Raw genomic sequence first — 115,343 nt, 5'->3', positions numbered from 1 at the left:
CCAAGCCAGATCTACCGTGGCCTGACCGATGCCTTGGGCGAACCGTTCGCCATCCGTGTGGATGCCAAGGCCACCCCGGCGCAGAAGGCGCTGCTGGGCAAGCTGGCACCGGAGCAGGTCACGTCTACGCAATTGGCCGGGGAGAGCATCCAGCAGATCCTCAGCCATGCGCCAGGTAACGACCAGGCGATTGGCGGGCTGAAAGTCATGACCGAAAACGGCTGGTTCGCCGCGCGGCCGTCGGGCACCGAGGATATCTACAAGATCTATGCCGAGAGCTTTATTGGCGAAGATCACCTCAAGCGCCTGGTGGAAGAGGCGCAGGTGTTGGTGGATGGTGCGATCACCAGCCAGCCGTAAAAAGTGAGGGAGCGGTGCTGCGACCTGCTCCCACATTGGGTTTGAGCCTGGCTTGAGATCAAGCCAGGTCCACCAGCACCACTTCGCTGTCTTCGATCGCGGTCACCCGCAGTACGCGTTCATCCTGCACCGCAACACCATCCCGCGCCCGCGCCTGCAAGCCATTGACCTCGATCACCCCGGTCGCCGGCACCAGGTAAGCCCGGCGTCCTGCATCCAAGTGATACTCGGCACTTTCCCCGGCCTTCAGGTTGGCCGCCACCAGGCGCGCATCGGCACGGATACGCAGGCTTTCATTGTCGCCAAGCTTGCCGCTGGCCAACGTCACAAACCCTTCGCGGTCGCCCTTGGGAAAAGGCTTGGCGCCCCAGGAAGGGGGCAGGCCGGCTTCATTGGGGATGATCCAGATCTGGAAAATCTTGGTGGCCGTGGCTTCCAGGTTGTATTCGCTATGGGCAATCCCGGTGCCGGCACTCATCACCTGGACGTCGCCAGCCTCGGTACGGCCCTTGTTGCCCAGGTTGTCAGCGTGGCTGATGGCGCCTTCGCGCACATAGGTGATGATTTCCATGTCCCGGTGCGGATGCTGTGGGAAGCCTGTGCCGGGAGCGATGATGTCATCGTTCCACACCCGCAGGTTGCCCCAGTGCATGCGCTGAGGGTCATGGTACTCAGCGAACGAAAAGTGGTGATGGGCATCCAGCCAACCGTGATTGGCACCGCCCAGGGAAGTAAAAGGTCGAAGTTCAAGCATGATCGTCTCCTGTTGATGGGGCTATCATCCGCCAGGGCATAATCGATAAAAAGCGTAAAAAATACCTGATTCCCATCTGATTATTCGATTGGTTTGCGCGCCGCCGAACTCGACCTGATATTCACTTCATCGCCTAACTGCATGAAGCCAAAGCAATTGGCTGGAACTGTCGCGGCATAACGGCGACCATAGGCGCTCTGTCCGCTTAACCCCCCCGCAGGAGTCCGCGTGTCGCAACACACCCCCGATCTGCCCCCCGAACTGCGTCCCCTGGCGCAAATGCCGCTGTTCAAGCGCCTGGCTGCCCGGCTGTTTGGCCACGGATTGACGCGCCTGCGGGCCCAGCACCGTTTTTCGTGGCTGCATGGCCAGGCGGATGGTTTTCGCAGTGGGCATGAAGCGGGTGTGGAGTATGGCTACCAGGAAGGCAAGCGCGACGGCATCGAGGAGGGGCGCCAGGTCCTGTTGATTCGTGACTTTCGCAGTGATGAGCACCGTGCGCCCGGAATTGATGACAGCCTGTTCGACGATTGGCGCCTGCCATTGACCCCTGAGCTGAAAAAACGCATCAAGGCCGATGTGGCACGCTTGCTACCGGCCCATGCCCAGCCCAGCGCGGCCCAGTGGAAGATGATCTTCAGCGACACCCCGTCCACCTCGGTGATTGCCGGGGCCGGGGCCGGCAAGTCCACCTCGCTGGTCCTGCGCATCCTGTTGTTGACCCATTACCTGGGCTTTGAGCTGAGTTCCATGACCGTGGTGACCTTCACCCGTGAGTCGCGCAAGGACTTCATCGGCAAACTCATGGAGATTCTCAGCCTGTGGGGCCAACCCCTTGGTTTGAAAGAGGCCCAGGCCGTGGTGCGCACCTTTCATTCACGCATCCTGCCCATGGTCCGCAGCCTGCCGGGCTTCGAGCGCTTGCAGGCCTTCGAGAACCTGCACAACGGCACCTACGATGACGAGGCTGACAGCAACCCCTTCGAGCTGCGCATCAACGATGCCCAGCGCCAGCAGCTCAATGCCTGTTACCACGGGCTTTACGGCCGGCACACACGCTTTCGCGAGCTGATTGCGCCGATGGCGCGCCACGCCTTGCAGCTCAAGGAGTTGGAGCGCGACCACCCGGATGTGCAGAAGCGCATGGCGGTCACCGAGTTGGCGGCCAAGCGTGACGAAGAACTGTGCGATGTGATCGAGGACCTGTGGTTTCGCGCCGGTGCCTGGCCGATCAAGGGCATCGAGCCCAACCGTCAGAGCGTGGAAATCAACGGCGCGGCGTTCCACTGCCACGGCTACAGCGCCGAATTGGACGCCTGGGTGGTACTGGGCTTCGACGCCAGGGAAAACCCGCAGATCGCCCGCCCAGGGGCCAAGCTGTCGGTGCGCGCCGAATGGGCAGTCAAGCGCACCCTGTTTCAAGCTTTCTGTCGCAAGCCTTTGATATGGCTGGATAATTATGGGTCTTCCAAGCGTCTTTTGAGCAGCCTGGCGGGCGATGCCAGTTCGGGGCCGGGGTTTGATTACAAGGTCAAGGGCGAGTTGGCTTCGGCGCCGCTGCTGGACTGTTTTGTCACCGCCGCCGGGTTTATTGAAAACCTCGGCCTGGACGTGCCTACGGCCGTAGGCCAGATGAGCTTTGCCAAGGATGACCCGGACCGCGCTTTCTTCGAAGCCCTGAGCATTTTCTGGAAGGCCCTGGAAGATCACCTGCTGGACCAGTCGCCGCCGATCATGACTTACAACCGCATGTTTTCGCTGTTTGGCGAGAACACCCCGGAGAACCTCAAGTTGCTCAGCGACGGGCTGTTGCGCCCGCTGTCGCACTTGATGATCGACGAGTTCCAGGACGTTTCGCCGCAGATCGTCTCGTGGATCCGCGCCAGCCTGCGCGAGATCCGCAGCCGTGGGCCGGCAATGCATGTGGGGCGGGGTGCCCAGCACTCCTCGCTGTTATGCGTGGGTGATGACTGGCAGTCGATCTATGGCTGGCGCGGCAGTTCGCCCAAGTACTTCATGGAGTTCAACAAGGAGTTCCCCTCACCAAGCACCACCCGGGTAATGCTCGGGGAGAACTTCCGAAGCCACCAGCACATCATCGATGCCGCCGAGCATATCGTTAAAGCCGCACCGGCGATCAGCGGTAAAAAGGCCAAGGCCGGCGGCGCAGCCAAGGCGCTGATACCGGTGCAGGTGCTGGATCGAGATGAGGCCGCCCTGGCGCAGCAGTTGCTGGCGCACTATCAACGGGGCGAATCGGTATTAATGCTGTATCGAAAAAGCAGCGATAAGCTGTTGATCCAGGAGCATATTCAGTCGGTAGTTAACCTTGATTCTAGCTTGCCGCCGACCCAGCGCCGCCTGAAACAACTGACCTATCACAGCGCCAAGGGACTGCAGGCGGATGCGGTGTTTTTGCTGGGCGATTGCCAGCACCTGACGCGCTCACCCTACAAGAACCAGGTGTACCGCATGGCCGGGCTTGGCAGGGACGGCGATGCCGAGCCCTATGACAATGCGCAAAAAGACGAGGTGCTGCGCCTGGCCTATGTCGGGATTACCCGGGCAGTGAGCCATTGCTACTGGTATGTCGAAGGGCAGGATGGCCAAGGCGCGAATGCGCCGAGGGCGTCGGACCGAGTGACGGGGGGCAAAGTGTTCTTTGATGACCGCCGGGTGGCGAAGGTGAAGTAGAGGGGTTGCTGGGGCAAGTGGGCTTAGTGGGCTTAGTGGGTTTAGTGAGCTTAGTGGGATTGCTGTGGCGAGCGGGCTTGCCCCGCGCTGGGCTGCGCAGCAGCCCTAGAACCGACGCCCTCGGTTTACCTGACTAAACTCCGTGAGCTTATTGGGGCTGCTGCGCAGCCCAGCGCGGGGCAAGCCCGCTCGCCACAAGAAGCCCGCTGCCACAACAAGCCCGTTCACCACAATAAGCCCTGCAACTACGCCTGCCGCAACTGCGGGCGTATAAACGATTCCAGCTCTGCCTCAATCGCTTCGATAATGCGTTCCACATCCGTGGCGTTCATCACCGTGGCACAGGGAATGCCAGCAATGGCGATCAGGGTTTCGCCACTCTCTCGGTCAAACAATCGCGCAATCATGCTGCCGGGCGCGTCCATGCTGCCTTCAAAGCCTACCGGGTGAAAATGCCAGCGCATCAACTGGCAGGCATTGAGGAATGTCACTTTGTTCATGTGACCAACCTTGTTCATTGAGCGCTTCCTTTAGCTCGCGGCAAGGGCGTCAGGTCCATCAATGGTCCTGACCGTGAAGCTTAAAAAATAGCACTCACTCGCAATAGGTATCGGTTTTTTTCCATCCGTTCGGCAGTTGCTTGCAAGAAGTTTGACGTGGGTCATGCCTTACAACGGCTTAGGCAAAAGGCCATTATTAAAAACTGTCACCTTGCCATTGAAGCACTCGGTAAAGTTGTGCAAGCTCCAGGCTTTAGCCGCTTGCGAGTGTTGTATGCCACAGACCGTCCCGGCCGATAGCCCGCAACAGACGCAAGCGACTGCCGACGTAGTGTTGCGCCATCACCTGTGCTGGAAGCACCGCGATCTGGACGGGGTCATGGCGCACTATCACCCGGATATCCAGTACCACGACTTCTTCCAGAACCGCGTGGTGTGCTTCGACCAACTGCGTGAGTACCTGCAAGCCAGCATGCCCCGCGACCCCGATGAGGCTATCGAGCACACTGATCGTATCCGCACCGATGGCGATACTGCATTTATCCAGTATCGCGTGACCTTGCGTGGCGGCCAGGGCCTGGTGTCGTTTCGTACCAGTGAGGCGATCACCGTGCGCGACGGGCTGATCTGGCGTGTCAACGAATACGCATCCCTGGTGCACGAACCCGCCACCAGTCGTTCCCAGTCCCAGGCCACGCGACCGACCGTCAGCCGCCTGGGCTTGTCGCCCCAGCAACTGAGCTACCTGGCCAACGATTTGCAGCAGTACTTCCAGCGCCAGCAACCGTATCTCGACCCTGAACTGGACCTGCAACGGGTAGCCAAGGAGTGTGGCTACAGTCGCAACCAGATTTCCTACCTGCTCAACCAGGTGCTGGGGCAGAGCTTCTACCGCTACGTCAACCAGGCCCGTCTGCAGCATTTGCTCGCGGCACTGGATGGCGCCACGCCGCCGATCCGCATTGATGAGCTGGCATTTGCCGCCGGATTCAATTCGTTATCGGCGTTCTACAGCTGTTTCCGTCAACACACCGGCCTGTCACCCAAGGCCTACGTGAAACAAATTTCTCTGCGTGCACGCGCGCAAGACGACGACTGAAGCCAGGCACTAGGATCACGCCATCGACGTTTGGTGGTGGAGTTTGGGCATGCCGGCATGGCGCAAGATCAGTTTGTGGATGGACCAGCTGCAAGAGCCGCTGGAGGCGCGCGCGTCCCTGGAGCATGACCTGGATGTCGATGTGGCCATTATTGGCGCCGGCTACACCGGGTTGTGGACTGCCTATTACCTCAAGCGCCACGCGCCGCAGCTCAAGGTGGTGATCATCGAAGCCCAGACTGCCGGTTTCGGCGCTTCCGGGCGCAATGGTGGATGGTTGATGGGCAACCTCCTGGGCGAAGACCGCTTGCTCGCCGGTTTACCTGCCGAGCAACGCCGGGCCTCGTTTGACCTGCTGCATGGCATCCCCGATGAAGTCGGGCAGGTGCTGCAGCGCGAAGCCATCGACTGCGACTACCGCAAGGGCGGGGCGCTGCACTGTGCCGCCCGCTACCCCGAGCAAGAAGCCAGCCTGCGCGAATACCTGGCCAAGCTCCACAGCCAAGGCCTGAGCGACGCTGACTACCGCTGGCTCAGCCCCGAGCAACTGGCCGGGCAGATCCGTATCGCCTCGGCTTATGGCGCGGTCTATACCCCTCACGTTGCGACGATCCATCCGGCCAAGCTGGTGCGCGGGTTGGCGCGGGTGGTCGAGGCCATGGGCGTGGCGATCTACGAGAACAGTCCGGTCACCCACTGGCAGGCCGCCAGCCTGCGCACCGCCAAGGCCCACGTCCGGGCCTCATGGGTGGTGCCAGCGGTGGAGGGCTATGCCCCGACGCTCAAGCCCCTGGGCCGCTATCAACTGCCGGTGCAAAGCCTGATCGTGGCGACCGAACCCTTGCCTGCCAGTACCTGGGAGGAAATCGGCCTGGATCAGGGCCAGGCTTTTGGTGAAAGCAGCCGCCAGGTCACCTATGGCCAGCGCACCGCGGATAACCGCCTGGTATTTGGGGCCCGCGGTGGTTATCAGTTTGCCGGCAAGTTGCGGCACAACTTCGACCTCACCGAAAGCGAGGTGGAGTTGCGCCGCTACCTGTTCTGCGAGCTGTTCCCGCAACTGCAGCATGTGCGCGTTACCCACTCCTGGGGGGGCAACCTCGGTATGTCGCGGCGCTTTCGGCCGCACATGCTGTGCGACCAACAGAGCGGCATCGCCTTGTCGGGCGGGTACGGCGGGGAGGGCGTCGGCGCCAGCAACCTGGGCGGTCGGACCTTGGCCGACCTGATTCTGGGGCGTGACACACCGCTGGTCCAGCAACCGTGGGTGCTGCGCGACGGCGGCCTGAACGCCCTCAAGGGCTGGGAACCGGAGCCGTGCCGGTGGCTGGGCTACAACGCGATCATCCGCAGCTTTGTCCACGAGGACCAGACCCTGGCGGATCCGAACACCGCGCCCTGGCGGCGCAAGCTGGCCAGCGGCATGGCCGGCTTCATGGAAGGTTTCATGCACTAAGTCGCTTCAATCACCACAGGTATGACCATGAGCATTACCCAGTTCAAAGACACACTTAACCGCCACCTGCCGGACTCAAGCCCGGTCGCTGTGCCCCTCGGCACCCCGATTGCCGTGGCGTCCACCCTCAGCGTGGAGCGCAGCGATGGCGTCGAAACCGGCATCTGGGAATGCACCCCAGGCCGCTGGCGGCGCCAGATCGTGGCCCAGGAGTTCTGCCACTTTATCCAGGGCCGCTGCACCTTCACCCCCGATGACGGTGAAACCCTGCAGATCGAAGCCGGTGATGCACTGATGTTGCCGGCCAACAGCACGGGGATCTGGGATATCCAGGAGACCGTGCGCAAGACCTATGTGTTGATCCTCTAATCTTTTGATCCTTGATCGCCTGCCATAAAAACAGCCCTATAACCGCCAGGAAATCGAACCATGAGACCCATTGCCCTGTTGCCCTTGATGTTGGTGGCGTCCCTGACCCAGGCCGCCGAAACGGTGAAAATCTACAACTGGTCGAGTTACATCGCACCGGATACCACCAAGAACTTCCAGAAGGAAACCGGGATCGGTTTCAGCTACGACGTGTACGACAGCAACGAGACCCTGGATGGCAAGTTGATGACCGGCAATTCGGGTTACGACGTGGTTTTCCCGTCCAACCACTTCATGGCCCGGCAGATCCAGGGTGGGGCCCTGAAAAAACTCGACAAGAGCCAGTTGCCGAACTGGAAGAACCTCAACCCGGTGCTGCTCAAGGCCCTGCAAACCAACGATCCGGGCAATGAACACGGCTTCCCGTACCTGTGGGGCAGCACTGGCATCGGCTATAACATCGACAAGGTCAAGGCCGTACTGGGCGACGATGCGCCGGTCGATTCCTGGGACTTGATCTTCAAGCCCGAGTACATGGAAAAACTCAGCAAATGCGGGGTGGCGATCCTCGACAACGGTCCGGAACTGCTGCCGATCGCCCTGAACTATCTGGGCTTGCCGCACCACAGCAAGAACCCCGAGGACTACAAAAAAGCCGAGGCGCTGCTGATCAAGGTGCGGCCCTACATCGCCTACTTCCATTCCTCCAAATACACCGGCGACCTGGCCAACGGCGATATCTGTGTGGCGGTGGGCTTCTCGGGTGACGTGCTGCAGGCCGAAAGCCGGGCCAAGGAAGCCAAGAATGGCGTGAAAATCGGCTACAACATCCCCAAGGAAGGCGCCGCGATCTGGTTCGACATGGTCGCCATGCCCGCCGACGCCCCGGATGAAAAAGCCGGCTATGCCTTCATGAACTACCTGCTGCGCCCGGACGTAATGGCCGATATCACCAACTTCGTGCACTACGCCAACGGCAACAGCGCTGCCGACAGCCTGGTAGACCCGGTGATCAAGAGCGACACCAAGGTGTACCCGAGCGAAGAGATGATGGGCAAGCTGTTCGCCCTCGAAGCCATGCCGATGAAGATCGACCGCATTCGCACACGGATCTGGAACACCATCCGCACCGGGCGCTAACGTCTGCAGACGGGCTAGTTGTGGCGAGGGGGCTTGTCCCCCGCTGGGCTGCGCAGCAGCCCTAATAAGGTCCACTCAATTGCATCAGGTAAATCGAGGTGGCTGGTTTTGGGGCTGCTTCGCAGCCCAGCGGGGGACAAGCCCCCTCGCCACGAAAGCCCACGACAGGCCGTTCGCCGGGGCCTATGGGTTATCCAGGTCATGCCCCAGCGATTGGATAAACAACGAGAACAACTCCGGCTGCGACGAGATATCCAGCTTGGCGTAAAGGTGGCGTCGATGCACCTTGACCGTGTCCGGCGAGATGCTCAGGCGTTCGGCCATGGCCTTGGACGAGAACCCGCGCAGGACCAGGCGGGCGATTTCCAGTTCGCGCTCGGACAGCACCCCGCTGCCGAAATGGCTCAACGCATCGCGTATCTGGCTGGCCATTGCCTCGCCGGCCGGCGCGCGCTGGGTACTCTGCTGCCAATGCTGTTGCATCAACGGCAGCACCCACGCCGCCAGCAGCGACAGCAGCCCGGTTTCCGTCGCGGTAAATACCCGCTGCATCCCCAATGACAACGACAAGGTGCCCGCCCCAGGCAGTTGCAGGATGAATTGCACTTCATCCTCCAGCACGTTGTCGTGGAAGTAATTGAGGAAGTACTCGCTCTGGCGGAAATGGTCCGGCGCCACTTCTTCCAGGCGGTATACGCCACTGGCGTAGCCTTCGCGGCACGCCTGGAAGAACGGGTCGAGCAAGTACAGGCCATTGAGGTACACCAGCATCGACGCCGGTTTGCTGGTGGGCTGCGCGTCGTACTCTTCCAGGGCCTGGGGCGGGCCATCCACGGGGTAGAAGATCGCCAGGGCGTTATCGAAGGCGAGGTTCTGGTGCAGCAACAGCACCAATTGCTTCCAGAAGCGCTCGGTGCCAATTTGCGACACGGTACGGCCCAGGCCCGCATGCATGCTGATTTCCCTGAACAGGCTCATGTGATGGGTTCCGGTGGTTGAAAGATCGGCCAAGGGTTCGGTTTTTACCCAGCCCCGTCAAGGGGAGTACTCCAATAGGGGAATTGGCCGGTGCAGTGGCAACCCCTACATTCCCTGTAGGAGCGAGCTTGCTCGCGAAAAACCTGGGCGCGCTGCGGTTGCCCAGCCAGCACGCGTTTGCGTTGACGTCTTTAGCGAGCAAGCTCGCTCCTACAATAAAAAAATTGATCGCTCCTTCTTTTTCGTTTCTGCCTCAAACCAGCTTTCCAATAAAAAGAATAAACAAGAGGATAACGATATGAGCACCACCCCCACGCCTGATGGCGTGCTGAAACCAACCTTGAGTGTGTTCGATGTAGTGGCCATTACCGTTTCAGCGGTGACCCCAGCCAGTTCCGTGTTTGTCATTGCGCCGTTTGCCATCCAGCAAGCCGGCAGCGGGGTGTTCCTGGCGTTTGTGATGGCCGGGTTACTGGCGCTGATGTTCGCCTTTTGCTACGCCGAACTGGGGCGTGCCCATAACAGCGCGGGTGGCGAGTATGTGTACGCCAAGCGAGTGTTCGGCGGGATGGCGGGCTATGCCACCTTCCTCACCGTACTGGTAATGCTGCTGTTTATCCCACCGGTATTGGCCACCGGCGCGGCGACCTACCTCAACAACGCCCTGGGCACGCAATTCGACTCACAAACCGTGGCCCTGGTGATCGTGGTCTGCAGTTACGCCCTGGGCATCCTCAATATCAAGCTCAATGCGTGGATCACGGGTACCTGCCTGCTGCTGGAAGTGGCGGCGTTGCTGGTGATTGTGTTTATCGGATTTGGCAACCCGGTGCAGCCGGCCAGTGTGCTGTTCCAGCCGCAGATCGTCGAAAACGGCGTATTGCACCTGGCGCCCTGGGCCCTGGTGATCGGCGCCGTGGGCATCGGCCTGTTCTCGTTCAACGGCTATGGCCCGGCGGTGCTGTTGGCCGAAGACATGAAATGCGGCGGCAAGGGCGTGCACAAGGCGGTGCTGTGGTCCCTGGGCCTGGTGGTGGTGATCGAACTGGTGCCAATCACCGCACTGTTGATTGGCGCCCCATCCCTGCGCGAGATGATCAGCAGCCCGGACCCCATCGGTTACCTGCTGACCAGTCATGGCAATGAAACCCTGTCACGCCTGGTCAGTGCCGGGATCTTCCTCTCCGTGTTCAACGCCATCGTCGCCATCGTGATCCAGATCGGCCGGGTCGTGTTCAGCAGTGGCCGCGATGCGCTGTGGACGCCGACCATCAACAAACTCTTCACCCGTATCCACCCGCGCTGGGATTCTCCATGGCTGGCCACGCTGTTCCTGGCGATCCCTTCGGCACTGCTCAGCTTCAGCTCCAACCTGGCGGACCTGACGTCCTTCAGCGTGTTGTTGATCATGCTGGTGTACCTGATCGTCGCCCTCAGCGCGCTGATGAGCCGGGTGCTGCTGCGTGACCGCGAGCACCCGTACCGCATGCCCCTGTGGCCGGTGCCGGCCTTGCTGGCTGTGGCGGGCGCGGGATATCTGTTGTTTACCTTGTTTATCGCCGCGTCCATGCGCGACATCATGATTATCATCGGCCTGCTGGCCTTGTCGGTGATCCTGTATTGCGTCAGCGGCCGGTCGAGTCCGGCGTTCCAGAAACTGTAAGGAGTGGTTATGCGTGCACGTCAATTGGGCATTACGTTGGGGTTGGGCACACCCGGCGAATTGAATGCGATTACCGATGTCCCCGGGGTTCGGGTCGGCCACAGCACGCTCAAGGAGCAGATCGATGGCAAGCAGGTACGCACCGGGGTCACGCTGATCCAGCCGCGGGCCGGTGCTGCGCGGCTGCAGCCGTGTTTTGCCGGGTATCACGTGCTCAACGGCAATGGCGACGCCACCGGCCTGGAATGGATCAGCGAGGCCGGGCTGCTGACCACGCCCCTGGCAATCACCAACACCCACAGTATTGGCATTGTGCGTGACACCCTGATTGCCCTGGAGCGCGACAGCCTGGCTGACCCGGCGGTGTACTGGTGCATGCCGGTGGTGATGGAGACCTATGACGGCCTGCTCAACGATATCTGGGGCCAGCACATCGGCCCGGAGCATGTGCTCCAGGCCATGGCCAATGCCGAATCCGGCCCGGTGCAGGAAGGCGCGGTGGGCGGCGGCACCGGGATGATCTGCCATGAGTTCAAGGGCGGCATTGGCAGCGCTTCGCGCAAGTTGCCGGCGGAGCAGGGCGGCTGGACCGTTGGCGTGCTGGTGCAGGCCAACCACGGCAAGCGCCAGGAACTGCGGGTGGATGGGTATCCGGTGGGGCGCCATTTGATGGAAATTGCCTCGCCGTTTGCCGACCGTGGCACCCCGGGCATGGGCTCCATCGTGGTGATCATCGCCACCGATGCGCCGTTGCTGCCGCACCAATGCCAGCGCCTGGCGCAACGCGCCTCCATCGGTATTGCCCGCACCGGCGGCGGCACCGAGGATTCCAGTGGCGATCTGTTCCTGGCGTTTGCCACCGGCAACCATGACCTGCCGCCTGCGGATTACGGGCGCAAGGACTTGCCCCTCAGTACGGCATTGAACATGGTCAACAATGATCATATTTCGCCATTGTTCAGTGCCGCGGCCGAGGCGGTGGAAGAGGCGATCATCAACGCGATCCTCGCCGGGGAAGACATGACCACCGCCGATGGCGTATTGGTGCCGGGGCTGGATGGGCAGACGCTGCTGGAGGCAATGCGCCAGACGGGATGGCGCTAAAGGGTTGAGGGGGCGCCTGCGTCTGTGGCGAGCGGGCTTGTTGTGGCGAGCGGGCTTGCCCCGCGCTGGGGTGCGCAGCAGCCCCAATAGGACTTCCACGGACGTTCAGGTAAACCGCAGTGCCTGCTTTTAGGGCTGCTACGCACCCCAGCGCGGGGCAAGCCCGCTCGCCACAGGATGTATTGTTTTTATTGACACGGTGACACTTTTAAAATGCAACCCAATCAAATAATTGGATCCATTCAATATTAAAACGTGACCTGTCTGGCATTTAATTATTTAGCACTATTTAATATTTAAATAACCAACTTCCCGCCAAGGAGCCCAAAACAAATAATATAAACACTTTCTCCCCAATGTTTGCAGGCGTTATTCCTTTCGAGCACTTTCCCAGCAAAAAAAATACTGGACGTGTGATTTAAGTTTGTGTCAGTTTTCTTTCGCCTTCATAAGAGGCGAGTGATAGGACGATCTCGCCAGAGAGCGTCATATCGGACAAAAACTGTTCCACTTGCAAACAAGGAAGTACGTTTATGTCGAAAGTAAAAGACAAAGCTATTGTCTCGGCAGCTCAAGCAAGTAGTGCCTATTCACAAATCGATAGCTTTAGCCATTTGTACGACCGCGGCGGCAACCTCACGGTCAATGGCAAACCTTCGTTCTCTGTCGACCAGGCAGCCGACCATTTGCTGCGCGAAAACGCGGCATACCGGGACGTTGACGGCAACGGCAGGATCGATCTGACCTACACCTTCCTGACGTCGGCCTCTTCGGCGACCATGAACAAGCATGGCATCTCCGGGTTCAGCCAGTTCAGCAACCTGCAAAAAGGCCAGGCCGTACTGGCCATGCAATCCTGGGCCGATGTGGCCAATGTCACCTTCACCGAGAGAGTCTCGGGCGGCGACTTCCACATGACCTTCGGCAACTACAGCGCCGGCCAGGATGGTGCCGCTGCCTTTGCCTACTTGCCCGGCACCAATGAGAAGTACCACACGAGCGGCACGGATGGCACCTCGTGGTACCTGATCAACAACAGCTACACCGCCAACATCAACCCGGGCCTGAACAACTACGGGCGCCAGACCCTGACCCACGAGATCGGCCATACCCTGGGCCTGGATCACCCTGGCGACTACAACGCCGGGACCGGCAACCCGTCTTACCGAGACGCGGACTACGGCCAGGACACCCGTGGCTACAGCGTGATGAGCTACTGGGGCGAAAACAACACCAACCAGAACTTTACCAAAGGCGGGGTAGAGGCTTATGCGTCCGGCCCGCTGATCGACGATATCGCGGCGATCCAGAAGCTCTACGGTGCCAACTACAACACCCGTGCCGGTGACACCACCTACGGGTTCAACTCCAACACCGGGCGTGATCACCTCAGCGCCACCTCCAATGCCGACAAGCTGGTGTTCTCGGTATGGGACGGTGGTGGCAACGACACCCTGGATTTCTCCGGCTTTACCCAGAACCAGAAAATCAACCTCAACGAGACGTCGTTCTCCGATGTGGGCGGCCTGGTGGGTAACGTGTCGATCGCCCAGGGCGTGACCGTGGAAAACGCCTTTGGTGGTTCGGGCAACGACCTGTTGATCGGCAACGCAGTGGCCAACACCCTCAAGGGCGGGGCCGGCAATGACCTGATCTACGGCGGTGGCGGGGCCGACAAACTGTGGGGCGGCGCGGGCTCGGACACCTTTGTGTTCGGTGCCAGCTCCGACTCCCGCCCAGGTGCGGCGGACCAGATCCTTGACTTCACCTCGGGTTCGGACAAGATCGACCTGACCGGCATCACCAAAGGCAGCGGCTTGCATTTCGTCAACGCCTTTACCGGCGCTGCCGGCGATGCCGTGCTGACGTACGCCTCGGGTACCAACCTGGGCACGTTGGCGGTGGACTTCTCCGGGCACGGCGTGGCGGACTTCCTCGTCACCACCGTGGGCCAGGCGGCCTACAGCGACATCGTGGCCTGATCAAGGCGTAGGACCTGTGGTGAGTGGGGCTTGCTTGTTGTGGTAGGGGCTTACTTTGGTAAACGTTTGCTTTGGTGGTGGAGCTTGTCGTGGCGAGGGGGCTTGTCCCCCGTTGGACTGCGCAGCAGTCCCATTTTTCAGCTCCCGGCCAAGCCCGCTCGCCACAGCAACCCCCCACAACAACAAGTGCTGCTCACCACAAACCGGGTACTGTTGATGACTATTTTTCGTAACGCAATCGCCTGGTTGATCCCGGCGTTGCTCGTGTCGGTAGGAGCCAACGCAATGGCAAGGATTCCTGTTTTACCCAGCACCGCCCAACTGGCCGGGCACTGGCAACTGCGCCAGCAAGAGCAGGTGTGCAAGCTGGATCTGATCGCTCAACCCAACAGCCTGGCCGGTGACATTGATTGTGTGCAGCAGTGGCTGGGGCAAACACCCCTGACCTGGCTGCCCACTCCGGATGGTATCTGGCTGATGAATGCCGAGGGCACCGGAATAACCCATTTGAACCGGCAGAAAGAAGGCGAATATACCGCGCGTTCTGCTACTGGGTTGGAGCTGTTACTGCAACGTACACAATAATAAAGTCATGCGGTTATAGATTTATAACCGCCGGATATAGGGGTATTTACTGGGCGTGACCTATCTCAACCTGTCACTTCCAACGTATTAAACACCTTATAAATAGTTGCCCGCCCCCTTTAGTGGGGCGCTCGGCAGACTATCGCACGTATTTCAGTCCAGGGAAGATCAGGCGACATGGCGAAGACCACTCCCACTGCACCACTGTTTAAAGCCCTCGGCGATTATAAAAGTATCCTGATCAGCGTCGGTTGTTTCACTGCGCTGATCAATTTGCTGATGCTGGTGCCGTCCATTTATATGCTGCAAGTCTATGACCGGGTCCTGTCATCGCAGAACGAAACCACCTTGGTGATGTTGACCCTGATGGTGGTGGGGTTCTTTGCCTTCATCGGCACCCTGGAAGTGGTGCGCAGCTTTATCGTGATCCGCATCGGCAGCCAATTGGAGCGCCGGTTCAACCTGCAGGTGTACAAGGCCGCCTTCGAGCGCAACCTGCAACGGGGCGAAGGCCACGCCGGGCAATCCTTGGGCGACTTGACCCATATCCGCCAGTTCCTCACCGGGCCGGCGTTGTTTGCGTTCTTCGATGCGCCGTGGTTCCCCATCTACTTGCTGGTGATCTTCCTGTTCAACGTGTGGCTTGGGGTGTTGGCCACGGCTGGGGCCGTGCTGTTGATCGCTCTGGCATGCTTGAACGAATACCTGACCAAAAAACCGTTGCGCGAAGCCAGCGGCTACTCGCAACAGTCCACCCAATTGGCCACCAGCCACTTGCACAACGCCGAGACCATCCAGGCCATGGGCATGCTGGGGGCGCTGCGCGCTCGTTGGTTCCAGGTGCATTCGCGGTTTCTCGGCTTGCAGAACCAGGCCAGCGACACCGGTTCGGTGATCAGCTCCCTGAGCAAGTCCTTGCGCCTGCTCCTGCAATCGCTGGTGCTGGGGCTCGGTGCCTTGTTGGTGATCAAGGGCCAGATGACCGCCGGGATGATGATCGCCGGGACCATTCTGATGGGGCGGGTGCTCAGCCCGATCGACCAGTTGATCGCGGTGTGGAAGCAATGGAGCTCGGCCAAGCTGGCCTACCAGCGCCTCGATGAGCTGTTGCAGGAGTTCCCGCCGGGGGCGCAGGCCATGGCGTTGCCGGCGCCCAAGGGCCAGGTGAGTTTCGAGCAGGTCAGCGCCGGCCCTCCGGGGCGGCGGGTGGCCACTTTGCACCAGGTCAGTTTCAACCTCGCGGCCGGTGAAGTGTTGGGGGTATTGGGGGCGTCCGGGTCCGGCAAATCGACCTTGGCGCGCGTGCTGGTGGGCGTGTGGCCGACCCTGGCCGGCACGGTGCGCCTGGACGGCGCCGATATCCATCGCTGGGACCGCGACGACCTTGGTCCGCACGTCGGTTACTTGCCCCAGGACATCGAGCTGTTCAGCGGCAGCATCGCCGACAACATTGCGCGTTTTCGCCAGGCAGACCCGGAGCGGGTGGTACAGGCCGCCCAGCAAGCCGGGGTGCACGACCTGATCCTGCGCCTGCCCCAGGGCTACGACACGGTGTTGGGCGACGACGGCAGCGGTTTGTCCGGAGGGCAGAAACAACGGGTGGCCCTGGCGCGCGCGCTGTATGGCGGGCCGCGCCTGATCGTGCTCGACGAGCCCAATTCCAACCTCGACACCGTGGGCGAGGCGGCTTTGGCCAGCGCCATCATGCAGATGAAAGCCCAGGGCAGCAGCGTGATCCTGGTCACCCACCGCTCTTCGGCGCTGGCCCAGGCCGACAAGCTGCTGGTACTCAACGAAGGCCGCCTGCAAGCATTCGGCCCCAGCCAGGAGGTGCTGCGGGCGCTGTCCGGGCAAGCGGAACAACCCCGTGAAAAGGCCGGCGTCAGCCTCAGCCGTCAATATCCTGCGGCAAGGAATCCTGGCCAATGAGCACCGATAACAGCCTGCCAAACGAACAGATCTTCCCCGAGCGCGATGCGCGCTTTTTCGCCCGCCTGGGTTGGGTAATGACGGTGGTCGGCGCCGGAGGGTTCTTCCTCTGGGCCAGCCTGGCGCCCCTGGACCAGGGCATTCCTGTACAGGGCACGGTGGTGGTGTCTGGCAAGCGCAAGGCCGTGCAAACCCTGAGCCCCGGCGTGGTCAGCCGGATTCTGGTGCGCGAAGGCGAGGTGGTCAAACAGGGCCAGCCGCTGTTTCGTCTCGACCAGACCCAAAGCCAGGCCGACGTGCACTCCCTGCAAGCGCAATACCGCATGGCCTGGGCCAGCGTCGCCCGCTGGCAGAGCGAGCGCGATAACTTACCGGCGGTGGTCTTTCCCGCTGAACTGAGTAGCGCCGCCGATCCTGCGCTGGCCCTGGTACTTGAAGGCCAGCGTCAGCTGTTCAGCAGCCGGCGTGATGCCTTTGCCCGCGAGCAATCGGGGATCCGCGCCAGCATTGAAGGCGCCAGCGCCCAACTCAACGGCATGCGCCGCGCCCGCACTGACCTGAGCGCCCAGGCGCAATCGCTGCGTGATCAACTGGCCAACCTGCAACCCTTGGCCGACAACGGCTATATCCCGCGCAATCGCCTGCTGGAGTACCAGCGCCAACTGTCCCAGGTGCAGCAGGACCTGGCGCAGAACACCGGTGAAAGTGGGCGTATCGAGCAAGGCATCCTCGAATCGCGCCTCAAGTTGCAACAGCACAGCGAGGAGTACCAGAAGGAAGTGCGCAGCCAACTGGCCGACGCACAGCTGCGCAGCGTGACCCTGGAGCAGCAGTTGACCTCCGCCGGCTTTGACCTGCAACACAGTGAAATCAACGCGCCGGCCGATGGCATTGCGGTGAACCTCGGGGTGCATACCGAGGGGGCGGTGGTGCGGGCCGGGGAAACCCTGCTGGAAATCGTGCCCCAGGACACGCGCCTGGAAGTGGAGGGGCGTTTGCCGGTGAACCTGGTGGACAAGGTCGGCAGCCATCTGCCGGTAGATATCCTGTTCACCGCCTTCAACCAGAGCCGCACGCCTCGGGTGCCGGGAGAAGTGAGCCTGATCTCCGCCGACCAGTTGCTCGACGAAAAAACCGGCGCGCCGTATTACGTGCTGCGCACCACCGTCAGCGATGCCTCCCTGGAAAAACTCCAGGGCCTGGTGATCAAGCCAGGCATGCCCGCCGAGATGTTTGTGCGTACCGGCGAGCGCTCGCTGCTCAACTACCTGTTCAAGCCGCTGCTCGACCGGGCCGGCTCGGCGTTGACCGAGGAATGAGCATGAAGCCCGTATTCATCGCCTTGCTCCTCGCCTGCAGCAGCGCCCAGGCCGCCATGGGCCCGTTCGATGTGTATGAACAGGCCCTGCGTAACGATCCGGTGTTCCTCGGCGCAATCAAGGAGCGTGACGCCGGCCTGGAAAACCGCACCATTGGCCGCGCCGGCCTGTTGCCGCGGCTGTCGTACAACTACAACAAGGGCCGCAACAACTCCCAGGCCAACCTGCCCGATGGCCGTGGCGGCCACTATCACGACGACCGCAACTACAACAGCTTCGGCTCGACCTTCACCCTGCAACAGCCGCTGTTCGACTACGAAGCCTATGCCAACTACCGCAAGGGCGTGGCCCAGGCGCTGTTTGCCGACGAGAGTTTCCGCGACAAGAGCCAGGCGCTGTTGGTGCGGGTGCTGACGTATTACACCCAGGCCCTGTTCGCCCAGGACCAGATCGATATCGCCCGGGCAAAAAAGAAAGCCTACGAGCAACAGTTCCAGCAGAACCAGCATCTGTTCCAGCAGGGCGAGGGCACGCGCACCGACATCCTGGAGGCCGAATCCCGTTATGAACTGGCGACCGCCGAGGAGATCCAGGCGCTCGACGAGCAGGACGCGTCACTGCGCGAGCTGGGGGCGTTGCTCGGCGTACAGAGTGTCGATATTGCCGACCTGGCACCGTTGAATCAGAACTTTGCCGCTTTCACCCTGGCGCCGGCCAACTACGACAGCTGGCACGAATTGGCAATCACCAACAACCCGACCCTGGCTTCCCAGCGCCAGGCCGTGGAAGTGGCGCGTTATGAGGTGGAGCGCAACCGCGCCGGGCACTTGCCGCGGATCACCGCGTACGCCAGCTCGCGCCAGCAAGAGTCCGACAGCGGTAACACCTACAACCAGCGCTACGACACCAACACCATCGGTATTGAAGTCAGCGTGCCGCTGTATGCCGGGGGCGGCGTCTCGGCGTCCACCCGCCAGGCCGCCCGCTCCATGGAGCAGGCCGAGTACGAACTGGAGGGCAAGACCCGCGAAACCCTGATCGAGTTGCGTCGCCAGTTCAGCGCCTGCCTGTCGGGGGTGAGCAAACTGCGGGCCTATCAAAAGGCCTTGGTCTCCGCCGAGGCGCTGGTGGTGTCGACCAAGCAGAGCATCCTCGGTGGCGAGCGGGTCAACCTGGATGCCCTCAACGCCGAACAGCAGTTGTACAGCACCCGTCGCGACCTGGCCCAGGCCCGCTACGACTACCTGATGGCCTGGACGAAGTTGCACTACTACGCGGGCAATCTGCGTGACACCGACCTGGCCAAGGTCGACGAAGCCTTCGGCCCAGGCGCGCGCTGAATAAAAAACACAATAAAAGTGAGGACGGTCACCGTGAACGCGAAACAACGAGGCTATCACTGCGTCATGCTATGTGGGCTGGCCAGCCTGGGCGCCGCCCAGGCCGCGCCCTATGTGGAGACCGGCAAGCTGGGCGACCCTGCCAGTTGGCGCTCGGCGGAGTATCAACGGGACTGGGGCCTGGGCCGCCTGCAAGCCGATCAGGCTTACGCCGCGGAGATCAGCGGGGCCGGGGTGAAGATCGGCGCCCTGGACTCGGGCTTCGATGCCAGCCACCCGGAAGCCTCCCCGGCGCGCTTCCACCCGGTGACCGCCAACGGCACCTATGTGGATGGCAGCCCGTTCTCCACTACCGGTGCGCTGAACCCCAACAACGACTCCCACGGCACCCATGTCACCGGCACCATGGCCGCTGCGCGTGACGGCACCGGCATGCACGGCGTGGCCTACAACGCGCAGCTCTATGTGGGCAACACCAACGCCAACGACAGCTTTCTGTTTGGCCCGACGCCTGACCCTAAGTACTTCAAGGCGGTGTACAGCGCCATGGTCGATGCCGGGGTGAGCGCGATCAACAACAGCTGGGGCAGCCAGCCCAAGGATGTCAGCTACCAGACCTTGAATGACCTGCACGCAGCCTATGCCCAGCACTTCAACCAGGGCACCTGGCTGGACGCCGCCGCCGATGTGGCGCGAGCCGGGGTGATCAATGTGTTCAGCGCCGGTAACAGTGGCTATGCCAACGCCAGCGTGCGCTCGGCCTTGCCGTACTTTGAGCCAGCGCTGGAAGGCCACTGGCTGGCGGTGTCGGGCCTGGACCAGGCCAATAACCAGAAGTACAACCAGTGCGGCATCGCCAAGTATTGGTGCGTCTCCACCCCCGGCGCGAAGATCGACAGCACCGTTCCCGGCGGCGGTTATGCGGTCAAGTCCGGCACCTCGATGTCGGCGCCCCATGCCACGGGGGCCTTGGCCCTGGTGATGGAACGCTACCCGTACCTGAACAACGAGCAAGCCTTGCAGGTGTTGCTGACAACGGCCACGCAACTGGACGGTTCACTGACCGATGCGCCGAGCGCCAAGATCGGCTGGGGCGTGCCGGACCTTGGCCGGGCGATGCATGGGCCGGGACAGTTGCTGGGCGCCATGGACGTCAATCTGGCGGCCGGGCAGGGCGATGTATGGAGCAATGGCATCTCCGACAAGGCGCTGCTGCAGCGCCAGGCCGAAGACAGCGCCGAGCACCTGGCCTGGCAACAGACCTTGCAGGACAAAGGCTGGGAAAATGGCATCGGCGCCGGCGCCAGCCAGCAGGAACAGACTGACTACGCCGTGGGCATGGCCCGGGATGCGGCAGCGGCCCAGCGCATTTACCAAGGCAGCCTGATCAAGTCCGGCGCCGGTAGCCTGGTGCTCAGCGGCGACAGCACCTATCGCGGCCCGACCACGGTCAATGGTGGGGTGTTGAAGGTCGATGGTTCGCTGGCATCGCAGGTCACGGTCAACAATGGCGGGACCTTGGGTGGTTCCGGGCGCATTGGCGCGTTGCAGGCCAACAGCGGCAGTGTGGTTGCGCCGGGCAATTCCATCGGCACCTTGAATGTGAGCGGGGATGTGAGCTTCGACGCCGGTTCCACCTATGCAGTGGAGCTGTCGAACGCCAGCAGCGACCGCATCGTCGCCGGCGGCAAGGCCAGCCTCAACGGCGGCACCGTGACCCTGGCCCTGGAAAACAGCCCGACACTGCTCAGCCAGCCCCAGGCGCAAAGCCTGATCGGCCGTCAGTACACCATCCTGCAGGCGGCGGGCGGGGTCACCGGCAGTTTTGGTGCGGTATTGCCCAACTACCTGTTCCTCGGTGGCGACCTCGACTACAGCGGCAACGGCGTGCAACTGGCTATCGCGCGCAATGACGCAAGCTTTGCCAGCGTCGCCGCAACCCGTAACCAGCGCGCCGTGGCCGCTGCGGCCGAGCAACTGGGCGCTGGCAACCCCGTGTATGAAAGCGTGCTGAGCAGCGACTCCAGCGGGGTTGCCCGCCAGGCCTTCCAGCAGTTATCTGGCGAGATCTACCCGGCGGTGGGCGCCATGCTGATCAACGACAGCCGCCATGTACGCGATGCCGTCGGTGAACGCCTGCGCCATGTGCCTGTGACGGGCGAAAGCAACCTGTGGATCAAGGCCCTCGGCGCCTGGGGCAAGGCCGACAGCCAAAGCGAATATGCCGGTTACACCCGCTCTATCGGCGGGATGTTGCTGGGCGTCGATGGCCAGTGGGACGAGCAGACCCGTGTGGGTGTGATGGCGGGCTATAGCGACAGTTCGCTGAACATGGGGGATGGCACGCATTCGTCGGCCGATATCGACAGCTATCACCTGGGCACCTACGCCGGGCGTGAACTGGGCAACTGGCGCGTGAGTCTGGGCGGAGCCTATAGCTGGCATCGCGGCGATGTGCAGCGCGACCTGCAATACGGTGACGTCAGCGCCAAGCAAAAAACCAAACTGGATGCGCGCAGCCTTCAGGTGTTCACCGAGGCGGCCTACCGCCTGGACCTGCAAGCCCTGGCCCTGGAACCGTTCGCCAACCTGGCCTACGTGCACCTGGACAGCGAGCGATTGCATGAAAAAGGTGATGGCGCTGCCTTGCAACGCGGCAGTGATCGACGTGACACGACCCTCGGCACCCTGGGCCTGCGCGCGCTCAAAACCCTGCCTCTGAATGACCAGCAGCAAGTGGAACTCTCCGGTTCCCTGGGCTGGCAGCACAGCCTTACGCCGGTTGAGTCCGAGGAACATCTGGCCTTTGTCGCTGGCGGCCCCTCGTTTGCCGTGCGCAGCACACCGTTGCAGCGCGACGCCGCGCTGGTGGGCTTGAAAGCCAGCCTGGCATTGAGTGACTCCACCCGGGTCAACCTTGATTACAGCGGCCAACTGGGCTCGAAGGAGAGCAACCAAGGGGTGGGCCTGAGCCTCGACTGGCAATTCTAAACTTGCGGCAGGAGCCGGTACGCCGGCTCTTGCTGGCGGGTGAATAAGAACAACAAACGCAACAAAACTAAGGAAGGTCACCGTGAACGCAAAACAACGAGGGTTTCACTCCGCCATCCCAACAGGCCCGGGCTACCCGCTCAAAGCCTTGAGTCGCGTGCCATACGGCGCGTTGCTGTGTTGCCTGGCCAGCCTGGGTACCGCCCAGGCCGCACCCTACGTGGAAGCCGGCAAACTGGGGGATGCCGCCAGTTGGCGCAGCAATGAGTTCAAGGCCGATTGGGGCCTGGGGGCGGTCAATGCCGATGTGGCGTATGCCGCCGGTTACAGTGGCAAGGGCGTGAAGCTGGGGATTTTCGATCAGCCGGTATATGCCCAGCATCCCGAGTTCTCCAGCCCGGGCAAGGTACAGACCCTGGTCACTGAGGGGATCCGCCAATACACCGACCCCTATATCCCGGTGAAGGCCGGTGACCCGTTCCGCTATGACGGTACACCGTCCCAGGGCTCCAACGGCAAGCTGGGCGACCACGGCACCCATGTCGGTGGCATCGCGGCTGGCGACCGCAACGGCGGGCCGATGCACGGCGTGGCCTATAACGCGCAGATCCTCAGTGCCGAGAACGGCGACCCGGGCCCCGAAGACGGCATCATCCTGGGCAACGACGGTGCGGTGTACCAGGCCGGCTGGGACAGCCTGGTGGCCAATGGCGCACGCATCATCAATAACAGCTGGGGGATCGGCATTGGCGAGCAGTTTGCCAAGGGCGGCAAAGACCCTGCGTTCGCGCATTTTGACCTGAGCGACGCGCAGGCCCAGTTCGACCAGATCAAGCCGTTGCTGGGTACCGCGCCAGGTGGCGCCTACACCGGGGCGATCAACGCGGCGCGCAGCGGGGTGCTGACGATCTTCGCGGCCGGCAACGACTACAACCTGAACAACCCTGATGCGATTTCCGGCCTGGCTTACTTCGTACCCGAGATCACGCCCAATTGGCTGTCGGTGGCCGCACTGCAACGCAACCCGGACACCAACAGCCCCAACCCTTATGTGATCAGCACCTTCTCGTCCCGTTGCGGCTATGCCGCCAGTTTCTGTGTGTCAGCACCGGGCACGGCGATCTACAGCTCGGTGATGGTGGGCACCACGGTCGATAACATGACCCTGGGCTGGAACAATAAAAACGGCACCTCCATGGCCGCTCCCCACGTGGCAGGCGCCGCCGCCGTCTTGATGGAGCGTTTCCCGTATATGAGTGGCGAGCAGATCTCCACGCTGCTCAAGACCACCGCCACCGACCTCGGTGCACCGGGCATCGACGCGCTGTACGGCTGGGGCATGATCAACCTGGGCAAGGCGGTCAGCGGGCCGGGCATGTTGGTCACCGCCGAGGACATCCCGGCCGAGTTCCGCGTCGAGGGCGGCTACGGCAGCGGCCAGTTTGTCGCGGACTTGCCGGGGGTAGGGGCGGTGGTCGACGCCGGCAAGCCCACCGAGCGTGTATGCGACGATCTGCACTGCGGGCGGGATGTATGGAGCAACGACATTTCCGGTCATGGCGGCCTGACCAAGCAAGGCATCGGCACGCTGGTGCTGACCGGCAGCAATACCTACAGCGGGCCGACCCTGGTCAATCAGGGCCTGCTGGCGGTCAATGGCTCGCTGGTATCCCAGGTCACGGTGAGCAACAGCGGCGTGTTGGGCGGCTCCGGCAGCATCGGCGCGCTGCACGCGAAAAACGGCGGTACGGTAGCGCCGGGCAACTCCATTGGTACGTTGAACGTGGCCGGGGATCTCAACTTCGACGCCGGGTCCACCTATGCGGTAGAGCTGTCGAACAGCAGCAGTGACCGCATCGTCGCCGGCGGCAAGGCCACCCTCAACGGCGGCACTGTGACCCTGGCCCTGGAGAACAGCCCGACACTGCTCAGCCAGCCCGAGGCGCAAAGCCTGATCGGCCGCCAGTACACCATCCTGCAGGCGGCAGGGGGCGTCACCGGTAGCTTCGCGCAGGTACTGCCCAACTACCTGTTTGTGGGCGGCAACCTGAACTATGGCGCCAACGGTGTGCAACTGGATGTCGCACGCACGGCCAACAGCTTCGCCAGCGTGGCATTGACCGATAACCAGCGTGCCGTGGCGGGCGCTGCCGAACAACTGGGCGCGGGTAATGGCGTGTATGAAAGCCTGCTGTTGGCGCCGAGTGCGGCTTCGGCGCAAGGGGCGTTCCAACAGTTGTCGGGGGAAATCTACCCGGCCCTGGAAACCGCCCTGGTCAATGACAACCGCTACCTGCGCGAAGCGGTAGGCGAGCGCCTGCAGCAGGGCGAAATGGGCTCCTCGCCACAGACCATCGACACCCGCGGCAATGTCTGGGTCAAGGCCCTTGGTGCCTGGGGTAAAACCGACAGCAGCAGCGACACGGCGGGCTACACCACTTCCATCGGCGGATTGCTCGCGGGTGTGGACGGTGCGCTGGATGAAGACACGCGCCTGGGGCTGGTCGCCGGCTACAGCGATACCTCGCTGAACATGGGCGATGGCACCCACTCGCGGGCATCGGTGGACAGCTACCACTTGGGCGCCTATGCCGGGCACGAAATCGGCGCCTGGCGCCTGAGCGGCGGGGCGACCTACAGCTGGCATCGCGCCGATGTAAAGCGTGAGCTGCAATACGGCGAAGTCGCCGGCAAGCAGAAAGCCAAGGTCGATGCCCGCAGCACCCAGCTCTTCACCGAAGCGGCTTATCGCCTGCACCTGCAACCGCTGGCGCTGGAGCCATTCGCCAACCTGGCCTATGTGCACCTGGACAGCGATGGCTTCAGCGAGAAAGGCGACGCGGCGGCGCTCAAGGGCGGCGATGACACACGCGACCTGGTCCTGAGCACCCTCGGCGTGCGTGCCTTGAAGACCTTCAACCTCACCGACCATCAGGCTCTGGACGTTTCCGGGACCCTGGGGTGGCAGCACAACCTCAGCGCCACCGATTCCGCGCGCCACCTGGCGTTTGCCTCAGGCAGTAGCGCGTTTGCCGTGCAAAGCGCACCGATGGTGCGCGATGCCGCATTGGTCGGCGCACGGGCCAGCCTGGCGCTGAGCAAGGATGCTCGGTTGAACTTTGACTACAACGGCCTGCTGGCCAGCAAGGAGAAAATCCACGGCGTGGGCTTGAGCCTCGACTGGGCGTTCTGAGTTTTACCCTGTAGGCGCCGGCTTGCCGGCTCCTACAGCGGGCGGTGTGATGTTCAGGATTTTTAGCTTTCTCGACAATTCCAACAAAAGAGAGGCAATACCATGGGTGTCTATGACTACAAAAACCTAACCACTGAGGACTCCAAAGCCCTGTTCGCCGACGCCATGGCGATCACGTTGTATTCCTACCACAACCTGGATAACGGCTTTGCCGTGGGGTATCAGCAAAACGGCTTCGGCCTGGGTTTGCCGGCCACCCTGGTGCAGGCGTTGCTGGGCAGCAGCGACTCCCAGGGGGTGATTCCCGGTATCCCGTGGAACCCGGACTCGGAAAAGGCCGCCCTGGACGCCGTGCAAAAGGCCGGCTGGACGCCCATCAGCGCCAGCACCCTGGACTATGGTGGCAAGGTCGATGCGCGGGGCACCTTCTTCGGCGAGAAAACCGGCTACACCAGTGCCCAGGTCGAGGTCCTGGGCAAATACGATGACGCCGGCAAGCTGCTGGAAATCGGCATCGCCTTCCGTGGCACATCCGGCCCCAGGGAGAACCTGATTGTCGACTCTATTGGCGATGTGATCAGTGATTTACTGGCCGCGTTCGGGCCGGCGGACTATGCAAAAAACTACGCGGGCGAGGCGTTTGGCACCTTGCTTGGCAAAGTCGCCGCGTATGCCAGCGCGCAGGGGCTGAGCGGCCAGGATGTACTGGTCAGCGGCCACAGCCTCGGTGGCCTGGCGGTCAACAGCATGGCGGACTTGAGCAACCACACCTGGGCGGGGTTCTACCAGGACGCCAACTATGTGGCCTACGCCTCACCAACCCAGAGCAGTGGCGACAAGGTGCTGAACATCGGCTATGAAAACGACCCGGTCTATCGCGCCCTCGACGGTTCGGCGTTCAATCTGTCTTCCCTGGGCGTGCACGACCAAGCGCACGCCTCCAGCGCCGATAACATCGCAAGCTTCAACGACCATTACGCCTCGACGCTGTGGAACATCCTGCCGTTTTCCATCCTCAACCTGCCAACGTGGATTTCCCATTTACCCACGGGGTATGGCGATGGCATGAGCCGCATCCTCGAGTCGAAGTTCTATGACCTGACCAGCCGCGATTCGACGATCATCGTCGCCAACCTGTCTGACCCTGCGCGTGCCACTACCTGGGTGCAGGACCTCAATCGCAACGCCGAGGCCCACCAGGGCAGCACGTTCATTATCGGCAGCGACGGCAACGACCTGATCCAGGGCGGGCGCGGCAATGACTACCTGGAAGGACGTGCCGGCAACGATACGTTCCGCGATGGCGGTGGCTACAACATCCTGCTCGGTGGCACGGGGTTCAATACCCTGGACTTGCAGCAGTCGCTGAAAAACGTCGAGGTGGCCAACGATGGCGCAGGTACCCTGTATATCCGCGACGGCCAGGGCGGCATCAGCATGACGCGCGACATGGGCGCGCTAGTGAGCAAGGAAAGCTATCTGTTGTTGTTCAGCAAGAACGTGACCCACAGCGTGACCGACAAGGGGCTGCTGGCGGGCAAGGACCTGACCGCCTACGCCGCGTCGCTCAAGGGCGACGCCGGCGCCAATGTGCTCAAGGCCGGCGATGGCGGGCAGTGGTTGTTTGGGCTGCAGGGCGATGATCACCTGATCGGCGGCAAAGGCAACGATGTGCTGGTAGGGGGCGCGGGCAATGACCTGCTCGAAGCGGGCGGCGGGCGCAATACCTTCCTGTTCGACGGCGACTTCGGCCAGGACCGGATCCTGGGCTACCAGTCGACGGACAAGTTGGTGTTCATGGGGGTGGCGGGGGTGGGCGGGCAGTACAACTACCTCGATCATGCCAAGGCAGTGGGCAGCGATACGTTGCTGACGTTCGGCGATAATTCGGTGACGCTGGTGGGAGTGGGACTTGGCAGCCTGTCGGCAGAGGCCTTCGTCATCACCTGAAACTGTAGGAGCCGGCTCGCCAGCGATGAGGCTCTTGGTTGCTTCCAAGGCCGCCATCGCCGGCAAGCCGGCTCCTACAGTGGTTGGTCATTTTTCCTTGCGGACGGTAGCGACATCCGCCGCCTTGACCCGTACGCGCTTGCCGGCGATGTCGGTGAATTCGTAAAAACCATCAGGCGTATTGGCATTCGGCGCATCGGTGGTCAGGTACTGAGTACCGTTCTGCAAGGTCACGACGGTCGGCGTCGAGCAACCGGCCAATGCCAGAAACGTCAGTACAGCCAGCGGCAGGCCCCAGTTCTTCATGTTCATAACCTTTACTCTCATCCTTCGAAAACCCCGGGCTCAACGGCTGCGGGCAACAAATGTTACGCGGATCCACCCCCATCTGATCACTTTTATGCAAAAAGTTGCGTGTGCCACTGATCTATTAGCGATTGCAAGGCAGGCCCGGCGACGGCACTCTGTATGCATAACCAGTGTTTGCCCAAGTGCCCGTCATGTCCAACCCCCTCGAAGACCCGTTCTACTACCTGCATAACTTCCAGCAAGTGCTCGACTGGCTCGGGCAGCGCTATGCCGACGTGCTGGATGATGAAGAACAGCGTTTCATTGCGCAGTTCAGCCAAGTGCCGCAACCGGCCCAAGCGTTGCTGGTGCGCATGGTGATGCGCAAAGGGGTGCATTTTCGTGCGAGCAAGCTCAACTACCTCGAGATTGGCCCGGCTGACCAGGCCGTGCAACCATTGCTGGCCCTGGGCTGGGTCAGTGAGCAGGGCCTGCTGTCCCTGGATGAGGTGTGGGGGCAGTTGCAAAAAGGCGAGGCGCTGCAGGCGTTCAAGCCCTGGATCGAGCAGCCCAGGGGCAAGAAATCCGATTGGCTGCCCGGTTTATCGAGCCGGTTCACCGAGCCACGTACGTTCGCACAGTGGTGCCCGCAGTTGGACGAGCGTCTTTACAGCCTGGCGGTGATGGACCTGTGTGACCGCCTGCGCCTGATGTTCTTCGGCAACCTGTACCAGGACTGGTCGGAGTTTGTACTGGCGGACCTGGGGATCTACACCTACGAAAAGGTCGAGTTCTGTGCCGAGTCCCGAGGGCTGCGCCATCGTGACGATGTGTATGGCCTGCTGTTCCTGCATCAATGCCAGCAGGCCTTCGAGGCGGGCGAACCGCTGGAAGAGGTGCTGGCGCAGATTGCCACGCTGAGCACCGATAACCCCTGGCTGGAGAAGCGTCGGGCCAAGCTGCTGTTCCAGGTTGGCCAGCATTGCGAGCGGCTCGCCGAACTGGCCCTGGCCGAGGTGATCTACCGCGATTGTGCCTACCCCGGCGCCCGCGCCCGGCTGATTCGGGTGCTGGAGCGCCAGGAGGATTTCGCCCAGGCGATGGCCCTGGCCCAGGCGGCCCAGGCCGCGCCACAAAGCGCGGCCGAGCAGCAACACCTGTTGCGGGTCCTGCCGCGGTTGCGGCGCAAGCTGGGCGAGCCGGCGCTGCCCAAGCCCAAACCCCAGGTGATTCAGCGCCTGGACCTGGAACTGCCGTTCCCGGAACCGGTGGCCAGCGTTGAGTTCTGCGTGCAGGCGCACCTGGGGGATGATGGGGGGCCGGTGCACTACGTCGAGAACACCCTGATCAACTCGCTGTTCGGCCTGCTGTGCTGGCCGGCGATCTTCGCACCGTTGCCCGGTTCGTTCTTTCACCCATTCCAGCGTGGGCCGGTGGATTTGCACAGTGAAGACTTCCAGCAGCGCCGCGCCGAGCTGTTCACCGCCTGCCTCGACCAGTTGCACGACCAGCGCTACAAAACCACGATCCGCCAGCGCTACGCCGAAAAGTGGGGGATCCAGTCACCCTTTGTGTTCTGGAATGTATTGAGCGAAACACTGCTCGAGCAGGCGCTCGATTGCCTGCCTGCCGCGCACCTGCGGCACTGGTTCGACCGGCTGTTGCTGGATATCCGCGCCAATCGCGCCGGCATGCCAGACCTGATCCAGTTCTGGCCCGCGCAAAAAACCTACCGCATGATCGAAGTCAAAGGCCCGGGGGACCGCCTGCAGGACAACCAACTGCGCTGGCTGGAGTTCTGCAGCGAGCACCAGATGCCGGTTACCGTGTGTTATGTACGCTGGGCGGAGCAGGGCGCTTGAGCTACACCGTCGCTGTACGGGCATTGTGCGAGTTCACGGCCAAGGTGGGTGACCTCGATCTGCGGTTTACCCCCTCGCCCAGTGCCCAGGAAGGCATGCTCGGCCACCGTACCGTGGCGTCCCGCCGCAGCGCGCACTACCAGAGTGAAGTGGCGCTGGAAGGCCTCTACCAGCAGTTGACCGTACGCGGCCGCGCCGATGGCTATGATCCGGATCGCAATGTGCTGGAGGAGGTCAAAACCTACCGTGGCGACCTGGATGCCCAACCGGCCAACCATCGGCAACTGCACTGGGCCCAGGCCAAGGTCTATGGCTGGCTGATGTGCAGCAAGCTGGGGTTGCCTGAGATCGCGCTGGCGCTGGTGTATTTCGATATCGTCAGCGAGCGCGAAACCGTGATCAGCCAGGTGTGTGCGGCGGATGACCTGGAGGCGTTCTTCAATCGCCAGTGTGCGTTGTTTCTCGGCTGGGCCGAGCAGCAGGCGCAACAGCGACTGGCCCGCGACGCCGCCAGCACCGCTCTGGCTTTTCCTCACGCGGCCTTTCGTCTGGGCCAGCGTACCCTCGCCGAGTCGGTGTACAAGGCCGTCAGTACCGGGCGCTGCCTGATGGCACAGGCGCCCACGGGGATCGGCAAGACCATTGGCACGGTGTTTCCGATGCTCAAGGCCATGGCGCCGCAGCAGTTGGACAAGCTGTTCTTTCTGACGGCCAAGACCCCTGGCCGCAAGCTGGCGCTGGACGCGGTGCAGATACTGCACGCCAGTGCCGACCTGCCATTGCACGTACTGGAGTTGGTGGCGCGGGACAAGGCGTGCGAACACCTGGACAAGGCCTGTCACGGCGACTCCTGCCCATTGGCCAAGGGCTTTTATGATCGCCTGCCGGCCGCGCGCGAGGCGGCAGCCAAGGTCCGGTTGCTGGACCAACGCAATCTGCGCGAGGTTGCGCTCGCCCACGGTGTATGCCCGTATTACCTGAGCCAGGAGATGGCGCGCTGGTGCGACATGGTGGTCGCCGACTACAACTATTACTTCGATTTTGGCGCGATGCTGTTTGGCCTGGCCCAACTCAACCAATGGCGGGTCGCGGTGCTGGTGGACGAAGCCCATAACCTGGTGGAGCGGGGGCGCGCAATGTACAGCGCCGACCTCGATCAATTTGCCCTCAAGACCTTGCGCGATACCGCCCCCGAGCCGTTGAAAAAGCCGTTGCAGCGGCTCAACCGTGAATGGAATGCGCTGCACAAGGAGCAGGTCACGGTGTATCAGGCTTATGCCAGCAAGCCTGACAAGCTGTTGCAGGCCCTGGCCCTGTGTACCAGCGCCATGGGCGAGTATTTCAATGATCACCCGCAGGCGCTCACGGGCGAGCTGCAAGGCTTTTATTTCGAGGCGTTGCAGTTCGCCAAGGTGGCGGAGCTGTTCAACGAGCAGTTTATTTTTGATATCGCTCAGCGCGACCCCCAGGCCAAGCGTCGCTTCTCGCGCTTGAGCCTGCGGAACGTGGTGCCGGCCGAATTTATCCGCCCACGCTTGACGGCGGCCCGCAGCAGCGTGCTGTTTTCCGCGACCCTGAGCCCCCGGCATTACTATGCCGACCTGCTGGGCCTGCCGGCGGACACCGCGTGGGTGGACGTGGAATCGCCCTTCGATGCCGCGCAGTTGCAGGTGCACATCATCGACCGCATCTCCACGCGCTTTGTACATCGCCAGGCGTCCCTGGCCCCCATCGTGGCGTTGATCGCCGAGCAGTTTGAGCGTACGCCGGGCAACTACCTGGCGTTTTTCAGCAGCTTCGATTACCAGCAGCAAGTGGCGCAGTTGCTGGCCGAGCGGTATCCGTCGATTCCAACCTGGCATCAATCACGGGGCATGGCCGAGGCCGAGCGCCAGGCCTTCCTCGACCAGTTCACCCAGCACAGCCGGGGCGTGGGCTTTGCCGTGCTGGGCGGGGCGTTCGGCGAGGGTATCGATTTGCCCGGCGCACGCTTGATCGGGGCCTTTATCGCCACACTGGGCCTGGCGCAACTCAACCCGGTCAACGAGCAGATGAAACTGCGCATGGGCGCGATGTTCGGTGCCGGTTATGACTACACCTACCTGTATCCCGGGATCCAGAAGGTGGTGCAGGCGGCAGGCCGGGTGATTCGCACCCAGCAGGACCAGGGGGTGGTGATGCTGATCGATGACCGTTTTGCCGAACCCAAGGTGCGGCCGCTGCTACCGCGCTGGTGGTCGGTGACCTGAGGTATTTGCCCCGTCAATGATGCTGGCGCGGGGTGCGCCGGTGGGGCAGTCTGCAGCAGTCCCCCCCATGGAGCTGCGTGATGAGTGCTATCGAACAACAGACGATCCAGGTCAATGGCATTCAATTGAGCCTGCATATCGCCGGCCCCGAGAGTGGCCCACCCGTGTGGCTGCTCCATGGTTTTCCCGAATGCTGGCACTCCTGGCGCCAACAGATCCCCGTGCTGGCCGCCGCCGGGTATCGCGTATTTGTGCCTGAAATGCGGGGCTATGGGCGCAGTAGCGCGCCCGCCGAGATTGCCGACTACGACCTGTTGACCCTATGCGCGGATATCCAGGGGGCCATGGACCTGTTCGGCCATCAACGGGTAGCGATGGTCGGCCATGACTGGGGCGCGGTGGTGGCGTGGCACCTGGCCTTGCTGGAGCCTACGCGTATCAACGCGCTGGTCACGATGTCGGTGCCGTTCGCCGGTCGTTCCCGCAGGCCGGTGATCGAGATCATGCGTGAGCTGTATGCCGAACGGTTCAACTACATCCTCTACTTCCAGCAGCCCGGCGTGGCGGAGCAGGAACTGGAAGCCGATATCGAACGCACCTTGCGTCTGTTCATGCAGGACCAGGATGTATTCCTGCAGCAAAAGCCAGCCACGGCCACCTTGCTGGACGGTGTCGCGCTGCCAAGCGCCTTGCCGGCCTGGTGCAGCCAGCACGACCTGGACATCTATGTGCAGACCTTTGCCAATGGCTTTCGCGGGCCGCTGAACTGGTACCGCAACTTCGAGCGCAATTGGCAGCGCACCGAGTTCCTGGCGGGCCGACAGGTGTTGCAACCGACGCTGTTTTTGATCGGCGACCGCGACCCGGTGGGGGTGTTTGAGGCGCATACGCTCAAGCGCATGCCCGAGGTGGTGCCGCAGTTGGAGCAGCAGGTGCTGGCCAACTGCGGGCACTGGATCCAGGTGGAGCAGGGCGCGCAGGTCAACACGCTGATGCTGGAGTTCCTGCAGCGTTAGCCCTTGGCCTTGGCCAGGAACGGTGCCAGGCGTCGGCCCATTTCCTCACCGAGGGCCTGGAGGCCGCTCAAGGGGCGGACCATCACTTCGAATTCGATGATTTGCCCCTCTTCGTTGAAGCGGATCAGGTCGATGCCCTTGAGCTGTTTGTCGCCCACTCGCGCGCTGAACTCCAGCACCACGTTGTGGCCGTCGGCGCTGGCCAGTTCTCGGTGGTATTGGAAGTCCTCAAACACAGTAAACACGGTGTTGAGGATCATCGACACGACGGGGGCGCCGGGGTAGGGGGTGTGGGCCATCGGCGAGCGAAACACCGCGTCAGGTGCCAGCAGTTCGGGCAGGGCCTTGAGGTCGGCAGTGGCCAGCATGGTGTGCCAGCGCTTCAGGGTATGGGCGGCCCCAGGGGATAATTGCAGAGCTTCGGACATGGTCTGTACCTGTTCTTATGAGTGTTGAGCAACCATAAGAGCAGCCGTGAGGTGGGATCAATGATCCAAACTGACAGTTATATGTCTGGAGCAAACACCAGACCTGTGGGAGCGGGCTTGCCCGCGATAGCGGTGGGTCAGATGATCAATTTCCGACTGTTCCACCGTTATCGCGGGCAAGCCCGCTCCTACAGTGTTATGCAGGGTTTACACCACTTCCAGGTAGGAACTGTGAATCGCCCGCGCCAGCTCGCGCACGGTGTCGATGAATTCGGTCAGCCGGCTGTGCAGGCCTTCCTCCAGGATCTCGTCGATACCGGTATAACGCAGCCGCGCCTCGAATTCGGCAGCCAGGCGCTGGGCCGTGCGGCCGTAGCTACCTGGCAGGTCGGCGAGGATATGGCTCAACTCTTCGATACACGCATGCAACGAGCGCGGTACGTCACTGCGTAGCAGCAGCAACTCCGACACCGAACGCGCGTTCAGCGCATTGGGGTACAGCTCGGTGTAGGCCTCGAATGACGACAAGGCACGGAGCAGGGCGCTCCACTGGTAGTAGCCGCGGGCGGACAGGTCGCTGACTTCCTCGGACTCTTCGCCAAACATCTCGTAGCGCGCATCCAGCAGGCGCAAGGTGTTGTCGGCGCGTTCGACAAAGGTGCCCAGGCGGATAAAACGATAGGCGTCGTTGCGCATGATGGTGCCGGAGGTGGCGCCACGGAACAGGTGCGAGCGCTGTTTGACCCAGTCGCAGAAATGGCTGATGCCATGGCGTGCCAGGCCGCCGGCGGCGATGCTGCGCATTTCCAGCCAGGTGGCGTTGAGGTTTTCCCACATGTCGGCGGTGATCCGCCCACGCACCGCATGGGCATTGCCCCGGGCAGCGCGCAGGCAGTTGTAGATACTGGCCGGATTTTCTTCGTCGAGGGCGAAGAAGTGCAGCATGCGCTCGGCGTCCAGCTGTTGATGGCGTTCCAGATAGCTGTCCAGGGTGCCGCTGCTGAGCAGCGACATCGCCAGTTCGTCCAGGCCATCACTGCGTCCGGCCTGGGGCATCAACGACAGCGAATAGCTGACCTCCAGCATGCGCGCCAGGTTTTCCGCGCGTTCCAGGTAGCGCGACATCCAGTACAGATCTGCGGCGGTTCTACTCAGCATACTCAGCCCTCCACCACCCAGGTGTCCTTGGTTCCGCCGCCTTGCGACGAGTTGACGATCAATGAGCCTTCGCGCAGCGCCACCCGGGTCAGCCCACCCGGCACCAGGCGGGTCTCCTTGCCCGACAGCACAAAGGGCCGCAGGTCGATATGCCGTGGCGCGATGCCGTTTTCGACAAAAGTCGGGCAGGTGGACAGGCTCAAGGTCGGCTGGGCGATATAGGCGTGGGGCCGGGCCTTGATGCGTTGGCGGAAGTCCTCGATCTCGGCGGCCGAGGCGGCCGGGCCCACCAGCATGCCGTAGCCGCCGGAGCCCTGGGTTTCCTTGACCACCAGTTCGGGTAAGTGCGCCAGTACGTGGGACAGCTCAGCGGGGTTGCGGCACTGGAAGGTCGGTACGTTCTGCAGCACCGGTTCTTCATCCAGATAGAAGCGGATCATCTCCGGCACGTAGGGGTAGATAGACTTGTCGTCGGCCACGCCGGTGCCGATGGCATTGGCCAGCACCACGTTGCCAGCGCAGTAGGCCGCTACCAGGCCGGGAACGCCGAGCATGGATTCCGGGTTGAAGGCCAGCGGGTCAAGGAAGGCATCGTCGATGCGCCGGTAGATCACATCCACTGCTTTGGGGCCGTCGGTGGTGCGCATGAACACCTTGAGGTCGTGCACGAACAGGTCGGCGCCTTCTACCAGCTCCACCCCCATTTCCCGGGCCAGGAACGCGTGCTCGAAGAACGCACTGTTAAAGCGCCCCGGGGTCAGCACCACGACATTGGGGTTGTCCAGGCGACTGGCGCTTTTCAGGGTCTTGAGCAGCAGGTTGGGGTAGTGATCCACTGGCGCGATGCGCTGCTTGGCAAACACTTCAGGGAACAGGCGCATCATCATTTTGCGGTCTTCGAGCATATAGCTCACACCGCTGGGTGTGCGCAAATTGTCTTCGAGCACGTAGTAGGTGCCGTCGCCATCGCGCACCAGGTCGACACCGGAGATGTGCGAATAGATATCGCGATGCAGGTCCAGGCCGACCATCGCTTTTTGATAGCCTTCATTGCCCAGCACCTGCTCGGCGGGAATGATCCCGGCCTTGATAATGCGCTGGTCGTGGTAGATATCGGCGAGGAACATGTTCAGCGCATTGACCCGCTGGATACAGCCGCGCTCGATCACGCTCCACTCACTGGCGGGGATGCTGCGCGGGATGATATCGAAGGGAATCAGGCGTTCGGTGTCTTGCTCGTCGCCGTACAGGGTGAAGGTGATCCCGGCGCGGTGGAACAGCAGGTCGGCCTCGCGACGGCGTTGGGCCAGCAGTTCCGGCGGCGTGTTGGCCAGCCAGCGGGAAAAATCCTGATAGTGCGTACGGCACACGCCATTTGCGTCATTCATTTCATCAAAGAAAGATCGAGCCATTCCAATTACCTTGTCAGTGCCGGGTGAAACGTTGCAGGCACTGCCGCTTTAGAAAACGCATTGTTATGAGCCCGTGGCTTTTGGCGCCAACGGACCTTGTCCTTACTTTCTTTTGGAGTCGGCTCTGAGTCGGGGGGTAACGTTTGCTCCTGTGTTCACCTGGGCAGGCAGGGGATTTAAGGAGTAAAGCAATGGCTGTGCCGAAACTGCGTTTGTAGGGATTACACAGTGTGTAAGCCCGTTATCGGAGCGGCCTGCGCAAGTGCAGTGCGCCCCAGGCATACGCCATGCTCCATTACGGTGCAGTTGATTGACCTGAACTTCGGGCATCACCGGTTCTTCTAACGGGATTACGCACCGTAAGGATCACCGATCGTGCCCCGGATCATTTCCCCCCATAGCCCCGAATCGGCGCTGACTGACCATACCGAACACAATGCCAAGATCTTTGGCTCGCCCAAGGACCGCCTGGATTTCTACCGCCGGGAAATCCAATACGAAACCACCATCCTTGCCAACCGCACCGATGCTTACCTCACCGCGCAGTCGTTCCTGGTGATTGCCTTTGTGTCCTGCATGGGCAACCTCAACCCCGAGTGGGGCAAGCTGTTCACCCTGGTGGTGCCGCTGCTGCTGTCGATGCTCGGCGTGTTCAGCTCGCTCAACGCCTGGCCTGGCATCCGCGCGGCCTACGACATCATTGACCACTGGCACTTCAAGCAGAGCGAGTTGTTGCGCAGCGAACCGGTGATGGGCATGGCCTACGATGAGTCGCCGCTGTTCTGCGAGACCGAGTCGTCGCACAAGGGCTATCGCAAGTCATTACTGTTTTCGGTGCGTACACCGTGGTTGTTCACGGTGTTCTGGATGCTGCTGGCGGCGTTTGCGTTTTATATCCAGGTGGATAATCCGGGGTCGTGACCATTGATCAGCGCGGCTCGTTTGAACTGAACTTCACCCATCTCCGTGGCGCCTTAACTGTACATCAGCTTGGAAGGAGGTCCCCATGAGCGCCAATCACAGTCAAGACCCGCAAGTCAGTGGCAGGAATGATCCGGCCATCGATGACAACACGCATAAAGTACCCGCTCCCGGTACGGCCCCCAAGGACCCGCAACCCGCGACTGATGAGGTCGCCAAGGACAACGAGTACAGCCCGGACTTCAAGCCCGAGCGCGAGCCCAAGCCAGAAACGGACGCTGACGTTGATACCCCGGGTGGCTAGGGCGATGCATACCCCAGCCGAAGAGGAGCCGATCAATGATCCGGGCAATGAAGACCCGGGATCGTTGATGGACGATGCGCAGGTGCCGCTGATCGAGCAGGATGATTTGGCTGAAGAAGGCGATGCTGACGCTTAGCGTAGGGCATCAGCCTGGGCGAGATAGCCATCAACAGAGCATCACTGGCCCGCTAACGGCGGCAGCCGGCGCTTGACCGGGGTTTTCTTGACGATGGCGGTGTTGGTTTCGGCGTAGGCGTTGAGACGGTCGAGCAAGGTATCCAACTGGTCCATGGTGCGTACGTGCAGTCGGGCGATAAAGCAGTCATCGCCAGTGACTTTGTCGCACTCGGTAAACTCCGGGATCGCCTGAATCTGCCGTTCCACCTCTTGTAGCTGGCCGGGCAGGGGGCGGATGCGCACGATGGCTTGCAACAGATAGCCAAAGTGCTTGGGGTCGATATCCACGGTGTAGCCCTTGAGGACTCCGCGCTCCTCCAGGCGTCGCAAACGTTCGCCCACGCTGGGCGAGGACAGGCCGGTAATGCCCGCCAGGGTCTTGAGCGAGCAGCGCGAGTCGTCCATCAGGGCGGCGATCAGTTGTTGGTCGATAACATCAATCATCCTGGGCTCCTTAAGCAGATTGGCTGTATTGCCTAATAAGAATAGGTAAGGACCACCTTTTACCTTCTGCAGGCGCTGGAGCCTGATTGGCGCAGGTTGCCATAATTTAGCCTCATTCGAGGAGCTAAATCATGGACACATCCATACGTCGCGGCTCATGGGAAATGGTCGGCGCCATGCTGATTTCCGGCACCATTGGCTGGTTTGTGCTGGTGTCTGGGGTGCCGGTCATCGAAGTGGTGTTCTGGCGTTGCGTCATCGGCGGCCTGACTCTGCTGCTGGTGTGCTGGCGGCTGGGGTATTTGCGGGGCGGATGGTTAAATTACTCGACACTCGGCTGGGCGATGTTGAGCGGCGTGGCCATTGTCGGTAATTGGCTGTTGCTGTTTGCGTCTTACGCCAAGGCCTCCATTGCGATCAGCACCGCGGTCTATAACGTGCAGCCGTTCATGCTGGTGATGCTCGCGGCGTTGTTTCTTGGCGAAAAGATCACCACACAGAAGCTCGTCTGGTTGAGTGTGGCTTTCGTGGGCATGCTGGCGATCGTCAGTGCCCATGGCGAGCAGCAGGGCAGTGGTGATCATTACCTGTTGGGCGTGGTGCAGGCGATAGGCGCGGCGTTTTTGTATGCCGTCGCTGCGCTGATCATCAAACGTCTGAAGGCCGTGCCGCCGCACCTACTGGCACTGATTCAAGTGACTACCGGCGCGGTGCTGCTGGTGCCGCTGGTCTCGTGGCAAAGCCTATCGGCGCCCGTCGATGCCTGGGCCGCGCTGTTGACGCTGGGCGTGGTGCATACCGGCCTGATGTACGTGCTGCTGTATGGCGCGATTCAAAAACTGCCGACGGCATTGACCGGGGCGCTGTCGTTCATCTACCCGGTTGCGGCGATCCTGGTTGACTGGATGGCCTACGGGCATCGCTTGGGCTGGGCACAGTGGTTGGGGGTTGCGGCGATATTGCTGGCGGCGGCGGGGTTGCAGCGGGGTTGGTGGTGGCGTGCTGAACACGAGCTGCCGACATCCAGGCGCCCCTTGTAGGAGCCGGCTTGCCGGCGATGGCGATCTGGAGGGCGCTATCGCCGGCAAGCCGGCTCCTACAAGGGCGTGGGTCAGTGTGGTGCGCGGGGGATGGTCTTGAGCAGGTCGGCCGGGCTGATATGCCCCACGACCTGCTGCTGCACGCCGCTGCCCGGCAACGGCAAGTCGAGGATATGGCCTTTGATCTTGCCCACCACGTGCATTTCGCAAGGCTTGCAGTCGAACTTCAGGGTCAACACCTCATCGCCGTGAATCAGCTGCATCGGTGCAACCTTGGTGCGTACGCCGGTCACGCCCTTGGCCTGCTTGGGGCACAGGTTGAAGGAGAAGCGCAGGCAATGCTTGGTGATCATCACCGGCACTTCACCGGTTTCTTCGTGGGCCTCGTAGGCCGCGTCGATCAATTTCACGCCATGGCGATGATAGAAATCGCGAGCCTTCTGGTTGTAGACGTTGGCCAGGAACGACAGGTGCGACTCCGGGTACACCGGTGGTGGCGTGGTTTCAGCTTTGCGGCCTCCACGGGGATGGGCCTCGACACGGGCCACTGTCAGCGCTTCGATCACATCTCGGCGCAGGGCCTTGAGCTGTGAGTTGGGGATGAAATACGCCTGCGGCGCATCCAGTTCGATGGCCGTGGCGTGATACTGGGTGGTACCGAGTTGGCCGAGCAGGTCGCGCAAGGTATCCAGCGCCTGTTCCGGTTTGTTGGCCACGCCGAACGGGCCGGGCAGGGTGGTGCTGGCACTCACCCCCTCTTCACTGGTGGCGGTCAGTTGCAGTTGGTCTTCGCGCAGGCAGGCTTGCCAGGACACACCAATCCGGCGCTCGGCGGAGGTCTTGAGCAGCGCTTGCTGCCAGTTGTGGTCCAGGTTGCGGTTGAGCGGGTGATTGGGCCGCAACTGATGCAGGCCCGCCGGCATCTCGTTGGGCTCGACGCGGTAGCGGTAGCGCTTCTCGCCGTCTTCGTCGAACTCACCCTTGGGCTCGGCGATATTGGCGCGGAAACCCACGACTTCGCGCTTGATCAGCACGTTCAAACCGTCACCGTTGGACAGCGGCTCATGGGTGATGACCTGCAAGTCGCGCTTGCCGGCCTTTTCCACCACGCCGACTGGCAGGCCGGTAAAGGTTGGGGTGTCGAAGGCACCGATATCGATCTTGCGATCACTGACGAAGTAGTCGGTACTGCCACGGTGGAAGGTCTTTTCCGGGTCCGGCAGGAAGAAATGCGCGGTGCGGCCGCTGGAGGCGCGAGCCAGGTCGGGGCGGTCCTCAAGGATCTCGTCCAGGCGCTGGCGGTAATAGGCGGTGATGTTCTTCACATAGCCCATGTCCTTGTAGCGGCCTTCGATCTTGAACGAGCGCACGCCGGCATCTACCAGGGCGCGCAGGTTGGCGCTCTGGTTGTTGTCTTTCATGGACAACAGGTGTTTTTCAAAGGCGACAACACGACCCTGGTCGTCCTTGAGGGTGTAGGGCAGGCGGCAGGCCTGGGAGCAATCGCCACGGTTGGCGCTGCGGCCATTTTGCGCATGGGAAATATTGCACTGCCCGGAGAACGCCACGCACAACGCGCCGTGGATGAAGAACTCGATGGCGGCATCGGTTTCATCGGCAATCGCGCGGATTTCCTGCAGGTTCAGCTCGCGGGCCAGCACCAGTTGGGAGAATCCGGCCTGATCGAGGAACTTGGCCCGGGCCAGGGTGCGGATGTCGGTCTGGGTGCTGGCATGCAGTTCGATGGGTGGGATATCCAGCTCCATCACGCCCAGGTCCTGGACGATCAGTGCATCAACCCCTGCATCGTGCAACTGGTGGATCAGCTTGCGGGCCGGTTCCAGTTCGTCGTCATGCAGGATGGTGTTGATGGTGGTGAACACCCGGGCGTGATAACGACGGGCGAATTCCACCAGTTGGGCGATCTCGCTCACGTCGTTGCAGGCGTTGTGGCGGGCACCGAAGCTTGGGCCGCCGATGTACACGGCGTCGGCGCCGTGCAGTATAGCCTCGCGCGCGATGGCGACATCGCGGGCAGGGCTGAGCAATTCCAGATGATGCTTGGGCAAGGACATAGTTTTTTTAGTCAGGCTTGTCACGGTTGAGGTGCGCATTGTAGCCGTGAATCGCCGGGGGGGCACCCGCTGGATGCCCAATGGCGCGCAGGGCTCAGCCTTTGGCTGCCATCGCTGTGACTTCGACGCGCATGCCGTCGACCGCCAATGCGGCCACGCCAACCGCCGCGCGTACTGGCCAGGGTTTGGCAAAGAACCGTTTGTAGACCTCGTTGAATGCGGCGCGGTCGGCCATGTCGGTGAGGTAAATGGTCAAGTGCATGACCCGGTCCATGCTGCTGCCGGCACGTTCAAGCGCGACCTTGAGGGCTTGCAGGGTGCATTCGCTTTGCGCGGTGATATCGCCCAGTTCCAGGCTGCCATCGGCGCGCACCGGGATTTGCGTGGAGACCAGGATGCCGTTGAAGCCGATGACGTCGGATGAGATGGAGTCTGGGTCGAGGTCGGGGGTGTAGTCTAGGTGGCTCATGGAGGCTCTTTTATTCAAGAAGTGGATCAGGCCGGCAGTTTACCCGGGGTCAACGTGTGCCACAGCTGATTTGAGAGTTAGATGATGTCGAAAACGGGTGGCTAAAATGCCACTATTGCGCACAAGTACTTTGCTGGCCTGGACATTGGAGCTTTAAAGACATGAAGGTTAAACATTCACGGGTCCAGCATGGCGTAGGCCAAGGTTCTTTTCATTCGGCCACGGTAGAGTTTGAGGCGGTCAGCGGCACGCATCGGTTTGACTACATCTATGATTGCGGGGCGATGGTGGCATTCGGACGGGAAGCCCCGGGACTCAAGCACGCCTTGCATCGGCTTTCGCTGGAGCAGAGGGCGGCAGGCGGGGGCAGGGCAGTGCTTGACCTGTTGATCCTGTCTCACTTCGACGCCGATCACATGAACGGCGCAAAGAAACTGATAGAGCGCTACTCGGTCGATCGTATCGTTTTGCCCTACCTGGGTATTGAAGAACTGGCACTGGTGATTGCCAGCCAGGCACATGCATTTGACGAGCGCACAATCGAGCAGCTACACGGCCTTGCCAACAATGCCAATACGTTTTGGGGCCACCCTGTCACGATGGTCAAAATCGGCTCGCGGAATACTGAAGATGGCACGTTTCAACCTCGGGCGGCAGAGGGCACCGAGCAGCCCTCCACGCAAGAGTTTCCACGGCGCGTTCCGGTGATCCTGCAGAGCACTGGCGCCGCGCCAGGGATTGTCATGCTGGATAACGACAACTTGATAGCCGGGCCATCCGTCGCCGGGATTGCCGATGCCTGGAAACTAAGATTCTGGAACCGTGGCTTGGACCCGGCCCTGGGCGGGCTGATCATTGAAGCTTTGGCACATATACGGTTTCCGGTTGCCGCCTTGAGCGATCAAAACAATGGTGCCCGGGACATAATCGCCTGGCTTAATGTCAAGCCCCCCAAGGGGCGAGCAAAGAAGGGCCACGGTACGACAAAATCCAGTGGCCCGAGCGGCAATCGCGATTTAGCGGTTGCCGCTTACCGCGAAGCCATCTTGAAATACAAGCCAACCTGGCTGAGCGAGACCAATGGCGACCTACTGGCTAATTTCTTGTCGCTGGGCTTGTATTCGGGGCCAGCGTTTAATGCTGATGTGTCAACCATTTGGTGTAGGACTATCCACGACGATTTCCACTATTTCTATAAGTACTATCCATCACTGCCACCGAGGGAGCGCTTGCTCCCAGGCTGGATCGGTACAGGCGATGCACCGCTGGGCGAACCCGCGATCTGGCAGGATTTTAAAGCCCATTACACAGTTGAGCTTCCCCAGACCCAAACCGTAGTAATGCCGCACCATGGGGCAGCACCGGTAGCGAGCACACGTTTTTACAACGCCGGTCTGAATCATCGCCAAGGAGTGAACTCCGTCATTTCATACGGCGCCCGAAACAGTCATGGCCATCCTCATCCATCGGTACTGGCGGGCATTACCTATATGGACGGCCGATTGTTGTTAGTTAATGAGCAAACCCGCCTAGGCTTTCAGGAAATCTATTTGTTTGAGCATCCTTAGCCGCACAAGGCTTATCTTCGTAGGCGAACCGAATACCGTCAGGAACCCCCTCATGCATTTATTTATCCGAGCGGCGCTGTTGCCAGTGGCCATTTTTGCCCTCGACGCACACGCCCAGACGGGACCTTCGTTCAAGTGCAGCGCGCACCTGACCAGCTCAATAGAGACGCTGATCTGCGGCAGCGAAGCGCTTAGCGCCCTTGATCGTCAAATGGCGAGCACCTACAGCGCCGCGCTAAAAAAGGCCGGTAGCCAGGCCAAGATGCTCAAGGCCCAACAACGTGGCTGGATCAAGGGCCGCAATGACTGCTGGAAGGCTGATGACAGACAGGCCTGCGTGCGTGACAGTTACAAGCAGCGGTTGGTTGAACTGCAGCAATGAATCGTCTGCTGTTTGTTTCTCTGGACGGGCCCAAGGGCACCGGAAAAACCACACTGCTGGAAGCCGTTACCAAAGCACTAAGGGCGGACAACAAAAAGGTCATCCGGCTGTGCGAGAAAAAAAGCGATCCCTTTAGACGGGAAACAATGGCCCTCGTTAACAAGCTGGTCAGAAATCCCTCGCGGGACCTGGAGTTGGAGATTTGTGAACGGCTCGCTGACAGCCGTGCGTGGATTTCTCAACACGTCCTGGCTAAACAGCCGCCCGGTAGCATTGTGTTGATTGATCGCTGGTACCCATCCGATGCAGCGTTTCGCCGCATAGTGCCGTTTGCAGAGATTCTGCAATTGAACATTGACCGAAACGTGCGAGTACCGGACTTGCACGTGGGGATTGTCACCGCACCAGGTGTTTCATGGGCGAGGGCTGCGGCGCGACGGCGTGGACTGAGCAGCACGGTGATCCATAGGTTGGAAGAACATGTGACGTGTACCGAGGCGTTCGAGCGAGCGGTTGCGGATCACGGTTGGGTTTTATGTCGTAATGAAGGACCGATCGAAGACGCAACAAGGCAGGTGGTTGCTGAGATCTATAGGGTGGTTGGCCAGAGGTGAGTTAGTAATCTATGACTTACGTGGCTTATGAACATATCTGACATAGCATCCGATTTAACATAATATACATTATGCGAACCAAGTGGGCTGTCCTTCAGGGGCTCTGTTCGGTGCATTTCACTAAGCGACATAGAACCAACCGCACCCCAGATTCAAAAGCAGCCACCGTCGCCCTCGCTGACCTGCCTTCGTTTGACCCTTGTGCCATCGGACGTTTACGGCGAGTCAGCACACCGTTCACCAACGCTGTGGTGAAATTGATAACGTTGCCCGTCATAACGCAGTACTGGGAAACAAAAGCCCGGGCCGCCGACTTCGATATCAGGCCAACCATTACTGCCTTTGCTAGCGAGAAACTCAGCGACGCCGCTTTCTTTGAGCATGAGTTTCCAGTGACCGTCAGGTTGCTGGCTGACTAGATAAAATCCAGTACCTGCTTGCCCATAACAGTCAGTGCTGCCTTCGGTAATCAAGGCATCCGGCCGGCCGTCACCGTTCAGGTCTTCAACCAACTCCATGGTTGCCGGTGTGTAGCTACCTGTTGTTTCGATTTCGCACTCCGACGCCTCTTGGTTAAATCCAGCAGCGCGGAACGCTTTTATCTGCTCGCTACGCGGCAGTTCATCCGCCAGCGCCGTGGCACTGGTCACGAAACATGCCACCCATAGACCTGACGTAAGCATTCCCCGCATATAGACCGTCCCTTTATGATGCTCAAATGTTAAGTATCGTGCATGTGCCCACACTCGCGCGAAGGATGAGCTAGCTTTGTCCTTTTAATATAAGGAATAAATATAACTAAACTAAATATCCATTTAGTTTAGTTATAGTTCAACCGAGTCGGATCCGATTACCTACTCTATTTTTCACGGTGAAAATCAGATCGAACGCCGGAGGAATCGACCTCAAATTTAGCGGCTAGATCAGCAAGGTGTCAGGCGATAAATGCATCCCTCCTCCCCTATTTGCCCTATGAATGTTGCCGTAGGATTGGTCAAGTCCTCGTGCTGATGCGCTGCGGGCATGCCCGCTCCTACGGGTTCTGAATGATTGAGGCAACCTGCCCTCAAATCCTCATCCTCTGGCCCAGCTTGCTGCCTGGCGATGTCACAGCAACCCACACCTCATGTTTGGCGATGGCCACCGATTGGACACGTGCTGCAGGACGCTCATTATTCCCAGAGGCCGCCGCAATACCGATCCAACCAAATCGCCCCAGGTGTTCCGTACGCAAAGAAACCCCGCCCGAATCTTATAGATCACCGGAGGTTTACTCTGCGTACGCAATATTGGCCAAGTTGCCGGATATTGGCGTGAATGCTTCGTGTGGCTCAACGCCGAATAGCGGCACCTTGTCACTCAATGGGTTTAACGGGAGTCGTTGTAACACCAGCCACGCTTGCACTATTCCCCATATCGGGATGCAGTTCAGCCTTGCCATTCAAGAAGTCCAACGCGCGTTGCCGCTCAACAGCCGTCATGGCAGCGAGCCTGGTCGAAATAGCCTTCAGTTCATCGTCGTAGATCTTATTCATGTTCGTTCTCCTCATAGACACCACAAGGTGCTGGAAACCCGATGTTCCGGGCATTCCAGGGTTGTGGCTACTGTAGGAACTACTAGTTTTTTAGCGCTTTTGACGATAGTGGTTATTTCCATATTCAACAATCGCATAGCTGGTAATGTGGGTGTGTGCCCTACTCTTTATATCTCAATAGCTTATAACTGAAATTAATAACTATTTATTTTAGTTATAATGCCCCACTCACATTCCCAAGCTCAAACACTAAACCTTCCTCGCCCCCGGACTCTGCCAAAACGACGGATCCGCACTTTTAAGTCGCTCTACCGCATTATTGATATGCTCCAGCGCCGCTTGCCGTGCGCCTTCTGGATCACGCGCGGCAATGGCCGCGTACACGGCAAAGTGCTCGGCCCGGACGGTCTTGGCCAGGTCTCGGCGCCGCTCTTCGTTGGAGCGTGTGATGCGGATCGCCTCTTTGATGAATTGCGCGATGAACTCGTGCAATGACGGGTACAACGGATTGCCGGTCGCCTTGGAAATTGAGTGATGAAACGCCAAGTCTTCCTCAACCCCATCGCGGCTCCCCTGCTCCGCTGCATCAATGGCCTTGAGCGCATGGTGGATGGCTTCCAGTTGCGCCGGTGAGTGTCGCTGGGCCGCCAATGCCGCTGCCTCGCCTTCGATGCCGCGGCGCAGTTCGGTGACTCTCAATACAGCCTCGATCGACCCGCCGACATCCAGGTCAATCGTGAATGCCTTGATGTGTGCCCCTTCGCTGACCACCGTACCGCTGCCCTGGCGGACCTCGACCAGGCCGGCCGACTTCAGGCGCGAAATGGCCTCGCGGATGACCGTGCGGCTGACGCCAAAACGCTGCGAAAGTACCGGTTCGGTGGGCAGGCGATGGCCTGGCAGCGCTTCGCCGCTGGCGATATAGGCCTTGAGGGCCGCCGTCACCTGATCGGACAGTGTGCCCTTGGCGGAGTCCTTCAGGGTACCCAGCGTATCGGCACTACAGGAGGATTTGTCAGGAGTGGGCATAGACGACTCTGGCTCAAATCTGTGAAAGGTACTGCATTTTAGACCCGCCGTCCTCTCTGGATTTAGCCGTTGAATTCGTATGACGTATTATGATAAAAAACGCCCCATCATGTAATCCGACACAAACAACGCCACCCACTATAAAAATAAGGATGGGGGAAACACATGACTGAATCAGTGATTCAAACCAGTGCCGTCGTACCCGCAGATCGCTTCGAGAACCTGGCGTATCGCAAAGTGGCGTGGCGGATCATGCCGCTGTTGTTGCTGTGCTACCTGGTCGCCTACCTGGATCGGGTAAACGTCGGTTTCGCCAAGTTGCAGATGTCAGACGATCTGCAATTTTCCGAAGCCGTCTATGGCCTCGGCGCAGGGATTTTCTTCATTGCCTACTTCCTCGTCGAGGTGCCCAGCAACCTGATCCTGCATCGCGTCGGCGCGCGGTTGTGGATCGCACGCATCATGATCACCTGGGGCATCATCTCCTCGGCCATGGCCCTGGTGACGACGCCGACATCCTTCTACATCATGCGTTTCCTGCTCGGGATCGCCGAGGCCGGGTTCTATCCGGGGGTCATCCTCTATCTGTCCTACTGGTTCCCGACCCACCGCCGCGGCAAGATGTACGCGCTGTTCGCCACCGCCGTGCCGCTGTCCGGGCTGATAGGCGCGCCGTTGTCCGGCTGGATCATGAGCGCCTTCAATGAGGTTCATGGATATGCGGGCTGGCAATGGTTGTTTTTCCTCGAAGGGCTACCCTCGATTGCTGTCGGCTTCCTGGTGGTTTTCTGCCTCAGCGACCGTATCTCCAGCGCTGGCTGGCTCACCCGTGAAGAAAAAACCCTGCTGCAGGCGCGCATTGACGCAGAAGCCGTCGGCCACCAGAAACACAGCCTCAAAGAGGTGTTCCTGCAGCCGCGTATCTGGCTGTTGACGGCCATCTACTTCTGCATGATCGCCGGTTTCTACACCGTCGGTTTCTGGTTGCCGACCCTTATCCGCCAGGCCGGTGTCAGCGATGTGTTCGAGGTGGGCATGCTCACCGCCATCCCTTACGCCGCTGCTGCACTGACCATGATCCTGGTTTCGCGCAGTGCCGACCGGTTGCGCGAACGGCGCTGGCACTTGGCGTTGACCGCCGTGCTCGGGGGCATCGGCCTGTTCATCTCTGCGACCTGGAGCGACAACTTCACGGTGTCGATGATCGGCCTGACCCTGGGTTCGATGGGCGCCATGAGCACCCTGCCGCTGTTCTGGAGCCTGCCGACTGCGTTCCTTGGCGGTACGGCGGCGGCTGCCGGGATTGCCCTGATCAACTCCTGGGGCAACCTGGCGGGCTTCGTCTCGCCCTACCTGATGGGCTTCCTCAAGGACCTGACCCACAGCACCACAATCGGCATGTATGTGATGGCAAGCGCACTGTTCCTCGGCGCCCTGCTGGTCTTCAGAATTCCCGGAAAACTCGTCAACCGCTGACGTTTGGAGTAACTCATGAATATTCTCGTGACCGGTGCAGCCGGCTTCCTTGGCCGCCGCCTGATCGAAGCGCTGCTGCTGCGTGGTTCGCTCACCGACCGCATGGGCCAGTCCCGGCCCATCGAGCAGATTGTCGCGTTCGACATGGTCGAACTGACGGGGATCAATGACCCCCGGGTAAAAGTGGTGTGTGGCGATATCGCCAACGCCCATGTGCTGGAGCGCCTGATCGATGCCAATACCGACAGCATTTTCCATCTGGCTGCGGTGGTTTCCAGCCAGGCCGAAGCCGATTTTGAACTGGGCATGCGCATCAACTTCAGTGCAACCCAGCACATGTTGGAGCGCGTGCGCCAGCTTGGCACATGCCCAAAATGGGTGATGACCAGCTCCGTCGCGGTGTTCGGCGGGCGGTTGCCGGAACAGGTGCCAGATAATCAGGTATGGGCGCCGCAAAGCTCCTATGGCACACAAAAAGCCATGAACGACCTGCTACTTGCCGATTACAGCCGGCGTGCATTCGTCGACGGTCGCAGCCTGCGCATGCCGACCATCGTCGTGCGCCCGGGCAAGCCAAACCTTGCAGCCTCCAGCTTCGCCAGCGGTATCATCCGCGAACCGCTCAGCGGCCAGACCAGCGTCTGCCCGGTACCGCTCGACACCCGGCTCTGGCTGATGTCGCCTGCACAGGCCATTCGCAACCTGATCCATGGCCATGAACTGGGTAGCGAGCAGTTGACGGAGGGCCGAGTGATCAACATGCCGGGCCTGTCGATCACGGTAGAGCGCATGATCGACGCCCTGCGCCAGACAGCCGGCGCGCAAGTGGCCGAACGCATTCGCCTGGAACCCAATCAGGCGATCGAGCGCATCGTCGGTTCCTGGCCGGGTGCGTTTTGTGCCACCTACTCCCGGGACCTGGGCTTCACCGCAGATGAGCGTTTCACCGATGTGATCGAGCAGTTCATCCATGAATACCAGCCCGGCTAAACCCGCTTGAGGAGTTCGACATGTTGAATGCCCCTGCCCGGCCGCTGCTGGGTTGCATCGCCGATGACTTCACCGGTGCCACCGACCTTGCCAACATGCTGGTGCGCGGCGGCATGCGCACGGTGCAAAGCATCGGCATTCCCGCTGTCGATGTTGCCGACCAACTCGATGCCGACGCGATTGTCATCGCCCTGAAATCGCGCACGGTGCCGGCCGCCGATGCCGTCGAGGAATCACTCCAAGCGCTGCACTGGCTGCGTGAACGTGGCTGTGAACAGATATTCTTCAAATACTGCTCAACCTTCGACTCAACGGCGGCCGGCAATATCGGCCAGGTCAGCGAAGCCTTGCTGCAGGCCCTTGGCAGCGATTTCACCCTTGCCTGCCCCGCCTTCCCGGAAAACGGCCGCACGGTTTTTCGTGGGCATTTGTTCGTTCAAGACCAATTGCTCAGCGAGTCGGGCATGCAGCATCACCCATTGACGCCCATGACAGACGCAAACCTGGTTCGCGTGCTGCAAGCGCAGACCCAAGGCAAGGTCGGCCTGTTGCGCCACGACAGCGTGTCCGCCGGCGTGGAGAGCATACGCGCGCGCATTGCTCAACTGCGCGCCGACGGTGTCAGCATGGCTGTCGCCGACGCCCTGTGTGATACCGATCTCTATCTACTGGGCGAAGCCTGTGCGGACTTGCCGCTGCTCACCGGCGGTTCCGGGTTGGCGCTGGGCCTGCCGGGCAACTTCCGGCGTGCCGGCAAGCTGCGCGACCTGGACGCCGCGCACGTGCCCGTGGTCCAAGGCGCGGCGGTGGTACTTGCGGGGAGCGCTTCCCAGGCCACCCTGGGCCAGATCGCGAACTGGCTGCAGGCAGGTCGTCCGGCGATGCGGGTCGACCCGCTAGCGTTGGCGGCGGGAAAGCCGGTGGTTGAGGACGCACTGGCCTTCGCTGCCGACCATGCGCAAACTGTGTTGATCTACGCCACCAACACGGCCGATGAGGTCAAGGCGGTCCAGCGCGAGCTGGGCGCCGAGCGTGCGGGGCATTTGGTCGAGCAAGCCATGGGGCGGATCGCCAGCGGTCTGCGCGAGGCCGGCGTACGGCGCTTTGTGGTCGCCGGCGGGGAAACCTCGGGCGCCGTGGTCCAGGCGCTGAATATCCAGCTATTGCAGATTGGCGCGCAAATCGACCCTGGAGTACCCGCCTGCGTCAGCACGCCCGGGGAACCGCTGGCGCTGGCACTCAAGTCGGGCAATTTCGGTGGTGTGGACTTCTTCGACAAGGCTCTCAAGCAACTGGCAGGAGTTCCGGCATGAGCAACGAAAACACCCTGCGTGAAGAGATCTGTGACGTTGGCGCTTCGTTGTATACCCGTGGCTACACGGTGGGCAGCGCCGGCAACATCAGTGCGCGGTTGGAGGACGGCTGGCTGATCACCCCCACGGACGCCTGCCTGGGGCGCCTCGACCCGGCGGCGATAGCCAAGGTCAGCCTGGCCGGGGACTGGGTCAGCGGTGACAAGCCTTCCAAGACGCTGGCGCTGCACCGTCAAGTCTACGATCGCAACCCTGGGGTTGGCGGCGTGGTCCACACCCACTCCACTCACCTGGTGGCGCTGACCCTGGCCGGCGTCTGGCAGGACGATATGATCCTGCCGCCGTTGACGCCTTATCAAGTGATGAAAGTCGGGCGCATTCCGCAGATCGCCTATGAGCGTCCCGGCTCCCCCAAGGTCGCCGAGCGCGTGGCGCAGTTGGCTAACCTGGTGCGCGGTGTAATGCTTGAACGCCTGGGGCCGGTGATCTGGGAAAGCTCAGTGTCCAAGGCCAGCTACGCCCTGGAAGAGCTGGAAGAAACCGCACGCCTGTGGTTGATGAACCAGCCAAGACCGACTCCCCTGTCTCAGTCGGCACTGGATGAGTTGCACGAGGTCTTTGGGGTTCAGTGGTAACCCAGGCCATACGATTGATTTTTCACCGCAGGAGTCTTCATGCCTCGTTTCGCTGCCAACCTCAGCATGCTTTACCCCGAACATGATTTTCTCGACCGTTTTGCCGCCGCCGCTAGCGATGGTTTCCGGGCCGTGGAATACATGTTCCCCTACGCTTATCCCGCGCAGCAACTCAAGCAGCGGCTTGACGACAATGGCTTGGTCCAGGCCCTGTTCAACGCGCCGCCCGGCGATATCGCGGCAGGGGAAAAAGGCACCGCATCCTTGCCCGGCCGCGAATCGGAGTTTCGCGCAGGTTTCGATCAGGCCCTGGAATATGCCGCCGTCCTGGGCAACGACCGCATTCACGTAATGGCCGGGCTGCTGGCAGACGAGGCCGATCGCGCCAGGCACCAGCAGACCTACCTGGAGAACCTCGACTACGCAGCGACCCAGGCCGCCAAAATCGGCGTCACCGTACTGCTGGAACCGATCAATACCCGGGACATCCCGGGCTTTTTCCTCAACCACCAGCATCAGGCGCACGCCATCTGCAAAGCGGTCGGCCACGCCAATCTGAAAGTCCAGTTCGACATCTACCATTGCCAGATCGTCGAGGGCGACGTGGCGACGACGCTGCGCCGGGATTTCGCCGGTATCGGCCATATCCAGATTGCGGGCGTGCCGGATCGCCACGAACCGGACCTGCACAACGAGTTGAACTACCCCTATTTGTTCGAGCTGATTGACCAACTGGGCTACACCGGCTGGGTGGGTTGCGAATACCGGCCACGGGGCAACACATCCCAAGGTTTGCAATGGCTGCGCGATTGGCAGGCGCGTTCGACTCAAGGCCGCCCAGGCTGACAGCGGTTCGTTAACCTGGCCCATGAACCTGATTGGCGCTTTTAAGAATCGCCTGAGAGAATCCCCGGCCCCCACCTCCTACCATGCACCCCGAAGCCACTGCGAACATACCCAGGAAAGCTACGGGCCCTCATGTCACCACTCAACCACTGGCCATTGTGCCGTCCCTTGCTCTGGATCAGCGCGCTGGTTGCAGCGCTGCTGGCCCTGGCGCCCTGCGCGCAGGCGGCGGTCAAGATTGAAGGCACGCGCCTGATCTACTTTGGCCAATTCAAAGAAGCCAGCATCAATATCGTCAATCAGTCCCCCAGCGAATTGGTGGTGCAAAGCTGGGTCACTGGGGACAACGATGATGCAACCCAGGCGGTGCCTTTTGCCGTGGTCCAGCCGCTGGTTCGCCTGGATGCTCAACAGCATCACCTGCTGCGCATTCTGTACGCCGGCGAAGGCTTGCCCGGCGACGTGGAGTCGATGTTCCTGCTCAACGTCATGGAAATCCCGCTGAAACCGGAAACCGCCGACAGTGTGCAATTTGCCGTGCGCCAGCGTCTCAAGCTGTTCTATCGCCCGCCAGGGCTTGCAGGAAGTTCGTCCGAGGCCGTGCAGCAATTGGTGTGGAGCCGCACCGATGCGCAATCGGTAACCGTCACCAATCCCAGTGCGTTTCATCTGTCCCTGGTGGATGTGCAGAGCGATTCCGGCGGCCAGGTTCAGGCGTTGGAGGACTACGTATTGCTCAAGCCCGGGGAGCGCAAGGTCTTCAGCACCAAGGCACCCATCAGCGCCGGGAGCCAAATCAACTTTACCGAAATCACCGATATCGGCTTGCAGGCCCGCCATCGCGCGGCCCTCAAGTGATGGATCGCGGGGAATACCGACCTATGTCACCTCTTAAATACCTGCTCGTGGCCACCCTGTTTGCCTGCGCCGCCCTCCCCGCTACCAGCTACGCGCTGGCCTGCCGGGTGGACGGTAGCGGCTCGATCGCCGACACCGCTCCCCTGGGCACCGCATTGGCCGTGGCGGCCGATGCGCCAGATGGCACGATTATCTGGGAGTCCGGCCCTCGCTCGGTCAATGTGATCTGCGCAGACGACTACTTGCATGGGCGCGAGGAAGTGTATTTCTACTTGAACCCGGCAAGCGTCAGCATCGGCCAGGGTATTCGCGCCGGGATTCGCTATAACTCGGTGCCCATCACCCAAAGCAGCGGCAAGTACGGTACTGGGTTCTACTCCGACCGCGGTTGCACCCTGTCAAGTTGCGTGGGTTGGGACAAGGCCCGGTTCACCCTCAACTTCAGCGTATTTATCGAGAAGTTTGGTACCACCCCACAAAACGGCCAGGCCAGTACCCTGTCGCAATACCGGGTGTTTCAACTGGACGGTATTACCGGTCTCAACAACCGCCCCAACAGCAACCTCAACTACATCGTCACCGGCGTGAACGACATACGCTTCGTGCCCTGCACGCCCGACCTGACGATCACGCCCAATGTGGTGAGCTTCCCCAAGCCCTCGCGCAAGGCGCAGATCGGCGAAGTGGCCAGCACCGCAGCCTTCAGCTTGAGCCTGCGCAAAGCCTGCGATACCCCGTATACGGTGAGCGCGCGCTTCGCCACCACCCCGGGCGGCGGGAACGTGGTCAATGGCTTGTTGGTGCCCACCAACAACAGTTCCGTGGGCATCGCGTTGTCCTGGGACTATACGAACCAGAACCTGCCCTTCAATGAGTGGTTCCCCCTGGCCCAGATGAAGGGGGCCAACCAGACCACCCGCCAGGACTTCAGGGCGGACCTGAAGTGGCGCACCCTGCCCGTTCCCGGCGCGTTCGATGCGGCGGTCGTGGTCGATATGTTCTACAAGTAGATACGTGGCTGCTTTTAAGGATCGTCTTATGCCCAGGCGCTGGGTGGCCGATTAAAATCCGCCGATGCGATTTAAAAGTTATCTGCTGCAGATCAATCCTGTCCTTTCCCGCCCCGAAGCAGCCAGAAGGCTGCTTCGTCTTTTTGCCGCCGTGTTATTGGTCGGCATCTTGAGTGGTGTCTACACGTTCCTGCTGTCCACCTTCAACAATGACATCTCCCAGCGGCGTGGCTATATGAGTAGCGCCATTGCCGAGGCTCATACCTTCTTCACCACCCGTGAAGCACTGCTCGAAAGCCTGAGCCTGTCAGCGGTACGCAAATCCACCCAGGCCAAGGCCCAGGCTTACCCGGCCTCCAGCGAAGAGCAGCGCCTGCAACTGGGCAATGCCCCAGGCCATCAGTGGAGCATCTGGCTGACTTCGCGCATGCGCAGTTACCTGAAGACCAAGCAGGTCAACCTGCTCTACGTGACCGCCGGCCCCGATCCGCAACTGACCCGGCTCTATGACTCGACGCCGCAGGTACTGCCGTTTTCCAAGTGCATGCTCAACCGCCTCCGGGCGTTGAAGCAACACAACCCACTGGACCCCGGCGAACTCTGGCTCAGCGACCAAACCGAGGGGCACTCCCACCTCTACCTGTTCATTTTGCTGGATGAGCGCGATCCCGACTCCGGCTGGCTGGGCCTGGAGATGGAAAGCCAGGAAGTCTCCACAACCCTCAATGACCAGAGCGCGGGCGAGTTCATGATGCTCAACTCCCAGGGCATGCTGGTATTTACCAATAGCCATGACCCACGGCTGGACCAGTCCCTGCTCAAGCCCAAGGGCGAGAATTTTTTCGGGTTTGTCGGCGATGGCCTGGTGCCGGATCACCTGGTGATTCGCAAGCAACTGAAATCGTCGGACTGGCAACTGATGTACACGATCAACCTGCGCGATGTGGTGCGGGGGTTGTGGCGCGAGCTGCTCGGGTCGCTGGTGTTTTGCCTGTTCAGCGTCACGCTGATCTGGCTGGTGATGCGCCGGGTCAATCAACGCTTCATCATCCCGTCAATCAATGGCATCCAGGCGCTGATTGAAAGCGAAGCCTTCGGGCGCGATGTGATCCAGACCGCGCCGGTGGCCCTGTGTGTGCTGCGGCGCACCGACGGCCAGGTGGTACTGGAAAACACCCTGGCTCAGCAGTGGCTGGGCACCGGCCTGGAGCGTGAAACCCTCTGCGCCGGCTGGATCCGCCAGGCATTCGATGGTGAGCCCTCCGGGCACTGTGACTACTTCGAGACCCTCGACGGCCGCCACCTTTACCTCAGCAGTGCACCCACCCGTTATAGAGGCGAGGATGTGCTGTTTTGTGCATTCAGCGACATCAGCGCGCGCAAGCAGGTGGAAGCGGCCCTGGAAGAAGCCCGGCAATCGGCCGACGCTGCGAATGCCGCGAAAACCCTGTTCCTGGCGACCATGAGTCACGAAATCCGCACACCGCTGTACGGCGTGCTGGGCACCCTGGAACTGTTGGCCCGCACCCAGCTCGATGCCCAGCAAAAAGACTATCTGCATGCCATAGAGGGGTCTTCGGCCACCTTGCTGCAACTGATCTGCGATGTGCTGGATGTATCGAAGATCGAGGCCGGGCAATTGGCACTGGAACTGAGCGAGTTCTCGCCCCTGGACCTGGTCAATGAAATCATCCAGGGCTACGCCGCGGCCGCAATGGGCAAGGGGTTGCAGCTGTACGCCTGCTTTGACCCCAAGTTACCCGAGCGGCTGATGGGCGATGTCACCCGCCTGCGGCAGATCCTCAACAACCTGTTGAGCAACGCGGTGAAGTTCACCGACTACGGGCGCGTGGTGCTGCGCGTCAAGTTGCTTGACCGCGACGACGAGCGCTCCAGCGTGTTGTGGCAAGTGTCCGACACCGGCAAAGGCATTGCCCAGGAAGACCAGGCGATGATTTTCGAGCCGTTCTATCAAAGCGAAGGCAACACCAACGTCGTCGCCGGTACCGGGCTCGGCTTGCCGATTTGCCAGCGCCTGACGCAATTGATGAATGGGCATATCCGCATGGTCAGCGAACTGGGCCTGGGCAGCAGTTTCAGCCTCACCCTGCCGCTCGAAGTGGCGCCCTGCGCGCCCATGAGCAGCTTGCTCGCCGAGACTGTCTACGTGGTTTCGCCCATTCCCGAACTCGCTCAATCGATCAGCGGTTGGCTGCGTCGCTGGGGCGCCCGGGCCCAGACCGGCCAGCCCACCCACCCCGACGGGCAACTGCTGCTGGAGCTGCATCCCGGCACTATCGAACAGCCCCTGGTGCCCGACTGGCCGGGGCCGGTGATCCTGGTCAGTGGCAACAGCAGCAATGGCCAGCATGCCGAGACCGGCGTGTGGCATGCCAACCTCAACCAGTTGAGCGCCATTCACCAGGCGGTCAGCCAGGCCCAGGGATTGTGGGTCGCCCGGGTCGACGAGCAGGTGCAAAAGCGCGAGTTGCGCAAGCTCGACCTGCATGTGCTGGTGGCTGAGGACAACGTTATCAATCAACTGATTTTGCGTGACCAGCTTGAGGAACTTGGGTGCACCGTGGAGTTGGCCTGCGATGGTCATGAAGCGCTGCAGTTGTGCAAGGCCTCACACTTCGATGTGGTACTGACGGATGTGAATATGCCCAGAGTCAACGGCTATGAATTAGCCAGGGAGTTGCGCAGCCAAGGTTGCGCGCTGCCCATCATCGGCGCAACCGCCAACGCCATGCGCGGCGAGGCAGACCTGTGCCTGGCCGCCGGAATGAACCATTGCCTGGTCAAACCCTTTGCGTTGCGGGCCCTCTTCAACTACCTGGAGCCCTACACACGGATCCCCCATGAAGCCCTATAGTATTTTGATCGTCGAGGACCATCCCCTGCAGCACCTGTACCTGCAGAACCTGCTCAATGAATTGGGCGACTTCATGCTGGAGTCCGCCCAGGATGGAAACGAAGCACTGGAGCGCTTGCGCCAGCGTGATTTCGACCTGGTGCTGACCGATCTGCTGATGCCGGGCATGGACGGTGTGCAATTTATCCAGAGCCTGGCGACCCTGCGTTGCAAGCCTGCCCTGGCCATCATGAGTGCCGCCTCCCGGCGTATGTTGATGGCGGCCAGCCTGGTGGCGAAAAATCTCGATGTGAAAGTCATCGGCCTGATTTCCAAGCCAGTCGCAGCCGACGCCTTGCGCAGCCTGGTCAGCCAGCTCAACCACAAGGACCGCAGCCCCTCCCCCGCCCCCGCCACGCCGCCGGCGATTGACCGGCACACCCTCCTCCAGGCCATGGGCAACGGGCAGATCCAGGCCTGGTTCCAACCGAAAAAATCCTTGGCCAACGGCCGGATTGTCGCCGCTGAAGCGCTGGTGCGGTGGATGAACCCCGAGCAAGGGGTGATGTTGCCCGCCGCGTTTCTGCCGGCGATCAAGACCTTCGACCTGGAAGAACGCCTGCTATGGCTGGTGCTCAAACAGGCGATCCTGGCCCAGGAACGCTGGCGCCAGCGCGGGTATGAGATTCCGGTGTCGATCAACTTGCCGACCCACCTGCTCAATAGCCATGACTTGGCAGACCGCCTGCTGGCGTTCGTCCTCGACCACCAAGGCATCCCGGGGATGATCTGCTTCGAGCTGATGGAATGCTCGGTGCCCCAGGACATCAGCAACTTCTACGCCGGCGCCTGCCGCCTGCGCATCAAGGGTTTCGGTCTGTCCCAGGACGATTTCGGCAAGGGCTACAGCTCTTACCTGAACCTGGTCTCAACCCCGTTTACCGAACTCAAGATCGACCAGGCGCTGGTGCAGGGCTGCCATGACAACGAAGGCATGACCTCGGCCCTGGCGAGCATCATCGCACTGGGCCGCAAACTTGGGCTGACGGTGGTGGCCGAAGGTGTGGAGACGCCCCAGCAACTGGCGTTGCTACGCAAAATCGACTGCACCCAGGTGCAGGGTTTTCTGATCTCCCACGCGGTCTCCTCTGAACAATTTCAACAACTGTTGAACAATGATGGCCCAGCGACATCTCATTAGCCCCCGGCTCGGATTTGTCTAACCTGTATAAGGAGTAAACTCCATCCAGCGCCGATTTCTCAGCCGCCTGCGAAAACCATCAATGAAGCACAACAACGCGATCCTGGAAGCATTCACCCGCAGCTCACTGCGCTTGAACAAAGGGCTGATGGGCGTGCTCGGCGTCGCGTTGTTGCTGGCAGGCACCAGTTACTGGGCGTTGCAGCGGATCATCGATGAGCAGCACGCCGCGGTGGGGTTTCATTTTGCCCGGCTGATGGAAAATATCCAGGAACAGGAAACCTTCCTCCGGACCCTGGCGCAGCCGGCGATCCAACGGGACTTGATCAGCGATAAGAACACCCAGGCCAGCCTCCAGAGCCATCGCCTGGACATGCACAACACCCGCTATGAAGGTCGTGAGTTCGCTTTTTCGGTGCCCTTCAGTGCACAGTTCGAGGCGCAACGGGTCACGCCTGGCGAGCAGCAGAAGATCTTTGCCCTGGGGGTGCACCTGGCCAGTTACTACAGCGCGTACTGGTCATCGTCGCCCTACGCATCGCCCCACGTCTTTATCCTCAACCGCCTGGTCAACTACCACATTGCGGTGCCTGCGGTCGGCTACCAGCGTGGCGGCAAAACCCCGTTCAACGGCCCCACGGCCGAACAGGCCGACGCGGTGCAGCAAAGGCTCGAGCAACTGCCCCGGGTAGACGACAGACTTTACTGGGAAACCTATACCCCAACCGGGAAGGCCTCCGGGGCTCCGCAGTTGTTGGCGTATATCGGCATCACCCTGAACCCTCAGGTTTTGCGCGCGGGTCAAGGCACTAACCAGGTGATGGTTGCCACGCTGCTGGATATGGCACACGTCAACGATGTGGAACGCACCATGGAGTCGTCCATCTACGATCGATTCACCCTGATCTCCCCTGCCGGGCAGACGCTGACGGGGCCCCAGGTCCCCGCCTCTGCCTTGGGTGAAGGGCTGAATATTCGCGCCGATGGGCTGGAGTTCAAAATCACCCACGACGCCCAGTCGCAGTGGACTGCAATCTACGGGATCAGTTACAAGCATTTTTTCCGCTATGCCCTGTGGCCACTGACCAGCCTGGTGCTGTTTCTGTGTGCCGTACTGGCGATTGTCTGGGCCGGCAGCCGCTGGTACCGCAAGCAAGTGATCCGTCCGGCGCGCCAGGCCCATGAGCGGATTGCCGAAAGCGTGGCATTCAGTCGGGTGATTATCGACACCGCGCCTACCGGCCTGTGTGTGGTGGGCCGCGCGGACGGCCAGGTGCTGATCGAGAACCAGCGCGCCCAACAATGGCCGGGCACCGCCAGGCTGGTGGCGGCCCTCAGCCGCTTCCAGGACAGCGCCGACAGTGGCGAAACCCACCTGGAAATCGAAGGCCGGCACCTGCAGGTCGGTTTCGTGTCGACCCGTTATCAAGGCCAGGATGTGCGGCTTTATGCGTTCAACGACGTGACCCGGCATATTGAAGACGCCCTGGCCCTGGAAGATGCCCGGCGCGCCGCCGATGCGGCCAATGAAGCCAAGACGCTGTTCCTGGCAACCATGAGCCATGAAATCCGCACACCTTTGTACGGCGTGCTCGGCACCTTGGAATTGCTCGGGTTGACGACCCTGGACCCGCGCCAGAAAACCTACCTGCACACCATCCAACGCTCATCTGCCACGTTGTTCCAACTGATCAGTGATGTGCTCGACGTGTCGAAAATCGAATCCGGGCAGATGGCAATCGAGTCCATCGAGTTTTGCCCCCTGGACATGCTCGAAGACACCTTGCACACCTACGCCGCCTTCGCCCAGCGCAAGGGCCTGCAACTGTATGGCTGCATCGATGCGCAGTTGCCCGACTGTGTGGTCGGCGACCCGATGCGGATCCGCCAGATCCTCAACAACCTGGTGAGCAATGCGCTCAAATTTACTGACATAGGACGCGTGGTGATTCGGGCCCGGGCGCTTCGCCGGGGGGCCGATAAGGTGGACCTGGAGTGGCAAGTGACCGACTCTGGCGTGGGCATCAGCCAGGCGCAGCAAGCCAAGCTGTTCGACTTGTTCTACCAGGCACCAGACACCGCTGGCCAAGGCGGTGCGGGGCTGGGCCTGCCGATATGCCGCTGGCTCGCCGAAATGATGGATGGCCAGATCAAGGTCGTCAGCGAGCCCGGCCTGGGTAGCAGTTTCACCTTGAAAATGAGCTTGCCGATAGGCCGTGGCGAGTTGCCCGGACTTCCCCTTCTTGAGCCGAGCGCGACGCCGGTCTATGTACAGGCGCCGGTGCGCGAGTTGGCCGAATCCCTGTGCGACTGGCTCGGGCGCCTGGGTATCCAGGCCTCGGTGGCAACGCTGCCCCTGGCCTCACAGAATGCGCAGGCCGTACTGGTCGACATGTTGCCCGCCGGGCCACGATTGTCCTGGGCCGGGCCGCGCGTCTTGTGTGTGCCGGGTGCACACAGCCCACCGCTGTATACGGCCCAGGGCTGGGAAGTGGATATGCATGATGTGCGTGCCATTGCGTCGGTGGTCTCGCTGGCGCAGCAGGGTAAGCAGGAAGCCGTGCAGCACGCCGAACAACAGAGCGCCGGGCAGTTGCAACTGCGCATTCTGGTGGCCGAGGACAACCCGGTAAACCAGGCCATCATCCAGGAGCAACTGGAAGCGCTGGGCTGTACGGTTACCTTGGCGGACAATGGCGAGCAGGCCATGCACCTGTGGCAACCCCAGGCCTTCGACCTGGTGCTGACCGACGTCAACATGCCCTTGATGAATGGCTACGAACTGGCCCGCACCCTCAGGGAACATGACCCGCAGTTACCAATCATCGGCGTCACCGCCAATGCCATGCGCGAAGAAGGCATGCGTTGCCTGGCAGTCGGGATGAATGCGTGGCTGGTCAAGCCCTTGAGCCTGCAAACCCTGCGCGCGCAACTGATCAAGCTGTGCCGGCCGACGGTACGCGTCTTGCCGGCGGTGATCGACACGGTGCAGATGTCAGAAAAAATGCGCCCGCTGTTTGTCAGCAGCGTACAGCACGATCTGCAGCGCATCAGCGCCGCACTTGAGCAACGCGATTGCCGGCGCCTGGCCGAAACCTTGCACTCGGTGGCCGGGGCCTTGGGCGCGGTGCAGGCGCTGGACCTGGCCCAGGCGTGTGTCGAACTGGAAAGCCAGTTGGCCAGCGGCCGGCTCAATCCCGCGCTGGAAATGCGCATAAACCAGGTCAGCAGTAGGCTTTCAGCCTTGCTCAGCGTGCAGCCATGAGCCCTCCTCACTCACTGAACCAGCATTACGGGCAACCCTTATGAAAACCTTCACTGTGGTTATTGCGGATGATCACCCCATCGTGCTTTTGGGCGTGCGAGAACTCGTCGAGCGAGACGCGCGCTTTCAAGTAGTGGGCGAAGCGATCTGTTCGGCAGGCCTCATCGGGCTGCTTGAACAGCAGCCTATCGACATCGTGATTACCGATTACAACATGCCCGGTGATTCACCCTACGGCGATGGTTTGAAACTGGTGGAATACCTTAAGCGGCATTTCCCCCAGGTGCAGATTCTGATCCTGACCATGATCTCCAATCATCTGATCCTGACCCGTCTGCAAGAGATGGGCGTGGTGGGCGTGATCCAGAAAAGCCAGTTGCACACCGAAATCCAGGTAGCCCTCAAGTCTATTGTGCAGCAGGCGCTGTATCGCAGCCTGGAGCCCGCCAAGACTTCGGTGGTCGAGTCGATGACGGCTATCGATGCGCGTTTCTCGACCCTGTCGCCGAAGGAATTCGAGATACTGCGTTTGTTTATTTCAGGCAAAAGTGTCAGTGATATAGCGCGCAGCCAGAATAGAAGTTCAAAGACTATCAGTGCGCAAAAGATTTCGGCCATGCGCAAACTTGAAGTCAGTAGTGACCAAGACTTGTTGGCTTATTGCCTGGCGCAAAATATCTTCAACTAATCCGTGCCTTATCAACTAATCTCCTCCTTAACTAACTTGCCTTGCAGTGCTTTATAAGAATCGTCTTATTCTCTCTAAGGCCTAAAATCACTATTGTTCGTTGGCAGTTTCAATCCTCTCTACAACCAACACTAACGGACATCATCATGAAGAAGTTTTCCCTGGCCCTTATCGCTGTGTCAGTTATTGCCGCCAGCAGCAGTGCATTTGCCGAAGATCCCGTTGCGCCGACCCCGACCCTGGGTGGCAGCGGCAAAATCACTTTCACCGGCGTGATCAACAACGACGCGTGCTCGGTCGACGGCGCCAACTCCGATCGCGTGATCTCGGTGGACATGGGCTCGGTATCGATCAAAGACATGGGCACCGCTGAAAACCCGGCCTCGGGCCGTGTGACAGCCAAAGACTTCAACCTCAACGTGAACTGCAACCTGGGCACCAAAGTGGCCATGATCTTTGACGCCAACAGCGGCGGCTCGGGCCTGGTCACCGGCAAGAAAGTCCTCGCCCTGACCCCGGGCAACGGCAGCGCAAGCAACGTCGGCATCGCCCTGCTCGACAGCAAAGGCGCACTGATCGACCTCAGCTCCCCGGCCAGCGCCCGCATCGAAAGCAGCATGCACGGCCAAGGCGCCGAAGGCGGCGATGCAACCTTGAGCTTTGCCGCAGCCTACGTCACTACCGGTGCAGCCGGCGCCTCCACCGCGGGTCGTGGTGACGCCACCCTGCCGTTCATCCTGCAATACGAATAACCCCCCAGGCTGTAAATGCCACGCGCGAGGCCCCAGGGCCTCGCCATTTATCCGACCCATACACGGTAGACATCATGTTGCCTCGTTCCATTGCCGCAGGCCTGGGGTTGTTGACCCTGCTGATGGCGACCCAGGCTGGCGCCAGCATTTCATTGAGTGCCACGCGTATCGTCTTCGATGGCGAGCACAAAGAAGCCAATATCACCGTGCGCAACGGTAACCAGGATGTATTGATTCAATCCTGGGTCGATACCAGCGATGCGCAAGCCAGTGCTGCACCGTTCGCCGTGACCCCGCCACTGGCACGGATATTTGCCAAGGAGCAGCAATTGCTGCGCATTCTTTACCAGGGCAGCGGTATGCCGGCGGATCGTGAATCCGTGATCTGGCTCAATGTGCAAGAGATCCCGCAGGCCGCCGCCTCCGATAACACGTTGCAACTGGCGGTGCGCCAGCGCATCAAGATATTTTTCCGGCCAGCCGGTTTGCCAGGTAGCGCCCTGTCGGCGCCGGCGCAACTGGAATGGCAACTGCAAAAGCGTGGCGCCGAGTCGTGGCTGAGCGTAAAAAACCCGACGCTGTATCACGTGTCCATGGCCGATATAAAACTTCAGGCCGGGCAACAAACGGAACTGGCTGCCGATTCGACAATGATTGCCCCGGGCGCCGAAAAACAGTTCAGCGTTAAACAACTCGGTGGTTACGAAACAGTGCAGTTGTCTTTTTCCAGCATTAACGACTATGGCGCACAAGATAAATACACCGCACAACTTTCCACGCGCCTGACGGCCAAGGCCACTGAGGCGCGCACCCGGCAATAAGCGTTCCCCTTAAACCCTCCAGGTTCGATTCGAGTGCGTACTCGCGTGCCTCGCCTGTCCGATAAACAGGGATGATATAGGTTCTTTGCATGTTTTTTATTTTAGGCAGCAGGCCCAATCATTACATATCAAGCGAGCGCACTTCACGCGTGTCTACAACGTGCACATCTCTGAAGTTGAGTACGCTGTCATTGGCCATTCTTGCCGGCTCGCCCGTTTGGGCCGTTGCCGATGAGCCGTCCCTGGAAGTGTTCAACACCACCTTTTTGCAGGGCGCTCAATCGTCGGTAGACCTGCAGCAACTGCTGTCGGCCAACAGCGTGCTGCCCGGTAACTACCGCGTCGACCTGTATAGCAATGAGGTCCTGGTGGGCCGTCGCGACATCGACTTCAAGCGCAACCCGCAGACCGGCCGGGTCGATCCGTGTCTGACCCTGGACTTGCTCAAGCAACTGGGGATCGACCTGACCCTCTTGCAAGCCCAAGGCAAGCTCGACGCCAGCCAACCCCAGGCCTGTTACGACCTACCGACGCTGATCGACCAGGCCACCCTGCGCTATGACGCCAGTCGCCTGCGCCTGGCGGCGAGCATTCCACAGGTTGCGATGCAACGGGGCATGCGCGGTTATGTCGACCCCCAGTTATGGGACGATGGCGTGCCCGCAGCGTTTATCAACTATCAACTCAATAGCAGCCGCACCGCCGGCGACTATGAAACCCGCATCAACAACAACTTGGGGCTGCGCAACGGCATCAACCTGGGCGCATGGCGTTTGCGTAACGAATCGAACCTGAGCAATGGCACGGGGCGGCCGAGCAACTTCACCAGCAACCGCAGCTATGTGCAGCATGACGTGACGACGCTCAAGGGCCAGTTCAGTGCCGGGGAGATTTTTTCCGATACCGACCTGTTCGACAGCGTGCGTTACCGAGGCGTGAAACTGGCGTCCGACGAAGGCATGCGCGCCGACAGCGAGCGCGGTTATGCGCCGGTGATTCGTGGCGTGGCACAGACCAACGCCACGGTAGAGATCCGCCAGAACGACTACATCCTCTACACCGCCAACGTCGCGCCCGGGCCTTTCGAGATCAACGATATCTACCCCAGCGGCTCGAACGGCGACCTGGAAATCACCATCATCGAGGCCGACGGCCGTCGGCGCGTGACCACCCAGGCGTTCTCCAGCCTGCCGATCATGGTGCGTGAAGGCCAGGTCAAATACAGCGTTTCAGCCGGTAAATTCAGCAGCAATGCTGACGGCTTGGCGAGCCCGCAATTTGTCAGCAGCACCCTTGCCTACGGTCTCACCAGCAACCTCAGCGCGATTGTCGGCCTGCAAGTGAGCGAAGACTACAAGGCACTCTCCCTGGGGGTTGGCAAAAACACGTCGCTGGGCGCGGTGTCGATGGACGTCACTCACTCCTCAAGCGCCGCCCAAGGGCAAACGACCCAGGGCAACAGCGTGCGTGCGTTGTATGCCAAGACCTTTGCCGGCACCGACACCAACTTCACCCTGGCCGCCTATCGTTACTCGACCGAGGGCTACCGCACCCTGACCGACCACGTCGAGGACACCAGTGAAGGTGCCGTCAAGCGTACGGGCAACTCGAAAACCCGCACCGACCTGACGATCAACCAAAGCATCGGGCGCAACCGCGAGTTCGGCAGCCTTTACTTGAACGCCACCGACCAGCGCTATTGGAACCGTGGCGGCTCCCAGAGCTTTTCGGCGGGGTACAACAACAACTGGGGCGACCTGAGCTACAACCTGGGGGTGACACGCACCAAACAGATTGCCAGTTGGGGCGCACCGGACTCCGACACGCAGCTCAACCTGTCCTTTTCGTTCCCCTTGGGCAGCCAGCCCCGGGCGCCGCGTGCATTCGTCACCACCAGCACCCAGCAAGGCGATACCAGCACCCAGGCGGGTATCAACGGTTATGTGGCCGATACCAGCGATGTGTTCTATTCGGTCCAGGCCGGGCATAGCCGAACGGGTGGCCAATCGGGATCGGCCAACATCAATAGCCGCACATCCATGGCCGATATCAGCCTGGGGTATAGCCAGGGCCGTGGGTACGACGCACAAAACCTTAACGTTGCCGGCTCAGTGGTGGCGCACGCCGGTGGCATCAACCTGGGGCAGACCGTCAGCGAAACCTTTGCCTTGGTTCAGGTGCCGGGTATCAGCGGGGCTAAAGTCAGCAGCTACAGCGGGGTTGAAACCGGGCGCAACGGCTATGCCGTGGTGCCCTCGGCCCAGCCTTATCGGGTGAACTGGATCAGCCTCGACACCCGCGACCTGGGCGGCGATGTTGAAATCACCCAGGCCACGCAGCAGTTAGTACCGCGCCGCGGTGCGGTGGTATTGGCCCGCTACAGCGGCAAAACCGGGCGGCGCGTGCTGTTTGAGCTGTTTGATGCGCAGCACCAGCGCATGGCGTTCGGCGCCTCACTGGAAGATGCCAGCGGCAAACAGTTGGCCATCGCCGATCCCAGCGGCAATGCCTTGGTACTGGTCGAAGAGGACCAAGGCAGCCTGACGATCAAGTGGGGTGACCAGCAATGTACTGCGCCGTATGCGCTGCCTGCACAAAACAAGGCGCTGAACTACGAGCGCCAGGCGTTGGTGTGTCACAGCGTTCAAGGTCTTTAAAAAGCAGCTTTAATGGGAACGCTGTGGCAGAACTGGGTGAGGCTATTGGGGCGGCTTCGCCACCCAGCGCGGGGCAAGCCCGCTCGCCACAAAAAGCTAGCGGTCTACAACAGGTTTCAGACTGCTAAAGCTCCCCCTTGTGGCGAGGGGGCTTGTCCCCCGATGGGCTGCACAGAAGCCCCAAAACCAGCCACCTCGGTGTACCTGGCAGAACGGGGTGAGGCTATTGGGGCGGCTTCGCCACCTAGCGCGGGGCAAGCCCGCTCGCCACAAGGGGTGTCAAAGGTCAAACCGATCAATCGCGCGCCGCCGCTCGTTGTCATCACGCACATCGTAGCTGGCGGTGGTCTGGATATTGGTGTGGTGCGCCAGTTTCTGTGCAATCGACAAGTCATGCTCCTCGATCACCCGAGTAATAAACGAGCGCCGGAAATCATGGGGCATGATTTTCACACCCACCTGTTCGCCGCGTTGGCGGGCGATGTAGTAAATGGCATGTTTGGTAATGCGTTCGCGGGTGATATGGCTGCCCCGGCGGATACGGTTGAACAGGAAATTATCGTCCAGCTCCCCTTCCTTCAAGTGCTCGCGGCGAAACTCCAGCCAGGCCTGCAACTTGGCAAACGCCCAGGCCGGTGCGTACTTGATCAACTCTTTATTGCCCTTGCCCATCACCCGCAGGCTGCGCTCTGCAAAGTTCACCTGGGCCAGGTCGAGGTTGACCGATTCTGACTTGCGCATCCCCGAGCCATACAGGATCCCGATGACTGCCGCATCCCGCAGCCCTTGCGGCCTTGGGTCGGCGGCGCAGACGTCCATCAATTCGCGGATCAAGGTGCGACGCAGGTTACGCCCCTGGCTCAAGCGCGTGCCGGCGGTGGCTTTGACCGAGCGCATCTTCAGCAAGTGTTCCTGGCTGATCAGGCTGATGCGCCAGGCTTCGTTCATCACCCCGCGCACCGCGTTGACATACAGCGACGATGTATTGGGCGCATACCCGTCTTCACGCAGCACGGCGACCAAAGCCATCACGTGCTCCGGTTGCAGCAGGTGCCAGTCGATATCTTCGAGGTTGATCTCTTCGAAACCCAGGCGGTCGGCCGCATCTTGCAGCACATAGCGCATGGTCAGTTGGCTAGAGGGCGCCAGGCGCGCGAGATACAGGGTCAGGGGATTGCGGGAAATCTCGGTCAAAATAGATCAGCCTTGAGATTAAATATCGAGACTAAGCCTATGTTTCATCTCGGTATTTAGTGGTTTGGCGAGCGCCGAGTCTAACGCAGGTCGGCGCCGCATACCAAACTAGGGCTCATCCTCTGCGGGTGCCGGGCTTTGCTGCTGGCCCCAGTCCACGTCCTGTTTTTGCATCAGCGCAAACCACTGCTGGCGCATGAAAGCCAACAGCGTGGCGGGCGCCTTGGCGAAGTCATGCTCGTCGTTGTAGCAGCCTGGCAATGGCAGGTCGGTGCCCTGCTCCTTGTACTGACTGACCAACGCCTGCTGCCCGGCAACGCTGCAATCGGTGGGCAGCGGCATACCGCGCAGCGCACCGGCTTCTTCGTCCCACCAACTGGCTCCGTAACGGTCTACACCACGCAGCCCGTATTTGTGCGACTTGCCGATGTGCATGATCAGCTTGAACTCCCGGGGGCTGACATCGCTGGTGCATGTACGCGAGTAGCCCACGGTCACCTGGCTCAGGCCGTCATCCAGCAGGTCGGTGACGCGGGTCGCGGCGTTATCAAAGTGCAGGCTGGCGTCGAATTCGCAGCGCTGCACATCGTCATGCAGCATCCACAGGCGCTTGGGGCGATCCCCCTCCAGCAGGTACTGGGCGGCATAGATTGACGCCGACTGCGTCCCGTCATCATCACGCTCGCCGGCTTCCTGCTCGGCCAACACCAGCAGGTTACGGCCCTGGCGATCATCCCAGCTATACGCGGCCACCTGCTTGCCCCGGACCTCGATCCCGAGCGGAACCTGGCTCAGCGGCGTCAGCTTCATTTCCTCGGCCGCCACAGCTGCATGGGCCGCCCCGAGCGCCATCACCATCAAGACCGGCCGTAACTGGCCGCGTAAAAACTGCACGCTATTCATCCGACTACCCAGGCAAGAGATCGCTTACTTTACCGGGACTTGCAGGGGGATGCAGAGAAGATTCGTCAGGCGGGACTGAGTGCAAACCCGGTTAATTCACCGTACATACGCACTAAAGCACTTACAGACTGGGACTACAGCGCAAACAGTTATCGTTTGTCTGGGTTCTTTATTGTCTAGCTGAACACTCGCTGTCTGCCCAACAAATAAACGAGTTTTTCATCCGCCTTTCATATTCGCTGGACACATTTGCGCTTAATCTTGGCCGCAGTACTTGGGGCAAACCGCGTTTTGCTGACTAACCCTTTGATAATGCTTTACCTTTGGTCGTTATGGGCTTTACTCAGGATGGCTATGCACACGGCTGTTTTTTATTCAGTTGCCCGCACTTTCATCCGCTGTTTGTTGTCATCTCTACGCTTGAAGTTGCTCTAAAACCGAGGTCATGAATCTTTGAAACCCTACCCTATTCATTGCGTGTCGATCGTTATCCCGGTCTACAACGAAGAACAGAGCCTGCCCGAACTGTTGCGCCGTACCCGTGCTGCGTGTGAGCAGTTGGCCTACGAATACGAAATCATACTGGTGGACGACGGCAGCCGCGACACTTCCGCGCAATTGCTGGAAGACGCGGCAGGTGAACCAGGCAGCCATGTGGTGGCCGTGATCCTGAACCGCAACTACGGCCAGCATGCGGCAATCATGGCCGGTTTCGAGCAATGCCGGGGCGAGGTGGTGATTACCCTTGACGCCGACCTGCAAAACCCGCCCGAAGAGATCCCACGCCTGGTCGAGCAAGCCGCGTTGGGCTACGACGTGGTTGCCACCGTGCGCAACAACCGCCAGGACTCGGCCTTCCGCCGCTGGCCTTCGCGCCTGATCAACCTGGCCGTGCAACGCTCCACCGGCGTGGCCATGAGCGATTACGGCTGCATGCTGCGCGCTTACCGGCGCACCATTGTCGACGCCATGCTCGCCTGCCGTGAGCGCAGCACCTTTATCCCGATCCTGGCCAACGGTTTTGCGCGCCACACCACCGAGATCCCGGTGCACCACGCCGAGCGCGAACACGGCGAATCCAAATACAGCGCCATGCGCCTGATCAGCCTGATGTTCGACTTGCTGACCTGCATGACCACCACGCCCCTGCGCCTGCTGTCCATCGTCGGCTTCAGCCTGGCGGCCCTGGGCATGCTGTTTGCGTTCGCCCTGATCGTCATGCGCCTGGCCTTTGGTGCCGATTGGGCCGGTGATGGCCTGTTCGTGCTGTTCGCCGTGCTGTTTGTGTTTACCGGCGGCCAGTTCATCGGCATGGGTCTGCTGGGCGAGTACCTGGGGCGCATGTACAGCGATGTGCGCGCGCGCCCACGCTTCTTTATTGAAAAGGTGCTGCGCAACGAGCCAGCAGCGCCCGCGCCGGTGGTCATCGTCGATGGCCTGCCCTCTTCCCAGCCTTCCACTTCACCTTCCAATCAGGTTCCGTCATGAGTTCAAAAGCTGTTGTCTTCGCTTACCACGACATTGGCTGTGCAGGCATTGAAGCCCTGCTCGCTGCGGGTTACGACATTGCTGCAGTGTTCACCCATGCCGACGACCCCAAGGAAAACACCTTCTACGGCTCGGTCGCCCAGTTGTGCGCACGCCACGGCATCCCGGTGCACGCGCCGGAAGACGCCAACCACCCCCTGTGGGTCGAGCGTGTCGCCAAGCTGAACCCGGATTTCATCTTCTCGTTCTACTACCGCAACCTGCTGGGCGAGGCACTGCTGGCCACCGCGCGCCAGGGCGCATTCAACCTGCACGGTTCCCTGCTGCCCAAGTACCGTGGCCGCGCGCCGGCCAATTGGGTGTTGGTCAACGGTGAAACCGAAACCGGCGTGACCCTGCACCGCATGGTCAAGCGTGCCGATGCCGGCGCGATCCTCGCCCAGCAAAAGGTCATGATCGAGCGCAGCGACACCGGCCTGACGCTCCACGCCAAGTTGCGCGAGGCCGCCACCCAACTGCTGCGCGATGCGCTGCCGCAACTGGCCAAGGGCACGTTGAGCGAAACTGCCCAGGACGAAAGCCAGGCCACCTGCTTCGGCCGCCGCACCGCGGCAGACGGCAAGCTGGTGTGGAGCAAGCCTGCTGAGGCGCTGTACAACCTGGTACGCGCCGTGACCCAGCCCTACCCCGGCGCCTTCTGTGCCGTGGGCGAGCACAAGCTGATCGTGTGGCAAGCCGAGGTGGTCAAGGGCAACGAAGGCCAGGCACCCGGCCGCGTGATCAGCGTCAACCCGCTGCGCATTGCCTGCGGTGAAGACTCCCTGGTGATCAACTTCGGCCAGCGCAACGACCACGGCCTGTACCTCACAGGCCCGGCCCTGGCCGATGAGCTGGGGCTGGTGGATGGTTCGGTGCTGCGTGGCGCCGAGTCGGGCCGCAAGCCACGGCGGACCCGCGTGCTGATCCTGGGTGTCAACGGTTTTATCGGCAACCACCTGTCCGAGCGCCTGTTGCGCGATGATCGCTACGAAGTCTACGGCCTGGATATTGGCTCTGACGCTATCGAACGCCTGCGCAGCCACCCCAACTTCCATTATGTGGAAGGCGATATCAGCATTCACTCCGAGTGGATCGAGTACCACATCAAGAAGTGCGACGTGGTCCTGCCGCTGGTGGCCATCGCCACGCCAATCGAATACACCCGTAACCCGTTGCGCGTGTTCGAGCTGGATTTCGAAGAAAACCTCAAGCTGGTGCGCTACTGCGTCAAGTACAACAAGCGCGTGATCTTCCCGTCGACCTCCGAAGTCTATGGCATGTGCCAGGACCAGAATTTTGACGAAGACACCTCCAACCTGGTGGTGGGGCCGATCAACAAGCAGCGCTGGATCTACTCGGTATCCAAGCAACTGCTGGACCGGGTGATCTGGGCCTATGGCGCCAAGGGCCTGAATTTCACCCTGTTCCGCCCCTTCAACTGGATGGGCCCGCGCCTGGATCGCCTCGACTCAGCGCGTATCGGCAGCTCCCGGGCGATCACCCAGTTGATCCTCAACCTGGTGGAAGGTACGCCGATCCGCCTGTTTGACGGTGGCGAGCAAAAACGCTGCTTCACCGATATCGCCGACGGCATCGAGGCCCTGGCGCGGATCATCGACAACGATAACGACGCGTGCAACGGCCAGATCATCAACATCGGCAACCCGGACAACGAAGCCAGCATCCGCCAGTTGGGCGAAGAGCTGCTGCGCCAGTTCGAGGCTCACCCATTGCGTGGCAACTTCCCACCGTTCGCGGGTTTTCGCGAAGTGGAAAGCAAGGCCTTCTACGGCGCCGGGTATCAGGACGTGGCGCACCGCAAGCCAAGCATCGCCAACGCCAAGCGCCTGCTGAACTGGGAGCCGAGCGTGGAGATGAGCGAAACCATCGGCAACACCCTGGATTTCTTCCTGCGTGAAGCGATGCTGGAAATCGCCCAGTCCAGCGAAGCAGGCAAATAATGAAGGCAGGTCTGCGCATTGACGTCGACACCTACCGAGGCACCCGCGATGGGGTGCCAAGGTTGCTGGAGTTGCTGGATGAGGCCGGCATCAAGGCGACGTTTTTCTTCAGTGTCGGCCCGGACAATATGGGCCGGCATCTGTGGCGCCTGATCCGCCCGCAGTTCCTGTGGAAGATGCTGCGCTCCAACGCGGCCGGGCTGTACGGCTGGGACATCCTGCTGGCCGGCACCGCCTGGCCGGGCAAGCCGATTGGCCGCGACCTGGGGCACTTGATGCGCCAGGCCAGGGCCGCCGGGCACGAAGTGGGCCTGCACGCCTGGGATCACCATGGCTGGCAGGCCAATGCCGGCCGTTGGAGCAACGCGCAACTGGTGGAACAGATGCGCCGTGGGCTCGACACCCTGAGCGACATTCTTGGTCAGCCCGTGGACTGTTCCGCCGCCGCCGGCTGGCGCGCCGACGAGCGTGTGGTGCAGGCCAAGCAAGGCTTTGGCCTGCGCTACAACAGCGATTGTCGCGGCACCAGCGTGTTTCTCCCGACGCTCGCCGACGGCAGTGCCGGCACCCCACAGATCCCGGTGGACTTGCCGACCTTCGACGAAGTGGTCGGGCCACAGGTCGCGGCCAAGGACTTCAACGGTTTCATTCTTGATCGGTTCACCGAATCGACACTCAACGTCTATACGATCCACGCAGAAGTAGAAGGGATTCTGATGGCTAATGAATTTCGCCAGTTGCTTGCCCAGGCACGGCAGCGCGGCATTCAATTCCAGCCCTTGGGCAACTTGTTGCCGGCCGATCCGGCGAGCCTGCCCCAGGCGCATCTGACACGCGGCGTACTCGGCGGCCGCGAAGGCTGGCTGGGAGTGCAAAAGGCATGATCCGACGTTGGGCACTGCCCCTGCTCCTATTGGTCTTCGGCCTGTGTTACCTGTTGCCGATGGCCACCCATGGCCTGTGGATTCCGGATGAAAGCCGCTACGCGCAGATCAGCCAGGAAATGCTGCTGACGGGCAAATGGGCGTCCCCGCACTTTATGGGCCTGCGTTACTTCGAAAAACCGGCGGCCGGTTACTGGATGATCGCCCTGGGCCAGGCCGTGTTCGGGCAGAACCTGTTCGGTGTGCGTGTGGCCTCGGCGCTGGCCACGGGCTTGAGCATCCTGTTGGTGTACTTCATGGCCCGGCGCCTGTGGAACGATCCACGCAAGAGCCTGGCCAGCGCTGTGCTGTACATGAGTTTTGTCAGCGTGGCGATGTCTGGTGGCTACGCCAACCTCGACCCGCAGTTCAGCTTCTGGGTCAACCTCAGCGGCGTGGCGCTGTGGCTGTGTATCGACAGCCACGGCCGGCGCGCCCGCCTGGGCGCCTGGGCATTGCTGGGACTGGCCTGCGCCATGGGCTTCATGACCAAGGGCTTTTTGGCGTGGCTGCTGCCGGTGCTGGTCGCCCTGCCCTACATGGTCTGGCAAAAACGCTTTCGTGAGTTGCTGGCCTATGGCGTGGTCGCGGTGGTGGTGGCAATTGTGGTCAGCCTGCCCTGGGCGCTGATGGTGCATGCCCAGGAACCGGACTACTGGAACTTCTTTTTCTGGCACGAACACATCCAGCGTTTTGCCGGTGAAGATGCCCAGCACGAAGAGGCCTGGTGGTACTACTTGCCGTTGCTGGCCGCGTTCAGCCTGCCGTGGCTGGCGCTGTTGCCCTCCACCCTGAAGCAGGCGTGGCAACAAAAGCGTACGCACACGACCGGCTTCCTATTGTTGTGGCTGCTGATGCCCCTGGCGTTTTTCAGCCTGAGCAAGGGCAAGCTGCCGGCTTACATCCTGCCGTGCCTGCTGCCTTTGGCATTGCTGATGGGCAACACCCTGGCGGACAAACTGGCCCAGGCCCGTGGCCGAGTGTTGCAAATCAACGGCGGGCTCAACCTGATCCTTGGCGTACTGGGCCTGCTGGCCATCGTGTATTTCCAGTTGAAGAAGCCGATTTTTGCCCACCAGCAGGAACTGCTGAGCCTGGTGCTGGTGTTTATCGTGCTGTTGGGCTGGATCATCGCCAACCTGCTACAGGTGGCACGCCCGTTGCGCCTGTGGGCAGCGCCTGCCCTGGGCAGTTGGTTGCTGGTGGCCCTGGTGCCGGCGGCGTTGCCGCACTCGGTGGTTTATAACAAGACCCCGGACCAGTTCATCATTGACCACGTCGAAGAGCTGGCAGGCACCCAACGCTTGCTGAGCAACGACCTGGGCGCCGCCTCGTCCCTGGCGTGGCGGCTCAAGCGCCCGGACGTGACGCTGTACGACACCCTGGGCGAAGTCAAATATGGCCTTGCCTACGCCGATGCGGCCAATCGCCGGGTCGACACCACGCAAGTCCAGCAATGGATGACCGAGGCCCGCAAACAGGGCTCGGTGGGCGTGGTGATGCGCGTCAAGGGCGAGAGTGAAGTACGCGAGGTCGAGTTGCTGCCCAAAGATGGCAAGCGCTACGAGCAAGGCAACATGGTGATCCTGGTATTCCCACAGGTGGCGCCTTGATCACCCTGCTGCTGCTTCTGGCCGCGTGCCTGCTGACCTGCATGGGCCAGATCGCCCAAAAGTATGCCGTCGAAGGCTGGCGCGACCAGCCCGCGGGCTGGGCCTTGAAACTGCGCTCGCCCTGGCTGTGGCTGGCCCTGTTGTGTCTGGGCCTGGGCCTGCTGGTGTGGCTGCTGGTACTGCAACGCCTGGAGGTGGGGATTGCCTACCCGATGCTCAGCCTGAACTTTGTCTTGATTACCCTGGTGGCGCGCTTTGTGTTCCATGAGCCGGTGGATCGCCGCCACTGGTTTGGCGTGGCCCTGGTGATGGCGGGTGTGCTGTTGCTGGGGGGCCAGGTATGAGCCGGTTACGTGGTTTTACCTTGGCGTTATCCAGCGTGGCGCTGGTGAGCGCTGCCCAGTTGGGCATGCGCTGGAGCATGACGCGCCTGCCCTTGCCCGCCGACTGGCTCACTGCACTCGGTAACGCCACGGTGGATCCGCTGGCGTTGGGCGTAGTGGTCATGGCGATTGTTGCCTATGCGCTGTCGATGCTCTGCTGGCTCGGCGCACTGCAGTACTTGCCCCTGGGGCGCGCCTATTCGTTGCTGAGTATCAGCTACGTGCTGGTGTACCTGTTGGCAGCCAGCCTGCCGGGCTTCAACGAACCCTTTTCCCTGTCGCGAACCTTGGGGGTGGCACTGGTCATCCTCGGCGTCCTGACAATCAACTCCCGTCGTATCGGCAACACAAGCCCCAGGAATGCCCCATGAAAATCAGCGTATTTGGTAGTGGTTACGTTGGCCTGGTACAGGCCACCGTATTGGCCGAGGTCGGTCACGATGTGATCTGCATGGACGTTGACGAAAACAAGGTGCGCCTGCTGCAACAGGGCCATGTGAGCATTTTCGAGCCGGGGCTTGCCAGCCTGGTGCGGGAAAACCTGGAAAACGGCCGGTTGACCTTTACCAGCCAGGAAAAACTCGCGGTCGAGCATGGCGAAGTGCTGTTTATCGCGGTCGGCACACCTTCGGACGAGGACGGTTCGGCCGATTTGAAGTACGTGCTGTCGGTGGGCGATGCGGTGGCCCGTCATCGCGTCGAACCGGTGATCCTGGTGGAGAAGTCCACGGTCCCGGTGGGCACCGGCGACACCTTGCGCGCGCACATCGACAAGGCGTTGGCCGGGCGCAGCCTGGTGTTCGATATTGTCTCCAACCCGGAATTCCTCAAGGAAGGCTCTGCCGTGGCCGACTGCCGCCGCCCCGACCGGATCATCATCGGCTGCGAGCGCGAAGAGGTGCGCGAGGTAATGCGCGACTTGTACGCGCCGTTCAACCGCAATCATGACCGCATCATCTTCATGGATGTGCGTAGCGCCGAGCTGACCAAATACGCCGCCAACTGCATGCTGGCCACGAAAATCAGCTTTATCAACCAGATCGCCGAACTGGCCGAGCACCTGGGCGCCGATATCGAGTCGGTGCGCCTGGGCATCGGTGCCGATTCGCGGATCGGCTACCACTTTATCTACCCTGGCTGCGGCTACGGTGGCTCGTGCTTCCCCAAGGACATGCGCGCGCTGATCCACAGCGCCCGCCAAGCCAATTGCTCGAGTGATTTGCTCGAAGCGGTGGAAGCCATCAACCAGCGGCAGAAAAGCAAACTGTTCGAACGGATCCGCGCGTTCTACAAAGGCGACCTGCGCGGCAAGACCTTCGCCTTGTGGGGCCTGGCGTTCAAGCCCAACACCGACGACATGCGCGACGCACCGAGCCGGGTGCTGATGGAGTCGCTATGGGCCGCCGGCGCCAACGTGCGGGCCTTCGACCCCGAGGCCATGCAGGAAACCCAGAGGCTGTACGGCGATGACCCGCGCCTGATGCTGATGGGCACCCCGGAATCGACCCTGGGCGGGGCCGACGCCTTGATCATCTGCACCGAGTGGCAGCAATTCAAGGCGCCGGACTTCGACCTGCTGCACGCACGCCTCAAGGCGCCGGTGATCTTTGACGGGCGCAACCTGTATGACGCCGAGCGCCTGGCGCGCAAGGGCTTCCATTACTTCCCCATGGGCCGCGGGCAATCCTGCGACCTGCCGATCCCCCAGCAACAGTGGCTGCCACGGTTGCTGGAGGCCTGAGGCGTGGACAACATGCTCGGCGCAACCTTGCGCCGCCAGTCCTGGGGTATCGGGCTGCTGGCGCTGCTGCTGTTTGTCGCCGGCAACTGGGACCATGCAATTATCGGTTTCGACTCGCGCTTTGTGCTGTTCGCCCAGGAAATGCTGCGCCATGGGCCGGGATTTTTCCCCTCGACCTATGGCCAGCCGTATGCCGACTACCTGTCGACCTCAACCTTGTTGACCTGGCTGTTGTCGCTGCCCCTGGGGCGCGTCACCAGCCTCAGCGCCTGGCTGCCGACGGCCATTGCGTCGGCAGTGATCGTCGCCCTGGTCTACCGCCTGACCGCGCCCTACTCGCGGCGCTGGGCGTTGCTGAGTGTTGCGTTGCTGTTGCTGAGCAGTACGTTTATCAGCGAAACCCGCTCGGTGTCCCTGGACCAGATGTTGGCGGCGGTGACGCTGGCAGTGTTTTACCTGGGCTACGCCCACGATCACTTCGCCAGCCCCCGGCGCCTGCCGTGGCTATTGCTCCTGTTATTGCTCGGCTTTGCGATTCGCGGGCCCATCGGCCTGGTGATCCCTGCCGGCGTGTTGTGCAGCTTTTACCTGCTCAATCGCCAGTGGCGCCCGTTGTTCAGCTTCGGCCTGCTGGCCCTGGCGTTGCTGGTGGCCTGCGTAGGGTTGCTGTTGTTGCTGGCCAAGGTCAGTGGCGGCGAGGCCTTTATGCAGGATGTGATCCGCATGCAGTTCCTCGGGCGCATGGATGGCCGCGAAGGTTCAAGCAGCGTGTTGTATTACTTCACCAGCTCCCTGGGCAACTACGCCCTGGCATACCCGCTGGCCCTGCTGGCGCTGCTTGCGGTGCTGCTCAATGGCCGGCGTAAGGCTGACAGCGGTTGGCAATTGCTGCTGGGCTGTACGGCGGCGGGCTTGATCGTGATGCTCGGCCTGTCGATCCCCGAGGCGAAGAAAGCCCGCTATCTGTTGCCCATGATGCCCATGGTGGCGATCATCGCCGCGTACCCGTTCCATCGGGCAGATGGCCGTCTGTTCAAGGCGCTGCGAGGCTTGATGCTGGCGTTATGGGCAGTGAGCCCGGGGCTATTGATGGGGGCGCTAGTGGTGGCGCGCCATCGCTTTGGTGCGCAGTTGGAGCATTTCCAGGGCGTGGTTGGCCTGCTGATTGGCTTGCAGGTCGTTGTCGCCGGGATGCTCCTCAAGTGGCACTGGCGCCCGGTCGGGCCGGCGTTTTGCGCGGTGCTGGCGGTGTGGAGCGTATATATCCTGGTGGTCGAACCCCTGGAACGGCGCCTGTATGACACCCGCACCTTTGCCCGCGAGGCTCATGCCCTGATCCGGCAGCACCCGGCGCCCCTGGTATTGCATGGCCTGGGTAAAGACGCCAAGGCCATCAAATTCATGGTCAATGTGGAATGTGACCGGGTGCCATTGTTCACCCAAGCCCCTGCCGACCTGGCAGCAGTGCCCGTGCCGGCATGGCTGGTGATGGACAAGGCGGATTTCATGCGTCTGGGCGAGCCACGCTGGCATGGCATGACGCCGGTTCTGACAGGGCAGTTCGATAAAAACACCTATGTGTTGCTGCACCTGGGTACGGATGACTGAGTGGTGGTTTTTTATCAAGAAAGCTCCTACGTTTGTATCCGTAAATGCCGGTAGCGGCGCCTCTACCGGCCCTATGACCCCAGCGTTACACTCGCTGCACATTGCGCTATTTAGTTACCGCCTGCGTTCAAAAACCCCCCTCAGAGGACCGCTGCCGTGCCTGACGAGTCATTGCCTATCGAGCCGGTACACGTCGGCTATATCCCCCTGCCCACCCTGGCTCGGCTGATGGGGTTGCGCGACGCCCTTGTCGCCCTCAAGGGCCCCTTGGCCAGCGACCCACGGTTGCGGGAGAGCGTGCAGCAGTCGCTGAACAGCAGCGCCAACCACGACCGCGTACTGGGCAAGGTGAGCCCGGGGTATGAGCGGTTTTGATGCAAAATTACTGCACTTAAGCTGCATTAATATGCATTGGCGACAGTTTTGTTTGAACGGCACACTGCGCCGGTTCCTCCCCCAAATGTTGGAACTTTCGAAGGGCTTTGCGGCAAACCGCAAAGCCCTTTTTTTGCCCGATGTCACTCAGTCCTGCACAAACCTGCAGGTGTAGCTGAGCGGCATTGTTTTGTGATCGCCTTTCAAGATTGGACTGCCCCGCAATGCTCGCTCGCTGGTTACCCGCTGCCATCAACACCCGCCCCGCCGAATGGAGCCGTGCCGCCATCGGCATGGCCCTGGGCACTCTATTGACCGTATGGCTCTGCTCCCAGGTGTATGGCCTGGAAGTGGCCATGCACCTGTTGGGCCCGCTGGGCGCCTCCGCCGTGCTGTTATTCGCCGTGTCATCGGGTGCCCTCGCCCAGCCGTGGTCGATCATCGGCAGCTACCTGTGCGCCACCGTGGTGGCTTTGCTGGTGGCCCGCGTATTGGGGCGCACCCTGGGCAGCGCCTGCCTCGCAGCGGGCATGGCCTTGATCCTGATGTGCTGGCTGCGCTGCCTGCACCCGCCTTCGGGGGGGCTGGCGATGACCCTGGTGCTGGCGGACCCGGCCACCATCGCCCTGGGCTGGCAGGAAGTCGCGCCGGTCATGTTGGGCGCCGCCACGTTGTTGCTCTCGGCCCTGGCCTATAACAACCTGACGCGCACCCGCTACCCCAAGGGCCCAGCCGAAGCGCCGGTCATGGTGCCGTCTGCGGCGCCGCAGGTAGATCCAAAAATCACCGCTGTGGACCTGGAGCAAGCGCTGGCGCAAATGGAGCAGTTTTTCGACGTCACCCCCACTGAGCTCGAAGAGCTGATCCATATCGCCGAAGACCACGCTCGCCGCCGCAGCATTGGCCAAGTACTGGCCAGTCGGGTCTAAGCACGCCTGCCCTGGTTTTTTATCGAACACCCCCTGCATAAATGCAAAGATGACCTGCAGGATTCCGGGTTGTACTGGGCAAATTTGCACTGGTACGATCCGGTGATGGTTCGTCCGCGAACATTTTGATAAAGAACAATAAAAGCAGGGAGTTACAGATGACTGCTCAGGCTCAGTCCCAGGCGACATGCAGCACCGAGTCCCCCCAGGACAGCGTCCTGGCCGAGGTACGCAACCATATCGGCCACCTGACCCTCAACCGCCCCGCCGGCCTCAACGCCATCACCCTGGACATGGTCCGCAGCCTGTCGGCGCATTTGCACGCCTGGGCCGCTGATCCCCAGGTGCACGCGGTGGTACTGCGCGGCGCCGGTGAAAAGGCCTTCTGCGCCGGGGGCGATATCCGCTCGCTGTACGACAGTTTCAAGAGCGGCGACACGCTGCATGAAGACTTCTTCGTCGAAGAATACGCCCTCGACCTGGCCATTCATCACTACCGCAAACCGGTCCTAGCCCTGATGGACGGCTTTGTCCTGGGCGGTGGCATGGGCCTGGTCCAGGGGGCCGACCTGCGGGTGGTGACCGAGCGCAGTCGCCTGGCCATGCCGGAAGTGGCCATCGGTTATTTCCCGGATGTAGGCGGCAGCTATTTCCTGCCGCGCATTCCCGGTGAGCTGGGGATTTACCTGGGCGTGACCGGGGTGCAGATCCGCGCCGCCGACGCCCTGTATTGCGGGCTCGCCGACTGGTACCTGGACAGCGCCAGGTTGGCCGAACTGGATCAGAAACTCGACCACCTGCAGTGGCAAGACTCACCGCTCAAGGATCTGCAAGGCCTGCTGGCCAAGCTTGCGGTGCAACAACTGCCGGATGCGCCGCTGGCGGCCCTGCGCCCGGCCATCGATCACTTCTTTGCCCAGCCGGACGTACCGAGCATTGTCGAGCAATTGCAGCAAGTGACCGTCGCCGACAGCCATGAATGGGCCGTGACTACCGCCCAGTTGATGCAGACTCGCTCGCCCTTGGCCATGGCCGTCACCCTGCAGATGCTGCGACGTGGCCGGCACCTGGCGCTGGAGGACTGCTTTGCTCTGGAACTGCACCTGGACCGCCAGTGGTTTGCCCGTGGCGACCTGATCGAAGGCGTGCGTGCGCTGTTGATCGACAAGGACAAATCCCCGCGCTGGAACCCGCCAACGTTAGCGGCACTGGACCAGAGCCACGTCGACAGCTTCTTCCAAGACTTCGCAAAGAGCGGGAGATAACTCATGCAAGATATTGAATTTACAGAAGAACAGGTAATGATTCGCGACATGGCGCGCGACTTTGCCCGTGGTGAAATCGCCCCCCATGCCCAGGCCTGGGAGAAAGCCGGCTGGATCGATGACGCCCTGGTGGCCAAGATGGGTGAACTGGGCCTGCTGGGTATGGTGGTGCCGGAAGAATGGGGTGGCACCTACGTCGACTACGTGGCCTACGCCTTGGCCGTGGAGGAGATTTCTGCGGGTGACGGTGCGGTAGGCGCGCTGATGAGTATCCATAATTCAGTGGGTTGCGGCCCTATCCTCAACTACGGCACACCCGCACAGAAAGAGACCTGGCTGGCCGAACTCGCCAGTGGCCAGGCCATCGGTTGCTTCTGCCTGACCGAACCCCAGGCCGGTTCCGAAGCCCACAACTTGCGTACCCGCGCCGAACTGCGCGATGGTCAGTGGGTGATCAACGGCGCCAAACAGTTTGTCAGCAACGGCAAGCGCGCCAAGTTGGCAATCGTGTTTGCGGTCACCGACCCGGAGTTGGGCAAGAAAGGTATTTCGGCGTTCCTGGTGCCCACTGATACGCCCGGCTTTACCGTGGACCGCACGGAACACAAGATGGGCATCCGCGCCTCCGACACCTGCGCGGTGACCCTCAACCAATGCAGCATCCCCGAAGCCAACCTGCTGGGCGAACGCGGCAAGGGCCTGGCCATTGCCCTCTCCAACCTGGAAGGTGGGCGCATCGGCATCGCCGCCCAGGCCTTGGGCATCGCTCGCGCGGCCTTTGAAGCCGCGTTGGCCTACGCCCGTGACCGGGTGCAGTTTGACAAGGCCATTATTGAGCACCAGAGCGTCGCCAACCTGCTGGCCGACATGCAGACCCGCCTCAATGCCGCGCGCCTGCTGATCCTCCATGCCGCCCGTTTGCGCAGTGCCGGCAAGCCGTGCCTGTCCGAAGCGTCCCAGGCCAAGCTGTTCGCTTCGGAAATGGCCGAGAAGGTCTGTTCTTCGGCCATGCAGATCCATGGTGGCTATGGTTACCTGGAAGACTACCCGGTGGAACGCTACTACCGCGATGCGCGGATCACCCAGATCTATGAGGGTACCAGTGAGATCCAACGGCTGGTGATTGCCCGGGAATTGAAGAACTATCAGATCTGATAAAAAGTGATGATTGTTCTCTTGATCGGGAACATTCATCACTCAGTAGGCCTTTGATTAATTTCTGACATCGAAACTCACAAACGCTTCTAGAGTTTGTGTTCCACGCTCGGCGATAATTTGCAAGGCTCCGTGAGCACGTTTCCCATCTTCATCAAATGTGATAATGATCCCGCCATCTGTCACCTTCCATAAAAGTTCTCCACGCGGCGGGGAATAGCTCAGGCTGGAGATTTCACTCCCTCCAAATTTATAGGAGCCCGAAGGCGTTCCCGGCGTTAAATCTGCTGCGATAATTGTACTTTTCTCTGATTCCCCCTGTATGCCCATTACTTGGAGGGCTGAACGACTGTTGACGTAATTAACGCTATTCGACCGGAAGTAGTAGCTGCTCTTAGAATCAGAATCACTGATTGAAATGTCACCCTCCATCCTTCCAGTCGATTTAACGTCACCGTTCTTAATTTCTACGCGCGCGTCACTAGGCATTTTCTTCACCATTTCATGATTGCTAAGTTAATGGGAGGAGCCTGGTCATTAGAGAGCGAAATTCAAAAAAAAGAACCTGTCAGAAATAACAGTCTAAACGGGGCATTTTTAATTTCGGCTTACTCACACAGGCTTCAATCGGCGACACATCTTTGCGCGCACTGTCGCCAAGTACGACTATTCTGACAGCTCCTAATGCTCCGTCTCACCACACAGGAGGTGTGTCATGAACGCTGTCGAGCACCAGGCCCACGTCAGGCAGATTAGCCAGGAACGCTATATCCAAGCCCCCATCGAAGCCGTCTACGACTACGTCACCCAACCGGACCGCTGGCACGAATGGCACCCCACATCCCTGAGCGCCGACACCGGCACCAGCGGCTCGCTGCCTGCCGGCCAGCGGTTTACCGAGATGATCGACTTGCTCGGGGTGCGTGTGCCCATGAGCTACCGGGTGCAGATTGCCGAGCCGCCGCGGGAGTTCAAGACGGTTTTTACCTCGCTCGCGGTAGATGGCTGCATTCACTACTATCTACAACCTCGCGGCAGCGGCACCTTGTTCACTCGCGTGCTCAGCTACGAGACCGAACTGAAGCTCAACACCTTGGAAGCGCGCATGGTAGAGCTGTCGAATCAGGCCATGGACCAGCTCAAGCAGCGCCTGGAATCATCCTGAACTGACAAATTTGTCATCTTCCTCTCAGTTTGCTGAAAGCTGCGGACGATAAGCTTCGGGGTTGTGGCGTGCTCGTATAATTTCGAAACATAACCACCTCACCTGATGCGCAAAAGCGCGGACAATGCGCCCTCTTTGCGCACTCCGTAACCCATGGGACCTGTCGATGAAAACCACCCTGCGCCTGACTTTACTGTCCGCCCTGTTCATGACCACCCTGGCCCAGGCCGCCGAACTGATCCCGATTGACGTGCACCGTGATGCCAATTGCGGCTGCTGCAAAAAATGGATCAGCCACCTCGAAAGCAACGGCTTCAAGGTCAACGACCATGTTGAAGCCGACATGAGCTCGGTCAAACAGCGACTGGGCGTAGCACCCCGTCTGGCGTCTTGCCATACCGCCGTGATCGACGGCAAATTCGTCGAAGGCCACGTACCCGCCGATCAGGTACTGGCCCTGCGCAAACGTGATGACCTGCTGGGCATCGCCGCACCGGGAATGCCCATGGGCTCGCCAGGCATGGAAATGGATGGGATGAGCGACGCCTATCAAGTCATTGGCCTGACCCGTGCCGGCAAAGATGTGGTGGTAGCCGAATACCCGGCTCACTGAGCAATGCTTGCAGGCTATGCGGGGCTGTTTCTCAGCGCTTTTGGAGCGGCCACCCTGTTGCCGCTGCAATCGGAAGCGGTGCTGGTAGCGCTGCTGCTCAATGACCGCTATTGGGTAGGGTTACTGCTGGGGGTCGCGACCCTGGGTAACGTCCTGGGCTCGTGGGTCAACTGGTTGCTGGGGCGCTCGGTCGAACTGTTCAAGGATCGCCGCTGGTTTCCAGTGAGCGCCGCGCAGTTGGAAAAGTCCCGCCGCCATTATTCACGTTGGGGCCATTGGTCACTGCTGCTCAGTTGGCTGCCGATTATTGGCGATCCACTGACCCTGGTGGCCGGGGTGATGAAGGAGCCGCTGTGGCGTTTTTTGTTAATCGTCAGCCTGGCCAAGGCGGCTCGTTATGCCGTGGTGGCAATGCTGACGCTGCACTGGATGTAACAGGTTAATCCCCGCTTAATCCACCCACCACAGCATCCGGGAGCATCGCCCCTGGAGCTTTCCCATGCCATTGACACGCTCGTTTGTCCTTACCGGTCTGCTGGCCGCTTGCGCCCTGCCTGCCTTGGCAGCCACGCAAAGCCCAAGCTATGGCCCGCAGTTGCAAGGTTTCCAGTACCCCTATCCGGTCGAACATTTCGACTTCCAGTCCCAGGGCCAATCCGTGCAAATGGGTTATATGGACGTGCCCGCCAAAAGCCCTGCCAATGGTCGCAATGTGGTGTTGATGCACGGCAAGAACTTCTGCGGCGCGACCTGGGAGGCGTCGATCAAGGCCCTGAGCGAAGCCGGCTACCGGGTGATCGCGCCGGACCAGATCGGCTTCTGCACCTCCAGCAAGCCCGAGCACTATCAGTACAGCTTCCAGCAGTTGGCAATCAACACTCATCAGTTGCTGCAAAAGCTCGGCATCTCCACGGCCACTCTTGTCGGCCATTCCACCGGTGGCATGCTGGCTACCCGCTATGCCCTGCTCTACCCCACGCAAACCGAGCAACTGGCGCTGGTCAACCCGATCGGCCTGGAGGACTGGAAAGCCCTGGGCGTGCCCTATCGCAGCGTCGACCAATGGTATGAGCGCGAGTTGAAACTGAATGCCGACGGCGTGCGTGATTATGAGCGCAAGACCTACTACGACGGGCGCTGGAAGCCGGAATACGAGCGCTGGGTCGACATGCTCGTCGGCTTGAACCAGGGCCCTGGCCACAAACGGGTGGCGTGGAACTCGGCGTTGATTTACGACATGATCTTCACCCAGCCGGTGTACTACGAGTTCAAGGACCTGCAGATGCCCACCCTGCTGCTGATTGGTACGTCTGATATCACCGCCATCGGGAGTGATAACGCACCGCCCGAGGTCAAGGCCAGGATCGGCCGCTACAACGAACTGGGCAAGCAGGTGGCCAAGCTCATCCCCCATTCGACCCTGGTGGAGTTCCCAGGCCTGGGCCATGCCCCGCAGATGGAAGAACCCGCGCGCTTTCACCAGGCGCTGTTGCAAGGACTCAAGGCGCTCTAATTCCACTTAACCCGAGGCAGGTGTGTATGTCAGTACAGATCGCAGTCATTGACGATTGGCAAAATGTGGCACGTGACGTAGTGGATTGGTCCGCCCTGCAAGCGATCGGCAAGGTGCACTTCCTGCATGACTATCCCGCCGACACCGCGACCCTGATCGAGCGTTTGCAGGGTTTTGAGGTGATTTGCCTGATGCGTGAGCGCACAACCTTCGACAAGGCGCTGTTGCAGGGGCTGCCGGCCCTTAAATTGCTGGTTACCGGCGGCATGCGCAATGCCGCCATCGACCTTGTCGCCGCCAAGGCCCTGGGCATCCAGGTGTGCGGTACCGACAGCTACAAACACGCGGCGCCCGAGCTGACCTGGGCATTGATCATGGCATCCACCCGCAATCTGCTGGCCGAAGCGAACTCCCTGCGCGCCGGCCAGTGGCAGCAAGGGCTGGGCGGCGATCTGCATGGCAAGACCCTGGGCATCCTCGGGTTGGGCAGCATCGGCCAGCGGGTGGCGCAGTTTGGCCAGGTGTTTGGTATGTCGGTGATCGCGTGGAGTGAAAACCTCACCGCAGAGGGAGCCGCCGCAGTGGGTGTGACCCGGGTCAGCAAGCGCGAACTGTTCGAGCAGGCCGATGTACTGTCGATTCACTTGGTACTCAGCGAACGCAGCCGTGGCCTGGTGGACGCCCAGGCCCTGGGCTGGATGAAACCCGGTGCGCGACTGGTCAACACCGCACGGGGGCCGATCGTCGATGAGGCGGCGTTGGTCGATGCGCTGCGCCATGGGCGATTGGCGGGCGCGGCCCTGGATGTGTTCGACCAGGAGCCGTTGCCGGTCGATCACCCGTTTCGCCATCTGCCCAATGTTCTGGCGACGCCCCATGTGGGTTATGTCAGCGAGCAGAACTACCGGCAGTTCTATGGGCAGATGATCGAAGACATCCAGGCGTGGGCCAGTGGGCAGACCTTGCGCAGCCTTATCTGATTATTTACTTCACGTATTTCTTATAAAGCATTGATTTATATAGATATCAACTCTTAACAAATCACTTTAAGTAGCCGGCTGCACTCCTATCGAGCAGCCCAGCCACGATGCCCCACGAAGAGGCACTCGCCCCGTAGGAGCTGGCTTGTCGGCGATGAGGCCCTTGGCAACGCGGCATTTCTCAAGGCCGCCATCGCCGGCAAGCCAGCTTCTACAAGGGGAGCGCCTGGCTGAAAAAAATATAATTGTCCTACAAAATTTTCCTACAACCCTTGCAGGCTCTGGGCTCTGTCCTAGACTCATGACCGATGGGTCACGATCAGAACAAAAGCCCCCGCAATAAATCGAAACTTTCCAACTCTGCCGTAGGTCAGGTTTAAGGTAGGACGCACGCTACCGGCGCCAGCCGGACGTCCGCCCATCCAATCTATTTATCAGTTCGGTGCAATTGGCATAAGCCTTGCCAGTCTGTGCAGTGCTAGTGCGCGTGACCGCAGGACGCGGTTGACTTTCGCTGAGGGCGCCAGGCCCTCGGCTGACCAACACATGGGAGAGAATAATTATGATCAGTGCCGCTTCGGGAATTCAGGGACAGCGTTTCAGTCAGCCGGTCGATGGGCCAACCGCCTTGGTTGACCTTCCCGGCGCAGTGCGGCCGGTCTCGTCTCAAAACCCCAATCGCAAGAAAGTCCTGTTTGTGACCTCGGAACTGGCCGACCTGGTGAAAACCGGTGGCCTGGGAGATGTGTCCGCCGCCTTGCCCCGTGCCATGGCGCACCTGCACGATGTACGGGTGTTGATTCCCGGCTACCGCCAGGTGCTCGACAGCGACAACCCGATCCATATCATCGGCGAACTGGGCGGCCATGCCGCGCTGCCGCCGTGCAAGATCGGGCGCATGGACCTCAAGGATGGCCTGGTCATCTATGTACTGATCTGCCCCGAACTGTACGAGCGTGAAGGCACGCCCTATGGCGCCAACAACGGTCGCGACTGGCCTGACAACCATATCCGCTTCGCCCGCCTGGGCCTGGCCGCCGCCGATATTGCCGCCAACCTCGCGCAAATCCACTGGTGCCCGGACCTGGTGCACGCCCATGACTGGCCGGCTGGCCTGGCGCCAGCCTATATGCACTGGCGTGGGTCACGCACCCCCACCCTGTTCACCATTCATAACCTGGCTTACCAGGGTGTGGTGAGCCTGGCCTCGTGCCCGGAGCTGGGGATTCCCGAACATGCCTTGCAACAGGAGGGCATGGAGTTCTACGGCAAGATGTCCTTCCTCAAGGCCGGCATGGCGTATTCCAGCCATATCACCACGGTCAGCGCCACCTACGCCCGGGAGATCACCACCCCCGAGTTCGGTTGCGGCCTGGATGGCTTCCTTGCCAGCAAGACCCAGCAAGGCCTGCTCAGTGGTATTCCCAACGGCATCGATGAAAGCTGGGAGTCGTCCACCGACCCGCACCTGGATCACCCGTTCAATATCGGCGATTGGCAAGGCAAGGCGGTCAACGCCAGCCACGTGCGCAAGTTGTTCGGCCTGGACGAGTCCACCGGCCCGTTGTTCGCCGTAGTGTCGCGCCTGGTGTACCAGAAAGGCCTGGACCTGACGGAAGCGGTCGCCGGCTTTATCGTGGAAAACGGCGGGCAGATCGCGATTATCGGCCGTGGCGAGCCGGAAGAAGAACAGGCCATGCGCGCCCTGGCCTTGCGGTTCCCCGGGCGCATCGGGGTGCGGATCGGCTTCAACGAAACCGATGCCCGCCGCATGTTTGCCGGCAGCGACTTTTTGTTGATGCCCTCACGCTACGAGCCCTGCGGCCTGAGCCAGATGTACGCCCAGCGCTTCGGCTCGTTGCCGGTGGCGCGTAATACCGGCGGCCTGGCAGACACCATCGAAGACGGCGTGACCGGCTTTTTGTTCGACGAATCCACCGTGCAGAGCTACGAAGCCGCCCTCGCCCGCGCCTTCAAGGTGTTTGCCTTCCCCGGCCTGCTCAACGCCATGCGCTGCAGGGCCATGGCCGCGCCGTTCAACTGGTGCCAGGCGGTGGAACCCTACGCCGAACTTTACGAACAACTGGTAGCGAAAGCGCTGGGAAAATCAGGGAAAGCATAAAGAGGTTGGGATAGATGCCGTTACGGACTCTGGAAACATGGCCCCACGGCGCGATCATGCAGGATGCGCAACATACCCGCTTCGCCCTGTGGGCGCCTGACGCGTCTGATGTCAGCGTCGAGCTGCACAATGGTCAGTCAGTGCCCATGCTGCCCCAGGCAGAGGGCTGGTTTGTCGCCCATGTACGCTGTGGGGCCGGCACCCGCTACCACTACACCATTGATGGTGAGCAGAAGGTGCCGGACCCTGCCTCACGCCTGCAACATGCCGACGTGCATGGCGACAGCGTGGTGGTCGATCCCCTGGCCTACCCTTGGCGCCACGCCACCTGGCAAGGCCGGCCCTGGCATGAAGCGGTGATCTACGAACTGCATGTGGGGATACTGGGTGGTTACGCCGCAGTCGAGCAGCACCTGCCGCGCCTGGCAGAGCTGGGCGTCACCGCCATCGAGCTGATGCCCTTGGCCCAATGCCCCGGCGAACGCAACTGGGGTTACGACGGGGTCTTGCCCTACGCACCGCAGGCATCCCTTGGCACCCCCGAGCAGTTGCAACACCTGATCGACACGGCCCACGAGCATGGCCTGGCGGTGATTCTCGATGTGGTCTACAACCACTTTGGCCCCGATGGCAATTATCTAGGCCAGTATGCCAAAGGCTTTTTCCGCGAAGACAGCCACACCCCCTGGGGCGCCGGGATCGACTTTCGCCGCCGCGAAGTGCGCGACTTCTTTATCGATAACGCCCTGATGTGGCTCAACGAATACCGCTTCGACGGCCTGCGCCTGGACGCGGTGCATGCCATCAACGAGCCGGCGTTCCTCAAGGAGCTGGCGCAACGGGTGCGTGAGCAGGTAGAGCCCGGGCGCCACGTGTGGCTGGTACTGGAAAACGAATTCAACCAGGCCGACCTGTTACAGCAGGGCTTCGATGCGCAATGGAACGATGACGGGCATAACGCCCTGCATGTGCTGTTGACCGGCGAGACCGACGCCTACTACGCCGATTTTGCCGATGATCCCACCGCCAAACTCGCCCGCTGCCTGGGCGAAGGCTTTGTGTATCAGGGCGAGACCACCCGCCACGGTACTCGGCGCGGCGAGCCCAGCGCTCATTTGCCGCCCAGCGCCTTTGTGCTGTTTTTGCAGAATCACGACCAGATCGGCAACCGCGCCCTCGGTGAGCGCCTGCACCAACTGTGTTCGCCCCAGGCGTTGCAGGCGGCGACCACGCTGTTATTGATGTCGCCGATGATCCCGCTGCTATTCATGGGCGATGAAGTCAACGCCGAACAGCCGTTTCTGTTCTTCACCGACCATCACGGCGAACTGGCCGAAGCGGTGCGCGAAGGCCGGCGCAATGAATTTGCTGACTTCGCCGCCTTCAGTGACCCCGCACGCCGCGCGCAGATTCCCGACCCCAACGCGCTGCAGACCTTTGAGCGCTCTATTCCGCAATTTACCCAGGCGCCGGCCGCGCTGTACCGCCAACTGCTGGGCCTGCGCCAACAGCACATCGTGCCCCACCTGCCCGGCAGCACTGCCCTCGGCGCGCAAATCCTGGGCCAGGGCGCGGTGTCTGCACGCTGGCGCCTGGGCAACGGCAGCCTATTGCAGATCGATCTCAACCTGAGCCCGGCCGCCCTGCATCACCCGGCCGGCCTCCGCGAACTGTTCAGCACCAGCAGCGACCTTAAGTCACTTACGCCCTTCTCTGCCCGCGTCAGCCTGACGCCGGGTGACACCTCATCATCTGTTGGAGAGCACTCTTGAGCGAAGCGCAATTGGAAATACTCGCCAGCCGTGCGGGCCTGGCGGTGGACTGGATCGACGCCAACGGCCGCCCGCAGCATGTCAGCGCCGACGCGTTGCGCGCCGTGCTCCAAGGCCTCGGCCACCCCGCCGACACCGACGCGGCCATCGCCGCCAGCCTGCAAGAACTGGAGCGCGTGCAGCAAGACAGGCACCTGGCGCCGCTGTTGACCGTGGACGTGGGCACCGGCCTTGACCTGGCCGCCTACTTTGCCCCTGGTACGGCATGCCAGGTTCACCTGGAGGACGGCAGCACCCAAGGCCTGGCGCTGGATGCCGACGCCAGCCTGCCCGGCGTCCTGCCCGTGGGCTACCACCGAGTGCAGATCGCCGACCAGTCCTTCACCCTGGCCGTTGCCCCCCATCAGTGTTTCAGCGTTGCCGAGGCAGTGGATAGCCAGCCCGCCCGCGCCTGGGGCCTGAGTGCCCAGCTATATGCCTTGCGCCGCGCCGGCGATGGTGGGTTCGGTGACACCCAGGCCCTGGAACAACTGGCTCGCGCTGCCGCGGAACGGGGCGTCGACGCCCTGGCGATCAGCCCGATGCACGCAATGTTCAGTGCCGATACCGAGCATTTCAGCCCTTATTCACCGTCCAGCCGCCTGTTCCTCAATAGCTTGTATGCCTCTCCCGGTTGCATCCTCGGCGAGCGCGCACTGCGCAGCGCCATCGAATCCACCGGGCTGGCCGATGAACTGCAAGAGCTGGAACAACAAAGCCTGATCGACTGGCCCGCCGCCGCCAAGGCCAAGCAACGCTTGCTGCGGGCGCTGTACGAGGATTTCCGCCAGGGTGAACACCCGCAGCAGGCTGACTTCATGAGTTTCCGTCAGGCCGGTGGCGAGGCCCTGGAAAACCACTGCCGCTTTGAAGCCGTGCAAGCCGCGCGCGCCGCCAACGGTGAAAGCCTCGATTGGCGCCAGTGGCCCGAGGACTGGCGCGACCCGGGCAGCGCCGCGCTGGCACAATTTGCCGCCGAACAGGCCGAAGCCATTGGTTTTTATGCCTTCAACCAATGGTTGATCGCCCGCTGCCTCGAGCGCGCACAACAAGCCGCACGCGGCAGTGGCATGGGCATCGGCCTGATTGCCGACCTGGCCGTGGGCGCCGATGGCGGCGGCAGCCAGGCCTGGAGCCGTCAGGACGAACTGCTGGCCGACCTTACCGTGGGTGCGCCACCGGATATCCTCAACCGTGCTGGCCAAGGCTGGGGCATCTCCGCGTTCTCCCCCGAAGGCCTCAAGCGCAATGGTTTCCGGGCGTTCATCGAAATGCTGCGGGCCAACTTCGCCCATGCCGGCGGTTTGCGTATCGACCATGTGATGGGCCTGCAACGGCTATGGGTCATCCCCAAGGACGCCTCGCCCAAACAAGGCGCGTACCTGTATTACCCGGTGGATGACCTGCTGCGCCTGCTGGCCCTGGAATCCAGCCGGCACCAGGCGATTGTGCTGGGCGAAGACCTGGGCACGGTGCCCGATGGCCTGCGGGAAAAACTCAGCGCCCGCGCCATGCTTGGCATGCGCGTGCTGTTGTTTGAACAGGACCATGGCGGGTGCTTCACGCCGATCCTCGACTGGCCGGACAACGCCCTGGCCACCACCAGCACCCATGACCTGCCGACAATCAACGGCTGGTGGCACAGCCGCGATATCGACTGGAATGTGCAACTGGGGCTGATTGATGCGCCCACCGTGGAGCAGTGGAGCGAGCACCGCCAGGGTGAGCGCGAGGCTCTGCGCCGGGCCCTGGCGCAAGACCCGCAGAATTTTCGCGATGAGTGGCGCAACGAAACCGACCATATACTCGATGCCAGCGTGCGTTACCTCGGCCACACCCGCGCACCGCTGGTCATACTGCCCCTGGAAGACGCCCTGGGCGTCGAAGAACAAGCCAACCTGCCCGGCACCATCGACACCCATCCCAATTGGCGCCGGCGCCTGCCGGGGGACGCTGCGCAATTGCTCGACAATGAGAACGCCGCCCGCCGCCTGGAGTTGCTGGCGGTGGCGCGCAATCAGGCCTTCGAGCGTGACCGATGAACGCCGTCTTGCTACGGGCCACCCAACGCCTGCAATTCCATAAGGGCTTTACCCTCGATGATGCGGTGCCACTGGTGCCCTATTTCGCCAGCCTGGGCATCAGCCACCTGTACGCCTCGCCCCTGCTCAAGGCCCGCGCCGGCTCGATGCATGGCTACGATGTCGTCGACCCAACCACGGTCAACCCCGAGCTGGGCGGCGAACCGGCGCTACGTCGCCTGGTGGCGGCCTTGCGCGCACACGACATGGGCCTGATTCTGGATATCGTGTCCAACCACATGGCCGTCGGCGGCAGCGACAACCCCTGGTGGCTGGACCTGCTGGAATGGGGGCGCCTGAGCCCCTACAGCGAATTCTTCGATATCCAGTGGCACTCGCCGGACCCGCTGCTCAAGGGCCAACTGTTAATGCCCTTCCTCGGTAGCGACTACGGCGAAGCCTTGCAAAGCGGTACGCTGCCCCTGCGTTTTGACCCGGCCCAGGGCAGTTTTTTTGTCGAACACTACGAACACCGCTTCCCGATCTGCCCCAGTGACTACGGCGATATCCTGCGCGCCCATCCTCCCCTCAAAGACCTGGCCGACCGCTTCAGCGCCCTGGCGTATCAGGCCGATGCCTGGCCTCAAGCCGCCAGCCTGAAACAGGCACTGGCGCAGCGCGCGCAGGCCCCACTGACCCTGGCGGCCATCGAACAGGCCCTGGAAGTGTTTGATGCGCGCCAACCTCAAGGTTTTGCCCGCCTGCATCAGTTGCTCGAACAGCAAGCCTATCGCTTGGCCAGTTGGCGCACGGCAGCGGATGACATCAACTGGCGGCGCTTTTTCGACGTCAACGAGCTCGGCGGCCTGCGGGTGGAGCGCACCACGGTGTTCGAGGCCACCCATAGCAAGATCTTCCAACTGATCAGCGAGGGCCTGGTGGACGGCCTGCGCATTGACCATATCGACGGCCTGGCCGATCCACGGGGTTACTGCCGCAAGTTGCGGCGGCGCGTGGATGGACTGTCGCCAAACCGCCACTTGCCGATCTTTGTCGAGAAGATCCTCGGCGCCGGCGAAACCCTGCGTGAAGACTGGCGGGTAGATGGCACCACCGGCTACGAATTCATGAACCAGGTGTCGCTGGTGCAGCACGACCCCCAGGGGTTCGAAGCCTTGGCCCGGCTCTGGCGCGAGGCCACTGAACGGCCTTCGGCATTTATCGAGGAAGCCTGGCTGGCCCGGCAACAGATCCTCAACGGCTCCCTGGCCGGGGATTTTGAAAGCGTGGCCCAGGCCCTGCTGCAAGTAGCTCGCGCCGACGTGATGAGCCGCGACCTGACCCTTGGCGCGATCCGCCGTGCATTGCAGGAGCTGGTCGTACACTTCCCGGTGTATCGCACCTATATCAGCGCCCGTGGCCGCAGCGCCGCTGACGAGAGCGTGTTCCAACAGGCCCTGGCCGGTGCCCGAGGGACCTTGAGCGAAGCCGACTGGCCAGTGCTCGACTACCTGCAACAGTGGCTCGGTGGCCAAACCTGGCGCGAGCGTCCGGTGGGGCAACCGCGCAAGATCCTCAAGCACGCCTGCGTGCGTTTCCAGCAACTGACCTCGCCAGCAGCCGCCAAGGCCGTGGAAGACACCGCCTTCTACCGCTCGGCAGTATTGCTCTCGCGCAATGACGTAGGCTTTTGCACCGAACAGTTCAGCGCGCCCCTGGCTGACTTTCATGCCGCCAACCAGCAACGCCTGCAGACCTTCCCCGATAACCTGCTGGCCACCGCCACCCATGACCACAAGCGCGGCGAAGACAGCCGCGCGCGCCTGGCGGTACTCAGTGAATGTGCGCCGTGGTATGTCGAGCAGGTGCAGCACTGGCGCCGGCTGGCCATGCCGTTGCGTGATGATCCGGGCATTCCCTCGGCCGGCGATGAGCTGATCCTCTACCAGGTGCTACTGGGCAGTTGGCCCCTGGACCTGCACGACATCGACGACTACCAGCAACGCCTCTGGCAGTGGCAACAAAAAGCCCTGCGCGAAGCCAAATTGCACAGCAGTTGGAGTGCGCCCAACGACCTCTATGAGCAGGGTGTCGAAGCGTTCCTCACGCGCCTGCTGCTCGACCCGGTCGGCCTGCCCTTGCGCACGGCGATCCACGCTGCCGCCGAGGCCATCGCCCCCGCCGGGGCCCTGAACGGGCTGGCGCAATCTTTGCTGCGCAACACCGTGCCCGGCGTGCCGGACCTGTACCAGGGCGACGAATTCTGGGACTTGAGCCTGGTGGATCCGGACAACCGGCGGGCGGTGGATTTCAGCGCCCGGCAACGGGCACTGGCGGCAGCACCGGGCGCCTTGCTTGAGCGCTGGAGTGACGGGCACCTGAAGCAGGCGTTGATTGCCCAGGTGTTGAACCTGCGCAAGGCCCACCCGTTGCTGTTTGCCAGGGGCCGCTATGAACCGCTGCAAGTGCTGGGCAAGCATGCCCAGCGGGTGGTGGCTTTCAGTCGCGAGTATCAAGGCCAATGGCTGTTGGTGGTGGTACCGCGCTGGACCCACGCCCTGCTTGAAAACAGCGCCCAACCCCGGGTAGATGCGCAAGTTTGGGGCGATACCCGGATCAAATTACCGTTCGACGCCACGATGCAAAATTGGAAGGGACTTTTGCAAACAGGCGCAGTCACACCCAACAAGGAGCTACTGATCAGCGCTGCCCTGGGGGATGTCCCGGTGAATGTCTTTATCCATTCTGACGATCAAGAAAGCTGAAATTTTCTGTGAGGAGCATTGCGATGAGCACCGAAGACAAGCGCGTCCGTGAATTCGCGTATCAGATCTGGGAGTCCGAAGGTAAGCCCGAAGGCCAGGAAGCCCGCCATTGGGAAATGGCCCGCAAACTGGCCGAAGCCGAGGCCCTGACACCCAGCAAACCCAAGGCCAAACCGGCGGCCAAGGCAAAACCGCCTGCGGAAAAACCCGCCGCCGCCAAAAAGCCCCGAGCCCCACGCAAGCCCGTCGGCTGACCCCACCTTCCTGTAGGAGCCGGCTCGCCGGCTCCTACAAAACAGCTCAACGATTGATCTGACCTGATGTCAGCACGGCCCCGTTCGGCCCGGAAAAACTTTGCAGGAGCAACACTATGAGCAAGACACCCGATACCGAGCCATCGCGGATTCGTGAAGGCTTGCCCTTCCCCCTCGGCGCGACCTGGGACGGTCTGGGGGTCAATTTCGCGCTGTTCTCGGCCAATGCCACCAAGGTCGAGCTGTGCCTGTTCGACGATACCGGCGAAGTAGAACTGGAGCGCATCGAACTGCCGGAATACACCGACGAGACGTTCCACGGCTACTTGCCAGACGCCCACCCCGGGCTGATCTATGGCTACCGCGTCTACGGCGCCTACGATCCTGCCAATGGCCATCGTTTCAACCATCACAAATTGTTGATCGACCCCTATGCCAAGCAACTGGTGGGCGAGCTCAAGTGGTCCGAAGCCCTGTTTGGCTACACCATCGGCCACCCGGATGCCGACCTGAGCTTTGATGAGCGCGACAGCGCGCCCTTCGTGCCCAAATGCAAAGTCATCGACCCGGCCCACACCTGGGGCAACGACCAGCCGGTGCGCACGCCCTGGGATCGCACGATCATCTACGAGACCCACTTGCGCGGCATCAGCATGCGCCATCCTTCGGTCCCTGAGGCGGTGCGCGGCACCTGCGCCGGGCTGATGGTCGATGACGTGCTCAAGCACATTCGCCAACTGGGCGTGTCATCGGTAGAGCTGCTGCCAATCCATGCCTTCGTCAATGACCAGCACCTGCTGCAAAAAGGCATGACCAACTATTGGGGCTACAACAGCATCGCCTTCTTTGCCCCCGACCCGCGCTACCTGGCCAGTGGCAAGATCGCCGAATTCAAGGAAATGGTCGCGCACCTGCACGAAGCCAAGCTGGAGGTGATCCTCGATGTGGTCTACAACCACACCGCCGAAGGCAACGAGCAGGGCCCGACGCTGTCCATGCGCGGTATCGACAATGCCTCCTACTACCGCCTGATGCCCGACGACAAGCGCTTCTACATCAACGATTCCGGGACCGGCAACACCCTGGACCTGAGCCACCCCTGCGTGCTGCAAATGGTCACCGATTCCCTGCGCTACTGGGCCACGGAAATGCATGTGGATGGTTTCCGCTTCGACCTGGCGACCATTCTCGGGCGCTACCACGACGGTTTCGACGAACGCCACAGCTTCCTGGTCGCCTGCCGGCAGGACCCGGTGCTGCGCCAGGTGAAAATGATCGCCGAACCCTGGGATGTGGGCCCCGGTGGTTATCAGGTGGGCAACTTCCCGCCAGGTTGGGTGGAATGGAATGACCGTTTCCGCGACACCGTGCGCGCGTTCTGGAAAGGCGATGATGGGCAACTGGCCGACTTTGCCGGGCGCATGACCGCTTCCGGCGAAATGTTCAACCAGCGCGGGCGCCGCCCCTACAGTTCGGTGAACTTCATCACCGCCCACGATGGCTTCACCCTCCACGACCTGGTGTCCTACAACGACAAGCACAACGAAGCCAACGACGAGAACAACCAGGACGGCAGCAATAACAACCTGTCGTGGAACCACGGCGTCGAAGGCCCCACCGAAGACCCCGAGATCAACGCGCTGCGCCTGCGCCAGATGCGTAACTTCTTCGCCACCCTATTGCTGGCCCAGGGCACGCCGATGCTGGTGGCCGGGGACGAATTCGCGCGCACCCAGCACGGCAACAACAACGCCTATTGCCAGGACAGTGAAATCGGCTGGGTCAACTGGGAGCTGGATGAAGATGGCAAGTCCTTGCTCAAGTTCGTCAAGCGCCTGATCAAGCTGCGCCTGGCCTACCCCATCCTGCGTCGCGGGCGCTTCCTGGTGGGCGACTACAACGAAGACATCGGGGTCAAGGACGTGACCTGGCTGGCCCCCGATGGCAACGAAATGTCCATCGAACAATGGGAAGACAGCCAGGGCCGTTGCCTGGGGATGTTGATGGACGGACGCGCCCAGGAAACCGGGATTCGCCGGCCAGGGGCCGATGCTACGCTGCTGCTGGTGGTGAACGCGCACCATGACCTGGTGAATTTCCGTTTGCCCCAGGTGCCGGATGGCGGCTTCTGGACCTGCATGGTCGACACCAACCAGCCGGCCGTACGCGGTCAGGAGCGTTTTGACTTTGACCACGAATATGCCGTGACCGGGCGCTCGCTGCTACTGTTCGAGCTGCAGCATGAGGAAGAGGTGTGAAATGGCATTGCACGATTTTCTACAACTCAACCGCCACCCACTGGCTGAAATCGAGGGCCTTGGCCTGACCCTCAAGGCCCTGGTGGACGCTGGCCTGGACCAGTTGCCGCGCCCCGGTGGCGGGCAGACACTGGTGCGTTTCAGCCAGTTGGCCCAGGTGGCCGGCCACGATTTGAGCCTGTGCAAGTTGTATGAAGGGCACACCGACGCGCTGGCAATCATGGCCGAGCTCGGCAGCCAGGCCCCGCCTGCGGGCAGCACTTGGGGCATGTGGGCCGCCGAACCGCCGGCGGCCCGGGTGCAGGTCAGACGCGCCGGCAGCCAACTGCTGTTGGTGGGCCGCAAGGCCTGGTGCTCCGGCGCTGCGGTGGTCAGTCATGGATTACTGACTGCCTGGGATGAGCAGCAACGCCAACAGCTGGTCGCGGTGGCGATGGCTCAGCCGGGTGTCGAAGTGACCGGCGACGGCTGGCGAGCCGTGGGTATGCAAGCCTGTGCAAGTGTCGAGGTGGTTTTCGACAACGCCGTTGCAGTAGCGGTCGGCGGGCCAGGGGATTACCTGCAACGCCCGGGTTTCTGGCAAGGCGGGGTTGGTATCGCCGCCTGTTGGTACGGCGCGGCGCAACGTTTGGCCGAGGCCCTGCGCGAACACTGTGGCCGCCGCGAAGAACCCCATGCCCTGGCCCACCTGGGCGCGGTGGACATGGCGTTGCATGCTGGCGCCATGGTGTTGCGCAGCGCTGCGCGGCAGATCGATGAGCAACCTCAGGCCAATGCCCAACTGCTCGCCCGCCGGGCGCGAGCAGTCATTGAGGCAACGGCCAACGAGGTCATCCATCACGTTGGCCGGGCCATGGGCGCCGGGCCGTATTGCCAGGATCCGCACTTTGCCCGGCTGATCGCCGACTTGCCGGTGTACTTGCGCCAAAGCCACGCCGAGCGTGACCTGGCGGCCCTCGGCCAGCAGCTGTCGCAGCAATCACCAGGGACGTGGCAGCTGTGAACGCCAACCCGATTGTCGGCCAAGGCACCTCGCTGCGCGCCTGGCAAGGCTCCACTCGGGTCGCCGGCCTGCCCCTGATCAGCATCGCGCAACTGGTGCCTGCTGGCTGTCGCGCGGTGATTATCGCGCCCCACCCAGACGATGAAGTACTGGGCTGTGGTGGCCTGTTGCAAGGCTTGGCGGCACTGGACCGCGAGTTGCTGCTGGTCTCGGTGACCGATGGTTGCGCCAGTCATCCCGGCTCGGCCCGCTGGCCGCGCCAGCGTTTACGCGAGGTGCGCCCCCAGGAGTCGGCCGAGGCGCTGCACCGCCTGGGCTGGTCGCCGCAACGGCTGAGCTGGCTGCGTGGCGGCTTTTCCGACAGCCAGGTACAGGCGCGGGAACCGGCACTGGTTGAATTTATCCAGCAACACTTGCACCCCCACGACGTGGTGTTCACCACCTGGCGCGAAGACGGCCATTGCGACCACGAAGCCGTAGGCCGCGCCAGTGCCCAGGCGGCCCGGGCCGTAGGCGCGCAGTTGATCGAGTTGCCGGTATGGACCTGGCACTGGGCAACCCCAGAGGACCCGCGGGTGCCCTGGCACCGTGCGCACAAGATCGCCCTGACGCCCGCTGCCGTAGCGCGCAAGCGCCACGCCCTGCACGCGTTCACCAGCCAGTTGGAGGGTGATCCGCAGATCGACTTGCCGCCCGTATTGCCGCCCCATGTGCTGGAGCGGCTACTGCAACCTTTTGAAGTGGTGTTTGTATGAGTGTTGCCACCGCCTATTTCGATCAACTGTTTGTCGACAATGACGACCCTTGGGCCTTTCGCCAGCGCTGGTACGAGCAGCGCAAACGGGCCTTGACCCTGGGGTTGCTGAGCAAACCGCGCTACACCTCGATTTTCGAGCCCGGCTGCGCCAATGGCGAATTAAGCGCCGAACTGGCGCCGCGCTGTGACCAGCTGGTGTGTTGCGACACCGCGGCCAAGGCGGTGGCCTTGGCCCAGGCGCGCCTGCAGGGTTTTGCCCACGCCCAGGTGTGCCAGAGCCGCTTGCCGGCACAGTGGCCGCAGGGCCGGTTCGAACTGATCGTGCTCAGCGAGTGGTGCTATTACCTCGACCAGGATGACCTGTGCGTGTTGATCGAGCGGGCCCTGGCCGCGTTGACCCACGACGGTCAGGTGCTGGCCTGCCACTGGCGCCCGCCTATCAAGGGCTGCCCGCAGACGGCGGAACAGGTGCACCAGTTGTTGCACGAGCGCCTGGGCATGCCGCGCGTGGCGCAAGTGGCTGACAGTGATTTCCTACTCGACCTGTGGTCTCGCGAAAGCGCCTCGGTCGCCCACCTTGAGGGGCTGCGATGATCGGCATTCTGATCCCGGTGCACAACGAAGAGGCGCTGCTGCCCGAGTGCTTGAAGGCTGCGATGATCGCCGCCAGCCATCCGGGCTTGCTCGGTGAAGAGGTGCAGATCCTGGTGGTCCTCGACAGCTGCACCGACCGCAGCAGCGAGATTGCCCAGGCATTCGGGGTGCACAGCCTGAACGTAGAGGCCCGCAACGTCGGCCAGGTGCGTGGAATAGGCGCACGGCATCTGTTGAACCAGGGCGCGCGCTGGATTTCCTGCACCGACGCCGACAGCCGCGTGGCGAGTGATTGGCTGGTGGCGCAACTGGCCCTGGGCGTGGACGCGGTATGCGGCACGGTCACGGTGGATGCCTGGAGCGAAGGTTTCGATGAGGCCGCGCAGATCCGCTACAACCAGGCCTATCGGGCTTGTGACGGGCATCGGCACATCCATGGGGCCAACCTGGGCGTCAGCGCCGGTGCCTATGTACGTGCCGGCGGCTTCGAACCCCTGGCCTGTCATGAAGATGTGCAACTGGTGCGCCAACTGGAGCGATGCGGCGCAACCATTGCCTGGAGCCATGCGCCCCAGGTCATCACCAGTGCGCGGCTGGACTGCCGCGCACAGGGCGGTTTTGGCGATTTTTTGAAGGGCCTGATGCAGCCTTCCTGAAAAAGTTGCAACTTTGCCCGGCGAAATCCGGGTGATGAACAATACTCAAGCTTGGCAATCCAGGATTCGGATTGCCCGTGTGCCGCACAGGCCTTGGCGCCTGCGCGATAAAAAAGGAGAGTCGACCCGTCCACGGGGCACGACCTGCATCATCAGGACAAGGATGTGACATTGATCAAACCCGCCACTCTCAACGACGGTCGCCATACGCCGGCGCAAATCTGGAACAGCGCACCACAACTGGCACAAATCCCCACCATCAGCCCTTCCCTCCTGGTGCCTGCCGGCTCGCGGGTGGTGGTAGTTGCCCCGCACCCGGGTGACGAAGTGCTGGCCTGCGGTGGTTTGTTGCAACTGCTCAGCGCCCTTGACCACCCCTTGAAGCTGATCTCAATCACCGACGGTAGCGCCAGTCATCCGGGTTCCAACCAATGGTCGGCGCAGCGCCTGAGCGTGTTTCGCCCCCAGGAAAGTGTCGAGGCCCTGCGCCGCCTCGGCTTGCCCCTGCATAGCCTGAAGTGGATTCGCGGCGGTTTTTGTGACAACGACCTGGCCGCTCGCGAACAGCTATTGAGCCCCTTTATCGCCCGCTACCTGCAACCCGGTGATGTGGTGTTTACCACCTGGCGCAATGATGGCAATGCCGACCACGACGCCGTCGGCCGCGCCACGGCCATTGCCTGTGCGCTGACTGGCGCGCGCCTTCTTGAATTGCCGATCTGGGCCTGGCATCGCCCCGCCCGTGAAGCCGGGCGCATGCCCTGGCAGTGCGCGCGCAAGGTGCGCCTCGACACCTGGAGTGTGGCGCGCAAACGCCACGCCGCCCATGCCTACGCCAGTCAACTGCTTGGCGACCCGCTGATCGGCCTGGCGCCGATGCTGCCACCGGTACTGCTGGAACGGATGCGCGAACCCTACGAAATTGTGTTCTTGTAACTGGTCTGTACCTGTTAATTCTGACAGTGGCGGCCCTTTGCGGCTGTTGCTAACGTGGAACAAGCACTGCACCGGTTCAGGTGCAGTCGAGAAAGCCATGCCAACCCCTTGCATTGGCGATGTTTTACGAAACGGAACCAGCCGTCCCTTATCGTTATCGTGCTTCTCGTTGCCATGGTCCGTACCGCGCCTGCCCATGCAGGCGACGGGATGTCAGTTGCCATCGAGTGAGGATGGATCATGAGCACACGGCGATATTCTCTGCTGCACCTGAGCGCCTGGACGGCCGGCGCGACCCTGATGACCACCCTCTCGCTACCGGCCTACGCGGCTTGTACACCGGTGGTCACGGCCGGCGACGACACCACCACCTGCGACAGCGGCACCACGCCCGGTTTTACCGACCTCAACGGCAATAACACCCTCAACCTGCCTACCGGTGGCAATGGCGCAATCACCAGCGCCGTGACATTTGGCGACGGCCACGATCTGGTGCAAGCGCAATCGGGCAGCATGGGCGCGCTGAACATGGGCAATGGGGCGAATATTTTCCGTGTGGAGCTGGATGCTGTCGTGGGGGCGGTGACCCAGGGCGACGGCGCCGATAGCATCCAAATCAGCGGCGGCAGCGTTGGCGCGATTAACCAGGGTGATGGCATCGATGCCTACGCGCAAAGCGGCGGTCGTGTCGCCAGTTTGGCCCAGGGCGATGGGCGGGATACGTTCAACATGAGTGGCGGCGAGATCGTCGGGGCGTTCGAAGATGGCGATGTTGCCACCCAATCGGCGGGCACGATCGGGCGGGTCGACATGAAGCTCGACAACAACTTCTACACCCTGCTGGGCGGGAGGATCAACGGCAACCTGGTGACCGGGTTTGGCTTGGACACCATCAGCATTTCCGGGGGGTATATCGGCGGTAACGTCAGTGTCAGCGGCGGCAACGATTTGTTTACCCTGACTGGCGGCGTGGTCAACGGCCAGGTGCTCATGAGCTTTGGCAACGATCAGTTCAACTGGATCGGCGCCGGCACGATCAACTCTGCGGTCAATATGGGCCCGGATAACGACACCGCACTCCTGCAGAACCTGACGCAAGCCACCCTCGCCGCCACCCCCTTGATCGATGGCGGCCTGGGCAACGATACCCTGACGTTTGACAACACCCAGGCGACCAACGCCGAGCGCTACGCCAACTGGGAAACGGTCAACCTGGACAATGGCTCGCGTTTTAGCCTGGCTGGGGATTTCAAACTCGGCGATACAGGCACCGGCACTGGCACCTTGAATGTCGACGGCAGCAGCGTGCTGTTGGTCAGCCAGGGCAGCATCAGCCCCCTCACTGCCGGCCAGTTGGCCACCCTCCATAACAGCGGCCTGATTGATATGACCAGTGCCAGCAGCAGCGCCACCGACAGCCTGACGGTCAATGGCAACTACACCGGCAACAATGGCCAGATGGCGCTGCAAAGTGTATTGGGCGGTGATGGCTCGGCCAGTGACAGACTGGTGGTGAACCAGGGCACGCTTCAGGGCAGCACGACCCTCAACGTCAGCAACCTTGGGGGGGCTGGCGCCGAAACCCTGAGCGATGGCATTCAGGTGGTCCAAGCGCTCAACGGCGCGACCGGCAGTGACCAGGCCTTCAGCCTGGCGGGGGGCTCGGTGTCGGCCGGGGCGTTCGAGTACTTCCTGTTCAAGGGCGGTGTCAGCGCAGACTCCCAGCAGCAGTGGTACCTGCGCTCGGCCGTGGTGGCGCCGCCGCTGCCCGCCCCGGAGGGGCCCGTGGAACCGCTGCCGATGCCGATTCCCGCCGAAGGCACACCGGTGGACTTGCCTGCGCCGGTGGCCGGTGAAGCGCCGATCCCGATCTATCGCCCCGAAGTACCCGTGTATTCGGCGCTGTTCCCCGCGGCGCAGCAGACGGTGCGGGCCATGCTTGGCACCTACCATGAGCGCATGGGCGACCAGGCACGCCAGGCCAGCAGCGGCTCATTCCCGGCGGGCTGGGGCCGGGTGTACGGCAACAGCAGCCGCCAGGCCTATGCCGGCACGGTCAGCCCGCGGTTGGACAGTTCGGTCACCGGTTTCCAGGTGGGCAGCGACGTGCATGCCTGGACCACCGCCAACGGGCAGACCCAACGTGTGGGCTTCTTCGTCGGTCATAGCCGCCTGCGGGGCAATGTCGACGGCTTCAATCGCGGCTGGCAGCATCTGGATGCCGGCAACACCACCTTGCGTGGCGACAGCCTGGGCCTGTACTGGACCTTGATCGACCCGTATGGCTGGTACGTCGATGCCGTGCTGATGGGCACCCGCCTCAATGGCAGCAGCGAGTCTGATCGCGGGCTCAAGCTCAAGACCAAAGGCCACGATGTGCTGGGCTCGGTGGAAGTCGGCGTACCGCTGCCCGTCGCGCCAAACTGGGTGCTGGAGCCGCAATTGCAGTTGATCGTCAATAAAACCCGGCTCGATCGCCAGAATGACGGGGTTTCCGACGTTTCGTTTTCCGCCGATACCGCCATCACCACGCGGCTCGGCGCCAGGCTGCGGGGCAGCTATACCGTAGCGTCGATGCCGGTCCAGCCGTATCTGCGCGCCAATGTCTGGCATGCCTCGGCCGGCACCAATCGGGTGCGTTTCAACGGGGTCACGGATATCGACACCGAGCAGAAATCCACCACCCTGGACCTGAGTGCCGGTGCAACCCTGCAGATTTCCAGCAGCGTCAGCCTGTATGGCGATCTGGGTTATGAACGCAACCTCGATAGCAATGCGCTGGATGGGCGCAAAGGCACTGTGGGCGTCAGGGTGGAGTTCTGAAAACCCTAGGGGCGTGGGTGTTTTCTGTCGCGGGCGATGCGCCCGGGACTATTGGAACACCTGAGCCTCGCCATCGACGGTCGCCGCTATCCAGCGTGGTTCCATGGGGTCACTCCACACTGAACGGGGTGGCGTCGCCCCATCGCTGATCAGGATGCGCCGGCCCGACTGGCTCCACTCTTGCATTCGCGCCTTGAACAACGCGGGGTAATCCGCAGCTCGGCAGGTGATACCGGCCCAGGGATCAACGACCCAGGCGTCATCCCACTCCGGCCCCACAAACCCTTTGCTGCGAGGCTGCCCTGGTGGGCCGCCGATGATAGCGAAAGTATGCCCCTTGACTTGCGCGATACGCGCATGGCCGCCACTGGTATTGATGGTATCAACGGCCACCTTGGCCATCTGGTCGCAATTGCCGGCACCGGTTTTCAGGACTATTTCGCTATAGTTGGGGGCGCCTGTTCGTGTGTAAAGCCAGCCCACCATTTCCGTGGCGGTGTTGCTACGTGCGACCTCACCGGCAAGACCTGGAACCTGTTGATTGGCTGACCGGATGCCAGTGGCCTGGAATTGCTCGTCGACGGCTTTTCTCGCCCCTTCTGCATACAAGCGGTTCTGCTGCTCTGCCGGCAGTTGGGCAAAGTCAGCCGGCTTCTTGATCGGCGCCAGTCGCACCGGCTTTGCCGCGACCACCACATGGCCGGGGTTGCTCCCCGCGGCGTACACCCCCATCAATACTTCACGCTGTTTTTCGGGGGGCAGTCCTTGCAACACGCTGGCAAGATGGTTGATTTCCTTAGGCGTCATGGGTTCGTCAGCGACGATCTTCTTGACCAGGCTATCCATAGTCGGCAGCACCACCAACGGGTTGTCCGGCAGGCCCTGGGCGGCAAAGCCATAGATATCCTTATGCTGGTCGTACAGTTTGATAAATTCAACGTCCAGTGGATCCTTGCGGGTCATGCGGTGAAATTCCAGTGGGCCATTGCCGTTCAGCTCAGCGTAGTAGTGCACACCGGTATCGGCCTCGACCACCACGTACTGCCGGCCGTCATGATTGACCTTCAGGCCCCTGACGACACGCTGGTCATTACTCAGATCGCTGATCGCATCCATCTTGACTACAACCGTTTGCTGGTTGACCGCCCGAGGCACACCAAAGTCGTCATAACCAAAGTCCGGTTCATTGACTACGGTCCCCGTGGTACGGCCCTTGTACGTCACAGGCTGTGAACTGGCCATTGGTAGTAGTTCATGGTTTCCCGCTTCATTGACGCGGTAACGACGATGCTCGTGAATGACCGTGCGCGGACCTTTCGCCTGCCCTACCCCCGGAATTAGGCGACGATGCTCCAGGGCCTGGGCGTCCTGGAACACTGGGGTGCCGCCAGGTTCGATCTGTTTGGTGTAACACAGGTCGTCGAGATCCCGTTTGTGACGGCGCCCTCCGGCGCCACAGGTCATCACAAACCCTTCAAGCGGCCCTATATCCTCAGGCCCGCCTAGTTTGACCAGGCTTTCGGGTTTGCCCGGGTTATAGCGATAGACGTCATCGCCGACCATCACATCGCTGTATTTATTGCGTTTCACCACCCGTGCCTGCTCACTGGAAATACCTTCGGCCACCCGCAAGGTCTGTCCTTGGGCAACGGGCCTGGGGGTCAGGTCAATTGTTGGAGAGAGGTCGTAACGCCCTCGGCCGGGCAGTTTAAGCACGGCAGATTTTTTGAACTGTGCAATGCCAGCTTGAACATTTTGCAGGTGCGCGCCGCCGAACTTCAGCAGCCTGTTGCCACTGCTACTCAGTGCAGGCATCACAGGGTCAAGGGGGTTGAGATTGCGCACCACAGAAACCGCAAACTTCTTTACCAACGAGCCAAACTTAGGCAGTAGCGCGCGCACTCCGATCTTGCCTGCACGCGAAACCAAACGCACCGAGCCCGCGGCAAACTTGCCCATAGGGCCCGCTAACGCTGACAGCCCATCGTTAACCAGATCCAAGACACCCTGTTTGGTGTCACCCTTGACGAGACTTTCAATGCCGCTCCAGAGCGGAACCACCATCTGCGCGGTACCTTTGACGCGCGCCCAGAACGCCTCATCTTTTTTCTGTGCGGCACTTTCTCGCTCAGGATCGGACTCGGCCCACTCCTTCAGCCTGTCTGTATCAACGTAGAACAGATCATCTGTAGCGGTCTTTGCGATAGCCTCAGACCGTTCGGAAGTGAGGGTTTGTGGCACGGCTCGTGTAGAGGGGGCGGCAGATGATGGAAAGTGGGCGAGTTGTTGAGGGACAACGATAGAAAAACTAGCAGGTTTGGGGCCTTTGCCTGACTTATAGCTCGCCCACTTTTTCTGGAACTCAGCCCTGCCACCTGCACGAGCGTCGCGCACAACCAATTCTTCAGAAGGCACACCGTCAGCGGAGTGTTCGATCGAGATAAAGTCTTTGCCATAGCTTTTATCGGCCGGGTTGTAGGACTCCAGAATCGGTTTCAAGTCGTCACGACGCCGAGCGATACCTTTGACAGGATTGATCTCGTAGTAGGTTGTCTGCCCCTCATGTACCGCCTTGAGAATAAATGCCGGGCGTGTGATTGCTGCCTTTTTATCGTCATCAGTTTCCTTGGCTGAGGCGGGTTTGGTCCTAAGTGCGTAAACCGTGACATCTCCCTGTTCAATGGCCCTGCGGTCTTTCAGCGGGAGTTGGGACAACTGGTCGGTGATCAGTTTTGCATAGGCTGACTTTGTATCCTTAAGGTACTTGTCGAACGCCGTTTTGAACGTGGCTTGATCATAGACAGGGTATTTATAGCTGACCTCGGCCGGCGTGATTTTCTCGCCATTGAGATGCCTGTACAGAAGAAACAAAGGGCTGAACAGGCTCAGCACTTCGGTGCGTGAAGTACCCCGCGCCATACGCTCGAAATAATCCTTGCGCATCGGCACATCCGCTGACAATTGCTGGGCTGCCGACACCACCTTATCGACGTGGGCATCCAATGCGGCGACTGCTGTATTGATCTCCTCCTGGGAGTAGTCCTGTTTTTGTGGGAGCAGCCCTTGTGCCACGGCCCAATCCAACGTCGCCGGAATACGGGTCGACGCGATAGCCGCCCACTGCTCGTCCGTCGTCGCTTGCTCGCTGAACTTGGCTGGCAGGTCAACCAGCTCCTGAAAACTCATGTGCCGCGAAGAGCCTGGTTTTATCGCTTCGGCCAGGCTGACGCCGTGCTTGAAGTTCACCCACGCCGCCGATCCCTGGTAAGGCAGTTCTGCCGGTGTATCACGTACGGCAAAGTCGGCCGGGAACTGGGGTTTCAGGATATAGGCCGCAAGATAGGCCTGGTCGCTGGATAACTGCCTTGTGCTGACCAAGTGTTGCCTGAACTCGGACTTGATGGTTGGGTAGCTTTGGTTCCAACGCTCACTCGACGCCAGGTCAAAGCCGGCGATATGCCCCGGCTTTTGGCCTTGCACCGGGTCCAGGCTCAAGGTCAGGGCCTTGAGCAACAATTTGATCTTGACCTCACGGGTAATGACGCCATCCAGTGGAAATTCAGCCCCGCCCAGGGTCTTGAGCAGCTGTTGAATCAGCTCATTGGCTTTGGGTGACTTAAGTATCAGTTCCAGTACCGCTGCAGGTGTGTCCTTGGCTTTTTCAAGGGCCTGTGGCGAGATTCCCTCAGTCAACAGACTGAGCAAAGGCCGCTTGTGCTTGGCCTCCTGCTCGGTGACCCATGCAGAGATAGCCGGCTCGTTAGTCTTGTGCAACAAGCCATCGGCATTACTGGAAGTATTATCCAGACCCAGGGCGATTTCGCTGCGGGCATCTGCCACGGCATAAATGGCTGCTTGCAGTTGCTCCGGTGTCTTTGGATCAGATGGCACGATGCCATAAAACTTGAGCATGTTCTCCAGCCGGTTGGTACCCGGCTCGGTGGAACCGTTCGGCGGTATCAACGGTGAGTCTTTGTTCAGGAACACGCTTTTGTTCACGGGGGTATCGGCGTTTTTCGAGGCTGCAAGCTCCCTCAGAGTCTTCAGCATTTCGTCCAGATCCCCCAGTTTTCCTCGCACCTCGGCCTGTTGCGAACTGGCAGGTGGCTCCGCTGTTGGCACCGCGGCCAGGCTGGATTTGCCCTGGGCCACAGGTGGGGCATCAACCGGCGGAGCCGCCTGAGGCGAAAGAGTGGCGGGTCGGGTATTCAAGCTTGCTGGGGTCATGGTGTTTGCGTCTCTGGCAGTGATACACAGGGACAGCGACGAAACGAGGTGAACGGAGATCCTACGCCTGATCGCTGACAGCCTTGTGTGGATCACACGTAAGAAATTGTTCCAGAGGAATTGGTAACGGCGCTCGTCAGGGCAACGGCGCGGGCTGTTTTCAGGCGTCGGCTTGGCGGCGATGGCGGCCGATAAACGCTGCGGGGTGTCTGGTACCCAACATCAGCGTTATCGTCCATCGCCGGCAGGCCGGCTCCTACGGTTATTACTCCTGGCGCAGAATCAGCACGGCCAAGGGCGGCAAATTCAACGACAGTGATACGGCCTGCCCATGGAGCGGCTCGTCCTGGGTAAAGGCTTCGCCGCCATTACCGTAGTTGGAGCCGGAATAGGTGTCGGCATCGCTGTTGATCAGCTCCTTCCAGCGGCCGGCCAAGGGCACGCCGACCTTGTACGCCTCTCGGGGCACCGGGGTGAAGTTGGCAACGACCAGCACCGGCTTGCCGCTTTTACCCCAGCGCAGCCACGCATACACGCTGTTGATGGCATCGTCACCAATCAACCACTGGAAGCCCTGCGGCGCATCGTCCTGCTCATGCAGCGCCGGCTCTTCGCGGTACAGGCGATTGAGGTCGCCCACCAGTTTCTGCACGCCGCGGTGTTCCGGGTATTGCAGCAGGTACCAGTCCAGTTGCTGGTCGTGATTCCATTCGCGCCATTGGCCGAACTCACAGCCCATGAACAGCAGTTTTTTGCCCGGATGCATCCACATAAAGCTCAGGTAGGCGCGCAGGTTGGCGAATTTCTGCCAGCGATCGCCGGGCATTTTGTCGATCAGCGAGTGTTTGCCATGCACCACTTCGTCATGGGAAATCGGCAGCACAAAGCGCTCCGACCAGGCATACACCAGGCCGAAACTCAGTTCGTTGTGATGGTGGGCGCGGTACACCGGGTCTTGCTGGATGTAATGCAGCGAATCGTGCATCCAGCCCATGTTCCACTTGTAGTTGAAGCCCAGGCCGCCCTGCTGGGTCGGCTGGCTGACGCCCGGCCAGGCCGTGGACTCCTCGGCGATCACCAGGGCGCCGGGGGCTTCCAGCGCCACCACGTCGTTCAGATGGCGCAGGAAGTCGATGGCTTCCAGGTTCTCGCGCCCGCCGTGGCGATTGGGTACCCACTCGCCGGCCTTGCGCGAATAATCGCGATACAGCATCGACGCCACCGCATCCACCCGCAGCCCATCGATATGGAAGTGCTTGAGCCAGTGCAACGCCGAGGCCAGCATGAAGCCGTGGACCTCGGTGCGCCCCAGGTTGTAGATCAGGGTGTCCCAGTCCTGGTGGAAGCCTTCGAGCGGGTTGCCATATTCGTACAGCGCGGTGCCGTCGAACTGCGCCAGGCCGTGGGTATCGGTGGGGAAATGCGCGGGCACCCAGTCGAGGATAATGCCGATATCCGCCTGATGGCAGGCGTTGACGAACGCGCCGAAGTCATCGGGCGAACCGAAGCGTGCGCTGGGCGCAAATTGCGACAGCGGCTGATAGCCCCAGGAGCCGCCGAAAGGGTGCTCCATGATCGGCATCAACTCGATATGGGTAAAACCCAGTTGCTGCACATAGGGAATCAGCCGCTCACCCAGCTCGCGCCAACCGTATTGGCGCGCCACTTCGCCCAACTCGTCGAGTTCGCATTGCCAGGAGCCGACGTGCAGTTCGTAGATCGACAGCGGCGCGCTGGCCGCCTGGCGTTCGCCCCGGGCTTGCATCCACGCCTCATCTGCCCACGCCACCTGCAACGGCGCGGCGACTTTCGACGCGGTGTCGGGCGGCAGTTGCGTAGCCAGGGCCATGGGATCGGCCTTGAGCGGCAGGATCCCGGTAGCGCCGAGGATTTCGTATTTATAGGCCGCCCCCGGTTGCAGGCGAGGGATAAAGATCTCCCAGACCCCAGCCGGATGACGCAGGCGCATCGGGTGGCGGCGCCCGTCCCAGATATTGAAATCACCCACCACCGAGACTCGCCGCGCATTCGGCGCCCACACCGCAAAGCGCACGCCCTGGATGCCGTCAACACTCATCACCTGGGCGCCGAGGCAACTGCTCAGGTCGCGGTGATTGCCTTCGGCAAACAGGTACAGGTCCATTTCCCCGAGCAACTGCCCGAAGCTATAGGGGTCTTCGGTGATCTGCTCGCCGCCCGCCCACTGGATCTTCAGCAGGTAGCCCTGGCGTGTGGCGAAATGCCCAATGAATAAGCCTGGGACCGGCGTGGCGTCGAGGCTGCCGAGCACCTCGTGACTGCCACGGGCCAGGACCTCGACGCTCAGGGCCTCGGGCAAAAACGCGCGGATGACCTGGCCGCCTGCCTCGTCCTCATGGGGCCCGAGGATTGCGAACGGATCCGGGTGCTCGGCTCGCACCAGGGCTTCGATATCCTTGGGGGCTGGCATGATCTTGAACGTCGAATGCAGCGGTTCTTTGTGTGTAAAACTCATGATTTCTCCCACTGCTTGTGGTTTTGAATAAGGTCAGACACAGCAAACCCCCTAAATGGGGCCGGCCAACAAGCCATGCAACCCACGCAATGGCACCGCCAGCCAGGTCGGGCGGTTCTGCGCTTCGTAGGCCACTTCGTACGCAGCCTTCTCCAGGCTGAACAACGCCAGTGCCGCCTGCGCCCCTTTGGCATCCTGCCAGTCATGCGCCAGTGTAGACGTAGCCTGTTGATACGCCTGGATAAATGCCTGTCGCGCTTCACTCAGGTAACGATCGGCGACCCGCTGGCGTGCCGCATCAGCATCAGCCGAGTGATCCAGGCCTTGTGCTTGCACATTCAGGGCCATGGCGGCGGCATAGTCGAACGAACGCAACACGCCGCTGACGTCCTTGTACGGGCTGTGCTTGCCCCGGCGCTCGTGCAGCGGCCGTGCGGGTTCGCCTTCGAAGTCGATCAGGTAGGCATCGCCCTTGACGACCAGCACCTGGCCCAAGTGCAAATCCCCATGCACACGGATGCGCAAACCGCCCAGGGTGGCTTTTGCCAGATCCTGCACGTGGCTGGCGATGGGCTTTTTCTGCGCCAGCAGTTGAGTGACCAGCGCCTGATCGTCAGGGTTCAATTCACTTTGATGCTGTTTGAGCAGCTGCAGGGCGCGCTCGGCCTGGGCCCCCACTTGCTTGGCCCACCCCTGGCAGTCCTTGGCCGAGGTGACTTCAGGCTGGAAGTCCGGATTGCTCGTAGGCGCGGCCAGGACGTTGTGCATCTCCCCGAGCCGCTGCCCCAGCAGCCCGGCGAAATCGGCCAGTTCACCGAGGGCGTTGTAGTGTTGTTCCTGTTCGGAAATGGCTTGGGCCAGTTCATCGCGGATCGCCCGCTCCAGGTTGTTCTGGGTCCAGCTCCAGGCATCGCCCTGATTGCTGAGATAGCCCTGGGCGATCATCAACAGATTGTCCTGGCCCTCGGCATCGCGACGGATCACCGACCCCAGCAAGGGCGAGATATGCGCGTAGCCGGCGGCGGTCAGGTAGGCACCCATTTCCAGTTCCGGGTGGACCCCGGCGCTGACTTTGCGAATCAACTTCAGCACCAGGCTTTCGCCCACCACCACGGAACTGTTGGATTGTTCTGCCGCCAGGTAGCGCACTTGCAACTCGTCCCCCACCGGCAGGTTGGCCAATTGCGGGGTCGGCTCGAAACGGATCTCGCCGTCACTGCTGCTGAGCACGGTCTGCGCACGCAGGCCTTCGATGACCGCGCGGATATAGCTGTCGAGGCTGAAGGCATCGGTGATCAAGCCCACCTGGCGCACCCGCCGCACCCGCGCCAGGGCCAGTTGTTGCGGCAAGGCGCTGGTGAACTGGTCTTCGCCCAACAGGCCGAAGGGCAATTGATAACGGCTGGTCTGCCCGCCGCTGGTCACTTCTATCTCGCTGAGCAGCACCGGGTGCTGCGCATCGCCAAACCGTACGCCATAGGCAATGTGCACACTGTCGATGGCCGCGTCCTTATTGGCAAACCAGCGCCGCTTGGGCAGCCAGGTGGGCAACGAGGTTTGCTCCAGGGTGGTGCGCGATGGCGCTTCGAGCAACTCTTCGAGGCGTTTTTTCAGGACCAGGGTGGTGAAGTCCGGCATGCTTTGGGCCGGTTCCACATGCCAGCTGGGCATTTGGTTTTCGGTGGCCAGTACGAACCAGTAGAAGCCATAGGGCGCCAGGGTCAGCAGGAAATTCAGCTGGCCAATGGGCGGGAATGCATTGCCACCGAGCATTTCCACCGGAACCATGCCGGCGAAGGCCGACAGGTCCAGCTCCGCCGCCTGGGCGGTGCGCGACACGTTGGCCACGCACAGGATGATTTCGTGCTTGCCGTCGGCGCCGGTGTATTCGCGGGTGTAGGCCAGGATCCGGCGATTGCTGGGCGAAAGCATTTTCAGGCTGCCACGGCCAAATGCCTTGGACTGCTTGCGGATCGCCAGCATGCGTCGGGTCCAGTTCAGCAGTGAGTGTGGGTCCTGGGCCTGGGTTTCGACGTTGACCGACTGGTAACCGTAGAGCGGGTCCATGATCGGCGGCAGCACCAGGCTGGCCGGATCGGCGCGGGAAAACCCGCCATTGCGGTCGATGGACCACTGCATCGGCGTGCGCACGCCGTCGCGGTCACCCAGGTAGATGTTGTCGCCCATGCCGATTTCATCCCCGTAGTACAGGGTCGGCGTGCCGGGCATGGACAACAGCAGGCTGTTGAGCAGCTCGATGCGCCGGCGGTCGCGCTCCATCAGTGGCGCCAGGCGCCGGCGAATGCCCAGGTTGATACGCGCGCGGCGGTCGGCGGCGTAGTAGTTCCACAGGTAATCGCGCTCCTTGTCGGTGACCATTTCCAGGGTCAGCTCATCATGGTTGCGCAGGAAAATCGCCCATTGGCAGTTGGCGGGGATTTCCGGGGTCTGGCGCAGGATGTCGGTGATCGGGAAGCGATCTTCCTGGGCCAGGGCCATATACATGCGCGGCATCAACGGAAAATGGAAGGCCATGTGGCACTCATCGCCGTCATCGCCTTTCTGGTCGCCAAAGTACAGCTGGGTATCTTCCGGCCACTGGTTGGCTTCGGCCAGCAGCATGCGGTCGGGGTAATTGGCGTCGATCTCGGCGCGGATCTGCTTGAGCACATCGTGGGTTTCGGGGAGGTTTTCGTTGTTGGTGCCGTCGCGCTCGATCAGGTAAGGAATCGCGTCCAGGCGCAGGCCGTCGATGCCCATGTCCAGCCAGTAGCGCATCACCGACAGCACGGCTTTCATGACTTGCGGGTTATCGAAGTTGAGGTCCGGCTGGTGGGAATAGAAACGGTGCCAGAAGTACTGGCCGGCCACCGGGTCCCAGGTCCAGTTGGACTTTTCGGTGTCGAGGAAGATGATGCGGGTGCCATCGTATTTCTGGTCGTCATCGGACCACACGTAGAAGTCCCGCGCACTGGAACCGGGCTTGGCCTTGCGTGCCCGCTGGAACCAGGGGTGCTGATCGGACGTGTGGTTGATCACCAGTTCCGTGATCACCCGCAGGCCACGCTTGTGCGCCTCGGCGATAAAGCGCTTGGCGTCGGCCATGGTCCCGTAGTCGCTGTGCACACCCCGGTATTCGGCGATGTCATAGCCGTCATCACGCCGTGGCGAGGGATAGAACGGCAGCAGCCAGATGGTATTCACGCCCAGGTCGGCGATGTAGTCGAGTTTGGCGATCAGCCCGGGGAAGTCACCGATGCCGTCGTTGTTGGAGTCGAAATAGGATTTGACGTGAACCTGGTAAATCACCGCGTCCTTGTACCAGAGCGGGTCTTTGATAAAGGTGGCAGCCTTGGGTTTCTTCGCCATTGGAAACTCCTGAATAAATACTGTGGTTAATGTGGGAGCTGGCTTGCCTGCGATAGCGGTGGGTCAGTGAAAAGCATCTTTGCTGATCCATCGCTATCGCAGGCAAGCCAGCTCCCACATTGGATCCTCAGGGTTCTGAAGACCGTGTTCGACTTAAGAATGGGTTATGCGCCAGATGCCAAACGGCATGTGAGGCTCGATGCGCATCCATTGGGTCTTGCCGTACCAGGTCCAGCGATGGCCATTCATCAGGTCTTCGCCCTGGACCTGGGCGTCGTCCGGCAAGCCCATCTCCCACAGCGGCAACTCGAAATGGGCCTCCTGGGCGTTGAACGGGTCGAGGCTGACGGCGATCAGGATGAAGTTGCTGCCATCTTCGCTGCGCTTGCCGAAGTACAGGATGTTGTCGTTGAAGGCGTTGTAGAGCGTCAGGCCCAGGTGTGTCTGCAGCGCCGGGTTCTGCCGGCGGATGCGGTTGAGCTGGGCGATCTCGGCAATGATGTTGCCGGGGGCGCTGAAGTCCCGGGGGCGGATCTCGTACTTTTCCGAGTCCAGGTACTCTTCCTTGCCCGGCACTGGCGCGCTTTCACACAGTTCAAAGCCCGAGTACATGCCCCACAGGCCCGAGCCCATGGTGGCCAGCGCGGCGCGGATCAAAAAGCCCGGGCGGCCGGACTCATGCAAGAAGCCTGGGTTGATGTCCGGGGTATTGACGAAAAAGTTCGGCCGGTAGCATTCACGCCAGGGCGACTGGTTCAGTTGGGTGAAGTACTCGCTGAGTTCGGCCTTGGTGTTGCGCCAGGTGAAATAAGTGTAGCTCTGGGAATAACCGACCTTGCCCAGGCGCGCCATCATCGCCGGGGTGGTGAAGGCTTCGGCGAGGAAGATCACCTCCGGGTGTTGGGCCCTTACGTCACTGATCAGCCATTGCCAAAATGGCAGCGGCTTGGTGTGGGGATTGTCGACGCGGAAGGTCTTGACCCCCTCCTCGACCCAACCCAGCACAATGTCGCGCAGCTCCAGCCACAGGCTGGGGATCGCATCGGCGGCATAGAAGTCGACGTTGACGATGTCCTGGTATTTTTTCGGCGGGTTTTCCGCGTATTTGATCGTGCCGTCCGGACGCCAGTTGAACCAGCCGGGGTGTTGCTTGAGCCACGGGTGGTCCTGGGAGCACTGGATGGCAAAGTCCAGGGCGATTTCCAGGCCATGCTCGGCGGCGGCCGCTACCAGGCGCCGGAAATCCTCGCGGGTGCCCAGTTGCGAATGGATTGCATCGTGGCCGCCCTCCTCGCTGCCGATCGCATAGGGGCTGCCGGGATCATCGGGGCCGGCGCTCAGTGAGTTGTTCTTGCCCTTGCGATGGCTACGGCCAATGGGGTGAATCGGTGGGAAATACAGGACGTCAAAGCCCATGTCGTGGATCATCGCCAGGCGCGAATGCACGTCATTGAAGGTGCCGTGGCGCGCCGGATCGTCGGTGATCGAGCGCGGGAACAGCTCGTACCAACTGGCAAACAGCGCCTGTGGGCGCTCCACATCCAGTGGGTACAGCGGGCTGATACTCAGGTAGGGGCGCAAATCAGCCTGGGCCATCAGCTGTGCACTGTCTTCGTGCAGAAACAGCGCGACCTGCTCGGTTTCCAGCAGCCCGGACAATTG

89 protein-coding genes (2 of these 89 cut by a window edge) are annotated in these 115,343 nt (G+C 61.3%); 69 read left to right on the top strand and 20 right to left on the bottom strand.

Annotated elements, in window-relative coordinates; all coding sequences use genetic code 11:
- On the top strand, positions 1 to 360 hold the final stretch of the coding sequence (gene pgm, locus HKK57_RS23475; RefSeq protein ID WP_169390876.1) for a phosphoglucomutase (alpha-D-glucose-1,6-bisphosphate-dependent). Its footprint begins 1,290 nt before the window's first position; 360 of the gene's 1,650 nt are visible here — the last part of the coding sequence; its start codon lies beyond the left edge, outside the window; it ends in the stop codon at positions 358 to 360.
- Between the two features lie 58 nt (positions 361 to 418).
- Here pgm and HKK57_RS23470 read toward each other — a convergent pair whose 3' ends face one another.
- The gene (locus tag HKK57_RS23470; RefSeq protein WP_070994883.1) at positions 419 to 1,114 is read right to left on the bottom strand and encodes a pirin family protein; all 696 of its coding nucleotides are present in this window, start codon (positions 1,112 to 1,114) and stop codon (positions 419 to 421) included.
- A gap of 228 nt (positions 1,115 to 1,342) precedes the next feature.
- Between HKK57_RS23470 and HKK57_RS23465 the strand changes: the two genes are divergently transcribed.
- Positions 1,343 to 3,808 (top strand): UvrD-helicase domain-containing protein, encoded by a 2,466-nt coding sequence (locus HKK57_RS23465; protein WP_169390875.1) that lies wholly within the window; start codon positions 1,343 to 1,345, stop codon positions 3,806 to 3,808.
- Positions 3,809 to 4,053: 245 nt separating this feature from the next.
- On the opposite strand, the gene HKK57_RS23460 is transcribed toward HKK57_RS23465, so the two are convergent.
- On the bottom strand, positions 4,054 to 4,326 hold the full coding sequence (locus tag HKK57_RS23460) for a DUF1652 domain-containing protein (RefSeq protein ID WP_169390874.1): 273 nt from the start codon (positions 4,324 to 4,326) through the stop codon (positions 4,054 to 4,056).
- A 256-nt stretch (positions 4,327 to 4,582) separates the two neighbouring features.
- On the opposite strand from HKK57_RS23460, the gene HKK57_RS23455 reads away from it, so the two are divergent.
- From HKK57_RS23455 to HKK57_RS23440, 4 genes are read left to right on the top strand one after another with little or no spacing between them, the layout of a single operon-like run.
- On the top strand, positions 4,583 to 5,407 hold the full coding sequence (locus HKK57_RS23455; RefSeq protein WP_029299987.1) for a helix-turn-helix domain-containing protein: 825 nt from the start codon (positions 4,583 to 4,585) through the stop codon (positions 5,405 to 5,407).
- A 49-nt stretch (positions 5,408 to 5,456) separates the two neighbouring features.
- Positions 5,457 to 6,863, top strand: coding sequence for an NAD(P)/FAD-dependent oxidoreductase (locus tag HKK57_RS23450; protein ID WP_169390873.1), 1,407 nt, complete (start codon positions 5,457 to 5,459; stop codon positions 6,861 to 6,863).
- A 27-nt stretch (positions 6,864 to 6,890) separates the two neighbouring features.
- Positions 6,891 to 7,232 (top strand): cupin domain-containing protein, encoded by a 342-nt coding sequence (locus HKK57_RS23445; protein WP_029299984.1) that lies wholly within the window; start codon positions 6,891 to 6,893, stop codon positions 7,230 to 7,232.
- A gap of 60 nt (positions 7,233 to 7,292) precedes the next feature.
- Positions 7,293 to 8,372: a polyamine ABC transporter substrate-binding protein gene (locus HKK57_RS23440; protein ID WP_169390872.1), complete on the top strand. Its 1,080-nt coding sequence runs from the start codon at positions 7,293 to 7,295 to the stop codon at positions 8,370 to 8,372.
- Positions 8,373 to 8,555: 183 nt separating this feature from the next.
- On the opposite strand, the gene HKK57_RS23435 is transcribed toward HKK57_RS23440, so the two are convergent.
- Positions 8,556 to 9,350: a helix-turn-helix transcriptional regulator gene (locus HKK57_RS23435; protein ID WP_154905910.1), complete on the bottom strand. Its 795-nt coding sequence runs from the start codon at positions 9,348 to 9,350 to the stop codon at positions 8,556 to 8,558.
- A gap of 298 nt (positions 9,351 to 9,648) precedes the next feature.
- Here HKK57_RS23435 and HKK57_RS23430 point away from each other — a divergent pair, with 298 nt between their 5' ends.
- From HKK57_RS23430 to HKK57_RS23385, 10 genes are all read left to right on the top strand, one after another.
- On the top strand, positions 9,649 to 11,013 hold the full coding sequence (locus tag HKK57_RS23430; RefSeq protein WP_169390871.1) for an APC family permease: 1,365 nt from the start codon (positions 9,649 to 9,651) through the stop codon (positions 11,011 to 11,013).
- Positions 11,014 to 11,022: 9 nt separating this feature from the next.
- Positions 11,023 to 12,117: a DmpA family aminopeptidase gene (locus HKK57_RS23425; RefSeq protein WP_133714361.1), complete on the top strand. Its 1,095-nt coding sequence runs from the start codon at positions 11,023 to 11,025 to the stop codon at positions 12,115 to 12,117.
- 533 nt (positions 12,118 to 12,650) lie between these two features.
- Positions 12,651 to 14,099 (top strand): serralysin family metalloprotease, encoded by a 1,449-nt coding sequence (locus HKK57_RS23420; RefSeq protein WP_169390870.1) that lies wholly within the window; start codon positions 12,651 to 12,653, stop codon positions 14,097 to 14,099.
- Positions 14,100 to 14,315: 216 nt separating this feature from the next.
- Positions 14,316 to 14,684 carry an AprI/Inh family metalloprotease inhibitor gene (locus HKK57_RS23415; protein ID WP_154905912.1) on the top strand — a complete coding sequence of 123 codons (369 nt, stop codon included), beginning with the start codon at positions 14,316 to 14,318 and terminating at the stop codon, positions 14,682 to 14,684.
- A 177-nt stretch (positions 14,685 to 14,861) separates the two neighbouring features.
- On the top strand, positions 14,862 to 16,613 hold the full coding sequence (locus HKK57_RS23410) for a type I secretion system permease/ATPase (RefSeq protein WP_169390869.1): 1,752 nt from the start codon (positions 14,862 to 14,864) through the stop codon (positions 16,611 to 16,613).
- The gene (locus tag HKK57_RS23405; RefSeq protein WP_029299967.1) at positions 16,610 to 17,932 is read left to right on the top strand and encodes an HlyD family type I secretion periplasmic adaptor subunit; all 1,323 of its coding nucleotides are present in this window, start codon (positions 16,610 to 16,612) and stop codon (positions 17,930 to 17,932) included. The genes HKK57_RS23410 and HKK57_RS23405 overlap by 4 nt, the downstream gene beginning before the upstream one ends.
- A gap of 2 nt (positions 17,933 to 17,934) precedes the next feature.
- Positions 17,935 to 19,272 carry a TolC family outer membrane protein gene (locus HKK57_RS23400; RefSeq protein WP_169390868.1) on the top strand — a complete coding sequence of 446 codons (1,338 nt, stop codon included), beginning with the start codon at positions 17,935 to 17,937 and terminating at the stop codon, positions 19,270 to 19,272.
- A gap of 66 nt (positions 19,273 to 19,338) precedes the next feature.
- Positions 19,339 to 22,263, top strand: coding sequence for an autotransporter serine peptidase EprS (gene eprS / locus HKK57_RS23395; protein ID WP_169391244.1), 2,925 nt, complete (start codon positions 19,339 to 19,341; stop codon positions 22,261 to 22,263).
- Positions 22,264 to 22,378: 115 nt separating this feature from the next.
- Positions 22,379 to 25,456, top strand: a complete 3,078-nt coding sequence (locus tag HKK57_RS23390; protein ID WP_442962270.1) for an autotransporter outer membrane beta-barrel domain-containing protein — start codon at positions 22,379 to 22,381, stop codon at positions 25,454 to 25,456.
- 102 nt (positions 25,457 to 25,558) lie between these two features.
- Entirely contained in the window at positions 25,559 to 27,406 is a 1,848-nt protein-coding gene (locus tag HKK57_RS23385) for a polyurethane esterase (RefSeq protein WP_169390866.1), read from the top strand.
- An 87-nt stretch (positions 27,407 to 27,493) separates the two neighbouring features.
- On the opposite strand, the gene HKK57_RS23380 is transcribed toward HKK57_RS23385, so the two are convergent.
- The gene (locus HKK57_RS23380; RefSeq protein WP_029299958.1) at positions 27,494 to 27,718 is read right to left on the bottom strand and encodes a YgdI/YgdR family lipoprotein; all 225 of its coding nucleotides are present in this window, start codon (positions 27,716 to 27,718) and stop codon (positions 27,494 to 27,496) included.
- A 188-nt stretch (positions 27,719 to 27,906) separates the two neighbouring features.
- Here HKK57_RS23380 and HKK57_RS23375 point away from each other — a divergent pair, with 188 nt between their 5' ends.
- The 3 genes from HKK57_RS23375 to HKK57_RS23365 all read left to right on the top strand — a co-directional run bounded on the left by HKK57_RS23375 (position 27,907) and on the right by HKK57_RS23365 (position 32,821).
- On the top strand, positions 27,907 to 29,556 hold the full coding sequence (locus HKK57_RS23375) for a VRR-NUC domain-containing protein (protein WP_169390865.1): 1,650 nt from the start codon (positions 27,907 to 27,909) through the stop codon (positions 29,554 to 29,556).
- Complete coding sequence (locus tag HKK57_RS23370) at positions 29,553 to 31,805, top strand: ATP-dependent DNA helicase (protein ID WP_070994868.1); 2,253 nt, start codon at positions 29,553 to 29,555, stop codon at positions 31,803 to 31,805. Before HKK57_RS23375 ends, HKK57_RS23370 begins: the two co-directional genes overlap by 4 nt.
- A gap of 80 nt (positions 31,806 to 31,885) precedes the next feature.
- Positions 31,886 to 32,821, top strand: a complete 936-nt coding sequence (locus HKK57_RS23365) for an alpha/beta fold hydrolase (RefSeq protein WP_169390864.1) — start codon at positions 31,886 to 31,888, stop codon at positions 32,819 to 32,821.
- Here the strand turns inward: HKK57_RS23365 and HKK57_RS23360 are convergent.
- The 3 genes from HKK57_RS23360 to HKK57_RS23350 all read right to left on the bottom strand — a co-directional run bounded on the left by HKK57_RS23360 (position 32,818) and on the right by HKK57_RS23350 (position 35,819).
- On the bottom strand, positions 32,818 to 33,249 hold the full coding sequence (locus HKK57_RS23360; RefSeq protein ID WP_169390863.1) for a nuclear transport factor 2 family protein: 432 nt from the start codon (positions 33,247 to 33,249) through the stop codon (positions 32,818 to 32,820). The two genes, HKK57_RS23365 and HKK57_RS23360, sit on opposite strands and share 4 nt — an antisense overlap.
- A 207-nt stretch (positions 33,250 to 33,456) precedes the next feature.
- Entirely contained in the window at positions 33,457 to 34,407 is a 951-nt protein-coding gene (locus tag HKK57_RS23355) for an alpha-E domain-containing protein (RefSeq protein WP_029299950.1), read from the bottom strand.
- A 2-nt stretch (positions 34,408 to 34,409) separates the two neighbouring features.
- Positions 34,410 to 35,819 carry a circularly permuted type 2 ATP-grasp protein gene (locus HKK57_RS23350; RefSeq protein ID WP_070994866.1) on the bottom strand — a complete coding sequence of 470 codons (1,410 nt, stop codon included), beginning with the start codon at positions 35,817 to 35,819 and terminating at the stop codon, positions 34,410 to 34,412.
- Between the two features lie 375 nt (positions 35,820 to 36,194).
- Here HKK57_RS23350 and HKK57_RS23345 point away from each other — a divergent pair, with 375 nt between their 5' ends.
- From HKK57_RS23345 to HKK57_RS27185, 3 genes are all read left to right on the top strand, one after another.
- Positions 36,195 to 36,740: a hypothetical protein gene (locus tag HKK57_RS23345; protein ID WP_029299945.1), complete on the top strand. Its 546-nt coding sequence runs from the start codon at positions 36,195 to 36,197 to the stop codon at positions 36,738 to 36,740.
- Between the two features lie 85 nt (positions 36,741 to 36,825).
- The gene (locus HKK57_RS23340; protein ID WP_169390862.1) at positions 36,826 to 37,044 is read left to right on the top strand and encodes a hypothetical protein; all 219 of its coding nucleotides are present in this window, start codon (positions 36,826 to 36,828) and stop codon (positions 37,042 to 37,044) included.
- Positions 37,045 to 37,048: 4 nt separating this feature from the next.
- Positions 37,049 to 37,180 (top strand): hypothetical protein, encoded by a 132-nt coding sequence (locus HKK57_RS27185; protein WP_256324310.1) that lies wholly within the window; start codon positions 37,049 to 37,051, stop codon positions 37,178 to 37,180.
- 41 nt (positions 37,181 to 37,221) lie between these two features.
- Here HKK57_RS27185 and HKK57_RS23335 read toward each other — a convergent pair whose 3' ends face one another.
- Positions 37,222 to 37,665 carry an Lrp/AsnC family transcriptional regulator gene (locus HKK57_RS23335; RefSeq protein ID WP_070994865.1) on the bottom strand — a complete coding sequence of 148 codons (444 nt, stop codon included), beginning with the start codon at positions 37,663 to 37,665 and terminating at the stop codon, positions 37,222 to 37,224.
- Between the two features lie 131 nt (positions 37,666 to 37,796).
- On the opposite strand from HKK57_RS23335, the gene HKK57_RS23330 reads away from it, so the two are divergent.
- Positions 37,797 to 38,705 carry a DMT family transporter gene (locus tag HKK57_RS23330; RefSeq protein WP_169390861.1) on the top strand — a complete coding sequence of 303 codons (909 nt, stop codon included), beginning with the start codon at positions 37,797 to 37,799 and terminating at the stop codon, positions 38,703 to 38,705.
- 71 nt (positions 38,706 to 38,776) lie between these two features.
- On the opposite strand, the gene HKK57_RS23325 is transcribed toward HKK57_RS23330, so the two are convergent.
- Together HKK57_RS23325 and HKK57_RS23320 are read right to left on the bottom strand one after the other, a co-directional pair.
- Positions 38,777 to 40,780, bottom strand: coding sequence for a peptidase U32 family protein (locus HKK57_RS23325; protein ID WP_104912341.1), 2,004 nt, complete (start codon positions 40,778 to 40,780; stop codon positions 38,777 to 38,779).
- 94 nt (positions 40,781 to 40,874) lie between these two features.
- Positions 40,875 to 41,249, bottom strand: coding sequence for a RidA family protein (locus HKK57_RS23320; protein ID WP_169390860.1), 375 nt, complete (start codon positions 41,247 to 41,249; stop codon positions 40,875 to 40,877).
- 161 nt (positions 41,250 to 41,410) lie between these two features.
- Here HKK57_RS23320 and HKK57_RS23315 point away from each other — a divergent pair, with 161 nt between their 5' ends.
- The 3 genes from HKK57_RS23315 to HKK57_RS23305 are packed head-to-tail and all read left to right on the top strand — an operon-like array spanning position 41,411 to position 43,813.
- Complete coding sequence (locus tag HKK57_RS23315) at positions 41,411 to 42,817, top strand: hypothetical protein (protein WP_169390859.1); 1,407 nt, start codon at positions 41,411 to 41,413, stop codon at positions 42,815 to 42,817.
- 52 nt (positions 42,818 to 42,869) lie between these two features.
- Positions 42,870 to 43,199 carry a lysozyme inhibitor LprI family protein gene (locus HKK57_RS23310; protein ID WP_169390858.1) on the top strand — a complete coding sequence of 110 codons (330 nt, stop codon included), beginning with the start codon at positions 42,870 to 42,872 and terminating at the stop codon, positions 43,197 to 43,199.
- The gene (locus HKK57_RS23305) at positions 43,196 to 43,813 is read left to right on the top strand and encodes a dTMP kinase (RefSeq protein WP_169390857.1); all 618 of its coding nucleotides are present in this window, start codon (positions 43,196 to 43,198) and stop codon (positions 43,811 to 43,813) included. The genes HKK57_RS23310 and HKK57_RS23305 overlap by 4 nt, the downstream gene beginning before the upstream one ends.
- Before the next feature lie 215 nt (positions 43,814 to 44,028).
- On the opposite strand, the gene HKK57_RS23300 is transcribed toward HKK57_RS23305, so the two are convergent.
- The 3 genes from HKK57_RS23300 to HKK57_RS23290 form a co-directional block, all read right to left on the bottom strand.
- A complete protein-coding gene (locus HKK57_RS23300; protein WP_169390856.1) occupies positions 44,029 to 44,463 on the bottom strand; it encodes a hypothetical protein in 435 nt (144 codons plus the stop codon).
- 705 nt (positions 44,464 to 45,168) lie between these two features.
- Positions 45,169 to 45,348, bottom strand: coding sequence for a hypothetical protein (locus HKK57_RS23295; RefSeq protein ID WP_029291708.1), 180 nt, complete (start codon positions 45,346 to 45,348; stop codon positions 45,169 to 45,171).
- 249 nt (positions 45,349 to 45,597) lie between these two features.
- Entirely contained in the window at positions 45,598 to 46,377 is a 780-nt protein-coding gene (locus tag HKK57_RS23290; protein ID WP_029291706.1) for a FadR/GntR family transcriptional regulator, read from the bottom strand.
- Positions 46,378 to 46,542: 165 nt separating this feature from the next.
- Here HKK57_RS23290 and HKK57_RS23285 point away from each other — a divergent pair, with 165 nt between their 5' ends.
- The 14 genes from HKK57_RS23285 (at position 46,543) to HKK57_RS23220 (ending at position 65,743) form a co-directional block, all read left to right on the top strand.
- The gene (locus HKK57_RS23285; protein WP_169390855.1) at positions 46,543 to 47,853 is read left to right on the top strand and encodes an MFS transporter; all 1,311 of its coding nucleotides are present in this window, start codon (positions 46,543 to 46,545) and stop codon (positions 47,851 to 47,853) included.
- Between the two features lie 15 nt (positions 47,854 to 47,868).
- On the top strand, positions 47,869 to 48,843 hold the full coding sequence (gene denD / locus HKK57_RS23280) for a D-erythronate dehydrogenase (protein ID WP_169390854.1): 975 nt from the start codon (positions 47,869 to 47,871) through the stop codon (positions 48,841 to 48,843).
- A 20-nt stretch (positions 48,844 to 48,863) separates the two neighbouring features.
- Positions 48,864 to 50,156 carry a 3-oxo-tetronate kinase gene (gene otnK, locus HKK57_RS23275; protein WP_169390853.1) on the top strand — a complete coding sequence of 431 codons (1,293 nt, stop codon included), beginning with the start codon at positions 48,864 to 48,866 and terminating at the stop codon, positions 50,154 to 50,156.
- Entirely contained in the window at positions 50,153 to 50,791 is a 639-nt protein-coding gene (otnC, locus tag HKK57_RS23270; protein ID WP_169390852.1) for a 3-oxo-tetronate 4-phosphate decarboxylase, read from the top strand. The genes otnK and otnC overlap by 4 nt, the downstream gene beginning before the upstream one ends.
- 39 nt (positions 50,792 to 50,830) lie before the next feature.
- Positions 50,831 to 51,637 (top strand): 2-oxo-tetronate isomerase, encoded by an 807-nt coding sequence (gene otnI, locus HKK57_RS23265; protein WP_169390851.1) that lies wholly within the window; start codon positions 50,831 to 50,833, stop codon positions 51,635 to 51,637.
- 132 nt (positions 51,638 to 51,769) lie between these two features.
- On the top strand, positions 51,770 to 52,495 hold the full coding sequence (locus tag HKK57_RS23260) for a fimbrial biogenesis chaperone (RefSeq protein WP_169390850.1): 726 nt from the start codon (positions 51,770 to 51,772) through the stop codon (positions 52,493 to 52,495).
- Positions 52,496 to 52,518: 23 nt separating this feature from the next.
- Complete coding sequence (locus tag HKK57_RS23255) at positions 52,519 to 53,505, top strand: fimbrial protein (protein ID WP_070994853.1); 987 nt, start codon at positions 52,519 to 52,521, stop codon at positions 53,503 to 53,505.
- Positions 53,506 to 53,569: 64 nt separating this feature from the next.
- Positions 53,570 to 56,380, top strand: a complete 2,811-nt coding sequence (locus tag HKK57_RS23250; protein WP_070994852.1) for an ATP-binding protein — start codon at positions 53,570 to 53,572, stop codon at positions 56,378 to 56,380.
- On the top strand, positions 56,367 to 57,560 hold the full coding sequence (locus HKK57_RS23245) for an EAL domain-containing response regulator (protein WP_029291689.1): 1,194 nt from the start codon (positions 56,367 to 56,369) through the stop codon (positions 57,558 to 57,560). Before HKK57_RS23250 ends, HKK57_RS23245 begins: the two co-directional genes overlap by 14 nt.
- A gap of 82 nt (positions 57,561 to 57,642) precedes the next feature.
- Positions 57,643 to 60,825 carry a hybrid sensor histidine kinase/response regulator gene (locus HKK57_RS23240; protein WP_169390849.1) on the top strand — a complete coding sequence of 1,061 codons (3,183 nt, stop codon included), beginning with the start codon at positions 57,643 to 57,645 and terminating at the stop codon, positions 60,823 to 60,825.
- A gap of 40 nt (positions 60,826 to 60,865) precedes the next feature.
- Positions 60,866 to 61,513, top strand: a complete 648-nt coding sequence (locus HKK57_RS23235; RefSeq protein ID WP_029291685.1) for a response regulator — start codon at positions 60,866 to 60,868, stop codon at positions 61,511 to 61,513.
- 146 nt (positions 61,514 to 61,659) lie between these two features.
- The gene (locus HKK57_RS23230) at positions 61,660 to 62,265 is read left to right on the top strand and encodes a fimbrial protein (protein ID WP_029291683.1); all 606 of its coding nucleotides are present in this window, start codon (positions 61,660 to 61,662) and stop codon (positions 62,263 to 62,265) included.
- Positions 62,266 to 62,339: 74 nt separating this feature from the next.
- Entirely contained in the window at positions 62,340 to 63,086 is a 747-nt protein-coding gene (locus HKK57_RS23225; RefSeq protein ID WP_029291681.1) for a fimbrial biogenesis chaperone, read from the top strand.
- An 89-nt stretch (positions 63,087 to 63,175) separates the two neighbouring features.
- On the top strand, positions 63,176 to 65,743 hold the full coding sequence (locus tag HKK57_RS23220) for a fimbria/pilus outer membrane usher protein (protein WP_169390848.1): 2,568 nt from the start codon (positions 63,176 to 63,178) through the stop codon (positions 65,741 to 65,743).
- Between the two features lie 279 nt (positions 65,744 to 66,022).
- Here the strand turns inward: HKK57_RS23220 and HKK57_RS23215 are convergent, their stop codons facing one another.
- On the bottom strand, positions 66,023 to 66,937 hold the full coding sequence (locus HKK57_RS23215) for a site-specific integrase (protein WP_133714320.1): 915 nt from the start codon (positions 66,935 to 66,937) through the stop codon (positions 66,023 to 66,025).
- A 108-nt stretch (positions 66,938 to 67,045) separates the two neighbouring features.
- Positions 67,046 to 67,840 (bottom strand): M949_RS01915 family surface polysaccharide biosynthesis protein, encoded by a 795-nt coding sequence (locus HKK57_RS23210; RefSeq protein WP_133714319.1) that lies wholly within the window; start codon positions 67,838 to 67,840, stop codon positions 67,046 to 67,048.
- A 453-nt stretch (positions 67,841 to 68,293) separates the two neighbouring features.
- Between HKK57_RS23210 and arnC the strand changes: the two genes are divergently transcribed.
- The 12 genes from arnC to HKK57_RS23150 all read left to right on the top strand — a co-directional run bounded on the left by arnC (position 68,294) and on the right by HKK57_RS23150 (position 81,320).
- On the top strand, positions 68,294 to 69,328 hold the full coding sequence (gene arnC / locus HKK57_RS23205) for an undecaprenyl-phosphate 4-deoxy-4-formamido-L-arabinose transferase (RefSeq protein ID WP_070994848.1): 1,035 nt from the start codon (positions 68,294 to 68,296) through the stop codon (positions 69,326 to 69,328).
- Entirely contained in the window at positions 69,325 to 71,328 is a 2,004-nt protein-coding gene (arnA, locus tag HKK57_RS23200) for a bifunctional UDP-4-amino-4-deoxy-L-arabinose formyltransferase/UDP-glucuronic acid oxidase ArnA (protein ID WP_029291671.1), read from the top strand. Before arnC ends, arnA begins: the two co-directional genes overlap by 4 nt.
- Positions 71,328 to 72,212 (top strand): 4-deoxy-4-formamido-L-arabinose-phosphoundecaprenol deformylase, encoded by an 885-nt coding sequence (gene arnD / locus HKK57_RS23195; protein ID WP_169390847.1) that lies wholly within the window; start codon positions 71,328 to 71,330, stop codon positions 72,210 to 72,212. The genes arnA and arnD overlap by 1 nt, the downstream gene beginning before the upstream one ends.
- Positions 72,209 to 73,864: a lipid IV(A) 4-amino-4-deoxy-L-arabinosyltransferase gene (arnT, locus tag HKK57_RS23190; RefSeq protein ID WP_154905950.1), complete on the top strand. Its 1,656-nt coding sequence runs from the start codon at positions 72,209 to 72,211 to the stop codon at positions 73,862 to 73,864. Before arnD ends, arnT begins: the two co-directional genes overlap by 4 nt.
- A complete protein-coding gene (gene arnE, locus HKK57_RS23185) occupies positions 73,861 to 74,208 on the top strand; it encodes a 4-amino-4-deoxy-L-arabinose-phosphoundecaprenol flippase subunit ArnE (RefSeq protein WP_104912395.1) in 348 nt (115 codons plus the stop codon). Before arnT ends, arnE begins: the two co-directional genes overlap by 4 nt.
- A complete protein-coding gene (gene arnF, locus HKK57_RS23180; RefSeq protein WP_029291662.1) occupies positions 74,205 to 74,618 on the top strand; it encodes a 4-amino-4-deoxy-L-arabinose-phosphoundecaprenol flippase subunit ArnF in 414 nt (137 codons plus the stop codon). Before arnE ends, arnF begins: the two co-directional genes overlap by 4 nt.
- Positions 74,615 to 75,988 carry a UDP-glucose 6-dehydrogenase gene (locus HKK57_RS23175; RefSeq protein WP_029291660.1) on the top strand — a complete coding sequence of 458 codons (1,374 nt, stop codon included), beginning with the start codon at positions 74,615 to 74,617 and terminating at the stop codon, positions 75,986 to 75,988. Before arnF ends, HKK57_RS23175 begins: the two co-directional genes overlap by 4 nt.
- 12 nt (positions 75,989 to 76,000) lie before the next feature.
- Complete coding sequence (locus HKK57_RS23170; RefSeq protein WP_169390846.1) at positions 76,001 to 77,596, top strand: ArnT family glycosyltransferase; 1,596 nt, start codon at positions 76,001 to 76,003, stop codon at positions 77,594 to 77,596.
- A gap of 156 nt (positions 77,597 to 77,752) precedes the next feature.
- Entirely contained in the window at positions 77,753 to 77,971 is a 219-nt protein-coding gene (locus HKK57_RS23165) for a type VI secretion system contractile sheath small subunit (RefSeq protein ID WP_032866388.1), read from the top strand.
- 224 nt (positions 77,972 to 78,195) lie between these two features.
- On the top strand, positions 78,196 to 78,900 hold the full coding sequence (locus HKK57_RS23160) for an HPP family protein (protein WP_029291657.1): 705 nt from the start codon (positions 78,196 to 78,198) through the stop codon (positions 78,898 to 78,900).
- Positions 78,901 to 79,058: 158 nt separating this feature from the next.
- Positions 79,059 to 80,165 carry an enoyl-CoA hydratase/isomerase family protein gene (locus tag HKK57_RS23155; RefSeq protein ID WP_169390845.1) on the top strand — a complete coding sequence of 369 codons (1,107 nt, stop codon included), beginning with the start codon at positions 79,059 to 79,061 and terminating at the stop codon, positions 80,163 to 80,165.
- A 3-nt stretch (positions 80,166 to 80,168) separates the two neighbouring features.
- Positions 80,169 to 81,320 carry an acyl-CoA dehydrogenase family protein gene (locus HKK57_RS23150; RefSeq protein WP_029291653.1) on the top strand — a complete coding sequence of 384 codons (1,152 nt, stop codon included), beginning with the start codon at positions 80,169 to 80,171 and terminating at the stop codon, positions 81,318 to 81,320.
- A 57-nt stretch (positions 81,321 to 81,377) separates the two neighbouring features.
- On the opposite strand, the gene HKK57_RS23145 is transcribed toward HKK57_RS23150, so the two are convergent.
- Positions 81,378 to 81,809 carry a hypothetical protein gene (locus HKK57_RS23145; protein ID WP_169390844.1) on the bottom strand — a complete coding sequence of 144 codons (432 nt, stop codon included), beginning with the start codon at positions 81,807 to 81,809 and terminating at the stop codon, positions 81,378 to 81,380.
- Between the two features lie 226 nt (positions 81,810 to 82,035).
- Between HKK57_RS23145 and HKK57_RS23140 the strand changes: the two genes are divergently transcribed.
- The 17 genes from HKK57_RS23140 to HKK57_RS23060 all read left to right on the top strand — a co-directional run bounded on the left by HKK57_RS23140 (position 82,036) and on the right by HKK57_RS23060 (position 103,591).
- Positions 82,036 to 82,485 carry an SRPBCC family protein gene (locus HKK57_RS23140; RefSeq protein WP_070994842.1) on the top strand — a complete coding sequence of 150 codons (450 nt, stop codon included), beginning with the start codon at positions 82,036 to 82,038 and terminating at the stop codon, positions 82,483 to 82,485.
- A 166-nt stretch (positions 82,486 to 82,651) separates the two neighbouring features.
- Entirely contained in the window at positions 82,652 to 83,098 is a 447-nt protein-coding gene (locus HKK57_RS23135; protein ID WP_029291648.1) for a DUF411 domain-containing protein, read from the top strand.
- A gap of 3 nt (positions 83,099 to 83,101) precedes the next feature.
- Positions 83,102 to 83,533, top strand: a complete 432-nt coding sequence (locus HKK57_RS23130; RefSeq protein ID WP_070994841.1) for a YqaA family protein — start codon at positions 83,102 to 83,104, stop codon at positions 83,531 to 83,533.
- Positions 83,534 to 83,597: 64 nt separating this feature from the next.
- Positions 83,598 to 84,611, top strand: a complete 1,014-nt coding sequence (locus HKK57_RS23125; RefSeq protein ID WP_029291643.1) for an alpha/beta fold hydrolase — start codon at positions 83,598 to 83,600, stop codon at positions 84,609 to 84,611.
- A gap of 26 nt (positions 84,612 to 84,637) precedes the next feature.
- A complete protein-coding gene (locus HKK57_RS23120) occupies positions 84,638 to 85,591 on the top strand; it encodes a D-2-hydroxyacid dehydrogenase family protein (RefSeq protein WP_169390843.1) in 954 nt (317 codons plus the stop codon).
- 562 nt (positions 85,592 to 86,153) lie between these two features.
- Positions 86,154 to 87,713: a glycogen synthase GlgA gene (gene glgA / locus HKK57_RS23115; protein WP_070994839.1), complete on the top strand. Its 1,560-nt coding sequence runs from the start codon at positions 86,154 to 86,156 to the stop codon at positions 87,711 to 87,713.
- A 14-nt stretch (positions 87,714 to 87,727) separates the two neighbouring features.
- Entirely contained in the window at positions 87,728 to 89,485 is a 1,758-nt protein-coding gene (gene treZ / locus HKK57_RS23110; protein WP_169390842.1) for a malto-oligosyltrehalose trehalohydrolase, read from the top strand.
- Positions 89,482 to 91,566 (top strand): 4-alpha-glucanotransferase, encoded by a 2,085-nt coding sequence (gene malQ / locus HKK57_RS23105; RefSeq protein WP_169390841.1) that lies wholly within the window; start codon positions 89,482 to 89,484, stop codon positions 91,564 to 91,566. Before treZ ends, malQ begins: the two co-directional genes overlap by 4 nt.
- Positions 91,563 to 94,310, top strand: a complete 2,748-nt coding sequence (locus tag HKK57_RS23100) for a malto-oligosyltrehalose synthase (RefSeq protein WP_169390840.1) — start codon at positions 91,563 to 91,565, stop codon at positions 94,308 to 94,310. Before malQ ends, HKK57_RS23100 begins: the two co-directional genes overlap by 4 nt.
- A 23-nt stretch (positions 94,311 to 94,333) precedes the next feature.
- Positions 94,334 to 94,564 carry a DUF2934 domain-containing protein gene (locus tag HKK57_RS23095; RefSeq protein WP_029291629.1) on the top strand — a complete coding sequence of 77 codons (231 nt, stop codon included), beginning with the start codon at positions 94,334 to 94,336 and terminating at the stop codon, positions 94,562 to 94,564.
- 116 nt (positions 94,565 to 94,680) lie between these two features.
- On the top strand, positions 94,681 to 96,822 hold the full coding sequence (gene glgX, locus HKK57_RS23090; protein ID WP_029291626.1) for a glycogen debranching protein GlgX: 2,142 nt from the start codon (positions 94,681 to 94,683) through the stop codon (positions 96,820 to 96,822).
- A gap of 1 nt (position 96,823) precedes the next feature.
- Positions 96,824 to 97,825, top strand: coding sequence for an acyl-CoA dehydrogenase family protein (locus HKK57_RS23085; RefSeq protein WP_029291623.1), 1,002 nt, complete (start codon positions 96,824 to 96,826; stop codon positions 97,823 to 97,825).
- Positions 97,822 to 98,580, top strand: coding sequence for a PIG-L deacetylase family protein (locus HKK57_RS23080; RefSeq protein ID WP_070994834.1), 759 nt, complete (start codon positions 97,822 to 97,824; stop codon positions 98,578 to 98,580). Before HKK57_RS23085 ends, HKK57_RS23080 begins: the two co-directional genes overlap by 4 nt.
- Entirely contained in the window at positions 98,577 to 99,176 is a 600-nt protein-coding gene (locus tag HKK57_RS23075) for an SAM-dependent methyltransferase (RefSeq protein ID WP_169390839.1), read from the top strand. Before HKK57_RS23080 ends, HKK57_RS23075 begins: the two co-directional genes overlap by 4 nt.
- On the top strand, positions 99,173 to 99,832 hold the full coding sequence (locus HKK57_RS23070) for a glycosyltransferase (RefSeq protein ID WP_169390838.1): 660 nt from the start codon (positions 99,173 to 99,175) through the stop codon (positions 99,830 to 99,832). The genes HKK57_RS23075 and HKK57_RS23070 overlap by 4 nt, the downstream gene beginning before the upstream one ends.
- Before the next feature lie 174 nt (positions 99,833 to 100,006).
- Positions 100,007 to 100,768 carry a PIG-L deacetylase family protein gene (locus HKK57_RS23065; protein WP_029291613.1) on the top strand — a complete coding sequence of 254 codons (762 nt, stop codon included), beginning with the start codon at positions 100,007 to 100,009 and terminating at the stop codon, positions 100,766 to 100,768.
- Positions 100,769 to 101,008: 240 nt separating this feature from the next.
- A complete protein-coding gene (locus HKK57_RS23060; protein WP_029291611.1) occupies positions 101,009 to 103,591 on the top strand; it encodes an autotransporter family protein in 2,583 nt (860 codons plus the stop codon).
- 48 nt (positions 103,592 to 103,639) lie between these two features.
- Here the strand turns inward: HKK57_RS23060 and HKK57_RS23055 are convergent, their stop codons facing one another.
- The 4 genes from HKK57_RS23055 to HKK57_RS23040 all read right to left on the bottom strand — a co-directional run.
- Positions 103,640 to 107,818, bottom strand: a complete 4,179-nt coding sequence (locus HKK57_RS23055) for a hypothetical protein (RefSeq protein ID WP_169390837.1) — start codon at positions 107,816 to 107,818, stop codon at positions 103,640 to 103,642.
- Between the two features lie 265 nt (positions 107,819 to 108,083).
- Positions 108,084 to 110,312 (bottom strand): 1,4-alpha-glucan branching protein GlgB, encoded by a 2,229-nt coding sequence (gene glgB, locus HKK57_RS23050; protein WP_169390836.1) that lies wholly within the window; start codon positions 110,310 to 110,312, stop codon positions 108,084 to 108,086.
- 51 nt (positions 110,313 to 110,363) lie between these two features.
- Positions 110,364 to 113,681, bottom strand: coding sequence for a maltose alpha-D-glucosyltransferase (gene treS, locus HKK57_RS23045; RefSeq protein ID WP_169390835.1), 3,318 nt, complete (start codon positions 113,679 to 113,681; stop codon positions 110,364 to 110,366).
- A 153-nt stretch (positions 113,682 to 113,834) separates the two neighbouring features.
- Positions 113,835 to 115,343, bottom strand: partial view of an alpha-1,4-glucan--maltose-1-phosphate maltosyltransferase gene (locus HKK57_RS23040; protein WP_154905963.1) — the 3' portion only. It continues 465 nt past the right edge of the window; 1,509 of the gene's 1,974 nt are visible here — the last part of the coding sequence; the start codon falls outside the window, past its right edge — the gene reads right to left on this strand; its stop codon occupies positions 113,835 to 113,837.

The sequence above is a fragment of the Pseudomonas sp. ADAK21 genome, from assembly GCF_012935735.1.
GTDB classification, from domain to species: Bacteria; Pseudomonadota; Gammaproteobacteria; order Pseudomonadales; family Pseudomonadaceae; genus Aquipseudomonas; species Aquipseudomonas proteolytica.
The sequence above is the reverse complement of the archived record's forward strand: the minus strand, read 5'-3'. Positions and strand labels throughout refer to the sequence as shown.

Coding starts and splice junctions, on each gene's coding strand:
- HKK57_RS23455 (WP_029299987.1), top strand. CDS start 4,583: ATGCCACAGACCGTCCCGGCCGATAGCCCGCAACAGACGCAAGCGACT.
- glgB (WP_169390836.1), bottom strand. CDS start 110,312: ATGAGTTTTACACACAAAGAACCGCTGCATTCGACGTTCAAGATCATG.
- HKK57_RS23060 (WP_029291611.1), top strand. CDS start 101,009: ATGAGCACACGGCGATATTCTCTGCTGCACCTGAGCGCCTGGACGGCC.
- HKK57_RS23450 (WP_169390873.1), top strand. CDS start 5,457: ATGCCGGCATGGCGCAAGATCAGTTTGTGGATGGACCAGCTGCAAGAG.
- glgX (WP_029291626.1), top strand. CDS start 94,681: ATGAGCAAGACACCCGATACCGAGCCATCGCGGATTCGTGAAGGCTTG.
- HKK57_RS23470 (WP_070994883.1), bottom strand. CDS start 1,114: ATGCTTGAACTTCGACCTTTTACTTCCCTGGGCGGTGCCAATCACGGT.
- HKK57_RS23330 (WP_169390861.1), top strand. CDS start 37,797: ATGGACACATCCATACGTCGCGGCTCATGGGAAATGGTCGGCGCCATG.
- HKK57_RS23310 (WP_169390858.1), top strand. CDS start 42,870: ATGCATTTATTTATCCGAGCGGCGCTGTTGCCAGTGGCCATTTTTGCC.
- HKK57_RS23230 (WP_029291683.1), top strand. CDS start 61,660: ATGAAGAAGTTTTCCCTGGCCCTTATCGCTGTGTCAGTTATTGCCGCC.
- HKK57_RS23240 (WP_169390849.1), top strand. CDS start 57,643: ATGAAGCACAACAACGCGATCCTGGAAGCATTCACCCGCAGCTCACTG.
- HKK57_RS23055 (WP_169390837.1), bottom strand. CDS start 107,818: ATGACCCCAGCAAGCTTGAATACCCGACCCGCCACTCTTTCGCCTCAG.
- HKK57_RS23365 (WP_169390864.1), top strand. CDS start 31,886: ATGAGTGCTATCGAACAACAGACGATCCAGGTCAATGGCATTCAATTG.
- HKK57_RS23255 (WP_070994853.1), top strand. CDS start 52,519: ATGTCACCTCTTAAATACCTGCTCGTGGCCACCCTGTTTGCCTGCGCC.
- HKK57_RS23155 (WP_169390845.1), top strand. CDS start 79,059: ATGACTGCTCAGGCTCAGTCCCAGGCGACATGCAGCACCGAGTCCCCC.
- HKK57_RS23425 (WP_133714361.1), top strand. CDS start 11,023: ATGCGTGCACGTCAATTGGGCATTACGTTGGGGTTGGGCACACCCGGC.
- denD (WP_169390854.1), top strand. CDS start 47,869: ATGAATATTCTCGTGACCGGTGCAGCCGGCTTCCTTGGCCGCCGCCTG.
- HKK57_RS23170 (WP_169390846.1), top strand. CDS start 76,001: ATGCTCGGCGCAACCTTGCGCCGCCAGTCCTGGGGTATCGGGCTGCTG.
- HKK57_RS23175 (WP_029291660.1), top strand. CDS start 74,615: ATGAAAATCAGCGTATTTGGTAGTGGTTACGTTGGCCTGGTACAGGCC.
- HKK57_RS23325 (WP_104912341.1), bottom strand. CDS start 40,780: ATGTCCTTGCCCAAGCATCATCTGGAATTGCTCAGCCCTGCCCGCGAT.
- HKK57_RS23380 (WP_029299958.1), bottom strand. CDS start 27,718: ATGAACATGAAGAACTGGGGCCTGCCGCTGGCTGTACTGACGTTTCTG.
- HKK57_RS23315 (WP_169390859.1), top strand. CDS start 41,411: ATGAAGGTTAAACATTCACGGGTCCAGCATGGCGTAGGCCAAGGTTCT.
- HKK57_RS23260 (WP_169390850.1), top strand. CDS start 51,770: ATGTCACCACTCAACCACTGGCCATTGTGCCGTCCCTTGCTCTGGATC.
- HKK57_RS27185 (WP_256324310.1), top strand. CDS start 37,049: ATGCATACCCCAGCCGAAGAGGAGCCGATCAATGATCCGGGCAATGAA.
- treS (WP_169390835.1), bottom strand. CDS start 113,681: ATGGCGAAGAAACCCAAGGCTGCCACCTTTATCAAAGACCCGCTCTGG.
- HKK57_RS23130 (WP_070994841.1), top strand. CDS start 83,102: ATGCTTGCAGGCTATGCGGGGCTGTTTCTCAGCGCTTTTGGAGCGGCC.
- HKK57_RS23360 (WP_169390863.1), bottom strand. CDS start 33,249: ATGTCCGAAGCTCTGCAATTATCCCCTGGGGCCGCCCATACCCTGAAG.
- otnI (WP_169390851.1), top strand. CDS start 50,831: ATGCCTCGTTTCGCTGCCAACCTCAGCATGCTTTACCCCGAACATGAT.
- HKK57_RS23075 (WP_169390839.1), top strand. CDS start 98,577: ATGAGTGTTGCCACCGCCTATTTCGATCAACTGTTTGTCGACAATGAC.
- HKK57_RS23385 (WP_169390866.1), top strand. CDS start 25,559: ATGGGTGTCTATGACTACAAAAACCTAACCACTGAGGACTCCAAAGCC.
- HKK57_RS23375 (WP_169390865.1), top strand. CDS start 27,907: ATGTCCAACCCCCTCGAAGACCCGTTCTACTACCTGCATAACTTCCAG.
- arnF (WP_029291662.1), top strand. CDS start 74,205: ATGAGCCGGTTACGTGGTTTTACCTTGGCGTTATCCAGCGTGGCGCTG.
- HKK57_RS23095 (WP_029291629.1), top strand. CDS start 94,334: ATGAGCACCGAAGACAAGCGCGTCCGTGAATTCGCGTATCAGATCTGG.
- HKK57_RS23285 (WP_169390855.1), top strand. CDS start 46,543: ATGACTGAATCAGTGATTCAAACCAGTGCCGTCGTACCCGCAGATCGC.
- HKK57_RS23120 (WP_169390843.1), top strand. CDS start 84,638: ATGTCAGTACAGATCGCAGTCATTGACGATTGGCAAAATGTGGCACGT.
- HKK57_RS23290 (WP_029291706.1), bottom strand. CDS start 46,377: ATGCCCACTCCTGACAAATCCTCCTGTAGTGCCGATACGCTGGGTACC.
- HKK57_RS23440 (WP_169390872.1), top strand. CDS start 7,293: ATGAGACCCATTGCCCTGTTGCCCTTGATGTTGGTGGCGTCCCTGACC.
- HKK57_RS23100 (WP_169390840.1), top strand. CDS start 91,563: ATGAACGCCGTCTTGCTACGGGCCACCCAACGCCTGCAATTCCATAAG.
- HKK57_RS23420 (WP_169390870.1), top strand. CDS start 12,651: ATGTCGAAAGTAAAAGACAAAGCTATTGTCTCGGCAGCTCAAGCAAGT.
- HKK57_RS23460 (WP_169390874.1), bottom strand. CDS start 4,326: ATGAACAAGGTTGGTCACATGAACAAAGTGACATTCCTCAATGCCTGC.
- HKK57_RS23295 (WP_029291708.1), bottom strand. CDS start 45,348: ATGAATAAGATCTACGACGATGAACTGAAGGCTATTTCGACCAGGCTC.
- HKK57_RS23355 (WP_029299950.1), bottom strand. CDS start 34,407: ATGCTGAGTAGAACCGCCGCAGATCTGTACTGGATGTCGCGCTACCTG.
- HKK57_RS23430 (WP_169390871.1), top strand. CDS start 9,649: ATGAGCACCACCCCCACGCCTGATGGCGTGCTGAAACCAACCTTGAGT.
- HKK57_RS23220 (WP_169390848.1), top strand. CDS start 63,176: ATGTTTTTTATTTTAGGCAGCAGGCCCAATCATTACATATCAAGCGAG.
- otnC (WP_169390852.1), top strand. CDS start 50,153: ATGAGCAACGAAAACACCCTGCGTGAAGAGATCTGTGACGTTGGCGCT.
- HKK57_RS23445 (WP_029299984.1), top strand. CDS start 6,891: ATGAGCATTACCCAGTTCAAAGACACACTTAACCGCCACCTGCCGGAC.
- HKK57_RS23335 (WP_070994865.1), bottom strand. CDS start 37,665: ATGATTGATGTTATCGACCAACAACTGATCGCCGCCCTGATGGACGAC.
- HKK57_RS23235 (WP_029291685.1), top strand. CDS start 60,866: ATGAAAACCTTCACTGTGGTTATTGCGGATGATCACCCCATCGTGCTT.
- otnK (WP_169390853.1), top strand. CDS start 48,864: ATGTTGAATGCCCCTGCCCGGCCGCTGCTGGGTTGCATCGCCGATGAC.
- HKK57_RS23135 (WP_029291648.1), top strand. CDS start 82,652: ATGAAAACCACCCTGCGCCTGACTTTACTGTCCGCCCTGTTCATGACC.
- HKK57_RS23085 (WP_029291623.1), top strand. CDS start 96,824: ATGGCATTGCACGATTTTCTACAACTCAACCGCCACCCACTGGCTGAA.
- HKK57_RS23350 (WP_070994866.1), bottom strand. CDS start 35,819: ATGGCTCGATCTTTCTTTGATGAAATGAATGACGCAAATGGCGTGTGC.
- HKK57_RS23250 (WP_070994852.1), top strand. CDS start 53,570: ATGCGATTTAAAAGTTATCTGCTGCAGATCAATCCTGTCCTTTCCCGC.
- eprS (WP_169391244.1), top strand. CDS start 19,339: ATGCTATGTGGGCTGGCCAGCCTGGGCGCCGCCCAGGCCGCGCCCTAT.
- arnA (WP_029291671.1), top strand. CDS start 69,325: ATGAGTTCAAAAGCTGTTGTCTTCGCTTACCACGACATTGGCTGTGCA.
- HKK57_RS23305 (WP_169390857.1), top strand. CDS start 43,196: ATGAATCGTCTGCTGTTTGTTTCTCTGGACGGGCCCAAGGGCACCGGA.
- arnD (WP_169390847.1), top strand. CDS start 71,328: ATGAAGGCAGGTCTGCGCATTGACGTCGACACCTACCGAGGCACCCGC.
- HKK57_RS23145 (WP_169390844.1), bottom strand. CDS start 81,809: ATGCCTAGTGACGCGCGCGTAGAAATTAAGAACGGTGACGTTAAATCG.
- HKK57_RS23400 (WP_169390868.1), top strand. CDS start 17,935: ATGAAGCCCGTATTCATCGCCTTGCTCCTCGCCTGCAGCAGCGCCCAG.
- HKK57_RS23435 (WP_154905910.1), bottom strand. CDS start 9,350: ATGAGCCTGTTCAGGGAAATCAGCATGCATGCGGGCCTGGGCCGTACC.
- HKK57_RS23225 (WP_029291681.1), top strand. CDS start 62,340: ATGTTGCCTCGTTCCATTGCCGCAGGCCTGGGGTTGTTGACCCTGCTG.
- HKK57_RS23150 (WP_029291653.1), top strand. CDS start 80,169: ATGCAAGATATTGAATTTACAGAAGAACAGGTAATGATTCGCGACATG.
- HKK57_RS23210 (WP_133714319.1), bottom strand. CDS start 67,840: ATGAATAGCGTGCAGTTTTTACGCGGCCAGTTACGGCCGGTCTTGATG.
- HKK57_RS23410 (WP_169390869.1), top strand. CDS start 14,862: ATGGCGAAGACCACTCCCACTGCACCACTGTTTAAAGCCCTCGGCGAT.
- HKK57_RS23070 (WP_169390838.1), top strand. CDS start 99,173: ATGATCGGCATTCTGATCCCGGTGCACAACGAAGAGGCGCTGCTGCCC.
- treZ (WP_169390842.1), top strand. CDS start 87,728: ATGCCGTTACGGACTCTGGAAACATGGCCCCACGGCGCGATCATGCAG.
- HKK57_RS23245 (WP_029291689.1), top strand. CDS start 56,367: ATGAAGCCCTATAGTATTTTGATCGTCGAGGACCATCCCCTGCAGCAC.
- HKK57_RS23405 (WP_029299967.1), top strand. CDS start 16,610: ATGAGCACCGATAACAGCCTGCCAAACGAACAGATCTTCCCCGAGCGC.
- HKK57_RS23140 (WP_070994842.1), top strand. CDS start 82,036: ATGAACGCTGTCGAGCACCAGGCCCACGTCAGGCAGATTAGCCAGGAA.
- HKK57_RS23415 (WP_154905912.1), top strand. CDS start 14,316: ATGACTATTTTTCGTAACGCAATCGCCTGGTTGATCCCGGCGTTGCTC.
- HKK57_RS23160 (WP_029291657.1), top strand. CDS start 78,196: ATGCTCGCTCGCTGGTTACCCGCTGCCATCAACACCCGCCCCGCCGAA.
- HKK57_RS23340 (WP_169390862.1), top strand. CDS start 36,826: ATGAGCGCCAATCACAGTCAAGACCCGCAAGTCAGTGGCAGGAATGAT.
- HKK57_RS23320 (WP_169390860.1), bottom strand. CDS start 41,249: ATGAGCCACCTAGACTACACCCCCGACCTCGACCCAGACTCCATCTCA.
- HKK57_RS23125 (WP_029291643.1), top strand. CDS start 83,598: ATGCCATTGACACGCTCGTTTGTCCTTACCGGTCTGCTGGCCGCTTGC.
- arnT (WP_154905950.1), top strand. CDS start 72,209: ATGATCCGACGTTGGGCACTGCCCCTGCTCCTATTGGTCTTCGGCCTG.
- glgA (WP_070994839.1), top strand. CDS start 86,154: ATGATCAGTGCCGCTTCGGGAATTCAGGGACAGCGTTTCAGTCAGCCG.